General features: G+C 73.0%; 108 protein-coding genes (1 of these 108 cut by a window edge). 51 read left to right on the forward strand and 57 right to left on the reverse strand.

Features of this window, described 5'->3' with window-relative positions:
- Positions 1-99: 99 nt before the first annotated feature.
- Entirely contained in the window at positions 100-2,649 is a 2,550-nt protein-coding gene (locus tag ACLJOU_RS35200; protein ID WP_410573581.1) for a RecQ family ATP-dependent DNA helicase, read from the reverse strand.
- A 272-nt stretch (positions 2,650-2,921) separates the two neighbouring features.
- Here ACLJOU_RS35200 and ACLJOU_RS35205 point away from each other — a divergent pair, with 272 nt between their 5' ends.
- Positions 2,922-3,071 carry a hypothetical protein gene (locus ACLJOU_RS35205; RefSeq protein ID WP_410573582.1) on the forward strand — a complete coding sequence of 50 codons (150 nt, stop codon included), beginning with the start codon at positions 2,922-2,924 and terminating at the stop codon, positions 3,069-3,071.
- Between the two features lie 347 nt (positions 3,072-3,418).
- Here ACLJOU_RS35205 and ACLJOU_RS35210 read toward each other — a convergent pair whose 3' ends face one another.
- The gene (locus ACLJOU_RS35210; RefSeq protein WP_410573583.1) at positions 3,419-6,241 is read right to left on the reverse strand and encodes a ricin-type beta-trefoil lectin domain protein; all 2,823 of its coding nucleotides are present in this window, start codon (positions 6,239-6,241) and stop codon (positions 3,419-3,421) included.
- 297 nt (positions 6,242-6,538) lie between these two features.
- Between ACLJOU_RS35210 and ACLJOU_RS35215 the strand changes: the two genes are divergently transcribed.
- Positions 6,539-6,862, forward strand: coding sequence for an STAS domain-containing protein (locus ACLJOU_RS35215; RefSeq protein ID WP_410573584.1), 324 nt, complete (start codon positions 6,539-6,541; stop codon positions 6,860-6,862).
- Positions 6,863-6,945: 83 nt separating this feature from the next.
- Here ACLJOU_RS35215 and ACLJOU_RS35220 read toward each other — a convergent pair whose 3' ends face one another.
- The 8 genes from ACLJOU_RS35220 to ACLJOU_RS35255 form a co-directional block, all read right to left on the reverse strand.
- Positions 6,946-8,028 (reverse strand): S1 family peptidase, encoded by a 1,083-nt coding sequence (locus ACLJOU_RS35220; protein ID WP_410573585.1) that lies wholly within the window; start codon positions 8,026-8,028, stop codon positions 6,946-6,948.
- A gap of 326 nt (positions 8,029-8,354) precedes the next feature.
- Positions 8,355-9,443: a spore photoproduct lyase family protein gene (locus tag ACLJOU_RS35225; protein ID WP_410573586.1), complete on the reverse strand. Its 1,089-nt coding sequence runs from the start codon at positions 9,441-9,443 to the stop codon at positions 8,355-8,357.
- 82 nt (positions 9,444-9,525) lie between these two features.
- Positions 9,526-9,957: an OsmC family peroxiredoxin gene (locus ACLJOU_RS35230; protein WP_329048788.1), complete on the reverse strand. Its 432-nt coding sequence runs from the start codon at positions 9,955-9,957 to the stop codon at positions 9,526-9,528.
- Positions 9,958-10,055: 98 nt separating this feature from the next.
- Positions 10,056-10,979, reverse strand: a complete 924-nt coding sequence (locus tag ACLJOU_RS35235; RefSeq protein ID WP_410573587.1) for an NADP-dependent oxidoreductase — start codon at positions 10,977-10,979, stop codon at positions 10,056-10,058.
- Between the two features lie 105 nt (positions 10,980-11,084).
- Complete coding sequence (locus ACLJOU_RS35240; RefSeq protein WP_410573588.1) at positions 11,085-11,459, reverse strand: MerR family transcriptional regulator; 375 nt, start codon at positions 11,457-11,459, stop codon at positions 11,085-11,087.
- A gap of 112 nt (positions 11,460-11,571) precedes the next feature.
- The gene (locus ACLJOU_RS35245; RefSeq protein ID WP_410573589.1) at positions 11,572-12,741 is read right to left on the reverse strand and encodes a cysteine desulfurase family protein; all 1,170 of its coding nucleotides are present in this window, start codon (positions 12,739-12,741) and stop codon (positions 11,572-11,574) included.
- A 75-nt stretch (positions 12,742-12,816) separates the two neighbouring features.
- Positions 12,817-13,143: a hypothetical protein gene (locus ACLJOU_RS35250; protein ID WP_410573590.1), complete on the reverse strand. Its 327-nt coding sequence runs from the start codon at positions 13,141-13,143 to the stop codon at positions 12,817-12,819.
- A 46-nt stretch (positions 13,144-13,189) separates the two neighbouring features.
- Positions 13,190-14,089, reverse strand: coding sequence for a LysR family transcriptional regulator (locus ACLJOU_RS35255; RefSeq protein WP_410573591.1), 900 nt, complete (start codon positions 14,087-14,089; stop codon positions 13,190-13,192).
- Between the two features lie 94 nt (positions 14,090-14,183).
- Between ACLJOU_RS35255 and ACLJOU_RS35260 the strand changes: the two genes are divergently transcribed.
- Positions 14,184-15,032: an LLM class flavin-dependent oxidoreductase gene (locus ACLJOU_RS35260; RefSeq protein ID WP_410573592.1), complete on the forward strand. Its 849-nt coding sequence runs from the start codon at positions 14,184-14,186 to the stop codon at positions 15,030-15,032.
- An 89-nt stretch (positions 15,033-15,121) separates the two neighbouring features.
- On the opposite strand, the gene ACLJOU_RS35265 is transcribed toward ACLJOU_RS35260, so the two are convergent.
- Positions 15,122-15,880, reverse strand: a complete 759-nt coding sequence (locus ACLJOU_RS35265; protein WP_410573593.1) for a class I SAM-dependent methyltransferase — start codon at positions 15,878-15,880, stop codon at positions 15,122-15,124.
- Positions 15,881-16,120: 240 nt separating this feature from the next.
- Positions 16,121-16,852: an AraC family transcriptional regulator gene (locus ACLJOU_RS35270; RefSeq protein WP_410573594.1), complete on the reverse strand. Its 732-nt coding sequence runs from the start codon at positions 16,850-16,852 to the stop codon at positions 16,121-16,123.
- A 53-nt stretch (positions 16,853-16,905) separates the two neighbouring features.
- On the opposite strand from ACLJOU_RS35270, the gene ACLJOU_RS35275 reads away from it, so the two are divergent.
- A complete protein-coding gene (locus tag ACLJOU_RS35275) occupies positions 16,906-18,246 on the forward strand; it encodes an MFS transporter (protein ID WP_410573595.1) in 1,341 nt (446 codons plus the stop codon).
- Between the two features lie 110 nt (positions 18,247-18,356).
- Positions 18,357-20,426 carry an ATP-binding protein gene (locus ACLJOU_RS35280; RefSeq protein WP_410573596.1) on the forward strand — a complete coding sequence of 690 codons (2,070 nt, stop codon included), beginning with the start codon at positions 18,357-18,359 and terminating at the stop codon, positions 20,424-20,426.
- On the opposite strand, the gene ACLJOU_RS35285 is transcribed toward ACLJOU_RS35280, so the two are convergent.
- Genes ACLJOU_RS35285 through ACLJOU_RS35295 form a run of 3 tightly spaced genes read right to left on the reverse strand, consistent with a single transcriptional unit; the run spans position 20,372 to position 23,562 of the window.
- Positions 20,372-21,634, reverse strand: a complete 1,263-nt coding sequence (locus tag ACLJOU_RS35285; RefSeq protein ID WP_410573597.1) for an alpha/beta hydrolase family protein — start codon at positions 21,632-21,634, stop codon at positions 20,372-20,374. The two genes, ACLJOU_RS35280 and ACLJOU_RS35285, sit on opposite strands and share 55 nt — an antisense overlap.
- A gap of 28 nt (positions 21,635-21,662) precedes the next feature.
- A complete protein-coding gene (locus ACLJOU_RS35290; protein ID WP_410573598.1) occupies positions 21,663-22,601 on the reverse strand; it encodes an alpha/beta hydrolase in 939 nt (312 codons plus the stop codon).
- A 16-nt stretch (positions 22,602-22,617) separates the two neighbouring features.
- The gene (locus ACLJOU_RS35295; protein WP_410573599.1) at positions 22,618-23,562 is read right to left on the reverse strand and encodes an NADP-dependent oxidoreductase; all 945 of its coding nucleotides are present in this window, start codon (positions 23,560-23,562) and stop codon (positions 22,618-22,620) included.
- A gap of 258 nt (positions 23,563-23,820) precedes the next feature.
- Between ACLJOU_RS35295 and ACLJOU_RS35300 the strand changes: the two genes are divergently transcribed.
- Positions 23,821-24,312 carry a MarR family winged helix-turn-helix transcriptional regulator gene (locus tag ACLJOU_RS35300; protein ID WP_410573600.1) on the forward strand — a complete coding sequence of 164 codons (492 nt, stop codon included), beginning with the start codon at positions 23,821-23,823 and terminating at the stop codon, positions 24,310-24,312.
- A 144-nt stretch (positions 24,313-24,456) separates the two neighbouring features.
- Entirely contained in the window at positions 24,457-24,669 is a 213-nt protein-coding gene (locus tag ACLJOU_RS35305; protein WP_410573601.1) for a three-helix bundle dimerization domain-containing protein, read from the forward strand.
- Between the two features lie 205 nt (positions 24,670-24,874).
- Here ACLJOU_RS35305 and ACLJOU_RS35310 read toward each other — a convergent pair whose 3' ends face one another.
- The 7 genes from ACLJOU_RS35310 to ACLJOU_RS35340 form a co-directional block, all read right to left on the reverse strand.
- Positions 24,875-25,153: a DUF6881 domain-containing protein gene (locus ACLJOU_RS35310; protein WP_410573602.1), complete on the reverse strand. Its 279-nt coding sequence runs from the start codon at positions 25,151-25,153 to the stop codon at positions 24,875-24,877.
- A gap of 14 nt (positions 25,154-25,167) precedes the next feature.
- On the reverse strand, positions 25,168-30,057 hold the full coding sequence (locus tag ACLJOU_RS35315; protein ID WP_410573603.1) for an RHS repeat-associated core domain-containing protein: 4,890 nt from the start codon (positions 30,055-30,057) through the stop codon (positions 25,168-25,170).
- 283 nt (positions 30,058-30,340) lie between these two features.
- On the reverse strand, positions 30,341-30,901 hold the full coding sequence (locus ACLJOU_RS35320) for a hypothetical protein (RefSeq protein WP_410573604.1): 561 nt from the start codon (positions 30,899-30,901) through the stop codon (positions 30,341-30,343).
- A 115-nt stretch (positions 30,902-31,016) separates the two neighbouring features.
- Complete coding sequence (locus tag ACLJOU_RS35325; protein ID WP_410573605.1) at positions 31,017-31,877, reverse strand: alpha/beta fold hydrolase; 861 nt, start codon at positions 31,875-31,877, stop codon at positions 31,017-31,019.
- An 11-nt stretch (positions 31,878-31,888) separates the two neighbouring features.
- On the reverse strand, positions 31,889-33,124 hold the full coding sequence (locus ACLJOU_RS35330; RefSeq protein WP_410573606.1) for a beta-ketoacyl-[acyl-carrier-protein] synthase family protein: 1,236 nt from the start codon (positions 33,122-33,124) through the stop codon (positions 31,889-31,891).
- Positions 33,121-33,348, reverse strand: coding sequence for a phosphopantetheine-binding protein (locus ACLJOU_RS35335; RefSeq protein ID WP_410573607.1), 228 nt, complete (start codon positions 33,346-33,348; stop codon positions 33,121-33,123). Before ACLJOU_RS35335 ends, ACLJOU_RS35330 begins: the two co-directional genes overlap by 4 nt.
- 118 nt (positions 33,349-33,466) lie before the next feature.
- On the reverse strand, positions 33,467-33,823 hold the full coding sequence (locus ACLJOU_RS35340; protein ID WP_410573608.1) for a hypothetical protein: 357 nt from the start codon (positions 33,821-33,823) through the stop codon (positions 33,467-33,469).
- Between the two features lie 462 nt (positions 33,824-34,285).
- On the opposite strand from ACLJOU_RS35340, the gene ACLJOU_RS35345 reads away from it, so the two are divergent.
- The gene (locus tag ACLJOU_RS35345; protein ID WP_410573609.1) at positions 34,286-35,065 is read left to right on the forward strand and encodes a polysaccharide deacetylase family protein; all 780 of its coding nucleotides are present in this window, start codon (positions 34,286-34,288) and stop codon (positions 35,063-35,065) included.
- Positions 35,066-35,068: 3 nt separating this feature from the next.
- Complete coding sequence (locus ACLJOU_RS35350; RefSeq protein ID WP_410573610.1) at positions 35,069-36,274, forward strand: beta-propeller fold lactonase family protein; 1,206 nt, start codon at positions 35,069-35,071, stop codon at positions 36,272-36,274.
- A 9-nt stretch (positions 36,275-36,283) separates the two neighbouring features.
- Here ACLJOU_RS35350 and ACLJOU_RS35355 read toward each other — a convergent pair whose 3' ends face one another.
- Both ACLJOU_RS35355 and ACLJOU_RS35360 read right to left on the reverse strand, forming a co-directional pair.
- Entirely contained in the window at positions 36,284-36,466 is a 183-nt protein-coding gene (locus ACLJOU_RS35355; protein ID WP_410573611.1) for a hypothetical protein, read from the reverse strand.
- A 10-nt stretch (positions 36,467-36,476) separates the two neighbouring features.
- Positions 36,477-37,718, reverse strand: a complete 1,242-nt coding sequence (locus ACLJOU_RS35360; RefSeq protein ID WP_410573612.1) for a sulfite oxidase — start codon at positions 37,716-37,718, stop codon at positions 36,477-36,479.
- A 167-nt stretch (positions 37,719-37,885) separates the two neighbouring features.
- On the opposite strand from ACLJOU_RS35360, the gene ACLJOU_RS35365 reads away from it, so the two are divergent.
- Entirely contained in the window at positions 37,886-39,091 is a 1,206-nt protein-coding gene (locus tag ACLJOU_RS35365) for an LLM class flavin-dependent oxidoreductase (RefSeq protein ID WP_410573613.1), read from the forward strand.
- An 11-nt stretch (positions 39,092-39,102) separates the two neighbouring features.
- Positions 39,103-40,437 (forward strand): NtaA/DmoA family FMN-dependent monooxygenase, encoded by a 1,335-nt coding sequence (locus ACLJOU_RS35370; RefSeq protein ID WP_410573614.1) that lies wholly within the window; start codon positions 39,103-39,105, stop codon positions 40,435-40,437.
- Between the two features lie 67 nt (positions 40,438-40,504).
- Here ACLJOU_RS35370 and ACLJOU_RS35375 read toward each other — a convergent pair whose 3' ends face one another.
- Complete coding sequence (locus ACLJOU_RS35375; RefSeq protein WP_410573780.1) at positions 40,505-41,266, reverse strand: PIG-L deacetylase family protein; 762 nt, start codon at positions 41,264-41,266, stop codon at positions 40,505-40,507.
- 302 nt (positions 41,267-41,568) lie between these two features.
- Here ACLJOU_RS35375 and ACLJOU_RS35380 point away from each other — a divergent pair, with 302 nt between their 5' ends.
- The 4 genes from ACLJOU_RS35380 (at position 41,569) to ACLJOU_RS35395 (ending at position 44,375) form a co-directional block, all read left to right on the forward strand.
- Entirely contained in the window at positions 41,569-41,877 is a 309-nt protein-coding gene (locus ACLJOU_RS35380) for a hypothetical protein (protein WP_410573615.1), read from the forward strand.
- 17 nt (positions 41,878-41,894) lie between these two features.
- Positions 41,895-43,523 (forward strand): alpha/beta hydrolase, encoded by a 1,629-nt coding sequence (locus ACLJOU_RS35385; protein WP_410573616.1) that lies wholly within the window; start codon positions 41,895-41,897, stop codon positions 43,521-43,523.
- A gap of 98 nt (positions 43,524-43,621) precedes the next feature.
- Positions 43,622-44,023, forward strand: coding sequence for a hypothetical protein (locus ACLJOU_RS35390; protein ID WP_410573617.1), 402 nt, complete (start codon positions 43,622-43,624; stop codon positions 44,021-44,023).
- A 223-nt stretch (positions 44,024-44,246) separates the two neighbouring features.
- Complete coding sequence (locus tag ACLJOU_RS35395; RefSeq protein ID WP_410573618.1) at positions 44,247-44,375, forward strand: hypothetical protein; 129 nt, start codon at positions 44,247-44,249, stop codon at positions 44,373-44,375.
- On the opposite strand, the gene ACLJOU_RS35400 is transcribed toward ACLJOU_RS35395, so the two are convergent.
- Positions 44,372-44,938 (reverse strand): hypothetical protein, encoded by a 567-nt coding sequence (locus tag ACLJOU_RS35400; RefSeq protein WP_410573619.1) that lies wholly within the window; start codon positions 44,936-44,938, stop codon positions 44,372-44,374. The genes ACLJOU_RS35395 and ACLJOU_RS35400 overlap by 4 nt on opposite strands.
- A 29-nt stretch (positions 44,939-44,967) precedes the next feature.
- A complete protein-coding gene (locus tag ACLJOU_RS35405; protein ID WP_410573620.1) occupies positions 44,968-45,528 on the reverse strand; it encodes a TetR family transcriptional regulator in 561 nt (186 codons plus the stop codon).
- 37 nt (positions 45,529-45,565) lie between these two features.
- On the opposite strand from ACLJOU_RS35405, the gene ACLJOU_RS35410 reads away from it, so the two are divergent.
- Positions 45,566-46,636 (forward strand): epoxide hydrolase family protein, encoded by a 1,071-nt coding sequence (locus ACLJOU_RS35410; RefSeq protein WP_410573621.1) that lies wholly within the window; start codon positions 45,566-45,568, stop codon positions 46,634-46,636.
- Here ACLJOU_RS35410 and ACLJOU_RS35415 read toward each other — a convergent pair.
- Positions 46,608-47,516, reverse strand: coding sequence for an SDR family NAD(P)-dependent oxidoreductase (locus ACLJOU_RS35415; RefSeq protein WP_410573622.1), 909 nt, complete (start codon positions 47,514-47,516; stop codon positions 46,608-46,610). The two genes, ACLJOU_RS35410 and ACLJOU_RS35415, sit on opposite strands and share 29 nt — an antisense overlap.
- Before the next feature lie 129 nt (positions 47,517-47,645).
- On the opposite strand from ACLJOU_RS35415, the gene ACLJOU_RS35420 reads away from it, so the two are divergent.
- Complete coding sequence (locus ACLJOU_RS35420) at positions 47,646-48,314, forward strand: TetR/AcrR family transcriptional regulator (RefSeq protein ID WP_410573623.1); 669 nt, start codon at positions 47,646-47,648, stop codon at positions 48,312-48,314.
- A gap of 24 nt (positions 48,315-48,338) precedes the next feature.
- On the opposite strand, the gene ACLJOU_RS35425 is transcribed toward ACLJOU_RS35420, so the two are convergent.
- Complete coding sequence (locus tag ACLJOU_RS35425; protein WP_410573624.1) at positions 48,339-49,112, reverse strand: maleylpyruvate isomerase family mycothiol-dependent enzyme; 774 nt, start codon at positions 49,110-49,112, stop codon at positions 48,339-48,341.
- 115 nt (positions 49,113-49,227) lie between these two features.
- Between ACLJOU_RS35425 and ACLJOU_RS35430 the strand changes: the two genes are divergently transcribed.
- Positions 49,228-50,826, forward strand: coding sequence for a long-chain-fatty-acid--CoA ligase (locus ACLJOU_RS35430; RefSeq protein ID WP_410573625.1), 1,599 nt, complete (start codon positions 49,228-49,230; stop codon positions 50,824-50,826).
- Here the strand turns inward: ACLJOU_RS35430 and ACLJOU_RS35435 are convergent.
- The 3 genes from ACLJOU_RS35435 to ACLJOU_RS35445 are packed head-to-tail and all read right to left on the reverse strand — an operon-like array spanning position 50,787 to position 54,135.
- Positions 50,787-51,542, reverse strand: coding sequence for an SDR family NAD(P)-dependent oxidoreductase (locus ACLJOU_RS35435; RefSeq protein ID WP_410573626.1), 756 nt, complete (start codon positions 51,540-51,542; stop codon positions 50,787-50,789). The two genes, ACLJOU_RS35430 and ACLJOU_RS35435, sit on opposite strands and share 40 nt — an antisense overlap.
- 11 nt (positions 51,543-51,553) lie before the next feature.
- Positions 51,554-52,546, reverse strand: a complete 993-nt coding sequence (locus tag ACLJOU_RS35440; protein ID WP_410573627.1) for an LLM class flavin-dependent oxidoreductase — start codon at positions 52,544-52,546, stop codon at positions 51,554-51,556.
- An 11-nt stretch (positions 52,547-52,557) separates the two neighbouring features.
- Entirely contained in the window at positions 52,558-54,135 is a 1,578-nt protein-coding gene (locus tag ACLJOU_RS35445; protein ID WP_410573628.1) for an acyl-CoA synthetase, read from the reverse strand.
- 115 nt (positions 54,136-54,250) lie between these two features.
- Here ACLJOU_RS35445 and ACLJOU_RS35450 point away from each other — a divergent pair, with 115 nt between their 5' ends.
- Both ACLJOU_RS35450 and ACLJOU_RS35455 read left to right on the forward strand, forming a co-directional pair.
- Entirely contained in the window at positions 54,251-54,868 is a 618-nt protein-coding gene (locus tag ACLJOU_RS35450; RefSeq protein ID WP_410573629.1) for a TetR family transcriptional regulator, read from the forward strand.
- Positions 54,869-55,233: 365 nt separating this feature from the next.
- The gene (locus ACLJOU_RS35455) at positions 55,234-56,379 is read left to right on the forward strand and encodes an MFS transporter (RefSeq protein ID WP_410573630.1); all 1,146 of its coding nucleotides are present in this window, start codon (positions 55,234-55,236) and stop codon (positions 56,377-56,379) included.
- Positions 56,380-56,420: 41 nt separating this feature from the next.
- Here ACLJOU_RS35455 and ACLJOU_RS35460 read toward each other — a convergent pair whose 3' ends face one another.
- A complete protein-coding gene (locus ACLJOU_RS35460; protein WP_410573631.1) occupies positions 56,421-59,252 on the reverse strand; it encodes a helix-turn-helix transcriptional regulator in 2,832 nt (943 codons plus the stop codon).
- Between the two features lie 9 nt (positions 59,253-59,261).
- Positions 59,262-59,771 (reverse strand): hypothetical protein, encoded by a 510-nt coding sequence (locus ACLJOU_RS35465; RefSeq protein ID WP_410573632.1) that lies wholly within the window; start codon positions 59,769-59,771, stop codon positions 59,262-59,264.
- A gap of 206 nt (positions 59,772-59,977) precedes the next feature.
- On the opposite strand from ACLJOU_RS35465, the gene ACLJOU_RS35470 reads away from it, so the two are divergent.
- Positions 59,978-60,976, forward strand: coding sequence for an ABC transporter substrate-binding protein (locus ACLJOU_RS35470; protein WP_410573633.1), 999 nt, complete (start codon positions 59,978-59,980; stop codon positions 60,974-60,976).
- Positions 60,977-61,432: 456 nt separating this feature from the next.
- Complete coding sequence (locus ACLJOU_RS35475) at positions 61,433-61,924, forward strand: winged helix-turn-helix domain-containing protein (protein ID WP_410573634.1); 492 nt, start codon at positions 61,433-61,435, stop codon at positions 61,922-61,924.
- Between the two features lie 54 nt (positions 61,925-61,978).
- Here the strand turns inward: ACLJOU_RS35475 and ACLJOU_RS35480 are convergent, their stop codons facing one another.
- Together ACLJOU_RS35480 and ACLJOU_RS35485 are read right to left on the reverse strand one after the other, a co-directional pair.
- Positions 61,979-62,305 carry a DMT family transporter gene (locus ACLJOU_RS35480; RefSeq protein WP_410573635.1) on the reverse strand — a complete coding sequence of 109 codons (327 nt, stop codon included), beginning with the start codon at positions 62,303-62,305 and terminating at the stop codon, positions 61,979-61,981.
- Positions 62,302-62,634: a DMT family transporter gene (locus tag ACLJOU_RS35485; RefSeq protein ID WP_410573636.1), complete on the reverse strand. Its 333-nt coding sequence runs from the start codon at positions 62,632-62,634 to the stop codon at positions 62,302-62,304. The genes ACLJOU_RS35480 and ACLJOU_RS35485 overlap by 4 nt, the downstream gene beginning before the upstream one ends.
- A gap of 149 nt (positions 62,635-62,783) precedes the next feature.
- On the opposite strand from ACLJOU_RS35485, the gene ACLJOU_RS35490 reads away from it, so the two are divergent.
- From ACLJOU_RS35490 to ACLJOU_RS35510, 5 genes are all read left to right on the forward strand, one after another.
- Complete coding sequence (locus ACLJOU_RS35490; RefSeq protein WP_410573637.1) at positions 62,784-63,458, forward strand: class II aldolase/adducin family protein; 675 nt, start codon at positions 62,784-62,786, stop codon at positions 63,456-63,458.
- Positions 63,455-64,405 carry a carbohydrate kinase family protein gene (locus ACLJOU_RS35495; RefSeq protein ID WP_410573638.1) on the forward strand — a complete coding sequence of 317 codons (951 nt, stop codon included), beginning with the start codon at positions 63,455-63,457 and terminating at the stop codon, positions 64,403-64,405. The genes ACLJOU_RS35490 and ACLJOU_RS35495 overlap by 4 nt, the downstream gene beginning before the upstream one ends.
- A gap of 180 nt (positions 64,406-64,585) precedes the next feature.
- A complete protein-coding gene (locus tag ACLJOU_RS35500; protein WP_410573639.1) occupies positions 64,586-65,038 on the forward strand; it encodes a hypothetical protein in 453 nt (150 codons plus the stop codon).
- A gap of 198 nt (positions 65,039-65,236) precedes the next feature.
- The gene (locus ACLJOU_RS35505) at positions 65,237-66,880 is read left to right on the forward strand and encodes a beta-1,3-glucanase family protein (RefSeq protein ID WP_410573640.1); all 1,644 of its coding nucleotides are present in this window, start codon (positions 65,237-65,239) and stop codon (positions 66,878-66,880) included.
- Positions 66,881-67,034: 154 nt separating this feature from the next.
- Positions 67,035-68,354 (forward strand): M14 family zinc carboxypeptidase, encoded by a 1,320-nt coding sequence (locus tag ACLJOU_RS35510; protein ID WP_410573641.1) that lies wholly within the window; start codon positions 67,035-67,037, stop codon positions 68,352-68,354.
- Position 68,355: 1 nt separating this feature from the next.
- Here the strand turns inward: ACLJOU_RS35510 and ACLJOU_RS35515 are convergent, their stop codons facing one another.
- The 3 genes from ACLJOU_RS35515 to ACLJOU_RS35525 all read right to left on the reverse strand — a co-directional run bounded on the left by ACLJOU_RS35515 (position 68,356) and on the right by ACLJOU_RS35525 (position 71,505).
- Positions 68,356-69,387, reverse strand: coding sequence for a class I SAM-dependent methyltransferase (locus tag ACLJOU_RS35515; RefSeq protein ID WP_410573642.1), 1,032 nt, complete (start codon positions 69,385-69,387; stop codon positions 68,356-68,358).
- Between the two features lie 157 nt (positions 69,388-69,544).
- Positions 69,545-70,288 carry a PadR family transcriptional regulator gene (locus tag ACLJOU_RS35520; protein WP_410573643.1) on the reverse strand — a complete coding sequence of 248 codons (744 nt, stop codon included), beginning with the start codon at positions 70,286-70,288 and terminating at the stop codon, positions 69,545-69,547.
- Positions 70,289-70,620: 332 nt separating this feature from the next.
- Entirely contained in the window at positions 70,621-71,505 is an 885-nt protein-coding gene (locus tag ACLJOU_RS35525) for an SDR family oxidoreductase (RefSeq protein WP_410573644.1), read from the reverse strand.
- 122 nt (positions 71,506-71,627) lie between these two features.
- Here ACLJOU_RS35525 and ACLJOU_RS35530 point away from each other — a divergent pair, with 122 nt between their 5' ends.
- Positions 71,628-72,530 carry a LysR family transcriptional regulator gene (locus ACLJOU_RS35530; protein WP_410573645.1) on the forward strand — a complete coding sequence of 301 codons (903 nt, stop codon included), beginning with the start codon at positions 71,628-71,630 and terminating at the stop codon, positions 72,528-72,530.
- Here ACLJOU_RS35530 and ACLJOU_RS35535 read toward each other — a convergent pair.
- A complete protein-coding gene (locus ACLJOU_RS35535; RefSeq protein ID WP_410573646.1) occupies positions 72,527-73,426 on the reverse strand; it encodes a LysR family transcriptional regulator in 900 nt (299 codons plus the stop codon). The genes ACLJOU_RS35530 and ACLJOU_RS35535 overlap by 4 nt on opposite strands.
- A 70-nt stretch (positions 73,427-73,496) precedes the next feature.
- On the opposite strand from ACLJOU_RS35535, the gene ACLJOU_RS35540 reads away from it, so the two are divergent.
- Complete coding sequence (locus ACLJOU_RS35540) at positions 73,497-74,465, forward strand: YeiH family protein (RefSeq protein ID WP_410573647.1); 969 nt, start codon at positions 73,497-73,499, stop codon at positions 74,463-74,465.
- 114 nt (positions 74,466-74,579) lie between these two features.
- Positions 74,580-76,085, forward strand: a complete 1,506-nt coding sequence (locus tag ACLJOU_RS35545; protein ID WP_410573648.1) for a sialidase family protein — start codon at positions 74,580-74,582, stop codon at positions 76,083-76,085.
- Positions 76,086-76,182: 97 nt separating this feature from the next.
- Here the strand turns inward: ACLJOU_RS35545 and ACLJOU_RS35550 are convergent, their stop codons facing one another.
- From ACLJOU_RS35550 to ACLJOU_RS35560, 3 genes are all read right to left on the reverse strand, one after another.
- Complete coding sequence (locus tag ACLJOU_RS35550) at positions 76,183-77,454, reverse strand: MFS transporter (protein WP_410573649.1); 1,272 nt, start codon at positions 77,452-77,454, stop codon at positions 76,183-76,185.
- Positions 77,455-77,534: 80 nt separating this feature from the next.
- Positions 77,535-78,041, reverse strand: a complete 507-nt coding sequence (locus ACLJOU_RS35555) for a flavodoxin domain-containing protein (RefSeq protein WP_410573650.1) — start codon at positions 78,039-78,041, stop codon at positions 77,535-77,537.
- Between the two features lie 91 nt (positions 78,042-78,132).
- Positions 78,133-79,266, reverse strand: coding sequence for a nitric oxide synthase oxygenase (locus ACLJOU_RS35560; protein WP_410573781.1), 1,134 nt, complete (start codon positions 79,264-79,266; stop codon positions 78,133-78,135).
- Between the two features lie 453 nt (positions 79,267-79,719).
- Here ACLJOU_RS35560 and ACLJOU_RS35565 point away from each other — a divergent pair, with 453 nt between their 5' ends.
- The gene (locus tag ACLJOU_RS35565; RefSeq protein WP_410573651.1) at positions 79,720-80,745 is read left to right on the forward strand and encodes a CobW family GTP-binding protein; all 1,026 of its coding nucleotides are present in this window, start codon (positions 79,720-79,722) and stop codon (positions 80,743-80,745) included.
- A gap of 67 nt (positions 80,746-80,812) precedes the next feature.
- The gene (locus tag ACLJOU_RS35570) at positions 80,813-81,067 is read left to right on the forward strand and encodes a hypothetical protein (protein ID WP_410573652.1); all 255 of its coding nucleotides are present in this window, start codon (positions 80,813-80,815) and stop codon (positions 81,065-81,067) included.
- Here the strand turns inward: ACLJOU_RS35570 and ACLJOU_RS35575 are convergent.
- Positions 81,064-81,624, reverse strand: coding sequence for a TetR/AcrR family transcriptional regulator (locus ACLJOU_RS35575; RefSeq protein WP_410573653.1), 561 nt, complete (start codon positions 81,622-81,624; stop codon positions 81,064-81,066). The genes ACLJOU_RS35570 and ACLJOU_RS35575 overlap by 4 nt on opposite strands.
- Positions 81,625-81,723: 99 nt before the next feature.
- On the opposite strand from ACLJOU_RS35575, the gene ACLJOU_RS35580 reads away from it, so the two are divergent.
- On the forward strand, positions 81,724-82,848 hold the full coding sequence (locus ACLJOU_RS35580; protein WP_410573654.1) for an MFS transporter: 1,125 nt from the start codon (positions 81,724-81,726) through the stop codon (positions 82,846-82,848).
- Between the two features lie 32 nt (positions 82,849-82,880).
- Here the strand turns inward: ACLJOU_RS35580 and ligD are convergent, their stop codons facing one another.
- Positions 82,881-83,885 carry a non-homologous end-joining DNA ligase gene (gene ligD, locus ACLJOU_RS35585; RefSeq protein WP_410573655.1) on the reverse strand — a complete coding sequence of 335 codons (1,005 nt, stop codon included), beginning with the start codon at positions 83,883-83,885 and terminating at the stop codon, positions 82,881-82,883.
- A complete protein-coding gene (locus ACLJOU_RS35590; RefSeq protein WP_410573656.1) occupies positions 83,882-85,000 on the reverse strand; it encodes an ATP-dependent DNA ligase in 1,119 nt (372 codons plus the stop codon). The genes ligD and ACLJOU_RS35590 overlap by 4 nt, the downstream gene beginning before the upstream one ends.
- 72 nt (positions 85,001-85,072) lie before the next feature.
- Between ACLJOU_RS35590 and ACLJOU_RS35595 the strand changes: the two genes are divergently transcribed.
- A complete protein-coding gene (locus tag ACLJOU_RS35595) occupies positions 85,073-85,579 on the forward strand; it encodes a DinB family protein (protein WP_410573657.1) in 507 nt (168 codons plus the stop codon).
- Here the strand turns inward: ACLJOU_RS35595 and ACLJOU_RS35600 are convergent.
- Positions 85,566-86,756, reverse strand: a complete 1,191-nt coding sequence (locus ACLJOU_RS35600; protein WP_410573658.1) for a DUF1015 family protein — start codon at positions 86,754-86,756, stop codon at positions 85,566-85,568. The two genes, ACLJOU_RS35595 and ACLJOU_RS35600, sit on opposite strands and share 14 nt — an antisense overlap.
- Positions 86,757-86,871: 115 nt before the next feature.
- Here ACLJOU_RS35600 and ACLJOU_RS35605 point away from each other — a divergent pair, with 115 nt between their 5' ends.
- Positions 86,872-88,383: an MDR family MFS transporter gene (locus ACLJOU_RS35605; RefSeq protein WP_410573659.1), complete on the forward strand. Its 1,512-nt coding sequence runs from the start codon at positions 86,872-86,874 to the stop codon at positions 88,381-88,383.
- 10 nt (positions 88,384-88,393) lie between these two features.
- Here ACLJOU_RS35605 and ACLJOU_RS35610 read toward each other — a convergent pair whose 3' ends face one another.
- Together ACLJOU_RS35610 and ACLJOU_RS35615 are read right to left on the reverse strand one after the other, a co-directional pair.
- Positions 88,394-89,275 carry a TIGR03854 family LLM class F420-dependent oxidoreductase gene (locus ACLJOU_RS35610; protein ID WP_410573660.1) on the reverse strand — a complete coding sequence of 294 codons (882 nt, stop codon included), beginning with the start codon at positions 89,273-89,275 and terminating at the stop codon, positions 88,394-88,396.
- 53 nt (positions 89,276-89,328) lie between these two features.
- The gene (locus ACLJOU_RS35615) at positions 89,329-89,766 is read right to left on the reverse strand and encodes a MarR family winged helix-turn-helix transcriptional regulator (protein WP_410573661.1); all 438 of its coding nucleotides are present in this window, start codon (positions 89,764-89,766) and stop codon (positions 89,329-89,331) included.
- A gap of 86 nt (positions 89,767-89,852) precedes the next feature.
- Here ACLJOU_RS35615 and ACLJOU_RS35620 point away from each other — a divergent pair, with 86 nt between their 5' ends.
- The 5 genes from ACLJOU_RS35620 to ACLJOU_RS35640 all read left to right on the forward strand — a co-directional run bounded on the left by ACLJOU_RS35620 (position 89,853) and on the right by ACLJOU_RS35640 (position 93,607).
- Positions 89,853-90,230 carry a DUF5313 domain-containing protein gene (locus ACLJOU_RS35620; RefSeq protein ID WP_410573782.1) on the forward strand — a complete coding sequence of 126 codons (378 nt, stop codon included), beginning with the start codon at positions 89,853-89,855 and terminating at the stop codon, positions 90,228-90,230.
- A 31-nt stretch (positions 90,231-90,261) separates the two neighbouring features.
- Positions 90,262-91,197, forward strand: a complete 936-nt coding sequence (locus ACLJOU_RS35625) for an RluA family pseudouridine synthase (RefSeq protein WP_410573662.1) — start codon at positions 90,262-90,264, stop codon at positions 91,195-91,197.
- Between the two features lie 165 nt (positions 91,198-91,362).
- Positions 91,363-91,938: a dihydrofolate reductase family protein gene (locus tag ACLJOU_RS35630; protein WP_410573663.1), complete on the forward strand. Its 576-nt coding sequence runs from the start codon at positions 91,363-91,365 to the stop codon at positions 91,936-91,938.
- A 65-nt stretch (positions 91,939-92,003) separates the two neighbouring features.
- The gene (locus ACLJOU_RS35635) at positions 92,004-92,630 is read left to right on the forward strand and encodes an alpha-ketoglutarate-dependent dioxygenase AlkB (protein ID WP_410573664.1); all 627 of its coding nucleotides are present in this window, start codon (positions 92,004-92,006) and stop codon (positions 92,628-92,630) included.
- Positions 92,631-92,650: 20 nt separating this feature from the next.
- Positions 92,651-93,607 carry a DUF1152 domain-containing protein gene (locus ACLJOU_RS35640; RefSeq protein ID WP_410573665.1) on the forward strand — a complete coding sequence of 319 codons (957 nt, stop codon included), beginning with the start codon at positions 92,651-92,653 and terminating at the stop codon, positions 93,605-93,607.
- 4 nt (positions 93,608-93,611) lie between these two features.
- Here the strand turns inward: ACLJOU_RS35640 and ACLJOU_RS35645 are convergent, their stop codons facing one another.
- The 3 genes from ACLJOU_RS35645 to ACLJOU_RS35655 all read right to left on the reverse strand — a co-directional run bounded on the left by ACLJOU_RS35645 (position 93,612) and on the right by ACLJOU_RS35655 (position 96,834).
- The gene (locus tag ACLJOU_RS35645; RefSeq protein ID WP_410573666.1) at positions 93,612-94,889 is read right to left on the reverse strand and encodes a cytochrome P450; all 1,278 of its coding nucleotides are present in this window, start codon (positions 94,887-94,889) and stop codon (positions 93,612-93,614) included.
- A gap of 73 nt (positions 94,890-94,962) precedes the next feature.
- Positions 94,963-95,130, reverse strand: coding sequence for a hypothetical protein (locus tag ACLJOU_RS35650; RefSeq protein WP_410573667.1), 168 nt, complete (start codon positions 95,128-95,130; stop codon positions 94,963-94,965).
- A 42-nt stretch (positions 95,131-95,172) separates the two neighbouring features.
- Positions 95,173-96,834, reverse strand: coding sequence for a peptide-N4-asparagine amidase (locus tag ACLJOU_RS35655; protein ID WP_410573668.1), 1,662 nt, complete (start codon positions 96,832-96,834; stop codon positions 95,173-95,175).
- Positions 96,835-96,963: 129 nt separating this feature from the next.
- On the opposite strand from ACLJOU_RS35655, the gene ACLJOU_RS35660 reads away from it, so the two are divergent.
- Both ACLJOU_RS35660 and ACLJOU_RS35665 read left to right on the forward strand, forming a co-directional pair.
- Positions 96,964-97,959, forward strand: a complete 996-nt coding sequence (locus ACLJOU_RS35660) for a LacI family DNA-binding transcriptional regulator (protein WP_410573669.1) — start codon at positions 96,964-96,966, stop codon at positions 97,957-97,959.
- A 169-nt stretch (positions 97,960-98,128) separates the two neighbouring features.
- Positions 98,129-99,337, forward strand: a complete 1,209-nt coding sequence (locus ACLJOU_RS35665) for an MFS transporter (RefSeq protein WP_410573670.1) — start codon at positions 98,129-98,131, stop codon at positions 99,335-99,337.
- 48 nt (positions 99,338-99,385) lie between these two features.
- Here the strand turns inward: ACLJOU_RS35665 and ACLJOU_RS35670 are convergent, their stop codons facing one another.
- Genes ACLJOU_RS35670 through ACLJOU_RS35680 form a run of 3 tightly spaced genes read right to left on the reverse strand, consistent with a single transcriptional unit; the run spans position 99,386 to position 104,513 of the window.
- Positions 99,386-100,276 carry an ROK family protein gene (locus tag ACLJOU_RS35670; protein WP_410573671.1) on the reverse strand — a complete coding sequence of 297 codons (891 nt, stop codon included), beginning with the start codon at positions 100,274-100,276 and terminating at the stop codon, positions 99,386-99,388.
- Positions 100,273-103,092 carry a glycosyl hydrolase 2 galactose-binding domain-containing protein gene (locus ACLJOU_RS35675; RefSeq protein WP_410573672.1) on the reverse strand — a complete coding sequence of 940 codons (2,820 nt, stop codon included), beginning with the start codon at positions 103,090-103,092 and terminating at the stop codon, positions 100,273-100,275. The genes ACLJOU_RS35670 and ACLJOU_RS35675 overlap by 4 nt, the downstream gene beginning before the upstream one ends.
- Positions 103,089-104,513, reverse strand: coding sequence for an APC family permease (locus tag ACLJOU_RS35680; RefSeq protein WP_410573673.1), 1,425 nt, complete (start codon positions 104,511-104,513; stop codon positions 103,089-103,091). The genes ACLJOU_RS35675 and ACLJOU_RS35680 overlap by 4 nt, the downstream gene beginning before the upstream one ends.
- A 137-nt stretch (positions 104,514-104,650) precedes the next feature.
- On the opposite strand from ACLJOU_RS35680, the gene ACLJOU_RS35685 reads away from it, so the two are divergent.
- Positions 104,651-105,883 (forward strand): ROK family protein, encoded by a 1,233-nt coding sequence (locus ACLJOU_RS35685; RefSeq protein WP_410573674.1) that lies wholly within the window; start codon positions 104,651-104,653, stop codon positions 105,881-105,883.
- 27 nt (positions 105,884-105,910) lie between these two features.
- Here ACLJOU_RS35685 and ACLJOU_RS35690 read toward each other — a convergent pair whose 3' ends face one another.
- Positions 105,911-106,141, reverse strand: coding sequence for a hypothetical protein (locus ACLJOU_RS35690; RefSeq protein WP_410573675.1), 231 nt, complete (start codon positions 106,139-106,141; stop codon positions 105,911-105,913).
- Between the two features lie 83 nt (positions 106,142-106,224).
- Between ACLJOU_RS35690 and ACLJOU_RS35695 the strand changes: the two genes are divergently transcribed.
- The 3 genes from ACLJOU_RS35695 (at position 106,225) to ACLJOU_RS35705 (ending at position 108,982) form a co-directional block, all read left to right on the forward strand.
- Positions 106,225-107,715: an MFS transporter gene (locus ACLJOU_RS35695; protein ID WP_410573676.1), complete on the forward strand. Its 1,491-nt coding sequence runs from the start codon at positions 106,225-106,227 to the stop codon at positions 107,713-107,715.
- Positions 107,716-107,717: 2 nt separating this feature from the next.
- The gene (locus ACLJOU_RS35700) at positions 107,718-108,272 is read left to right on the forward strand and encodes a TetR/AcrR family transcriptional regulator (RefSeq protein WP_410573677.1); all 555 of its coding nucleotides are present in this window, start codon (positions 107,718-107,720) and stop codon (positions 108,270-108,272) included.
- A 155-nt stretch (positions 108,273-108,427) separates the two neighbouring features.
- On the forward strand, positions 108,428-108,982 hold the full coding sequence (locus ACLJOU_RS35705) for a snapalysin family zinc-dependent metalloprotease (RefSeq protein ID WP_410573678.1): 555 nt from the start codon (positions 108,428-108,430) through the stop codon (positions 108,980-108,982).
- A 27-nt stretch (positions 108,983-109,009) separates the two neighbouring features.
- Here ACLJOU_RS35705 and ACLJOU_RS35710 read toward each other — a convergent pair whose 3' ends face one another.
- Positions 109,010-109,789 (reverse strand): APC family permease, encoded by a 780-nt coding sequence (locus tag ACLJOU_RS35710; protein ID WP_410573679.1) that lies wholly within the window; start codon positions 109,787-109,789, stop codon positions 109,010-109,012.
- Positions 109,790-109,910: 121 nt separating this feature from the next.
- Here ACLJOU_RS35710 and ACLJOU_RS35715 point away from each other — a divergent pair, with 121 nt between their 5' ends.
- The 5 genes from ACLJOU_RS35715 to ACLJOU_RS35735 all read left to right on the forward strand — a co-directional run.
- On the forward strand, positions 109,911-110,513 hold the full coding sequence (locus ACLJOU_RS35715; protein ID WP_410573680.1) for a TetR/AcrR family transcriptional regulator: 603 nt from the start codon (positions 109,911-109,913) through the stop codon (positions 110,511-110,513).
- Complete coding sequence (locus tag ACLJOU_RS35720) at positions 110,510-111,574, forward strand: P1 family peptidase (protein ID WP_410573681.1); 1,065 nt, start codon at positions 110,510-110,512, stop codon at positions 111,572-111,574. Before ACLJOU_RS35715 ends, ACLJOU_RS35720 begins: the two co-directional genes overlap by 4 nt.
- Before the next feature lie 68 nt (positions 111,575-111,642).
- The gene (locus ACLJOU_RS35725) at positions 111,643-111,801 is read left to right on the forward strand and encodes a CopG family transcriptional regulator (RefSeq protein ID WP_410573682.1); all 159 of its coding nucleotides are present in this window, start codon (positions 111,643-111,645) and stop codon (positions 111,799-111,801) included.
- A 1-nt stretch (position 111,802) separates the two neighbouring features.
- Entirely contained in the window at positions 111,803-112,147 is a 345-nt protein-coding gene (locus ACLJOU_RS35730; RefSeq protein WP_410573683.1) for a VOC family protein, read from the forward strand.
- Between the two features lie 3 nt (positions 112,148-112,150).
- Positions 112,151-112,468 carry the beginning of a class I SAM-dependent methyltransferase gene (locus ACLJOU_RS35735; RefSeq protein WP_410573684.1) on the forward strand. The gene runs 570 nt beyond the window's last position, so only the first 318 of its 888 coding nucleotides appear in the window; the start codon lies at positions 112,151-112,153; its stop codon lies beyond the right edge, outside the window.

Here is a 112,468-nt window from a genome sequence, read left to right on the forward strand (position 1 = left end):
GAACATCCCAGGACCTCAACATCAAACTCGCCGAACTCGCCCGCACCCTCGCCGACCGCCACACCGAGATCGACCTCCCCACCCGCTGAACACCACCGGTCAACCCCCGTCGGCGGTGGTGAGCAGGCCGTGTTCGACGACCGCAGGCGTCGACAGCGTCTTGTAGCCGTGGTCGTCGAACACGACGGTCACGGTGTCGTCGTCGGTGGACATCACGATGCCGCGGCCCCACTCCCCGTGCTCGACCACGCTGTTGACCGCGAAGGCACCATCCCCGGCCGACAGCGCTTCGGCGGTGCCGGCGATGCAGGTGTCGCAGGTGCCACAGGGTTGCTCGAGCTGCTCGCCGAAGTAGCCCAGGAGGAACTGGCGGCGGCAGCCGGTCGTCTCGGCGTAGCCGCGCATCATCTCGATCCGGGACCGGATCAGCCGTTGGTGGGCTTCGGCGGCCGCGACACCCCGCTCCACGGCCTGTCCCGGGTCCACCTCCGGATCGCGGTATTCGAGGCGGCCGTCGGCGGTGACGCCGACCGACCCGGTCTCCTCCAGCAGGTTCACCGCCCGCGTGCGCTGGGCCGCCGAGACGTCCACCTGCTTGCCCAGCTCGGCCGGCTTCAGGGGCGTGTCCTGCGCGGCGAGCGTGGTGGCCACCTCCGCCAACGCCTGCTCCGGTGCCTTCGCCGCGGTAAGGAACTTCTGCCGGCCCAGGTCCCGCGGCCGGTGGTACAGCGTGATTTCCGCCGGTTCGCCGTCGCGGCCGGCGCGGCCGATCTGCTGGTAGTACGTGTCGAGCGACTCCGGGGCCGCCGCGTGCAGCACGAACCGCAGGTCGGCCTTGTCGATCCCCATGCCGAACGCCGAGGTCGCCACCACGACGTCGAGGTCGTCGCGCAGGAACTCCTCGTGCACCCGTTCGCGGTCGGCCGCCTTCATCCCGGCGTGGTAGGCCGCCACGCGGACGCCTTCCGCGGCGAGCTCTCCCGCGTAGGTTTCGGCGTCCTTGCGGCTGGTGACGTACACCAGGCCGGGGCGGGTCGCGGGATCCGCCGTCAGCGCCCGCGTCCGGGTGAGGACCGCCTGGTGCCGGTCGTCGTCGTCCGGCAGCGGATCGACCCCGAGGCGCAGGTTGGGCCGGTCGAAACTGGCGAGCACCTCGCGGTGGTCGCGCAGCGCCAGCCGGGCCACGATGTCGGTGCGGACCGGCAGCGCCGCGGTCGCCGTCAGGGCGATCACCCGCGGGTGCCCCAGCCGCTCGATCACCGGCGCCAGGCGCAGGTAGTCCGGCCGGAAGTCGTGGCCCCACGCCGAGACGCAGTGCGCTTCGTCCACCACGAACAGCGAGACGCCGAGTTCGGCGACCGCGTCGAGCACTTCGTCGGAGGCCAGCTGCTCCGGGGACAGGAACAGGTACTCGGCTTCGCCCGCCCGCAGCAACTCCCACGCGCGCTTGCGTTCGGCCGCGCGCTGCGTGGAGTTCAGGGCGACGGCCGCCGGGGCGCGGCTTTCCCCGATGCCTTCGATCTGGTCGTTCTGCAGGGCGATCAGGGGCGACACGATCACGGTCGGACCGTCCAGCAGCAGGGCGGGCACCTGGTAGATCGCGGATTTCCCGGCCCCGGTGGGCAGCACGGCGAGGACGTCGTGCCCGGCCATCACCTGCTCCATCGCGGCCAGCTGCTCGTCGGTCAGCTGGGCCCACCCGAACTTGTCGGCTGCGATCTGCTGGAGTTCGTCGCGTCTTCCTGCCATCCGCCGCAAGTACCCGCGCCCCGCGAGGGAAAACCCCGCGGTGCCTTCAGCCGGGCGACCGGGTGCGCGGCCACCTTGAGCCGGCCACCCCGGTAGGGCACCCCGCCGCGCAGCAGCCGGCTCGCCACGGCCAGCCAGCTGCACACACCCCCGCTCGGCGAGCCACAACGGCGTCCACAACGCACTGTCCGCGGGGAACACCGCAGCACCACCGGCTCGCCGGCGTCCCGCCTCCGCCACGAGCACCGCCGCGGCCAGGCACCGGCCGAGCGCGCCGCGCCGGAGCGCCACCACCGAAGCCGGGACGATCGCCAGCTCGGCGGCCAGCCGCCACGGCTGGGCCAGGCTGTCATAGGCCTGCCGCACCCGCTGCGACAGGAACGTCCGCGTGTCCGGAGGCAGCCGCCGCACCAGCGGCGACCGCAGGTACCGCACGGTGCCGCCGCGCGCCCGCACGGTCCGGATCAGTTCGAGGTTCTCGAACAGCACGTCGCCGTCGTAGCCGCCGAGCCGGTGGAAGGTCGCGCGGCGCACGGCCAGCGTGCCGGGGTAGTCGTGCCCGAGGGCGCGGTTCAGCAGGCTTCGCGCGGTGTCCCACCGGCAGTGCCACGGCGCCGGCCGGAAGTAGTTCTGCGGGACGACCAGGTCGGCTTCGCCGAGGGCGCCGAGGACCGCCGTGAGGGCGCGCTCGTCGTACCGGACGTCGTCGTCGGCGATGACCACCCGGCGCGCCCGGACGTGGCGCAGCCCGGTGCGCACCCCCGCCACCTTCCCGTTGGCGCACCGCAGATCCGGGTCCGGCGGAAGGTGGGTTACCAGGTGCCCCCACGCTCGCCGATGCCGGTCGAACCACGGCGGCGCCGAGCCGTCGACGACCACGACTTCCGCCCGGGCGCGCAACCACCGCAGGTAATCCGTGAATTCCGGGTCCGTGTCGCGCTCGCACCGGAGCGGAAGGACGTACCCCGGTCGCTCCCTTGTGGTCCGCTTGCTTGTGGTCCGCTTGCTTGTGGTCCGCTTGCTTGTGGTCGGCTTGCTTGTCGTCACGGTACCGGGCAGCCCGGCGAACCGGACGGTCCCCGTTCGCCGGGCCCGCGTTTCGACCGGTCGCCCGTGGCTATCCACCCGGCCCCGGCGACGGACGCACGGAAACCACGGGAAAGGCACCGGCCATGGACGGATCTCCGCACCCTCTCAGCCCCGATCAACCGGTCTCCCCCGGCACCCCGGAGGTCCCCGACCTCGACGTCGATCCCACCCAGTTCCTGGACGAAGACGCCCGGCACCCCAGCGCTTCGCCGCGTGAGGAGCCGCCGGACTGACGCGACCGGTCGATCAGGCGCTGCGCCACCCACTCGCCGACCGTCATCGCGGCGCCCCCGGCGACCAGGCCTTTCTACCGTGTCCATCACAACGGGCGGGTACCCCGCCGTTGCGCGGCTACGCCGCCCCCCGTGTACTGGACGGAGAGCCTGGGAACCCGCTCGGGCCGGCGGAGCCGCACCGCGCGGTGACGGCGGTGACCGTGGTGCCAGAGTGACGGCGGAAGGCGATCTGTACCGCGAGCCGGAGAGCGTGCACGGCGGGGGGCCGAGCTGGTGCGGTGGACCGCCGGGGCGACCGGCCGACGGCCCCGATCCGCCTGCCCGTCGAGCCGGTCACCGCACGCTCAGCTGCGGGACCACCGCTGGTTCGCCGCACCGGTGCAGGGCCAGATGACGAACGGGGTGCCGTCGGCCGTGCCGTGGCCCTGCACGTCGAGGCACTTGCCGGAGCCGACGTTGACCACCGCGCCGCCGGACTGGACCCGCCACTGCTGCGTCGCGGCACCGGTGCAGCTGTGGATCTGCACCGCGGTGCCGTCGGCCGTGGCGCCGCCGGCGGTTTCCAGGCACTTGGTGTCGAACACCTTCAGCTGGTTGCTCGTGGTCGACGTCCACGCCTGGTTGCTGCCGTTGTTGCACCCCCACAGCGCCGGCACCGTGCCGTCGGCCTGGTTCGCCGCCGGGACGTCGGCGCACTTGCCCGACTCCGCCGACTCGAGGATGCCGTCGGTGTCGCCGCGGGCCCACTTCTGGTTGGCGCCGCCGGTGCAGTCCCAGAGCAGCAGCGCGGTGCCGTCGGCCGTGCCGTGGGCGTCCGCGTCGAGGCACCGGCCGGATCCGGAGTTGACGACCGAGCCGTCGGCGCCGACGGTCCACTGCTGCGCGGCGGAGCCGTCGCAGCCGGTGATCACCACCGGCGTCCCGGCGGCCGCGCCACCGGCCAGGCACTTGCTGCCGTACACCGTCAGCTGCCCGGCCGGGGTCGCGGTCCAGCTCTGGTTCGCTCCCCCGGTGCAGTCCCACAGCGCGACGGCGGTGCCGTCGGCCTGGCTCGCCGCGGGGACGTCGGCGCAGATCCCCGATTCCCGGCCCTTGAGGATGCCGCCGAAGTCACCGCCGGCATTCGGCGTCACGGTGAAGTTGTCGAAGAGGTTCGTCTGGTAGCCGACGACACCCACGCCGACGAGCCCGGTGGTGAACGCCGTGTCGGTGACGGCGCCGAGCACGGAGCCGTCGAGGCTCGCGGTGATCCGGTTGCCGCTGAAGCCGAGCTTGACCGTGTGCCAGGCGTTCAACCCCAGCGCCGCGTGGGAGCCGGACGCGAGCGTGGTGAGCACGCCACCGCTGCTGTTCTTCGCGATCGACCACGCGCCGGTGTCGGCCACCCGCAGCTGGTAGGCGGCCTGGTGGCTCTGCGGCCGATTCTGCGTGTTCGCCCGGCCGAGCAGGGTGACGGTGCCGGTCTGCTGCAGGTCGACGTCGGTGCTGACGGTGTAGTTGCTCCAGTGCGGATCGCCGGCGAGGGTGAAGGCGTCGCTGTCGTCCTGCCACTCGATCGGCCGGACCGGGGCGACCTGCTGCAGGCACTGCCCGCCGCGGCCGGCGGCGCACGGGCGGACCTCGAACGCGCCCTGCATGTCGGAGAAGAACTTGGCGGCGCTGCGCGTGGGATAGCCCTCGAAGGTGTCGGAATAGGGCAGGCCCAGCGTCCCGGCGGCCGGGCTCGTCGCGGTGCCCTTGCCCTGGCCGGTGGTCGTGGTGACCGAGTAGATCCGGTTCGGCCGCAGGGTCAGCGAGTACTTCCCCGACGACGGAGTCACCTCGTTCTGCCGCACGAAGTAGTCGGCGGCGTCGCCGGACGCGAGGTCGGTGGACCAGACGTGCACCGTGCCGCCGTCGAGGTTCCCGGAAACGGTCACGTCGACCGTCTGGGCGGCCGTCGCGCCGGTGGTTTCGTAGATGGTCGAGTAGTCGGTGCCGTCGGTGGACTTCAGGGAGACGTAGCTGCCGTTCGCGCGGTTCCCGCCGAGGTAGCCGCTGGCCGAGCCGGTGAGGAACCGCCAGCCGGGCCGGGTGAACTGGGCGACCTGCGCGTTGGCCCACAGGTTCTGCCCGAGCTGGTAGGCACCGGACCACGGCGTGTTCGCGGTGGCGAGGCCCACCGTGCTGTAGGGCAGGTTCGCGGACAGCGCGGCGATCAGCGGCCAGTCCAGGAAGCCGGTCAGCTGCCCGTCGAGGTAACCGCGCGTGATGGTGCGGATGTAGGCGGCCGCGCCGGCGTTGAAGTCCTGGGAGCCGAATTCGCTGGCCCACAACGGTTTCCCGGTGGCGACGGCGTTCGCGGACGACGCGCAGGCGGTCGCGTCCGAGAGGTAGCCGCACGGGTAGTGGGAGCCGACGACGCCGACGGCGGCGGCGAACCGGCCGTCGGCGAGCATGTCGTCGGCGGTGCTCCAGCCGGTGTCGTCCCCGACGATCTGCACGGCACCGTAGCCGCGGGCGTCCAGCGCGGAACGCAGGTTCTCGTACCAGGTCTTGTCGTGCCCGCGTTCGTTCCAGCCGCCGAGGTAGCCGATCGTCAGTCCGTGCTGCTTGGCGCAGTCCAGCCAGGAGATGTCGTAGTCGATCATGTCCTGCGACCAGAAGTTCCCGCCCCCGACCCAGCCCGGCGCCGCCCAGGGCAGCGCCACGAGCTTGATCTCCGGATTGCGGGCGACGGCCTGCTCGCCGAGCCAGAATTCGTAGCCGGCGTGGCAATTGATTTCGCCGCGCACGTGCTGGTGACTCGGTTCCGCGCCGTCGGTGGAATTCGCGTCCCCGCCGATCTCCAGTTTCAGCAGCTGCACGGCGGCGCCGTAGCCCGGTTTGAACAGGTAGTCGAGGATCTGCGCCCGTTGCGCGGGCGGGTAGTCGATCAGCAGCCGGGAATTCCCGCCGCCGCCGCTGATCGCGCCGACGCCGTCGAAGGTGCGTCCGGTGCTGCCGCCGTCGACGGCGATCGTGGTGGTGGCCGCGGTGGTGGCCGCGGTGGCGGGCAGCGCGGTCACCACCGGTGTCGCGGCGGCGAGCAGTGCGGCCAGGACCAGGAGGAAAAGCCGGCGGTGCGTCGAGTCCCGGTGGTGCGTCGAGTCGCGGTGGTGCGTCGAGTCGCGGTGGTACGGGCGCATGGCAGGTCTCCCCGGGCGCGCGGACAGGACGGACTTCGCCAGCACAGTCCCCGGCCCGGCGGCCAGTCAAGGCACACCGGCGATCATGTCTCGTCATTGGTCTGGTCCGCCCGCCACCGGCGCCCGGAGGCTTTTCGGTTGCCGCCGAGGCGAACCCGTTTCGCGGAGCGCTCCCGGGGGTAGCCGCCCGGGGTCGTGGAGGTGGGCGGTGGGACATTCGTTCGAACCGGAGCGCCTGGGAATCGTGCGCTCGGAAACCAGCACCGGAATCGCGGCCCTGGCGTTGTGGGGGGGGAATTGGACGCCGGAACGGCACCGGGACTGTCCGGCGCCGTGCTCGAGGCGCTGGCCGAAGAGCGCGAGGTACTCATCTTGGACCTCTCCGGGCTGTCGTTCCTGTCCGCCGCCGGGGCGCGCTCGATCCGGCTCACGCACGACGCGGCCGGGGCCACCCGGCTGCGGGTCGTGACCGGTGGCGGCCGCGCGGTGGAGCACGTGCTGCGGGCGACCGGGTTCACGGCGGTGCTGGACTGCTACCCGACTCGTTCGGCGGCGCTGGGCGCGGGCAGCCGGCGGTCGTTCGTGAGCCGGGTGAACGCCAGCTGGAACGTCGACTGCTGACCCGCGGCGCCGGGCCGTCGACGGCCCGGCGCCGGTGTTCCCCGGGCTTTCCCGCCGACGGACCGGCGGGAAAGCCCGGTCGATCACGGCAGGCTGAGACCGTACGCCTGCAGCACGGCCGGCACCGGCTGGAAGAACGTCTCGCCGCCGGAGGTGCAGTCGCCGCTGCCGCCGGAGGTCAGGCCGATGGCCGTGGCGCCGTCGAACAACGCGCCGCCGCTGTCGCCCGGCTCGGCGCACACGTCGGTGTCGATCAGGCCGTACACCGAGCCTTCTTCGTAGTTGACCGTCGCGTCGAGGCCGGTGACCGTGCCGGAGTGGACGCCGCTCGTGGAACCGCTGCGCGTCACCGGTTCGCCGACCGAAGCGTCACCGGCGCCGGTGATCTCCTGGCCGGTGTTCACCGCGCTGGGCCCCTCGGCCCCCGGGTCGTAGGCCGCGTAGGAGTAATCCGTGCCCGGGAAGTCGGCCCACTGGGTGCTCGCGATGTGCTCGTAGCTCCAGGAATCGGCCCACCAGTCGTTCGTCGCGACGCCGCAGTGCCCGGCGGTGATGAAGCCGGGGTTGCCGCTCGAATCGTGCACGTTGAAGCCCAGGGAGCAGCGCAGGCCCTGCCCCCAGATCGCGTCGCCGCCGCTGAGCAGCGGACGCAACCGGGCGGTGCGCTCGAGGCGGGCCTTCGCGCCGAAGCCGCGCACCTGGGCCGTCAGCTTCGCCAGCGCGGCACCGGTGACCGTGGGGTCGGCGGTCACGCGGACCCGGCCGGTCCGGGGGTCGATCCGCCACGCGGTGCCGGGAATGCGGTCGAACCGGTTCAGCAGGCCGGTCACCGCGGCGAGCTCGGACCGGCGGAAGGGCACCAGCCGCGGTTCGGCACCGGCCGCCCGCACCTGATCCGCCGCCGCGGCATCGGTGACGGTGACGACCAAGTGCGCGTTGTCGTAGTAGGCGCCCACGGTGCGGTCACCGAGACCGCTCGTGAGCCGTTCGCCGAGCGCGGTCGCGGCCCGGGCGGTCAGGGGCTGGACGCTCAAGGGCTGGGCGGTCAGGGGCTGGGCGGCGATCGCCACGGAGGTCGGCGTGAGGGCGATCCCGGCGGCGAGCACCGCGGCGGCACAGATCGTGCCGCCGCGCCGGATCCGGGAAGCCGGATGGGCAGTGGACATGGGTCATCTCCATGCTCGTGGGATGGGACGATGACACACCGGTGCGGAGAGCGCGCGTCGTCAGACTACGACGGTGCGACATTTTCCTTCCACCCACCAAAGTCGCATTCCGCCGCCACACGATTCCGGTCGACGTCGTTTTCCGGGAAAGCAAAGAATCGCCGGTTTTCCGGCACCGCCGAATGGCCGGTTGACGGCGAACCGGCCGAACGCGGGATTATCCGCTCCCACCTCTGTGAGGACCCTGAGAGAGCCCGGAAGCGCCACCGGACCGGCTGTGTCCTCATTGGACTTCCCGGCACGGCCGGGTTTCTTCGGCGCGGCACTCAGGTCCAGTACAGCGCCCGGCCGGCGGGAAGCCGCCGTTCGAGTGCGGTGTCGAACCACGCACGCAGCTCGTGCATGTCTTCGCGGCGGTAGACGTACTTCACCGAACCGTATTTGCCGAACTTGCGGGACCGCTGCTCCGGATCCATCTCCAGCTTCGTGCGCGGGTACCAGCCGGTGAGCACTTCGCGGCTGCCCGGGGTGAACCGGTGCGTGATGCACTCGACGGTCAGATCGAGCCCCGGCACGGCGTCGAGCTCCGCGGCCGCCGCGTCCAGCAGGGCGCCGTACTCGTCCCGCCAGCCGGGCACGGGCATGATCGGGGCGATCGTCAGCCCGACCGGGTAACCCACGCGAGCCAGCCGGCCGAGCCCGGCGAGCCGGGCGGCCACGGGATCGGTACCGCCTTCGAAGCGGCCGGCGACACCGGCGGCGTTGACCGAGGCGCGGATCCGCGTCCGGCCGCCGTGCGGCAGGCCGAGCAACGGCTCGACGGCCCCGAACTTGGTGGTCGCGCGCAGCTGCACCGGCCCGTCGAAGCCGTGGGTGCCCACGTGCGCGACCGCGGCGGCGAGGCTGCCGGTGACGTGCTCGATGCCCAGCGGGTCGGTGTAACACGACGCCTCGAACGTCGTGCCCTCGTGCGCACGCGCGGCCGTGCCGGACGTGACGCCGCCACTGCCGACGTAGGCGTCCATCCCGGCGAGGATGTCGTCGAGGTCGGCGTACACACGCGTGACCGGCGGACCGGACAGGGAACCGGCCAGGTAGCAGTACTGGCAGTGCGCGGGACAGCCCTCGGCCAGGTCGAGACGCCAGTCCGCGCTGGGCGGAATGGGCTGGAGCTTCCGCTTCGACGGCGGGCTGACCACCACCGCGAGCGTCGACTTCGCCCGGACGTAGGTGGCGCGCTCGTCCTTGCCGCGCAGGCCGGTGATCCGGTCGGAGCGCAGGAACTCGATGTCACCCACCCCGGCGGCCTCGCAGCGCGCGACGATCTCGGCGGCGTGCGGGCGTTCGGCGGCCGACCGGGTGACGACGACGTGCTGGGGGGTCCACCGGCGGGAGCGGGTCTGCGATGCGGTCATCACCCCTGTGCAACGCGTCGTGGCCGGGCGGTGCATCCGGGGGCCGGCTTGACGTCGGTCACAGCCGGCCCCCGGCCGCGGCTCAGCCGGCGAGCGTCGCCTGCAGCGTGATCTCGGGCACCCCGGCCAGTGCGCGGCTGACCGGGCAGTTCGCCTTGGCCTGCTCGGCGTACTCGCGGAACTGCGCCTCGTCGACGCCGGCGACGCGGCCCTGCGTCGTCAGCTCGATCTTGAGGATCGTCGGCGCTCCGTCGACCGGCCGCAACGTCACCGCCGCGTCCGTCTCGATCGACTCGGCCGGGAAACCGGCGCCGGCCAGGGTGCTCGCGAGGGCCATCGAGAAGCAGGACGCGTGGGCCGCGGCGATGAGCTGCTCCGGGTTGGACCCGGGGCCGTCCTCGAAGCGGGACTTGTAGGTGACGCCGCCGCTGATGCTGCCCCCGCCCGCGGTGAACTGCCCGGATCCGGTGGGGATGTCGCCGTTCCAGTTCGCGTGGGCCTTCGATACGGGCATGGGTCCTCCAAAGATCGTGTCGGTGCTCGGCCCCGAGTCAATCAGGATCGGGCCCGGTCCGCCAAAGCGTCCCGGTCGAGCGCGAACCGGGCCGGCGGTCACGCCACCTTGATGACGACCTTGCCGGCCGCGTGGCCGTTCTCGACGGTGGCCAGCGCGGCCGGGGCGTCGGACAGCGGGTGGACCGCGGTGATCACCGGTGCGAGGACTCCGTCGAGGGCCAGCCGGGCCGAGCGCGCCAGGTTGTCGCGGTCGAGGCGGCGCTCGACGAACCGGCCACCCAGCTCGGGCACCGACTGGTCACCGACGGCGATGACGTTGCCGGGCTCGCGGACCAGCGGGGCGACCGTCCGCAGCGCGGTGCCGCCGACGAGGTCCACGATCCCGTCGAGGCCGCCCGGAACCAGCGCGCGGACCGCGGCGACGACGTCCTCCGCCGTGTAGTCGACGAACTGCACCCCGAGGGATTCGGCCTGCTCGCGCTTGGCGGCGCTGCCGGTGCCGAGCACGCGCAGCCCCCGCGCCGCGGCCAGCCGGGCGACCGCGAGCCCGACCCCGCCGCCCACCCCGTTGACCAGGATCGCGGCGCCGTCCGGGAGGCCGAGCTGGTCCAGCGCGTCCACCGCGGTCGTGCCCGCCACCGGCAGCGTCGCCGCCACGGTCGCGGACAGGCCCTCCGGGATGCGCGCGGTGTTCGCCGCGGACAACACCGTCGTCTCGGCGTACGTGCCGCCGCCGGTGAGCGCGAAGCCGAAGACCGCGTCCCCGACCTCGAGCCCGTCGACGTCCTCCCCGAGCGCGAGCACGGTGCCGGCCGCCTCCATGCCCAGCACGCGGGGGAACGGGCGCCCGCCGTCGAGCCCGGGCACCAGCCCGGCGCGCAGCAGGTGGTCGAGCGGGTTGACGCCGGCGACGTCGACCCGGATCAGCACCTCGTCGGGCCGGGGGGCGGGATCGGGGCGCTCGAACGACTCCTGCACCTCGGGCCCGCCGAAACTCCTGAAACCCCACGCCTGTCCCATTTTCGCTGCCTTCCGGATGACCGCCCGGTGGTTCCGGGCTCCTGCGGCCATCGTCACCGTTCACACCGGTGTCAGGGGCAACCGGCTGAGGCGCGGATCACAGCTTCAGGCCGACCGGGCCAGCGCCGACCGGTGCCGGTTGTTGGCCGCGATCACCTGGTCGAGCGCGTCCCGGGCTTCGACCAGGCGCGCGATCTCGGCGTCGATCCGGTTGCGCTCGCGCGTCATGGTGGCGAACGCCTCGTCGACGACCCCGGCGTCCCCCGGCGTTTCGACGCACGGCAGCACCGCCGCGATCACCCGGCTGGACAGGCCGGCGTCGAACAGCTGCCGGATGAGGGCCACGCGCTCGACCTCGGCGTCGGAGTAGTGCCGCTGCCCGGCCTCGGAGCGGGAACTGGTCAGCAGGCCCTGCTCTTCGTAGTACCGCAGTGAGCGGGAACTCACGCCCGTACGCCTGGACAGCTCGCCGATCCGCATAGCGGAAAGGCTACGCCGCACGATCCCCGCGCCCAACGCCGAACGTCGGCAACGCGAACCGGTCTCCGAGGAAAGGTCGGCAGCACTTCGTCCTCCGTGGCCATGCCGTCGCTCATCGGCCGCCTGACGCGGCCGAGACCAGGGCGCCGACCGCCGTGTCGATGTCGGCCTCGGTGGTCCAGCGGCCGAGGGACAGCCGCAGCGCGGCCAGGGCTCGCTCGGAGCCCAAGCCCATTGCCGCCAGTACCGGCGACCCCGTGTGCACGCCGCTGTGGCACGCCGAGCCGGTGGACGCCGCGATCGCGGGGGCGGCTTCGAGCACCTGGTGGCCGCGGGTGCCGTCGATGCTGATGTTGAGCGTGTTCGGCAGTCGCCGGCCGGGTGCCGCGGGGCCGTTGAGGCGGACACGGCCGGGCAATGCCGTGGCGAGCCGGTGGTGCAGCTCGTCGCGCAGGGCCGCCAGGCGATCCGCCGCGACGTCCTCGGCCGCGAGCCGGGCCGCCGTGCCGAACGCCACCGCCAGCGCCACGTTCTCCGTTCCCGCGCGCAGGCCGCGTTCCTGGCCGCCGCCGTAGACGACCGGCTCCAGCGTCACGCCGTCCCGCACGAACAGCGCCGCCACGCCGCGCGGGGCGTACATCTTGTGCCCCACCACCGTCAGCAGGTCCACGCCGAGGCGTCCGACGTCCACCGGGATCTTCCCGCACGCCTGCGCGGCGTCGCAGTGCACCAGCGCGCCGTACCGGTGCGCCAGCTCCGCCAGTTCGGCGACCGGCTGCAGCGCACCGGTCTCGTTGTTCGCCGCCATGATCGACACGACCGTGCGGTCCGCGTCCGTGCGCAACGCCGCCGCCAGCGCGTCCTGCGTGACCAGGCCGTGGTGGTCGACCGGCAGCACGGTGACGCGGGTGCCGTGCAGCCGCTCGAGCGCGCGGGCCGTTTCCAGCACGGACGGGTGCTCGGTCGCCTGGACGACCAGGCGCGCACCGGTGGCGAGCACCGCGCCGCGCAGCGCCAGCAGGTTCGCCTCCGACCCCGACCCGGTGAACACGATCTCCTCCGGCCGCGCACCGACCAGATCGGCGACCTGCGCCCGCGCGGTCCCGAGCGCCTTCCTCGGTTCCCACGCGTAGGGGTGAGCACTGGCCGGGTTGCCGAATTGCCCGGTCCAGAACGGCATCGCCGCTTCGCCGACGCGCGGATCGACCGGCGTCGTGGCGTTGTAGTCGAGGTAGACGGGCCCGTCGTCCAGGCCCGGCGGGCGGCGCATCGCCTGGGTCACTCGGTGTCCTCCCCCTTCGGGCTGCGCACCACCTTCACGCCGGGCCCCCGTCCCCGCAAGCGCGATCGCGGCCGGTCAGCTGACGTTGAAGTTCTGGTCCACCTCGTCGGCCAGCGCGCCCAGGGCACGATCGAGCCGCTCGCGCACCTCGTCGGTGTCGGCGTCGTCGTCGACCTTCGCCCGCAGTTCCGCTTCGCTGGCCCCGGTTCCGTCGCCGGTCACCCGCAAGTCGCCCGCCCAGCCGTCGGTGCGCCACTCCACCCGGCCTTCGTCCGCCCGCAGATCGACGTGGTAGTCGCCCGAGCCGCCCTCCGGCAGCCACGCCTTGGCGCGGGTGGCGTCGGAGGCGGTGTTGAGGACGATGTCGGCTTCCGCCGTCATCGCCCGGGTACTGGTCACCATTCCGGCACGTTCCATCATCGCGGCCGGGTACCCCGGTCTTCCGCGGCTACGCCGACGCGCTCGCGGAGCCGGCACTCGCGGTGTCCGGGCTGTCGGTGAACGCCCGGACGAACGAGGACACGCAGACCGGTGGCGTCCTCAGCGACGCGACGATGTGCCCGTCGATGCTCAGCGGCGGGTCGAGCGGCCTGGCGCGGACCCGGCGCGCGGCGAACCCGCTCAGCTGTTCCGCGGTCAGCACCGTCCAGGCGCCGTGTCCGCTGCCGACCTCGATCAGGACGGTGAGCACCGAGCCACCCGACCGGCCCCCCGGTCCGCCGCCGGCGCCGTGCCAGGCGGCGACGACCGCGTCGTGCCAGGCCGGGTCCTCCTCGCGGGCGGGCAGCCGCAGGGCCGCCGGGTCGAGATCGGCCGGCCGCACCGCCGGGGAGCCGGCCGCCGGGTGTTCCTCGGACACGACCGCCAGCAACGGCTCGGACCACGCGCGGACCACGCGGACGCCGTCCGCCTCCACCGGACCGCGGACCAGCGCCAGGTCCAGCTCACCGCTCCGGACGGCCGCGAGCCGGGCCGCGACCGGCAGGTCCACGAGCGAGGCCTGGGCGGGCCGGTCCCCGTCGAGCAGGAGCTGCGCGGCGCGTTCCAGCCGCGGGGTGAGACCCGAGGCGACGCCGATCCGCAGGTGCGCAGCGGGTTCGCCGGCGACCACGCGCACGCGTGCCGCGGCGGCGAGGGTCTCGCGGGCGGCCTCCAGCACGCGCTCCCCGGCCGGGGTGAGCCGCACGTGCCGCGGCGACCGGTCGAACAGCCGGGTGCCGAGGTCCCGTTCGAGCCGCGCGATCTGGTGGCTCACCGCGGGCTGCACGATGTCGAGCCGCTCGGCGGCCCGGCCGAAGTGCAGCTCCTCGGCGACGGTGACGAAGTACCGGAGCGCGCGCAGTTCCACGTCCCCTCCCCTCCCGGGCACGATGACAAAAAGTGATCGCTGAGCAGTCTAAGTGGGGCTGGTTCGGCCGGGCTTTCCCGGCTGGGATCGAGGCATGCACATCGGCACCGGCTTGATCAGTCCCCCGTCCCCGGCCGAGGTGGTGTCCGCCGCGGCCGACGCCGCCGACCGCGGCCTCCACAGCTTCTGGACCAACCAGAACCCCGGCGGCTGGGACCCGTTGACCCTGCTGGCGACCCTCGGCCGTCGGCCCGCCGAAACCGGCACGGCCATCGTCGCCACCTACCCCCGCCACCCCGTGACGACCGCGACCGAAGCGCTCACCCTCCAAGCGGCCTCCGGCGGTCTGACCCTGGGCATCGGCCCCAGCCACGCCTGGTACGTCCGGGACCAGCTCGGCCTCCCGTACACGTCCCCGCTACGGCACACGCGTGAGTACCTCACCGTGCTGCGTCCCCTCCTCGAAGGCCGGCCCGTCCGCTTCGACGGCGAGTTCTTCACCGTCGACACCCGCCTCGAGGTCAGCGCCCCGCCGCCCGGCCTCCTGCTGTCGGCGCTCGGCCCCCGCATGCTGGAGCTGGCCCACGACCTCGCCGACGGGGTGGCGGCCGCCTGGGTGACGCCGGACATGGTCGCCGGGCACATCGCCCCCCGCACGGCCCCCGGCGCGCGCATCGTGGCCCAAGCCGTCACGGTGCTGAGCCCGGACCCCGACCGCACCCGCGCGGGCTTCGCCGAGCAGCTCACCGCCGTCGGCCAGATGCCCGCCTACCGCGCCTCACTCGACCGCGCCGGACTCGCCACCCCGGCCGACACCCTCGTCATCGGGGACGAGACCACGGTGCTCGACGCGGTGAAGCGCTACGAAGACGCCGGCGTGACCGACCTGATCGTCGTGCCCCTCAACGAGCGGGACCGCACCTTGGACCTCTTGCCGGTCTGACCGATCCGCGGGGTGTCGCCGGCCCGCGACACCCCGCTCCTCCCGTGACGGCCGCCACCCGGCTCGTGCCCGTGGGTTCGGCTGCGGGGTCAGCGCGGTGCGGTTGCCGTGGCCAGGACACGTCGGGATCCGCCGAAGGCGGGCAGGATCCGCCGGGCCTCCTCCTGCACGGACTGCATCGCCGGATCGCCGCCGGCGTCGAGGGAAAGCGCCGCCTCCCACAGCGCTTTCTCGGCCGCTCGCCACGCCGGCTTGTCCGTCACCTCGACGTCCACGAAGCCGGCCGACGGCAGCTGCCTGGCCAGGTCCATTTCCCGCATCCGCGGTGGCAACCGCTCGTCCGCGGCGTCCAGGGCTTCCCAGCAGGTGACGACCACGCGGCCACCCGGCCGCAGAACCCGGCGGCATTCCCGCAGCGCGGCCGGTTTCGGTTCGGCGAACTGCAGGGAGTCGACGACGAGCACCGCGTCGACCGACGCCGCCCCCAGCCCGGTGCCGGTCAGCTCACCCACCCGGAAGCCGGCCCGCTCCGCCAGTCCCAGCTCCCGGGCCCGGCGGTGCGCCTGCTCGATCGCGACCGCCGAAAAGTCCACCCCGACCACCCGGGCACCGCTGCGCCGCGCGATCTCCAGTCCGTAGCCGCCGCGACCGCACGCCAGATCCAGCAGCACCTGACCCTCGCGCAGCGCGAGCTCCGCCACGACCTCGTCGAGCGCGGCCCCGCTCAGCAGGCTGGTGGACTGCAGGCCCGGCGGAAGACCCAGCACCCGCCGCACCAGCTCGTCGGCCGCCGGCGACTCCACCCGCTCCGCGTACCAGCGATCGAACTCCGCCGCACTCAGCTCCACCCCCGGACCTTCCCACACCGCGCGGTGGTCCGCCGGCACGGAAGATCAGGGCGCGGACGTGAGCCGGAGCACCGGCCAGCCGATCTCGGTTCGCCAGGTCGCCGGTCCGGGTTGTCGCGCGGGCCGATCGGATACGTCTCGTGGACGGGGACGTCAACCCTCAGGGGCCCGCGCTGGACTGCTACACCGAAGACGCCGTCGTCACCGACGAGGGCCGGGTGGTGATCGAACCGTGACGGCTCAAGAGGCGTCCGGGAGCTGCGTGGCCCGGTAGCTGCCGGGTGTCCGGCCCATGGTGCGCGTGAACGTTTCGACGAACGCGCTCGGCGTGGCCCAGCCGCAGCGGTGCGCGGTCTGCGTGACGCTGGCGCCCTCCGCCAGCAGGACCATCGCGTGGAACACGCGGGTCGTGGTGCGCCACTGCGGGTAGGTGGTCCCGAACTCGACGCGGAACAGCCGGGACAGCGTGCGTTCGCTGGTGCCGGTGCGCCGGGCCAGCCACGCCGTCGTGCGGGGCCGGCTGAGGTCGTCGGTGACGAGCCGGCACGCGTGGGCCAGCCGGGGGTCGCGGGCCACGGGCAACGTCAGCGGCCGGTCGTGGGCGCGGCGGAGGCGGTCGCGGAGCACCGCGTGGAGCCGCGCGGCTTCGGCGGCGCCGAGGCCGGGTTCGGTGGTGGCGATGAGGAGTTCGCGCAGCAGCGCGCTGACCGCGATCACCGTGGGCGCGGTGCCGTCCAGCGGCGCGTCGCGGCCCGGGAACATCAGCGTGAGGACCTCGGACGCGCCGTAGACCCGGTGCTCGTGCCAGGTGCCGGCGGGCATCCACACGGCACGGTCGGCGCAGGCCACCCACGCGCCGCGGTCGGTCTGGACCGCCAGGACGCCCCGGATGACGTACACCAGCTGGTGCTCGTCGTGCCGGTGCCGCTCGATGACGTGGCCGGCCGCGTGCTCGTGGCGGTTTTCTGACACAAGTCGACAGATTATCGGAAGTGCGAGCCCGGCGTCGCTGCCACCGTGAGCGCATGACGACCAGTTCCCGCCTCCGCCGCGTCGCCATGGACACGCGGCCGTTGCAGATCCCGGTGTTCCGCCGGACGTTCGCCGGCCAGGGCGCCGCGGTGGTCGGGACGGTGGTGACCGAGGTCGCCGTGCCGGTGCAGATCTACGACCTCTCGCACTCGTCGTTCGACGTCGGCCTCGCCGGGCTGGCCGGGCTCGTCCCGATCCTGGTGTTCGGGCTCTACGGCGGCGCGGTCGCCGACGCCGTGGACCGGCGGCGCCTGTACCTGGCCTCCGCGGCGCTCACCTGGACGGTCACCCTCGCGCTGCTCGCCCAGGCCGTCGCCGGGGCCGGGTCGGTGCCGCTGATCCTCGCGCTGGTCGCCGTGCAGTCCGGCGGCTTCGCCGTCTCGTCCGCCGTCCGCGGCGCCATCACCCCGGCCCTCGTCCCGCGCGAGCTGGTGCCCGCGGCCAACTCGCTCACCTACACCGCGTCCACGATCGGCCAGGTGCTGGGCCCGCTCGTCGCCGGTGTCCTGCTCGGCCTGCCGAACGGGTTCCGCTACGCCTACGGCGCCGACGCGATCTTGTTCACCGCCGCCCTCTACGCCACCTTCCGGCTCCCGCCGCTGCCGCCGTCGGCTCCCCTCGGCCGCCCCGGCCTGCGCTCGGTCGTCGACGGCCTGCGCTTCCTCGCCGGCCGGCAGGTCCTGCTGGTGTCCTTCCTGGTCGACATCGCCGCGATGGTGCTGGCCATGCCGACCGCCCTGTTCCCCCAGGCCGCCGAGACGCGCTGGCACGGCGGCGTCGGCCTGCTGTACGCCTCGATCGCGGCCGGCTCGGTCCTCGCCGGGCTCTCCAGCGGCTGGATCGGCCGGGTGCGGCGCCAAGGCGTCGCCCTCGCCGCCGCGGTGGCGGTCTGGGCCGCGGCCGTCGCGCTGGCCGGGCTCGCCCCGGCCCTGTGGCTCGCGGTCACGCTGCTCGTCGTCGCCGGCGCGGCCGACCTCGTCAGCGCGGTGTACCGGGCAGACGATCCTGCAGACCACCGTCCCGGACCGGCTGCGCGGCCGGCTGCAGGGCGTGTACACCGTGGTCGTCACCGGCGGTCCCCGCCTCGGCGACCTGCGCGCCGGGATCATGGCCTCGGCGCTCCCCCTCGCCGTGGCCTGGTCGGCGCCCGCACTGGCGTGCGCGGTGCTCGTGCTGGCCGGGGCCGTCCTGGCGAGGTCGTTCTGGCGCTACACGCCCGCGGACCATTGACTGTCCGGTCGGCCGCGAAGCAGTCCAACGGCGACCTGCCGCCGGACCTGGAAACCTGCGTCCGCGAGACCGTCGGCACCTTCACCCGGGCGGTCGTGGCCTGATCCACGTGTTGGCCGCCTGCGATGATCCTCGCGTCACAAGCGATTCCGGGCACTCGCGGCGAGCCGCCCGGTTCGGCCATGATCGACGTCAGCGGCGAGAGGAGCGCGGATTGAGCACGGGACTGGCGGGCCGGCTGGCCGCGGCGCGCGCCGAAGCGCTGGTCGGCCGGGGACGCGAGCGGGCCGTCCTCGACCGCATGATCTCCGGTGCGGCGGACGCTCCGCTCGTGGCCTACCTGCACGGCCCCGGCGGCATCGGCAAGTCCTCGCTCGTGCGCTACGCCGCCCGGCAGGCCGACCTCGCCGGCCGCCCGGTCGTGCGCATCGATGCCCGCTTCCTCGACGCCGACCCCCGCCGGCTCGAAGAGGCCGCCGCGCCGGCGTGCACCGTGCCCGGCACGGTCCTGCTCATCGACACCTTCGAACGGTGCCGGCCACTCGAGCCGTGGCTGCGCGAGACCTTCCTCCCGCGGCTGGCCGACGACGTGACCGTGGTGCTGGCCGGGCGCCTCGCCCCCGACGCCGAGTGGTCGCTGGACCCCGGGTGGGCGCAGTTGTTCACCGCCCTGGCGCTGAAACCCCTCGACCCGGCCGAATCCGGCGCCCTGCTCGCCGCCCGCGGTGTCCCCGCCGGGCAGCGCGGCACCTTCGTCGCCTTCGCCGGCGGCAGCCCGCTCGCCCTCTCCCTGGCCGCCTCCGCGCCCACCCCGCCGGACGCGCACTGGGAGCCGACCGGCGACGTGCTGACCACCCTGGTCGAACGGCTGGTCGGCGACGTGCCCGGCGCCGTGCACCAACGGGCCCTCGAAGTCGTCGCCCAGGCCTACGTCACCCGCGAGCCGCTGCTGCGGTCGGTCCTGGGCGACGAGGACGCCGCCGAGGTGTTCTCCTGGCTGCGTCAGCTGCCCTACATCGAGACCACGCCCGAAGGACTGCACCCGCACGACGCCGTCCGCGCGACCCTCGCGGCCGATCTGCGCTGGCGCGATCCCGAACGCCACGACGACATCCGCGCCCGCGTCTCCCTCGCCGGCCTGCAGGCCGTCCGCGCCGCCACCGAAGCCGACGCGCTCCAGCGGGTCGCGGAATGGATGTTCCTCTTCCGCGACCCGGGCGGCACGGACGACCTCTACAACTTCCGCGAGCACCCGCACGTCGAGGACGAAGCGCTGCGGCCCGAAGACGTGCCCGACGTCCTGCGCCTGGCCGAGGAAATCGAAGGGCCCGCCTCGGCGGCCGCGGCCGCGCACTGGCTGGACCGCCAGCCGGAAGCCTTCCGCGTCTACCGCTACACGGGCTCCCCCGCGCCCGCCGGGTTCATGGCCGTCCTCCGCCTGGACACGCCGCTGCCCGGCGACACCGCCGCGGACCCGGTCCTCGCCGCCGTCTGGGACCTGGTGAACACCGTCGCGCCGCTGCGGCCGGGCGAGCACCTGGGGATCCGCCGCTTCGCGGTGCAACCGGGCGGCCACCAGCGGCCGTCGCCGCTGATGGAGCTGGTCAGCCGGCGCACCATCGGCGAGGAAATGCGGGTCCACGGCCGCGCGGTGACCTTCAGCGTCTTCGAAGACGGCCGGCGGTGGGGGCGGTACCTGACCGAAGCCGGGATGCCCGAGGTCGCGACCGTGACCGTCGGCGGGCGCCGGCTGCACGTCTTCGGCCGCGACTGGCGGCGGCAGAGCGTGGCGGACTGGGCCCGCCACCGCGCCCGCACGAGCGCCGCCCCGGTGGCGACCTGGCCCGCCGGCGGCCCCGCCGCCGGACCGCCGTCCGCCGCCTTCGGGGACGCGGTGCTCGAAGCGCTGCGCACCTGGCACCGCCCGCGGGAATTCGCCACCAGTGTCCTGCTGCACTCCCACCTCGTCCGGCCGGACTCCACCGACCCGGTCGCGGATCTGCGGGCGGCCATCACGGTGGCCCTCGACGCGCTCCCGGTCGATCCCGCCGGTGTCAAAGCTCATGAAGCGCTGACCACCACGTACCTCACGGCTTCCCGCACCCACAAGGCCGCGGCCCGGCGGCTCGGTGTGCCCTACGGCACCTACCGGCGCCACCTGGCCCTGGCCAGGGCACGCCTGACCGAGCAGCTCCTGCGGCAGCCGGCCGCGCCGCGCTCCGGCACCGGTCAAGACCGCCGCGAACCGGAGCCGACGTCGCGGGCCTCGTCGAGCCACGCGTAGACGATCTCTTCGGCGCCGGGATTGCCCATGTGCCCGCGGTTCCCGCGCACGACGAGGTCCTTGTTGCCGCCCCGCGTGGCGGCGAGGATGCTGTCTTCGATCGGGAAGATCGAGTCCTCCATCCCGTTGATGACCAGCAGGCGGCAGGACGGCCGGTCCAGGACACCGGATCCGGCGAGGCTGAACTTGCCGGCTTCGGCGGCGTACCGGGCGACCGCGGCCGCCGGGTCCGGGTCGCGGTAGCCGAACTTGTGGGCCAGCGCGTCGGCCAGTGCGAACGGGTATTCCATCCGGTTCTGGGCGTGGATCCAGGCGGCGTCGAACATGTGGTGGCCACCGCCGCCCTGGGCCACCACGGCGGCCAGCCGGTCCGCGTGGGTGTGCGCGAGGCGCAGGGCGTAGTAGCCGCCGGTGCTGATGCCCCGCGCGAAGACCCGCCCCGCGTCGAGCCCGTGTCCGGCCGCGGCGGTGGCCACCCAGTCGAGGACGCTGCTCATCAGCCGGTCCGGCGACGCCGGGTCGTTCGCCGCCGCGGGGCAGTCGCCGGTGCCGGGGATTTCGAAGCTGATCGTCGCGAAGCCGCGGTCGACGTGGGCCTGCGTTCGCGGGGTGTGGTCGGTGCGGTAGGCGTCGAGCCCGCAGATGAACAGCAGAACGGGCCACCCGCCGGCCGGTGCCGGGCCCCGGGGCAGGCGGAGGTGGGCGGGGATGGCGGTGCCGTGGTCGCCGGCGGCCGGATCGGCGTGGGTGAACGGGATTTCGACCGGGTTGCTCGGCGGGTCGAGCAGCCGGCCGCCTTGTTCGTAGGCGGCTTTGCCTTTCTCCCAGGCCTCCTGGCTCAGCGGCGACCGGTTTACGGGGAACCGGGCGATCCGGTACACCGCCGCCGCGCGCAGGTACAGGTCCCTTGCCTCCAGGAGGTTTTCGCGCGAAGCCGCTTCCCGCGCGGCGGCGGTGAGCCGGTCCGCGACCGGGAAGAACGGCTTCGCGTAGTCGTCGGGCCGGTACAGGACGGCCGGGTCGTCGGCGGAGATCCGGCTCAGTTCGGCGAAGACCGGGTCGAAGTCCTCGACGCGCCCGTCGGTGAAGGGGTAGCTCCCGGCCGCGCACGGCGGACGCCACCTCTGCGACCACAGCGCGGAAACCGAGTCGTGGTGCGCGAAAGCCGGAAACCCGTCACGGGACCGGACGTGGTACGGCGTGTCCACAGTGGTCAGTGCTCCTCCGGTTCCGGGTTCAGATCGACTTGAGCACCCGGACGCGGTCGGCGATCGCGCGTCGCGAGACGTCGGCGTCGAACGCGATCGAGTCGAATTCGTGCGGGACACCGGGGTGCAGGTGGAACTCCACCGGTACCCCCGCCCGGCCGAGCTTGGTGGCGTAGGCGGTGTCCTCGTCCCGGAACAGGTCGAGCTGGCCCACCTCGATGTACGCCGGGGGCAGGCCGGCCGCGTCCTCGAGCCGGGCCGGGGCCGCCGTCGCCGGGACGTCCGGACCGCCCGCGGCGTCGCCGAGGAGGGCGGGCCACGCGGTGCGGCTGTCGTCGTAGGACCACACCAGGTACGGCGCGATGTGCTCGTCGGGGGCGGGGGTGCGGTCGTCGAGCATCGGCATGACAAGGATCTGACGGGCGATCGCCGGGCCGCCGCGCTCGCGCGCGAGCATCGAGACCGCCGCGGCCAGGCCGCCGCCCGCGCTGTCGCCCATCACGCCGATGCGGGCGGGGTCCACCCCGAGTTCCCCGGCGTGGTCGTGCAGCCAGCGCAGCGCCGTGTAGGCGTCTTCCAGCGGAGCCGGAAACGGGTGCTCGGGAGCGCGGCGGTATTCGACCGACAGCATCGGGACGCCGCTCGCCGAGACGTAGCGGGCGACCGGGCCGTCGAACAGGTCGATGTGGCCGAAGAGGTAGCCGCCGCCGTGGAAGAACACCACCGCCGGACCCGGCGTGGCGCCTTCCTTGGCGTACCAGCGCATCGCGATCCGCTCGCCGTCGACGGCGGTCGCGGCGCAGTCCGTGGTCCTGACGTCGGACGGGATCGGCTGGGCCGTTCCCGCCGCGCCGATGACCGGCTCCCAGAACGCGCGCCGCGCCGCGACGTCCCCGGCCGCCGGTCGCGGGGCGCCGGCCATCGGGGCCAGCGCCGCGGCGATTTCGGGGTCCAGGTTCAGTGTCATGGTCAGGCCGGCCGGATCAGGCGGCGGACGGGACGACGACGACCTTGCCGTGCACCGCGCCTTCGGCGGCGCGCGCGTGCAGCGCTGCGAGCTCGGCCAGCGGCACCCGCTCGGCGACGTCGACGCGCAGTTCGCCGGAGTCGACCTGCGCCACCAGCTTCGCCAGCTGGCCGGCGTCGCCGCGGACGAACAGGTCGATGCCGCGGACATCGCGTTCTTCGTCGCCGGGCGCGGGCATCCACACCGTCGTGTTCACCAGGAAGCCGCCGGGGCGGACCAGCGTGACGAGCGCGGCGAGCTGCTCGGGGGCGACCGGGGCGAGGTTCAGCACGACGTCGACCGGCTCGGTGACCGCGTCGGTGACACTGCCGGCGGTGTGGTCGACGACCTCGTCGGCGCCGGCTTCCCCGACCGCGCCGGTGCTGCGCGGGCTGGCGGTGGCGATGACGTGGGCACCGGCGTTCTTGGCCAGCTGCACCGCATAACCGCCGACCGCGCCCCCGGCCCCGTTGATCAGCACGCGCTGCCCGGCGGTCAGGTGGCCGTGGTCGAACAGGGCCTGGTACGCGGTCAGGCTCACCAGAGGCAGCGCCGCGGCGTCGGCCAGCGGGACGCTCTGCGGCGCCGCCGCGAGGACCTCGGCCGGGGCCAGCACGTACTCCGCGGCGGCACCCGGCTTGTCCATCGGCAGGAACCCGACGACCCGGTCGCCGACCGCGAAGCTCGCCACTCCTTCGCCCAGCGCGTCGACCGTGCCGGCGACGTCCAGGCCGGGAGTGTGCGGCAGCCGCACCGGGATCGGCCCCTGCATGAAGCCGCCGCGGATGTTGCCGTCGACGGAGTTGAACGACGTCCCGGCCACGCGGATCCGGACCTGCCCGGCACCCGGCGCGGGGAGCTCCACGTCTTCGTACCGCAGGACAGCGGGGTCGCCGTACTCGTGGAAACGCACTGCCTTCATCGGAATCTCTCCTTCGGACCGCTTGCTTCGAGTTCGAAGCAACTGCGGGCAACGCTACCCGTGCTTCGAATTCGAAGCAAGTGACGTGCGCCACGGCGCCGAAGCCGGCGCTGCGGCACAGGCGGGGATGCCCATGCGTCGACCCTGGGCCAGGCGGCGACCCGATCGCCACGGCCGGCGGTGCCCAACCGGGCTCACCGGTGCTCACCGGTGCTCACCGGGCGGCAACGTTCGAATTCGAAGCAGTAGACTCGAGTCATGCCGTCCCTCGACCCGGTGCAGCTCGGCGCCTACTTCGACCTGATCGAGGTGACCAGCCTGCTGCGGCACGCGGTCGAGCAGCAGCTGCGCGAAGCCGGCGACCTCAGCTACGTCCAGTTCCAGCTCCTGGCCCGCCTCGGGGACACCCCGACGGGCAGCCACCGCATGACCGACCTCGCCGACGGCGTCGTCTACAGCCGCAGCGGCCTGACCTACCAGGCGGGCTTGCTGGAGAAGGCGGGCCTGGTCGTCCGCGCCCCCTCCCCGGACGACGAGCGGAGCGTCACGGTCACCATCACCGACGCCGGCCGCGCCCTGCTGGCGAAGGTGCTCCCCGGCCACGTCGAGGTGGTCAGCGGCCTGCTGTTCGAGCCGCTCTCGCGGGCCGACGTGGAGAACCTCGCCGCCCTGCTCGCCCCGGTCCGCGACCACATGCGCGCGGCCCCGCCGCGCTCGGCCGCGCCCCGCCGCCGCAAGGGCGGCGCCTGAGGAGTTCCGTCCCGGCAACCTCCGTCGTGAGCACCACCCGGCCACCGGCTGCCGAAAGTGAATTCTTCTTGTTCACCTCGGGTTCATCTCCCGGTCGTCTCACGGGGCATGTTGTCCGTACGACCGCCGACCGGAAGGTGCGCGATGAGCACGTTGGACACGATGGCCTCCGAGCAGCTCGACACCCATCTCGCCCAGCTCGAAGACCGCCTGGGCCGGGACTACACGAACGTGGCCCGCCCGCGGCTGCACGCGATGGTGGACCGCGAACGCGCCCGGTTCGCCGGCGCCCGCATCCACGCGTTCGTGCCGATCCTGGTCGAACGGGCGGTCCGGGCCGCATTGGCCACCCGTTGAGAAAGTCCCGGAAAATCGACGTCGGCCACGTGCCGGTGCCGCGAACGCTCGACAGCAGGCCTCGGATCGTGCACGCCCGGACGGCGGGGCTCGCCGTCCGGGCGTGCACCTGTGGATGCCCGTGGCTTTCGGACACTCGCTCCGGAAAGCTGCGGACGGCGAAGACGAGGACTCCCGGCTACCGGTCCCGGGACCAGCCGGGCCGTCAGTCCTTCGTCGCGCGCTCCCACAGGCGTTCGAACTCCGCGCCGTCGATCACCGCCGGGGTCAGGGCCTGCTGGGCCGCGATCTCCTCGAACGACGGCAGCGGGACCTCGCTGAGCCCCGTGCGGCCGGTCGCGCGCCAGTCGTCGGCGTACTGCAGCCTGCCGTCGGGGAACACCTCGACCTTCCGGACCTCCCAACGGTCTTCGTCGAGCTCGCTGTAGATGTCCACCGGGGCGTCCGGGGCCTCGTGCCGCCAGTGCACGTGCAGGTAGTCCATGTCCGTTCTCCGGTTCACCGCTGCCGGGGCGGCCGCGGGCGGGCCGCGTCGCCCCAGTCTTCCGGCCCCATGCTGCTGCCCAGGTGCGGGCCCGGCGGGTTCGGGCCGTGGCCGACGTGGGCGTCGCCGATCTGGACCGGGCGGGGGTTCGGGTGGTTGGTGGGCTGGTCGTTGTGGTGCACGACGTACACGTCCGGCCGGTGGTCGGACTGCGAGATCGTGTACCCCTGGCTTTCCAGGGCCGACGGGCTGACTTCGATGTGGTGGGTGAAGCTCGCGCCGGAGCCCGGGTTGAGCACCAGGGCCTGCGACAGCGCCTCCGGCGACAGCTGTCCCGGCGCGATGTTCGTGAAGTAGCCGCCCGAGCCGTAGCGGGCGTGCGAGCCGACCAGCGGGTTGTCCGGCGTGCCGTGCGTCCAGGCCGACGGCCGGACGTGCCCGCTGTTCATGATGCCGTGCATGCCGGCTTCGTTGGTGTAGTGGTAAAGGCTCCCGTTCGGGTTGTCCGGCGTGTGCGGCACCGTCGCGTGCGGCGTCGTCGGCAGCGGGTTGTCGTAGTACGGCGGGGGCGGCCGGTTGCCGTTGCGGGGCGGCCGGCTCGGCCCGCCGTTGCCGCCGCGGCCGTTGCCGCCCGGGTTCCCCCCACCGCCGCCGCGGCCACCGCCTCCCCGGTTGCCGCCGCCACCCCGGCTGCCACCGCCGCTGCCGGACGCCGCGTCGGCGCACGGCGTCAGGCCGGACGGGTCGATCCAAGCCAGCGGGTTCGCGACGTACGCCTGCGGATTCGCCCCGCCCGCCAAGCCGAGCGGATCGGCGCTGAGGAAGCGCGCGGTGCCCGGGTCGTAGTAGCGGTGGTAGTTGTAGTGCAGCCCGGTTTCGGCGTCGAAGTACTGGCCGGGGAACCGCAGCGGCGTCACGGCGGGCGTGGTGTCCAGCGCCCGGCCCCAGATCGTCTGCGGCTGCTGGCGCGCGACCACGCCGTCGAGCCCGACCAGTTCGGTCGGGGTGCCGACGACGTCGGTCACGATCGCGTAGAACCGCTGGTCGAGGACCCGCTGGAAGCCGTCCGGCGCGAGCAGCCGCTCGCACTGCAGCAGCGGGAGCTCGCTGCCGGGTTCGACGTCCCAGCTCAGCAGGCGCCGCTGCCCGGACGCCGTCACCCGGTGTTCCTCGGCCAGCGAAGGTCCGTCCCAGGTGAAGTCGATCTGCTCGGCCACCGCGCCGTCGGCCGCGAGCCGCTGCTTCGCGACCCGCCTGCCCAGCGGGTCGTAGCGGTACCGCCACTGCTGCCCGTCGGGCGTCGTGACGCCGGTGAGCCGGTCCTCGGCGTTCCAGGTGAACCGCCAGACCTGCGGTCGCCCGTCGACCCCGGGCGCGGTGCGCTCGACGAGCCTGCCCTGCCGGTCGTGGGTGTAGCGGGCGGCGCCCGCGCCGGTGATCCGGCCGCCGGCGTACGTCCGCGGCCCGGCGAGCGCGTCGGGGACGGCGCCCGCCTGGACACCGGTGACGTTGCCGGTGCTGTCGTAGCTGTAGCGCTCGGGGTGCGCGGTCCCGGTGACCGCGCTGATCCGGCCGAGCGGATCGAGCTCGAACGACCGCGTTCCGCCGGCGGCGTCGTGCGTCGCGACGAGCAGGCCGTCTTCGCGGTAGTCATACGAGCGCCGGTGCAGCAGGGCACCCCCCGCGCCGGCCACGGTCTGCGCGGCGAGCCGGCCCGCCGCGTCCCAGTGCCGGCGCAGGTCCGCGACACCCCATTCGCGCTGGACCTCCCGGCCCGCGGGGTCGCGACGCAGGTGCATCGTGTGGCCGCCGACCCGCAGCCCGGTCGCCGCGCCGATGCCGTCGTAGGCCCATTCGGTGGTCAGCCCGGACGGCAGCGTGCGCCGGGTCCGCCGGCCGAGCACGTCGTACTCCGACCGCACGGTGCGGCCGTTGCAGGTCTCGGTCAGCACCCGGCCGAGCGCGTCGTAGGTGAAGGTGACGTCCGCGTCGGCGTTGACCGCGCGCAGGAGCCGGCCCGCGGCGTCGTAGGTCCACCGGGTCACGTCGGCGCCGGCGCGCTGCTCGAGCACGCGGCCGAGGGCGTCCCGGGTGAACTCGAGCGTCTCGCCCGCGCCGTTCGTGCGGCTGATCAGGTTGCCCGCCGCGTCGTAGCCGTAGCGGAGCACCCGTCCGTCGAAGTCCGTCTCCTCCACCAGGTTCCCCGCCGCGTCGTGGCGGTACTCCCAGCGGCGCCCCTGCTCGTTGCGGACGGCGACAAGCCGCAGCTCGGTGTCGTGCGTGAACTCCATCCGGCTGCCGTCCGGCGCGATCCGCGCGGCCGGCAGGTCGAACGCCCCGACCTCGTGCAGCGTCCGCGCGCCGGCGGCGTCGCGGTGCTCGCGGAGGTTGCCCTCGCCGTCGTAGGACCAGTGCTCGGTGCCACCGCCGGGCCGGGTCACGCGCAGCGGGAGTCCCTCGACGGTCCAGGCGTAGCGGGTCGTCTCGCCGGCCGGGCCGGTTTCGGCGACCAGGCGGCCGAACCCGTCGTACTCGAACGTGCGGACCGCGCCGGTGGGCGCGGTGATCGACGTGGTCAGGCCCCGCGCGTCGGTGACGATGGTGGTCCGCCCGCCCGCCGGGTCGACGATCGTGGCGAGGTTCCCCACGCTGTCGTAGCCGTACGTCGTGCGGGCGCCCGCCGGGTCGACCGCGGCGACCAGCTCACCGCGCTCGCCGTACTCCCGGACCGTGCTCGCCCCGTCGACGTCCACGGTGCGCACCGGCCGGTGCGCCCCGTCGTACTGCGCCGAGTCGCTCGTGCCGTCGGGGTAGCGGACGGCGACGAGGTCGCCGGCGTCGTCGTAGGTGTAGGTGGTGGTGCCGCCGAGCTCGTCGGTGCGGGCGAGCAGCCGGTGGTGGCGGTCCCATTCGCAGCGGACCTCGTGCCCGAGCGGGTCGACCTCGCGGCTGACCTGCCCCCACTCGGTGAAGTGGTAGGTGATGACCGCGCCGAGCGAGTCCGTCGCCCGGGTGATGCGGGCGGCCGTGTCGTAGTCGAAGGTGTAGTCGAGGTAGCCGCCGTCGCCTTCCGTGCCGACGCAGCGGCCGGCGGCGTCGTAGTGGTAGCGGTAGGAGACGCCGTTGCGGTCGGTCCAGCCGGTGATCCGCCCGTCGGCGTCGTAGGAGAAGCGCAGCGGGCGGCCGGAGGAGTTGACGACCTCGACCAGGCGGCGCGCGTCGTCGTAGCGGTAGCGGACGAGCGGGAGGTCCGCCGGGGTGCCGTCCGGCAACCGCGCGCCGCCGGCCAGGCCGAGGCCGGTGACCAGGCCGTCGGCGGACTCGACGGCGAGCCGGTACCCGCCGGAGTGGCTGATCGCCGTCAGGACGCCGTCGGTGCGCTCGAAGTCGATCCGGGCGCCGGACCCGCGCACCACGGCGGTCACCGGCAGTTCCGGGCCGCCGGCCGGAGCGAAGAGCAAGGTCTGCGACAGCTCGGGCATGGTGACGGTGAAGCCGCCGTCCGGGGTGCGGGCCAGGGGCCAGCGCGGCCCGAACTCGGGCAGCACCGGCTCCGCCGCCCCCGGCAGCGGGTAGGTCAGCAACGCGCCGTCCTCGGCGGCGAAGCTGACCCCGGCGTCGTCGACCTCGAGCCGCTGGTCCAAAGTGGACGCCCAGGTGGACCCGAACGACTTCCCGCAGCGGTAGTCCGACAGGTGCGTGCGCGAGACGATCAGCGGGAGCGCGGCGCGCAGCTCGACGTCGGTCTGGGGCAGGAACATCCGCCCGCTCGCCACGTCGACGGGGTCACCGCAGTCGGGCAGGTCGCGGGTCGGGGTGGCGTTGTGCGGCGGGTTGCTGTTGCCGCCGCGGATGCCACCGCCCTTCGCGCCCGACGCCGTCGTGCCACCCGACGATCCCTTGGCCGGGGGCGGCGTGCTGCCCGGGGCGTGGTCCGGGGTGCCGCCCGGGGCGTGGTCCCCGGCGGGAGTGGTCGAACCACCGCCCTTGGGCGGCGGTGAGTGGTCGCCCGACGGCGTCGTCGAATCGCCGCCCTTCGGCGGGGGCGAGTGATCACCGGACGGCGTCGTCGAGTCGCCGCCGTGCGGCTTCGGCGCCTTCGGCGTGGCGTCGATGGGGCCCACCTTGGGCGGGGCGGACACCTTGCCGCCGCCTTTGAGGCCCTTCATCGCCTTCGCCGCGTCACCGAACAGGTCCCCGGCCCGCTTCAGCAGGGGCACGAGCGCCTTGAGCGCCGTGACGAGCCGCTTGACCAGGTCGGCGATCTTCGACGCGGTCTTCGCGACCGCGCCGATCACCTGCGGCACCACCCACGTCAGCCCGATCCCGAGCGTGAAGACGACCTGCAGGGCCCAGCTGATCAGGTGGCCGATGAGTTCCGCGATGATGTCCCGCACCAGGGCACGCACGGCGGCCACGACCTCGCCGGCGGTCTTGACCCCGCTCGAAGCGCCTTCGCAGCCCTTCTGCGCGGACTCCAGCAGCGCGATCGCGTCCTGCGTCCGCTGCCGGTAGGCGTCCGCGGCGGGCCCGGTCCACGACTGGAGGTCCGTCTGCACCATGTCGCCCAGGTCGGTGCCGACGGCCTGCAGCTCCCCGGCGACGTTCTTCCAGGTCTCCGACTGGGCCGCGATCTCGTCGGCGTTGCCGGTGAGCCCGTCGAGCGCCTGCTTGAGCGGTCCGACGTGCTCCATCAGCCACGCCACGCCCGCCGCCAGGATGGCGCCGAACGGGTCCATCGCCATGGACAGCGCGTCCAGCGCGGTGCCGACCGCCCCCATGGCGACCGAGGCCCAGTCCCCGCTCTCGATGGCCGACTTCAGGTCGTTGGCGCTCTCCAGCAGGGAGATGCCGGTGTAGGGCTTGGTGGAGTCCTGAGGCTGCGCCACGAGCGGGTTGGTCACCTGATCATGCTAGCGACCCGCCGGAGTTGGTCACCGCCCGTCACCACCGGGTGCGCCAAAGACTCCGAACGGGCGTACCAACGGGCAGCCGGGGCGCCGCCGACCCGCGCCTGGACCGACGCGCACGAGTCGCCCGGGGAACCGGGTGCCGCCACCTCGGCCGGTGGTGGCTCGCCGCCGCGCGCCGGATCGCCTCCCGGTCTCCGGCGCTTCGCGGGCAGCACGGGCACTGTCGAGGTCTCGCCTCGGGCACGAGCGTGCAGCTGCCGACCTTCCCGGCGCCTCAGGCGATCGACGGCTCGGCCTCCACGACGTCCGGTTCGGCCGCGCCTTCGTCCTCGGTGCCGTACTGCACCCGCACCTCTTCGACGACGCCGGCGATCCGGCTCAGCCGGTCCAGCACGTCCTGGTGGGCCGCGCGGATGGCGGCGGCCTGCTCCTCCGCGCGGGAAACGATCAGCTGCGCCTCCCGCTGCGCGGCCCGCTCGGTTTCCGCGCGGGCGGCCTCCGCCTCGGCGACCGCCTTCTCCGCGGCCGCGCGGAGCTCGTCGCTGTCCTTGCGGGCCTGGTCCTTGATCTCCGCCGCCTCGGCCTTCGCGACCTGGAGGATCTTCTCGATCCGCCGGCCGAGTCCCGCGGCGTCGTCCGGTTCGCCGGCCCGGGGCGCGGGCACCTGGGCTTTGGCCAGCCGGCGTTCCGCGACCCGCCGCGCTTTTTCGTGCCGGTCTATGCGCTTCTCCGCGCCACGCACGTATTCGTCCACCTGACGGCGATCGTAGCCCCGCAGCACGATCGGGAACCGGACGTCGGACTCGGGCAGCGTTTCGGCAACCGTGTTCTCCATTCCTCGAGTGTCGGCAAAAACGGGACGACCGGCAATCCGAAATCGGCCGGAGAATCCACCGAAAGCGTCGTTTGACGGCCCCGCAAGCGGTATTTCACCCGGACGGCGAAGCGGTTCACGAGTGCAGCACGTAAGGAGCGGTGTCCCACGGCGAGCCGGTGAAGAACCGGAAGGTCAGATCGGCGACGTCGGCGGCGCGTTCCAGGACCACCCAGTGGTCGGAATCCTTGATGGTGGCGAACCGGCTGCCGCGGATCGTGGCCGCGAAAGCGCGCTGCCGGTCCGGGGTGGTGATCGAGTCGTGCTCGCCGGTGAACACCAGGGCCGGCACCCCGGACAGGCCGCCGCCGAAGGACGGGCTGCTGATCAGCGACCGCTGCAGGTACTCCAGCACGTCGGGCACGTCGACGGCGACGTGCAGCATCGAGCGCTTGACGTACCGGTACACCAGCGACCGCCGGGGGATGTGGCGGTCTTCGTCGAGGCACAGCTGCATCCGCGCGGCCACCGCGGCGAAGTTCTCGGTGTCGCCCCGCTCGAGGTGGCCGGCCGCCAGCCGCAACGACTCCCGCTGGGCGGCGCTCGTGTGCGAAACCACGCCGCCGAGCATCAGCCGCGCGATGCGGTGCGGATTGCGCTGGGCGCAGCCGAAAGCCAGTTCCGCACCGTAGGAATACCCGAACAGGTTGACCCGCGGGGCGGCGAGGTCGTCGAGGATCCGGTCGACCGCCGCACCGGCGAACTCCGTCCCGGCCCCGGGCGGCAGCGGATCGGACGACCCCACGCCCGGCAGGTCCGCCGTCACGAAGTCCGCCACCGGCGTGATCCGGTCCTCCATGTGCGGCCAGCCCCGGCTGCCCTGGAACCCGCCGCCGAGCACGATGACCGGTTCCGTCCGCGGATCGGGCCGGCGGAGGAGCCGGTAGCTGAACCGGGTGCCGCCGAGGGTGAGCGGACGGACCTCTTCTTCCCGCATGATCTCCTTGCTCAGCAGCTTTTCGTGAGGACGAGGGCCGCGTTGTGGCCGCCGAAGCCCATCGACGTCTTGACCGCGCACTCGACCGCGGCCGGCCGGGCTTCCTTGGCGACGACGTCGACCGGGATCCGGATGTCCCGGGTCCGGAAGTTGGCCGTGGGCGGCACCAGCTGCCGTTCGAGAGCCAGCACGGTGAGCGCGGTCTCGATGCCGCCGGCCGCGCCGAGCGCGTGCCCGGTCATCGCCTTGGTCGAGGTCACCAGGGGCCGGTCGCCGAGGACCCGGTGCAGCACGGTGGCCTCGATCAGGTCGTTCATCACGGTGGACGTGCCGTGGGCGTTGACGTGGCCGACGTCGGCGGCCGCCACCCCCGCGTCGGCCAGCGCGGTCCGCAGCGCCCGCTCGATCCCGGCGCCTCCGGGGTCCGGCGCCACGGCCGCGTAGGCGTCGCTGGAGGCGCCGTACCCCGCGAGGCCGGCCCGGATCCGCGCGCCGCGCGCCGCGGCGTGCTCGGGCCGCTCCAGGACGACGAGGCCGGCGCCCTCCCCCACCACGAAACCGTCGCGGTCGGCGTCGAACGGGCGGCACGCCGTCGCCGGGTCGTCCCGGCGGGTGGACACCGCGCGCATCTGGCAGGCGCTGGCGATCAGCAACCGGGAGCAGACGGATTCGGCACCGCCGGCGATGACGATGTCGCACGCTCCGGCGCGCAGCAGCTGCAGCGCGGTCCCGATCGCGACGGTGCCCGAAGAACACGCGGTGGAGACGCTCAGGCTCGGGCCACGGGCGCCGAGGTCCATGCACACGCTGCTGGCGGCGCTGTTGACCGTGGTCATCGGCGCGAGCTTCGGCGAAACCCGCCGGACGCCCTTTTCCGCGAGCACCGCGCTCTGCTGGTCGTAGAACGGGAGACCGCCGTGGGCGGAGCCGATGACGACCGCGACGCGGTCGGACTCCCACACCGAGGTGTCGAGACCGGCGTCGGCCACCGCTTCCCGGGCCGCGATCACGGCCAGCTGGGAGAACCGGTCCATCATCCGCACGGCCGGCACGCCCAGCACGCTCGCGGGGTCGAGATCGTCGATCGTGTACAGGAAATCGCACGACAACCCGCTCAGTTCCGCGCGGTGGCGGACGTTCGGCGCGACCCCGGACCCGGTGACGCCCCGCCACGCGGAATCGGCGCCGACACCCGCCGCGGTGACCAGGCCGAGCCCCGTCACCGCGGCGGCCGGACGCGCCGTCACCGGGCGGTCTCGACGGCGGTGGCCAGCTGACCCACGGTCTCCCGGGACGTCAGCTGGACGGCTTCGAGGTCGACGTCCAGGCGTTCCTCGAGCAGCACGCGCAGTTCTTCCAGGGCCAGGGAATCCATGCCCAGGTCGTGCAGCGAGGCGTCGGAACGCACATCCTGCGGTTCGACACCGAAGTTGCGGTGCAGGAGCGTGGTGATCTCTTCGGTGACGGTCACTCTGCTGTGGACTCCCATTCCGTTTCCGCACGGCCGCCGGTTCGCGGCCGCGCGCGACGAGGATCGGCGCACGTCGGCAAGCGGTCGTGGCCGATCCTCATCGGCGTTCCGCGGTGACTCAGTGGCCCTGGCCGGTGCCGCCGTCGGACTGGCCGGAGGCGGCGCAGTTGCGCGGGCTCTCCCCCTCGGCGGCGCTGCTGCCCGACAGGATCGGCACGTCGACGCCGTTCGCGACGTCCTCCAGCGGCACCTGGACGCCCAGGACGTTGATCTCGTTGTCGCAGACGCCGACCGTGGCCTCGACGTTGTGCAGCACGTCGGTGTTGTTCAGGTTCAGCAGGCTGAACTGGCTGAGGGAATCGGAACCGCCGTGGTGGTGCACGTACCCGTCCGGGGTGTCGGCGGAAGCGACCCCACCGGCGAGGAACGCACCGGCCCCCAGGGCGGCGGTGACGGCAAAGACCTTCTTCAACATGCGGGAGACTCCTCGGGAATCACGAAATCGGAAACGGCAGCGCTTCACGCCGCGGGCGAGCAGAAATTACTGCGGTCCCCGGGCGGCTTTCCACTTCGGAACACCATCGAGTGAGCACCGCGGACCGCTGACCGCGGGGTCATTGCCTCGTTCGTGGTAGCCGGGGAACCGAGCAGGACGACCTCGAGGTCTGCTCCCCGGACTCCCCGCTGGGCCGGGCCCTGGCCCTGGCCGGGGCCGGGGGCCGGGGTCGGGGCCGGGGCCGGGCCCTGGCCAGGGCCCGGCCGGGCGAGGAGCGGACCTACCCGGTGCCCGACGGTGTCACGGTTCGCGTCACACTCGTCGACGCACAGCCCTACGGCCGGTTCCGGCGGCCGGTCCGGTAGCCGCGGGAGGTCTCTCAGCGTCCTCACAGCACGGATGCGAAAGGGTTCGGCGCCGTCCGTACGTGTTGGAGGTTTTGTGGAGGACCCGCTCACCCGGCGCCGCCTGTTCGGGGTGGCGCTGGGCGCTGCCGCGCTCACCGCGTGCTCGGCACCCGCGCCGGCACCGGCTCCGGCCGCTCCGGTCCCCCGATCGGCGACGCCGTCTTCGAGCGCACCCCCGCCATCGCCACCGCCATCGCCGTCACCGCGGCCGCAGGGACCGGCCACCGAGTTCGCCCGCTCGTCCTCGGGACGGCCACAGGTCGCGCTGACGTTCCACGGCGCGGGTGATCTCCAGGTCACCCGCCAGGTGCTGGACGTGGTGCACCAGCACGGCGCGCGGATCACCGTGCTGGCGGTGGGCACGTGGCTCGCCGAGCACCCGGACGCCGCCCGGATGGTTCGCGACGGCGGGCACGAGCTGGGCAACCACACCTGGAGCCACCCCGCGCTCTCGGGCTACAAACCCGAGCCGATGTACGCGGAAATCCAGCGCTGCCGGGACAAACTGGCCGAACTGACCGGCTCGCCGGGTGCCTTCTTCCGGCAGTCCCAGGGCCAGCACGCCACACCGGAAGAACTCACCGAAGCAGGCAAGGCGGGGTACGCGCGGGTGCTGTCCTACGACATCGATTCGCTGGACTGGAAGGACCCCGGGCCGGCCGCCGTCCGCGCCGCGGTGGCGAAGGCGCGCGCGGGCAGCGTGGTCAGCATGCACCTCGGGCACCCGGGCACGGTGGCCGCGCTCCCCGGCATCCTGACCGCACTGGCGGACCGCGGCCTCACCCCGGTCACCGCGTCGGAACTGCTGGCGTAGCCGATGCGCGTCCGGCTGACCGCCGTGGTCTTCAGCACCGTCCTCAGTGCCCTGCTCGCCGCCGGCTGTTCCTCGGACACCGGCTCGTCCATGCCCGGCATGCCGGGCATGAGCGGCGGCCCCGGCACGTCCGTGCCCCACCTGCCCACCCCGCCGGCACCGGCGCTGAACCCGCTGCCCGGCATGCCCGCCGTCCCCGACGCGCACGACGTCGACGCCGCGGCGGGCGCCGGGATGCTCTCGCCCGCCGTCACCGGCGACAAGCCACTGGTGTACGTGCCGCACAGCGGCTCGGGCGACGTCTGGGTGATCGACCCGGCGAACTTCCACGTCGTCGGGAAGTACCCGGCGGGCAAGGAACTGCAGCACGTGGTGCCGTCGTGGGACCTGCGCACGTTGTACGCCACCGACGACCGCGGCGACCACGTGCTGCCGTTCGACCCGAAGACCGGGCTGCCGGGCAAGGCGTTCCCGGTGGTCGACCCGTACAACATGTACTTCACCCCGGACGGGCGGTACGCGATCTCGGTGGCGGAGCGGCTGCGCAAGCTGGTCTGGTACGACCCGCACACGTGGCAGGAGCACGACGAGACGCCCGTCCCGGAGTGCACGGGGGTCGACCACGCCGACTTCTCCCCCGACGGCCGCACGGCGGTCTTCACGTGCGAGTTCGCCGGCCGGGTCGCGGTGGTCGACGTGGCTTCGCACCACCTGCTGCGGATGATCGACATGCCCCACCGCAACACGCACATGGGCCCGCAGGACATCAAGCTCGCGCCCGACGGCTCGGTGTACTACATCGCGGACTCGGACGCGAACGGCCTCTGGGTCCTCGACGGCGCGGCGACGAAGGTGCTCCGCTTCATCCCGACGGGCAAGGGCGCGCACGGGCTCTACCTGTCACGGGATGCGAAGCAGCTGTACGTCACCAACCGCCACGAAGGGAGCGTCAGCGTCCTCGACGCCTACACGGGCGCACCGGTGACGGTGTGGCACATCCCGGGCGGCGGCAGCCCGGACATGGGCAACGTGACCGCCGACGGCACGCAGCTGTGGCTGTCCGGGCGGTACGACCGGGTCGTCTACGTCCTGTCCACAAAGGATGGTGCGTTGCTGGCCAAGATCCCGGTCGGGAACGAGCCGCACGGCCTGTGCGTCTGGCCGCAGCCGGGCCGGTATTCGCTGGGCCACACCGGCATCATGCGGTAGCCGGGCACGTCAGCCCGAAACGATCCGCCGGAAGGTTTCCCGCTCCCGGCGCGAAAGCGGCACCCGCAGGACGTCCGCCTCCGGCCGCGGCAGTGGCACCGCCCGTCCGGGTTCGAACGGCGGGACCGGTGGCACCAGGATCCAGCCGAAGCCCGTCAGCGCGCGGGCGAGTGCGTGGGCCATCCGCTTCATCGTGCCTCCTTCAGGCGACCGTCACCGGGTGGCGGACGACCGCGCCGAACAGGTAGCCCTGCGTGTTGTACGGGGTGACGTCCGGCTGGCGGGCGCCGGTGATGTCGGTGGCCCGGGCGCGCAGCGTGTACGGGCCGGCCGTGCGCGGCCGCCACGGGAACTCCCACCGCAGCCAGCCGCGGTCGAGCGCCGGGCCGATCGGCTTCGCCGGGTGCCACGTGACGCCGTCCGTGCTCACTTCGACCCGCCGGATCCGGCCGTGGCCCGACCAGGAACGGCCGCGCAGCACCTGCCGCTGCCCGGCCGGCAGCGTCGCGCCCCACGGGAGCTCGAACGCGCTCTTCACCACCTGTTCGGTGACGAGCGTGCCCTCGGCCGGGTAGTCCGGGCCCAGCAGGCGGTAGTACTGCGTGGTCCACGGCGACACCAGCGGCGTCGCCGACACCTCGATGCGGCCGAGCCACTTGATCGAGGAGATCCCGGCCCACGACGGCACCACCAGCCGCACCGGGAAACCGTGGTCGGGCGGCAGGGGCTCCCCGTTCATCTCGTACGCCAGCAGGACGTCTTCCAGCGCCTTGGCCACCGGCAGCGGACGGCGCACCTTGCCGAGGTTCACCCCGGCCGTGACGTAGTCCGGGTCGAGGCCCTCCGGGAGCACGTCGACGGCGTCGCGGGTCAGCCCGGCCCGGGCGAGCACCGTCGCGAGCCGGACGCCGCGCCAGCGGGCGACGCCGACCGCGCCGAGCCGCCACGCCGTGCCGCTGACGCTCTGGCCTTGCTGGCTGGTGAAGAAACTCCGCCCGTTGCCCGCGCATTCGATGAACGCCGTGATCGTCTCGGACGGCAGCGCCCGCAGCTGGCGGTAGGTGAACTCGACCGGGCCGCCGCGCAGCCCGGAGCCGAACAGCCGCAGCCGCCAGGTGGCGGCGTCCAGCACCGGCGTCGACGTGTGGTCGCGGACGAAGAACCGGTCGATCGGGGTCAGGTAACCCTGCCCGCGCATGGCTTCCCAGCGCGTCTCCGCGTTGGTGCCGTGGACGTCGAACAGCTCCGGCGGCAACGGCTTGAGGATCGGGCTCGCGGCCGACGCCGCCGGGGTCACCGCTCCGGCCGCGGCCAGCGCGAGGCCGCCGGCCGCGGTCAGCCGCAGCAGGCCGCGCCGGCTCAGCCCCGGCATGCGTGCCTGTCCCGTCCGCCACTGCGCGCCGCGCACCCGGTCGTAGGCGGTTTCTTCGGTCAACGCCGTCATGCGGGGCATTCTCGGGATCCCGTTCCCGCACGGCCAGCGCGTCCACCCTGCGGAACGGGTTTTATTCCCGTGCCCCGCGGCCGTCCCAGCAGTTGATCGCGCCCGCCCGGACCGCGGAATCCGGCGCACACTGCGGAGACGAGCCGAGGAGAAAGGGGAACGCGGGGATGGCACCAGGAACCGGACCGCGGATCGCCGTCGCGCTGGACGGAGCAGGGTGGCACCCCGCCGCCTGGCGGGAACCCGGCGCCCGGCCCCACGAGCTGCTCACCGCGGGCTACTGGGCCGATGTGGTCGGCGAAGCCGAGGCGGGCAAGCTGGACTTCGTCACCATCGAAGACTCGCTGGCCCTGCAGACGGTGAGCTACCTCGACCGGCCCGGCGAGCGCACCGACATCGTCCAGGGCCGCCTGGACGCGGTGCTCATCGCCGCCCGCGTCGCGCCGCTGACCTCGCACATCGGGCTCGTGCCGACCGCGGTGGTCACCCACACCGAGCCGTTCCACCTGTCGAAGGCCATCGCGACCCTCGACTACGTGAGCACCGGGCGCGCCGGCGTGCGCGTGCAGGTCGCCGGACGCGCCGACGACAACCGGCACTTCGGACGGCGGGAATTCGGCGAGTTCCGGCTCGAGGACTCCGCCGAGCCGGACAAGCCGAGCCCGCTGGCCGACCTCTTCGACGAAGCCGCGGACTACGTCGAGGTGCTGCGCCGGCTGTGGGACAGCTGGGAGGACGACGCCGAGATCCGCGACGTCGCCACCGGCCGGTTCGTCGACCGCGAAAAGCTGCACTACATCGACTTCAGCGGCCGCTGGTTCTCGGTCAAGGGCCCGTCGATCACCCCGCGGCCGCCGCAGGGCCAGCCGCCGGTGACCGCGCTCGCCCACGCCGCGATCCCCTACCGGCTGGCGGCCCGCTCCGCCGACGTCGTCCACGTGACGCCGTTCGACCGCGGGCAGGCCGCCGCGATCGTCGCCGAGGTCCGGGACGAGCAGGACCGCGCCGGGCGCGGCGGCGAGACGCTGCACGTCTTCGGGGACGTCGTCGTGTTCCTCGGCGAGACCGAGCAGGCGGCCGCGGACCGCAAGGCCCGGCTCGACGACCTTTTCGGCGCGCGGTACTCCTCGGACGCGTACGTCTTCACCGGCACCCCGGCCGGGCTGGCCGACCTGCTGCTCGACTGGCAGGCCGCCGGGCTCTCCGGCTTCCGGCTGCGGCCCGGCGCGGTCCCGCACGACCTGACCGCCATCACCCGGGGCCTGGTACCCGAGCTGCAGTCCCGCGGCGCTTTCCGCACCGAGTACGAAGCCGGCACCCTGCGCGGGCTGCTCGGCCTTTCCCGGCCCGCCAACCGCTACACCGCCGTCTGAGGAGGCCCGAGATGACCCGGAAGCAGATCCACCTCGCGGCGCACTTCCCCGGCGTCAACAACACGACCGTGTGGAGCGACCCCGAGGCCGGCAGCCACATCGAGTTCAGCTCCTTCGTCAAGCTCGCGCAGACCGCCGAGCGCGCGAAGTTCGACTTCTTCTTCCTGGCCGAAGGCCTGCGGCTGCGCGAGCAGAACGGGCAGATCTACGACCTCGACGTCGTCGGCCGCCCGGACACCTTCACCGTGCTGTCCGCGCTGGCCGCGGTCACCGAGCGGCTCGGGCTGGCCGGCACGATCAACTCGACGTTCAACGAGCCGTTCGAGGTGGCCCGCCAGTTCGCTTCGCTGGACCACCTTTCCGCCGGGCGCGCCGCGTGGAACGTCGTCACGTCGTGGGACGCCTTCACCGGCGAGAACTTCCGCCGCGGCGGGTTCCTGCCCCAGGACCAGCGCTACGAGCGCGCCGAGACGTTCCTGCGGACGGCTTGGGAGCTGTTCGACTCCTGGCGCGGCGACGAGATCGCCGCCGACACCGGCAGCGGCGTGTTCCTGCGCGACACCCGGGCCGGCGCGTTCGCCCACCACGACGAGCACTTCGACATCGAGGGCCGGTTCCCGGTGCCGCGCAGCCCGCAGGGGCGCCCGGTGATCATCCAGGCCGGCGACTCCGACGAGGGCCGCGAATTCGCCGCCGCCACCGCCGACGCGATCTTCAGCCGCTACGGCACCCTCGAAGCCGGGCAGGCGTTCTACGCCGACGTCAAGGGCCGCCTGGCGAAGTACGGCCGCACGCCGGAGCAGCTGGTGATCCTGCCCGCGGCGACGTTCGTGCTCGGCGACACCGACGCCGACGCCCACGAGCGCGCCCATGTCGTGCGGCGGCAGCAGGTCAGCGCGCAGACCGCGATCAAGTTCCTCGAGCAGGTGTGGAACACCGACCTGTCCGGCCACGACCCGGACGGCCCCCTGCCGTCGACCGACCCCGTGGTCGGCGACACGACGATCGCCCCCGGCCGCGCGAGCGTCCGCATGTACCGCGACCCGGTCGCCACGGCCCGCGAATGGCGGCAGCTCGCGGAGGCGAAGAACCTCTCCACCCGCGACCTGATCATCGAGGTCACCGGCCGGCAGACGTTCATCGGTTCCCCGGCGACGGTGGCGGCGTCGATCGACGACCTGGTCCAGGCCGACGCGAGCGACGGCTTCATCCTGGTCCCGCACGTCACCCCGGGCGGGCTCGACGAGTTCGCCGACAAGGTCGTCCCGCTGCTGCAGGAGCGCGGCTCGTTCCGGACCGAGTACACCGGCTCGACGCTGCGTTCCCACCTCGGGCTCGAGGGGTGACGCTCACCGCGGTGGATTCGGCCCTGCGGAACGCGGCCGCCGAAGTCTTCCGGACCTACGAAGCCCGTCACTCCTGTGCGTCGGCCGGCAGCCCCGGTGGTGCCTGCAGGTCGTGGGCGCGGAAGAGCACCGCGTGCTCGACCCCCATCACCTTGCCGCTCATCGCGGCGAACTCCGGGAGGAAATCGGCCGGCGCCGGGTGGTCCGGGAGCGCGGCCAGGTACGCCGCGTGGGCCTCGAGCGAGGCGACGCCGCGGCGCAGCGGCTCGCCGGTGACGTCGACGCCGTGCGTCGCGTCCTCGCCGCCGGGTGTCAGGTACCAGCGCACGGAATGCGGTTCGAGGCCCTCGTGCTCGACCTGCTCCGGGAAGATCCACCGGTTGCCCGCGTCCCGGATCGCGTCGAGCGTCGCCAGCCCGGCCGCCCGGTGGTCGGCCTGGTCGAAGCCGTAGGGCGTCAGGACCTCGTACCCCGCGCCGAAGACGGCGTCGGGCCGGACCCGGCGGATCTCGCGGCAGATGTCCCGACGCAGGTCGAGGCCGTAGACGAGGACGCCGTCCGGGTGCGTGAGAACGGTCAGGTGCTCGACGCCGACGGCCGCGCAAGCGGCCTCCTGCTCGGCGACGCGCAGGCGGGCCGTCTCCTCCGGCGGGTTCGGCATGCCGGCTTCACCGCGGGTGAGCAGCAGGTAGCCGACCTCGATGCCGCGTGCCGTCCAGCGGGCGACGGCCGCGGACGTGCCGTACTCCATGTCGTCCGGATGGGCGACGACGCAGAGCACGCGCCGGAAGGTTTCCTCGGGAAGGGGAGGCAATGTCATGCCGGCCATCTTGCCCCATTCGGGGCAGGCGATCATCCGTTCGCCGGTTGTTCCCGGATGGCTCATCGAGCGGAACACGGTGAAGAAATGGGCGGCTTTCGGCGCGGAAATCGTGATCGAATACCGCGCCGACGACTGTTCACCGCCGCTTCCGACCTCCGGATTCGGTGTCACAACAGGAAGACACCGCCGTGCACAACCACCCGAAAGTATTGGACAGAAGCAGGTCAACCGCGCCCTTCCGCGTGGTTCCGGTTGCCCCCCGGCATATCTGTGTCTTACCGTGACCAGGTCGCTACGGGGAGGGACAAATGGGTTTTCACACGATTCCGGAGGCACTGCGCGCCGCGCGAAGATGTGCGGCCGACGCGGTGGCCGAATTGCGGGGGGCCGACTGCGGGGAACCGGTCCGGGGGCTGGCGACGGCCATGCCGGGCGGCACCACCGCCGGGACCGCCCCGGCCGCGGGCGAGGCGTGGACGACGACGTTCCGGTCCTGGTGCGCCGACGCCGAGACCCAGGCCGAGAGCCTGGCCACGGCCGCCGACCGGTACCAGGCCGCCGACGGGACCGGCCGCGACGACCTGGCCGGCGCCGGATCCCTGCGGGGCCCGCGCTGATGGTTTCGCTGTCCGACGTGAAGCGGTGGAACACCGCCCGGCTCGACGAAATCCACGCGACCATCCGCCGCCGGCTCGACGTGCTGAGCCACTCCGGTGACGACTACGGCAAGACCGTCCCCGTGGCCGGCTGGTCGGGGCCCGCGGCCGACACGGCGGCGTCCGCGCACCGGGCGCTGATGGCCCGCATCGACAAGCTGGCCGCCGGGGCCGGCGTCGTCGGCAAGGCCATCGCCCAGGCCGCCGACGCCATCACCGGCGTGCAGCGCGCCGTGACCGACGCCGAGGAGTACGCCCGCAAGTACGGCTACCGCATCTCCGACACCGGCGCGGTCACCGACACCTTCCCCGCCGGGGAGCCGCCGCCGGAGTTCGACCCCGGCGACCGGGCCCGGGCGCACCAGCAGGTCGTCGACGACATCACCCAGGCTCTGCGCACCGCGGACGACATCGACCAGGACCTCGCCGCCGTCCTGAAGCGCGCCGAAGCCGGCGAGTTCGGCACCGGCGACGAACCCACCGTGGCCGCCGCGGCCGCGGCCGCGGCCGTCGCTCCCGGGCTCACCCCGCCCGAACCGCCGCCGAACGCGACGCCGTCCCAGACCGCGGCGTGGTGGGCCAGCCTGTCCCCCGCCGGCCGCGCGGTCCTCCTGCACGACCGGCCGGCCGCGCTCGGCGCCATGGACGGCCTTCCCGCCGAGGTCCGCGACCAGGCCAACCGCGCGGTGTTCGGCCGGCAGTACGCCGACCTCCGGCAGCGGCGCGAAGAACTGCGGAACCGCATGACCGGCCTCGACCAGGCCGACCCGGCCCAGCAGAGCGAGTACTTCGACCTCGAGCGCGAGGCCGCCGCGGTCGACAGGAAACTGCAGGGACTGGACGCGATCGACGAGCGGCTCACCCGCCCGCTGCCCGGCCAGCCACCCGCGTACCTGCTCGGCATCGACACCGCCGACGCCGGCCGCGCCATCGTCGCCGTCGGCAACCCCGACCACGCCCGCAACGTCGCCACCTACGTCCCCGGCACCTACGCCGGGCTCGACGGCTTCGCCACCGACCTCCAGCGGGCCGACATCATGAACCAGAGCGCCGGCCGGGTCAACCCGGTGCCGACCTCCGTCATCACCTGGGCCGGGTACGACGCCCCGCAGAGCATCATCCCGGACGCCGCCGACCCCGGCTTCGCCGAGCGCGCCGAGCCCGGGCTGCGCCGGTTCCAGGACGGCCTCGGCGCCAGCCACGACCCGATCCCGGTCAACTCCACGGTGATCGGCCACAGCTACGGCACGACCGTCGTCGGCCAGACCGCCCGCGACCTCGGCCTGCCCGCGGACAACCTCGTCCTGGTCGCCAGTCCCGGCGCCGGCGTGCAGCACGCCACCGACCTGCGCCTCGACGGCGTCCCGGCCGGCCAGGTGAGCCACCACGTGTACGCCACCAAGTCGGCGATGGACCCGGTGCCCGCGTTCACGAACTTCGACAACCCGGCGCTCGACCGCGTCGACCCGCTGGGCCCGGACCCGACGACCGGCTGGTTCGGCGGCCGCTCCTTCCCGTCGGACCCGGCGGCGGGCCACAGCGACTACTGGACGCCCGGTTCCCCGTCGCTGCGCGGAATGGCCACCGTCATCGCGGGCGCACCGTGACAGCTCCGATCCGAGGACGCGGAAGGGCGCCGGACATCCTCCGGTCGCTTCTGGTCCTCGCGGTACTGCTGGCCGCCACGGCCGGATGCGGAGACGACATGAAACCTGCCCTTTCCCTGGCCGACGCCCAAACCGCGGCGGCCGCCCAGATCCGCGAAGCCGCCGCGGGCACGTTCCCGCCGGGCTTCACGCTCGAAGAGCTGCCCCCGCAACCGCTCAACTGCACCGATTCCGCCGACAAGCCCACCGGGCAGGTCATGGTGGGCATCAGCTTCTGGGTGAACGGCATCGTCGCGGCCCGCAACGCCGGCTACTTCGACGCGCTCAAAGCCTGGTGGGCCGCCCACGGCTGGGCACCGGGTGCCGACAGCCGTCCCGGTGACCTGTTCGTCAACGCCACCCGCGACGGCTACCTCATGAGCCTCCAGGCCAGCATCGAAAACCGGCTCACCATCGGCAACACCACCCCGTGCGTCCGGCGCACCGGCCCGTCGTCCTGACGGCGACCGTCACCACGCGACCGGCAGCTCCCGGATGCCGCGCATCAGGCGGCCCGCCACCCACTCGGCGACCGGAGACCGATCCGGCCGTGTTCCGGCGGATCCGTGCCGAGCAGGTTGCCGCGGGGCCCGAACCCCGGCTGCACCAGCGGGGAGCCGCGCGCACTCCGGCCGTGCCGCGGGTCACTGTTCGGCGGACCGGCCTTCGGGGTAACCGAAGGACGTGAACGAGAACTCCACCGCCACCATGGTCGCCAACCCGAACCGCACCCGGATCCGGACCGAAGCGGACCTCCGCCGCAGCGCGCCGCCCGCCAGCCCGGAGCCCGAGCAGGCGACCGAAGAACACTAGGCCTCGACCACCGGTACGTCACTCAGGCGCCGGACGGCGTCCGCGATCTGCTCCGGCGTCGCGTCGACGGTCTGCGTGAGCAACAGGAACGGGCTCCCGTAGAGCTTCGCGCGCCACCGCGCCATCCGGTTCGAGGACTTCTTGCCGTTCAGGAACGGATCGAAGACGACGGTCGCGGGCACGGCGCCCGGTACGCGTGGCACGAACGCGACCACCCGGAGCCGCTGCGGCTGCAGGACGAAGAACCACCGCGGCCGCAGCCGGGAGATCCGCACCTCCGCCAGCGCGGACCACGGCACCGGCGCGAACCCGCGCGCTTCGACGCCGTCCACCCCGAGCCGCACGTGCCACGGTTCGCCGCGGGACCGCAGCACCGAGACGACGGCCATGCCCAGCGCCACGACGAACACGGCGGGGCAGGCGATCGCCAGCCAGGTCGGAAACAGCCCCCGCGCGGCGACGACCACCTCGAGCACCAGGAAACCGGTCAGCCCCAGCAGGTTCGGCATCTGCGCGCGGACCGAGGGCTTGACCAGCAAGGCTTCCGAAGACGTCATCCCCATGTCCGGAGTCTGCCACGCACAGCCGGGTCTCATCCGTCGGCCAGGCGCTGGATGGTCGCGGCCAGCCAAGCCTCCAGCTCGGCCGGGTCGCCGAGTCGGGACCGCAGGACCCGGCGGCGGGTCGAGACGCCGAGCACGAAGGCGTCGATCGCCTCGGCCCGGCGGCGGGCCTCGGCGTCGGCCAGTCCGCTGTCGCGCAAGTAGCGCTGCAGTGGCTCCAGCGAGTTCGCGTCGAGGAAGGCGGCCAGCGCTTCGGCCGCCTCCGGGCGTTCGCCGCACGCGCGCTGCAGGACGAGCAGCGGGTCCTCGCCGGCGTCGCCGGACCAGCGCCGGACGATGCCGGCCGCGAGCCGCGCACCCAGCGTCGCGCGGTCGCCGTCGAAGGAGTCCGAGACCGGGATCTCCACCTGCGTCGCCGCGAGGAACAGGCCGTCCTTGCCCCCGAAGTACCGCGTGATCAGGTTGGGCGACACGCCGGCCGCGTCGGCGACGCCCTTGACCGTGCACGCGGCGAACCCGTGCCGGGCGAACTGCCGCCGGGCCTCCGCCAGGATCCGGGACCGCGTGGCGGCCGCGTTGCGCGAAGTCATGTGTACCAGCATACACATTATGTGTACGGTGATACACATGACTGGCGACCTCAGCGAACGACTGCACCGCACCCGGCGAGTACCGCTCCCGTGGCGCGACGATCCGGCCCGCGGCATCGACGGCACCACCCTCGGCGCACTCCTCGACCACTGGGCGAACGGCTACGACTGGGCGGTGCACGAACGCCGCATCGGCGAGCTGCCCTGGGAGACGGTGCCGGCGGGCGACACCCGGCTGCGGGTGCTCCACCGCCGGGCCGCCGATCCCGGCGCCCCGGTCGTCGTGCTGCTGCACGGGTGGCCGGACTCGGTGTTGCGGTTCGAACGTGTCCTGCCCCTGCTCGACGACCTGAACGTGGTGGTGCCCGCGCTGCCGGGCTTCCCGTTCGCGCCTCCGCTGACCGACCCCGGGATGTCGGCCGAACGGATGGCGGCCCTCGTCGCGGACGCCCTCGACGCGCTCGGCCACACCCGCTACACGCTGTCCGGCGGGGACGTCGGCGGCGTCGTCGCCGAGCTCCTCGCGGCCGCACACCCGGACCGCGTGGCCGCCTTGCACCTCACGAACGTGGCCCCGCAGCACGCCTTCACCGCCGACCCGGCGAAGCTGCCGCCCGACGCGGCGGCCTACCTCACCCGGGCCGCGCAGTGGTTCCGCACCGACGGCGGGTACATCGCCGAGCAGTCGACGCGGCCGAACACGCTCGCCGTCGCCCTCGGCGACTCCCCCGCCGGGCTCGCCGCCTGGCTCACCGAGAAGCTCCTGTCCTGGTCGGACGAGGGCGCCTTCACGCCGGACGAGCTGCTCACGTGGGTGACCGCCTACTGGGTCACCGGCACGATCGGCACGTCCTTCGCCACCTACACCGAACCGGCCGCCGTGCCCTCGTGGATCGGGACGCCGACGGTGCTGTCGGTGTTCGCCCACGACACGAAACCCGAGCCCCGCAGCTACGCCGAAGCGTTCCTGAACATCGTCGGCTACGTCGAGCACCCGGCGGGCGGCCACTTCGCGGCCTGGGAACAGCCCGAGGCCTACACGCGCGACCTGCGTACGGCGATCGAGCTGGGCGGCCGGCTCAGCCGACCGGGAACTTCACCGCGGTGAGCTCCTCCGAAACCGCCCAGAGCCGCTGCTGGACCGCCACGTCGTAGGACTGGGGGCTGGAGGCCACCACCTGCGGGCGGCCGCGGTAACCGCCCGGGCCGGCGGGGCCGTAGTACTGGCCGCCGAGGGCGGCGGGATCGGTGGCCGCACGCAGGATCGGCAGCGCGCCGCGTTCCGAGCTCTGGGTGAACAGCGGGGCCACCACCGGGAAGAGCGCGCGCAGCACGGCCGGCGAGTTGCGCATCAGTTCCGTGCGGGCCACGCCGGGGTGCGCCGCGAGCGACGCCGTCGTGCCGTGCGGGGCGAGGCGGCGCTGCAGTTCGTAGGCGAACATCAGGTTGGCCAGCTTGGCCTGCCCGTAGGCGGCGACGCGGTCGTAGGAGTTCTCCCACTGCAGGTCCTCGAAGTGGATTCCCGCGCGGATGCGGTGGGCGATGCTGGCGACCGTCACCACGCGCGAGCCCGCGACCGGCAGCAGCAGGTCCAGCAGCAGCCCGGTGAGCGCGAAGTGCCCCAGGTGGTTCGTGCCGAGCTGCAGCTCGAACCCGTCCCGGGTGGTCCGCCGCGGCGGGTACATGACGCCGGCGTTGTTGATCAGCAGGTCGATCTTCGGCAGCGTGGCGTGCAGGCCGGCCGCGGCGGCGCGGACGGACTCCAGCGACGCCAGGTCCAGTTCCCGCACGGTGACGTCGGCCCGCGCGCCGAGCCGCGCGGCCGCCTGCTTGCCCTTCCCGACGTCGCGGACGGCCAGCACCACGGTCGCGCCACGCTCGGCGAGCACCTTCGCCGCGGCGAAACCGAGGCCGGTGTTGGCGCCGGTGATCACGGCCACCCGGCCGCGCTGGCTCGGGACGGCACGTTCGGTCCAGTGCTCGCTCATCGCTGTCCTCCTGGGTCGCGGCCCGTTCGGACCGTCGGTCTGTTATGACCCCGACGCTAAGGAACCGCCGGTCTGCTGTCAAGAGACTGCCGGTCTTCAATCGCGCGGCCCGGGCGTTACGCTGGTCTCATGACGTTCCAGCGGGCGCGCAGCGCGGAGCAGCGGCAGGAGCGGCGCCGCACGATCCTCGACACGGCGTTGAAGATGCTCGACGAGATGCCGGTGGCCGAGGTCAGCCTCAACGAACTCAGCCGCCGGGTCGGCCTGGCCAAGTCGAACGTCCTGCGCTACTTCGAATCCCGCGAAGCCGTGCTGCTCGAACTGCTCGACCGCGCGCTGCGGGACTGGCTGACCGAGGTGGCCGACGAGGTCGCGGCGGGCGTCGATCCGGACCGCCCGGCGCGGGAGCGGGCCGAGGCGTTCGCGGCGGTGGTCGCGCACTCGCTGGCCCGTCGCACGGTGCTGTGCGACCTCATCGGCGCCCAGGCGGGCGTCCTGGAGCACAACGTCTCCACCGACGTCGTGGTGCGGTTCAAGCGCTCGGCGCTCGGCGGGCTGGACACGATGGCCGCGCTGCTCCGCCGGTCCGTGCCCGAGGTCGGCGGCGAAGCGGCCTCGGTGTGCCTGCTGGCGATGATCCTGACCGGCGGGCTGTGGACCCACTGCCGCCCGTCCGCCAGCGCCCTCGCCGCGTACGAGGCGGACCCGGCGCTGGCCGCGCTCCACCTCGACCTGGCGCCGGCCCTGGAGCACGGGCTGGCCCTGCTGATCGCCGGCGCCATGGCCCGCAACGGCTGAGCCACGGCACCGGCGTCGGTTTCGTCAGAAGCCGGGGAACACCCGGCGCAGCTCGTCGAGCGTGACCTCGCCCTCGACGCGCACACCGTGGTCGTACGGCGTCTTGAGCCGGCCGCTGAGCAACCGGACGAACGCTTCCGCCGGCCCGGTGAACGTCGCCGACGGGGCCTCGAGGTCCTCGACCAGCGTGACCGCGTCGTCGATCACCAGGGCGCCGCCGGGCACCGCGACCGACACCGGCTTCGCGAGCTCGGCCGGCTTGGCCAGGAAGCTCAGCATGAACCCGACCGGCCCGGTCAGGAGGTCGACGAGCACCGCGGCCGAATCGGCGGCCACCCCGGCACCCGAGTCGAAGGCCACGCGCACGTCCCACGAGTGGTTGGCGACCTCGCTCAGCCGCATGCCCAGCGCGGTCACGAGCGGCACCGGCTCCGGCAGGAAGCCGAGGTCGACGGTCAGCGACGAGCGCTGCTCGGGGGTGAGCGCCTCGACGGTTTCGAGCCAGCGGGCGTTGTGCTCCAGGAACCCTTCGGCCTGCGCGCGCGGCGCGGACGCGTCCCAGCGAGCCCAGATCGTCTGGTTGTCTTCGGCCGCCACGGTCTCGCCGGCGGCGCGCGCGATGGGCGCGCGGCCGATCTCGGCGCCGCTGCCGAGGTGGGACAGGACCTGGGCGACGGTCCATTCCGCGGCGCCGCTGGGTGCGGCCAGCTGGTCGTCGGTGAGGGTGCGGGTGAGGCCGGCGAGCGTGTCGTGCTCGGTGCGGAGAGCGGTGAGCGTGCGGTCCACGAGTTGACTCATGCCACGCACAACTCGCGCGCGGGCGCGGGTGTTCCGGCGCGGTGGACCCCGCGGCCCGGGCCGTGGTAAAAGTAGAACACGTTTCAGTTGTCGCCGCCGGTGCCGGGAGGTGCGGATGGGCGTTCCGACGGTCACCGAGCTGCTGCTGGCCCGCGCCGGCGACGAGCGCCCGGGCCTGCGGTTCGAGGACCGGACGTGGTCGTGGGCCGAGCACGTCCGGGCCTCGGCCCGCTGCGCGGCCGGGCTGCGGGCGGCGTTGCGCCCGGGCGAACCGCCGCACGTCGGCATCCTGGCCGACAACGTCCCGGCGTTCTCGCTCCTGCTGGGCGGCTGCGCGTTCGCCGGCGCGGTGCTCGTCGGTCTCAACCCCACCCGGCGCGGTGCCGCCCTGGCGCGGGACATCCGGCTCGCCGACTGCCAGTTCGTGCTCGCCGAGCGGAAGTACCGGCCCCTGCTGGAGGGGCTCGACCTCGGCCGGATCGATGTCCGGGACCTCGAATCGTGGGCGACGGCGGCCGACCCGATCGACCCGGTGCCCGCGGCCCCGGACGACCTGCTCATGCTGATCTTCACCTCCGGCACCAGCGGCGACCCGAAGGCCGTGCGCTGCACCCACGGCAAGATCGCGTTCCCGGGCGCGATGCTCGCCGAGCGCTTCGGGCTGTCCGCGGCGGACACGGTGTACGTGACGATGCCGATGTTCCACTCCAACGCCGTGATGGCCGGCTGGGCCGTCGGGCTCGCGGCGGGCGCGGCCATCGCCCTGCGCCGCCGGTTCTCCGCGTCCGGCTTCCTGCCCGACGTCCGCAGGTTCGGCGCGACCTACGCCGGCTACGTGGGCAAGCCGCTGTCCTACGTCCTCGCCACTCCCCCGCGCCCGGACGACGCGGACAACCCGCTGCGGCTGGTCTACGGGAACGAAGGCGCGGGCGCCGACCTGGACGCGTTCGGGAAACGCTTCGGCTGCAAGGTGATCGACGCGTTCGGCTCGACCGAGGGCGGCGTGGGGTTCGCCCGCACCGACGACACACCGCCCGGCTCCCTGGGGCGGCCGACAGAGGACGTGGCCATCCTGCACCCGGACACCGGCCGTCCGTGCCCGCCGGCCGAGTTCGGTCCCGACGGCCGCCTCGCCAACGCCGCGGAGGCCGTCGGGGAACTGGTCAACACGGCCGGCGCCGGCTGGTTCGCCGGGTACTACCGCGACCCCGAAGCCGACGCGGAACGGCTGCGGGACGGCCGGTTCCACACCGGCGACCTCGCCTACGCCGACGCCGACGGGTTCTGCTACTTCGCCGGACGGCTCGGCGACTGGCTGCGCGTCGACGGCGAAAACCTCGGCACCGCACCGATCGAACGCATCCTGCTGCGGCACCCGGCGATCACCGACACCGCCGTCTACGCCGTGCCCGACCCGGTGACCGGGGACCAGGTGATGGCCGCCATCGTCACCGGCGGCACCCCCCTGGCCCCCGCCGAGTTCGGCCGCTTCCTCGCCGAGCAGCCGGACCTGGGCCCCAAACAGGTGCCCCGGTACGTGCGCACGGTCCGGGAACTGCCGCGGACCTCGACGTTCAAGGTCGTCAAACGCCGGCTGGCCGCCGAGGGCCTGGCCGGCCCGGACGTCCTCTGGGAGCGCGCCGGGCCGGACATCGCCTACACCGTGGCCGGCCGTCAGACCAGCGACGCGGTCAGCCCGCCGTCGAGGACGTAGTGGCTGCCCGTGACCCAGCTCGCCCGGTCCGAAGCCAGGAACGCCGTCACCTCCGCGATGTCCTGCGGGGTGCCGAGCCGGCCCTGCTTGGCCGCGACGAGGTCGCCGAAGGGCACCTGGGTCGCCGCTTCGAAGTCGGGAACCAGTCGCTCCACCATGGCCGTGTCGGCGAAGCCCGGGCAGACCGCGTTGACCCGCACGCCCGTCGGGCGCATTTCCACCGCCGCGACGCGGGTCAGCTGGATCACCGCCGCCTTCGTCGCGCAGTAGGAGCCGAGCAGCGGGCTGCCGCCGAGGCCCGCGATCGAGGCGATGTTGACGATGTTGCCCTTCGACTCGATCAGGTGCGGGATCGCCGCCTTCATCGTCACGAACGTGCCGCGCACGTTGACCGCGAAGATCTTGTCGAAGCTCTCCGTCGGCTGCTGCAGCAACGGCGACGACACCTCGATGCCGGCGTTGTTGACCAGGACGTCGAGGCCGCCGAGGAGCTCGACGGCCTGCTGGATCGCCGTCTGGACCTGGGTTTCGTCGGTGACGTCGCAGTTGGCGACGCCGGCCGCGCCGATCTCGTCGGCGGCCTGCTTGGCCGAAAGGGAGTCGAGGTCACTCACGACGACCCGGGCGCCGCGTTCGGTGAACAGCGCCGCGATCGCCTTGCCGATGCCGGCACCGGAGCCGGTGACGAAGACGCGCTTTCCTTCGAGTTCGGACATGCTGGTCCCTTTCACATCGCGTCGATCTTGGGCAGGATCTCTTCCTTGAGCCGCTTCATGTCGTCGAGCGTCTTCGCCACCGGGACGTCCTGGAAGGGCGGCCACAGGAACGGCATCGTCAACCCGGCTTCCCGGTAGCGCTTGAGCTGGTCGGTGATCTGCGCCTGCGAACCGACGAGCAGGTTGGTGCCCTTGCCCAGGGGGCTCTGGTCGGCGTCTTCGTCGGTGATGACGAACCAGATCATGCTGGCGATCTCGAGGTCGTCGACCGACCGCGGGGTGTCGAGCGCCTCGAGCTCGCGCTGGATCTCGGTGCGCCAGCGCCGGATGTCCTCGGGCGAGTCCTGGATGCCGATCCAGCCGGACAGTCCGTACTTCGCGATGCGGGCGGCCGAGCGCTTGGCGTCCTTGAGCCCGCTGAAGAAGATCGGCGGGTGCGGTTTCTGCACCGGCTTGGCGCCGAACCCGCTGCGCCCGAAGTCGGCGAACTCGCCGTGGTATTCGAACAGGTCGTTGGTCCAGATGCCCTGCATGATCTCCAGGGTTTCCCGGACGTGCTTGTGCCGCTTGGGGAACAGGTGCGACGCACTCGCCGCGGCGAACTCCTCGGGCATCCAGCCGGAGCCGACGGCGACGTTGAGCCGGCCGCCCGAAAGGTGGTCGATGGTCGCCAGTTCGGCGGCCAGGACGCCGGGGGCGCGGTAGGGCGTGTCGATGATGCTCATCCCGATCCGCACCTTCGACGTCTTCGCCGCCAGCCACGGGATGAGCGGCATGCCCTGCAGGAACTCGCCGCGCGAGCTGACCGGCAGGCCCTTGGGGAAGCCCTCGATCATGCCGAAGGCGTACTCCATCTCCTGGGTGTCCGACGTTTCCGGGACGATGATCCGGTCGAGCGTCCAGACGGAGTCGAAGTCGAGGTCCTCGGCCAGCGCGGTGAGGTCCCCGAGCTCGCGCACGGTCACCTTGTCGCGGAAGTTGGGCAGGTAGAGCGCGAGTTTCATGGTGGTTCCCTTCAGCGGGCGGTGAGGGTCGTGCGGATGTCGGCCTTGAGGACCTTGCCGATGGTCGAGCGGGGCAGGTCGGGCCAGACCTCGATCTGCTTGGGTGCCTTGACGCTGCCGATGCGGTCCTTGACGAACGCGATCAGCTCGCCGGTGTCGAGTTCGGCGCCGGGCCGCAGCTGCACGACGGCGGTGACGCGCTCGCCCCACTTGTCGTCGGGCAGGCCGATCACCGCGCAGTCGCGGACGGCGTCGTGGGCCAGCACCGCCTGTTCGACTTCGGCGGAGTAGACGTTGAACCCCCCGGTGATGACCATGTCCTTCGCGCGGTCGACGATGTGGAGGAAGCCTTCGCCGTCGAGGAAACCGATGTCGCCGGTGTGGTGCCAGCCGTGGGCCGACGCCTCCGCGGTGGCCTCGGGATCGCGGTAGTAGCCGGCCATCACCAGCGACCCGCGCACGCAGATCTCGCCGCGTTCCCCTTGCGGGAGGGCGTTTCCTTCGCCGTCGAGGATCGCCACCGTCACCAGCGGCGACGGGCGTCCCGCCGACGCGAGCCGTCCGGTGTGGACGGTTCCGTCGGGTCGCCGGTGGTCGGCCGGGGACATCGTCGAGATCATCATCGGGGCTTCGGACTGGCCGAACAGCTGGGCCATCGGGCCGATCCGGTCGAGGGCTTCGGCCAGCCGGGCCGTCGACATCGGGGCCGCGCCGTACCAGAAGCACTGCAGCGACGACAGGTCCGTGCCGTCCAGGGCTTCGTGGCCGAGCACCAGGTAGATGAGCGTCGGCGGCAGGAACGTGTGGGTGACGCGGTGGCGTTCGACGAGCTCCAGGAACCGGCCGACGTCGGGCTGGGGCATGATCACGACCTCACCGCCGCGGGCCAGGACGGGGAAGCAGAGGACACCGGCGGCGTGGGTCAGCGGGGCCAGGGCGAGGTACACCGGGCGTCCCTCGAAGGGGTAGCTCATCAGCGTGATCGCCGACATGACCTCGAGGTTGCGGCCGGTGAGCATGACGCCCTTGGGCCGTCCGGTGGTGCCGCCGGTGCCGACGAGGGCGACGACGTCGTCCGGCGGCGCGGCCGCCGCGGCGGGGTCTTCACGGGCGGGGTCTTCACGGGCGGCGTCGAGCCAGGTAGCGAACCCGGGCGCGAAGCCGTCGTCGTCGCTTTCGCCGTCGCTTTCGCCGTCGCTTTCGCCGAGGCGGACGAGCGTGGTCAGCTTCGGCAGGTCCGGGGCGATCTTGCGGACCAGGTCTTCGAAGGCGGGCTGGAAGAGCAGGGTGGTGCAGTCGAAGAGGTCCAGGAGCTCGGCGTTCTCGCTCGCGGCGTTGCGCGGGTTGATCGGGCACCAGACCGCGCCGGCCCGGGAGATGCCGAAGACGCAGGTGAAGGCGGTCGGGTCGTTCGCCGAAAGGATGCCGACCTTGTCCCCGGGGGCGACGCCGGAGTGCCGCAGCGCGCGGGCGACGGCCTCGGCGAGCTCGACGACCTCGCCGTAGGACCGGGAGGTCCCCTCGATGGTCAAGCAGGGCGCCCCGGGGTCCAGGGAGGCGCCTTTCTCGAGGTAGAAGAACAGAGACATCGTCGTCCCTCCCGACTTCGCCGGCGGCTGGTGAAGACCATGACCGCCGTTTGGACGGATGTCAAGATTTCCTTGGACGATTGGTCAGAAACTCCTCGGGTGGTATCTTCGGCCGGTGACCAGCGCACCCGCCGTGAGGCGCCGGACCCCGGCCGACAAGTTCGAGGACCGCCGCCGGGAGCTGGCCGACGCGGCGCTCCTGGCGCTGGCCGACCTCGGCTACGCCCGCACCAGCCTGCGCACGATCGCCGAGCACACGAAGTTCTCCCACGGCCTGCTGCACTACTACTTCGCCGACAAGGTCGAGCTGATCACCTACTGCGTCCGCCGCTACAAGGCGGCGTGCGTGCAGCGCTACGAAGGCGGCGTCGGCGAGGCGGAGACCCCGGAGCAGCTGGCGGCGGCGTGCGCGGACGGCTTGGCGGCCGCGCTCGGCGAAGCGCCCCTGATGCACCGGATGTGGTACGACCTGCGCACCCAGTCCCTGTTCGAGCCGGCGTTCCGCGACGACGTCGCCGAGATCGACGACAGCCTCCGTGACATGATCTGGCGGAACGTGAGCGCGTACGCCGCGCTCGCGAAGGCGGAGCCGACTTGCTCCCCGGCGGACGCGTACGCGCTGTTCGACGGGTTGTTCCAGCAGGCCCTGCTGCGCCACCTGGCGGGCGAGGACGCGGCTCTGGCCGAACTCCGGCGGGGTGTCCGGGAACTGTTCCCCCGCCTGGTCGCTTGACGCCGCCGGCGCCGTTCGCCGGCTTCCGCGCCTTCGACACGGACGGAATCCTCGCCCTGACGCGCTGAGGACCGCCGCTCCCCGGCAGTGACGACGCTGCCCGCTCCGCTGCGCCGCCCGAGCGGATTTCGCCCCCACCGGGCCACACCCGCCACGGACCGTCACCGAAACCGGCGGATTTCCGCGGCCGAGGCGTCCGGCCGTGCCGATGCACGCCCATCCGCAGACGCCGCCGAAACCGCCACAATCGTTGAGGCACAACGGAGTTCGTTCATCCGTCAGGTGACGGATGTCTGTGGAGGGCCCCGCCAAGAAACATTGCGCTACGGAGTTTGCCGCTCCGGCCTCGACGACGAGGAGGAGCGATGTCGCGTGCTACCACCACCGTCTCCACCCTGGTGATCTTCGTTCTCGCCCTGAACCTGCGACCGGCCGTGACCAGCCTGGGCGCGGCCCTGCCGGACATCTCCGTCGCCGGCGGTCTCGTCGCCGCGGTGCTCGTCGCCCTGCCGCTGTGGGCCATCGGCCTCGGCGGCTGGGCGACGCCGTGGCTGTGCAGCCGGGTGGGGACGCACCGGACGGTGACCGTGGCCCTCGTCGGGCTCGTGCTGTCCCTGGCCGGGCGGGTCCTCGGGGGTTCGGTGCAGCTGCTGGTCGGGACGGCGCTGGCGTGCCTGTCCATCGCCGTCCTCGGCACCATGCTGCCGCTGCTGGCCCAGGGGTCCGCCGCCTTCACCTTCGGGCTCGGGGTCGGCAGCACGGCGGGAGCGCTGGTCACGCCGACGGCGGTCATGTCGTCGTCGTGGCGGGTCGCCCTCGGCGTGTGGGCGACCACGGCGCTGGTGGCCCAGCAGGTGTGGCAGCGCACCCCCGGCGAGTTCGTGTCGCCGCGGCCCGCGCCCGGAGCCGTCCGGGCCTCCGCCCTGACCATCCACTTCGGACTGATCTCCACCGTGACGTTCCTGGTCATGGGGTGGTTGCCCGGCATCCTGCGCAGCGCCGGAGTGCCCTCGACGACGGCCGGGGCGTGCCTGGCGCTGTCGATGGCCATGGGGCTGCCCATGATGTGGCTGGTGCCGGGCTGGACCCGCCGCTGGCGCAACCAGACCCTGCTCGTCGTCCTGCTGGCCGCCCCCAACGTCGTCGGCGTCACCGGGCTGCTCTTCGCGCCCGCGGCGGCGCCCTGGCTGTGGGCGGCGGCCACCGGCATGGGCATGGGAGCGCTCGCCTTCGCCCTCACGACGATCTCGCTGCGCAGCAAGGACAGTTCGGTGTCGCTGTCGGCGGTGGTGCAGGGCGTGGGGTACGTCATCGCCGGCTTCGGCGTGCTGGTCTGCGGCTGGCTGCACACGGGCACCGGGACCTGGCGGGTCCCGCTGCTGCTCGTGCTCGTGGTGCTGCTCGGGCAGATCAGCAGCGGGCACATCGTGGTGGTGGCGCGCCCGGCCAAGGCGCTGCGCGCACCGGTGACCGTGCGCCCCCACGGCGAGGTACCGGAGCTCGGGGTCTGATCCGCGGCGTGGGCGGGGGCTTTCCCGGACGGCGTCGCGGCTCAGCCCGAAGCGGACTGGTGGCGGGCCGCCTCCCGGGCGATGTCGATGCGCGAATGCACGCCGAGCTTGGTCAGGATGTGCGAGACGTGCGTGCCGACCGTGCGGGGAGAGAGGTACAGGCGGCCCGCGATCTGCGGGTTCGACAGGCCTTCGACCACCAGCGCGGCGATCCGGCCCTCGGTCGGGGTGAGGCTTTCCCAGCCGTGTGTGGCCTGCCGGTGCTTGACCGTCGGGCCGCGCCGGATGCCGAACGCCCGGAACAGGGCGCGCAGCCGCGCCACGTCCCACTGCGCGTCCAGCTCCGCGTACAGGTCGATCGCGTGGGTGAACGCGGCCCGCGCCGATCCGCGGTCGTCGGGCCGCGCTTCGGCGAAGGCGACCGCGGCCGCTTCCAGGGCCTTGGCCCGGGAAAGCGGCCGGCCCGCGTCGCGGTAGCCGTCGGCGGCGCGCAGCAGCAGCGTCGCGTCCCGCTCGAGCAGGCCCCGGCAGTACAGGGCCAGCGCACGGCGGTGCGGCACGGCGGACTCGGCGGCGATCCCGCGCGCCCGCGCCTCGATTTCGGCCGCGGTCCGCACGTCACCGATCGCCATCGCGAGCCGGGCGGCGTCGCCCAGCAGCTCCTCCCCCGCGTCTTCGCCGGCCGGCACGGCCGTCAGCACGGCGAGCGCCCGGTCCGGTGCGCCGGCGTGTTCGAACGCGAGACTCCTCGCGCGGACCAGCGATTCCACCACTTCGTCGCCGGCGCGTCCGGAATGCCGGGCGGCGACGTCGAGGTGGCGGTGGGCGGCGGCCGCCTCGTCACGGTGGAAGTGGATGATCGCGGCGACGCCGTGGTCGCAGCACACCACACTCGGGTCCTTGCGGTCGTCCGCGACGACGTCGACTTCGGCCAGCGCGTCGTCCCACCGCCCGGCGCCCAGCATCAGCTGCCCGATCGCGCTCTGGACCTGGGTCAGCCGTGCCACGCTGCCGGTGCGTTCGGCCAGTTCGCGCGCCTGCCCGGCGGCGGTCAGCGCGTCGGCGTAGCGGTCGAGCGCGCCGTAGGTGACCGACTGGTTGATGCGCAGCAGCAGGGTGAGGTCGATCAGCGTCGGGTCGCCCCGCACGATGGCCATCGCGCGCTCGAACAGCGGCAGCGCGGCGGCCCACTCGCCGCGGGTCATCGCGCCCTGGCTCAGCACGTGCAGCGCCCAGCCGGTCGCCCAGCGGTCCTCGTCCGAGCCGAGCTCGGCCAGCGCCGCGGAAGCGGCCCGGCCGGCGGAGTCGACTTCGCCGAGGAAGCGCCGGATCCGCGCGATGAGCACCAGCAGCCTCGCCCGGTGCCGGGCGTGCAGCCCCGGCTGGTTGAGCGCCTCGTCGAGCGCCGGGAGGGACTCGGCGGCGCGGCCGGTCGCCCCGCGGCTCTGGACGATCGTCGTGTGCAGGTCCACCCGCACGTCCGGGTCGCGGACGCGGTCGAGGGCGCGGCAGGCGATCCGCTCGGCCTGGCCCACGTTGCCCACCCGGTAGTACGCGTCGGCCAGCCGGCAGGCCAGTGCCCCGGTCACCGCGTCGTCGAGCGGCGCGTCCCGCACCGCCCGCCTCAGCAGGGCGACGGCGACCACCGGCGCCTGGCCGATCAACGGCATGGCCACGTCGAGCAGCCACCGCACGGCCCACGGCGGCACCGGCACGCGACTGTCCGTTGTGGACACCATCGGCAGCAGCTGCCGCGCCACCCGCTCGACCGGGGCGTTGGCCTCGGCCAGCGCCAGCGCGGCGGACTGGTGCCAGGCGATCCGGACCGCCGTGGGCATCTCGTCGTACAACGCCGTGCGGATCAGCGGGTGCCGGAACTCCAGGTCGTCGCCCGCCGCCACCAGCACGCCGGCGGCGCGGGCCTCGTCGAGGGCGGGCAGCAGCTCGGCGAACGAGGAGTTGGTCACGGTCACCAGGTCCGCGACCGAGAAGCCGACGCCGAGCAGCGCCGCGGTGCGCAGCACCGCCCGCGCCGGCTCGGTCAGGAAACCCAGCCGGTCCGCGATCGCCTCCGGGAGGGAATCCGGCGTGGCCGCACCGGTCAGCTCCGCGATGCCCGCGGGATCGACCTGCAGGCAGGAACTGCGGGTCAGCGCGTCGACCAGCTCGGTGAGGTACAGCGGATTCCCGGCCGCGCCGGCGGCCAGCTCCTCCAGCCGCGCCCCCGGTTTGCCGCCGGCCAGTGCGGCCACCAGCTCGAGCACCGCCGGTTCGGCGAGCCGGCCCAGCCGCAGCCGCTCGGCCGGGCGGACGATCCGGAACAGCGACCGCAGGTCGTCGCGGCGCGGCACCGGCCGCAGCACGCCGATCAGCAGCAACGGCAGCTGCCGGACCGAGCGCGCGAGCCTGCTCCACACCGCCACCGTCGTGCTGTCGGCCCACTGCAGCTCGTCGACCACCAGCACGACCGGGCCGTCCTGGCAGAGCTGGTCCACCAGCGCGATCAGCTGCTCGGCGGCCGCGGCGGCGAGGTCGGCGCCCTTGCCCGCGACGGCGCCGCCGCCCAGCAGCTGGGAAACGGCGTCACGACGGGGATCCTGCGTGACCGGTGTGATCTCCAGTGCGTCCAGGAGCGGCAGCAGCGGCAGCGCCTGCCCGAGCTCGTCGCCGGCTCCCCAGAACACCTGGCAGCCCGCGTCGGTGGCGGCCGCGCAGGCCGACCGGACCAGCGCGGACTTGCCGATCCCCGGCTCGCCGTCCACCAGCACGGCGCGGCCCCGGCCCGCGGCGACGTCACGGGTCCACGCGACCAGCCGGGACAGCTCGCCGTCCCGGCCGACCAGCAGCTCAGTACCGTCCGTAAGCGGTCGCACACGCCGATTTTAGGAGTAAAACCTGTTGCCCAACAAGAGGTGCACTTCGGAAGGGTGGAACAGGCGGCGGCAGTCGGCAGTTCGCTTCGATGAAACCTCTCCTTCGGCAAATGCGCCGAATTGTGATCCGAACGTGATTCCCGGGGCCGGCGCCGGCCGATCATCGGCCACCTCCGCACCGGTCGGCACTGGTCCGGACAACATCGGGTGGGCCGCCCCCGACTCCGTCGAATGCCTTGCCGCACCGGTGATCGGCGCGGCATCCGCGGCCGGCGCGGCCTTCCGGCGATGACTACGCTGCGTGTCCACGGCGCGGGCTTCGACGATTTCGACGTGGCCGCGGACAATACCTGCCGTCGCAGACAATAGCCGCGCCACCTGCGGCGGAGGCGATTTCACGACCGCGAACCACCCGGTTAGCCGCCGTCGCATTTCCGCGCCGATCCGCGGTTTTCCGCCTCGCCGGGTGCTCGCCTGCCACGGTTTTCGCACCGCTTCCGCGCCACCGGGGAGCTTCACGCCGAGTGGCTCGGCGACCGGCCGCGGGCACGATCGTCGATCAAGTATTCGTGCGGCCATTCTGGTGAAATCCCGGATCGGGCGCCATCACGCATTGTCAATGCCCCGGCGGGGTCCCTACAGTGGCCCGCCTGACACCGGGGAGTGAATCACCCACCTTCCTTGGAGCCGGTCCATCAACTGTCATCTCCTTCGAGGAGCAGACCTTGTTCGGAATAGTCAGGAGCAGTGCCCGTGTTCGCGCCGCGCTCGCGCTCGCGGTCGTCACGGTCGTAACCGGTTGCGGCGCCCTCGGCGCCACCGGCTCCCATGCCGCGCCGGGCGGCGGACTGGAGAAGACAACGCTGAAGGTCTCGATCCTGCCCACCACGGACCTCGCACCGTTCTGGCTGGCCCAGGACGAAGGCTACTTCCAGGCCGAGGGCCTCACCGTCGAGTCCGTCATCGCCGCCAGCGGCCAGGCCTCGCTGGCGAAGTCGATCTCGGGCGACGCCGACATCGCGTTCTCGACCTATCCGCCGTTCTTCACGGCGCGAAGCACCGGCGCCGCCGATATGCAGCTGGTCGCCGACGCGACCTCGGTCAACGCGAAGTCCAATGCGATCGTCACGGTCCCGAATTCGCCGGTGAAAACAATCTACGACCTGGCCACCGCGAAGATCGCCATCACCGCCAAGAACACCGCTTCGGATCTTCTCACCCGTTCGGTCATGCAGGACCACAACGTCGATTTCGGCAAGGTGAAATGGGTGCTGATCCCGCTGCCCGACATCGCCGCGGCACTGCAGCAGGGCCAGGCCGACGCCGCGTACCTGCCGGAGCCGTACATCACGCAGGCCGCGAAGACGGCCGGCGCGATCCCGGTGATCGACATCAACACCGGCGCGACCCAGGACTTCCCGCTGACCGGCTACGGCGCGACGCGGAAGTGGGTGCAGGAGAACCCGAAGACACTGGCGGCGTTCCAGCGCGCGATGCAGAAGGCCACCCACGACGCCACGTTCGACCGCGCCAAGGTCGAGCCGCTGCTGGTCCGGTTCGCCAAGATCGACGAGGACACCGCCAAGCTGCTCACCCTGCCGGGCTACGGCTCGATCCTGGATTCCCGCCGCCTGCAACGGGTTCCGGACCTGCTGCTGCAGCTCGGCGCCATCCCGAAGCCGATCGACGTGAACTCGATGATCGGCCCGCAGGCGGGCAGATGACCGCGCGCGGCTCCTGGCCGAGGCTTTCGCAGGGGCCGGCCGGCGGCGGGACGGGCCGGGCCGGTCGACGTCGACCAGCGGGATCGTCTCGCCGTTGACCGGGTCTTTCGCCTGATCGGCGCGGTAGCCGCCGGTGACTTCGAGCCCCGAATCCGGGGGCACCACCGGCGGCACGCGGCCGGTCAAGCCGACCTCGACGGGCTGGACGTCCGCCGCGCAGCAGTCCAGGAGCCTGCGGACTGTACAAACAGGACACCCATGGGCCCCGACCGCAGTCCACCCGACCGCCCGCGTCTGCGCCGCGACCGCAAAGCCCGGAATGGCCACGTGTCCCGCCGGACGCGTCGGGCGTGGTTGGTCCGCCCGACGTGACCCACGCGAGCCGGGCGCCGTCAAGTCGTTCCGGGGGCCGGGCGCGTTTCCCCTCGCGGCCCCGGGCGGCCCAGAATCGCGGCCATGACGATCCTGCCGAACCGATATCCGACCGCGGAGGTGCACCTCCGGATCGACCTCACCGGCCGCACCGGTGACGCCGCACTCGTCGCCGCCCGGCTGACCGCCGCGCTGGACGGGCTGGCGGCGGTCGAGGTCGTGGCCCCGCCGGCGCGGCTCCCCGCTGCCGAACCGGGGTCGCACCTGAGACTGGTCTCGGCCCCGCTCGTGCGCATCGAGGCGCAGTCGCGGCGCGTGCTGCTGCTGGGCCGCCCGCTCACGCTGACCCGGCTGGAGTTCGACCTGCTGCACTTCCTCCGGCGCCACCCCGACCGGGTCTTCACCCGCGCGGCCTTGAAGAGCGCGCTCTGGCCGCGGCCGGACGGCAACGACCGCACAGTCGACGTCCACGTCCGGAAGCTGCGGGCCAAGCTCGAACCGCACCTCGACCCGATCACCACCGTCCGCGGCGTCGGGTACCGCTTCGAGAGCTCCGCACCGGTCGTCCTGGCCTGAGCCGGGTTCGTCCACATCGGACGTCGGCCGCCGCTGCCGTCGGCGGAGGCCCGGTCAGTGGGCGGCCGCGCCGAGTTCGATGATCAGGACGCCCGCGGCGATCAGGCCGACACCGGCCGCCATGCGCTTGGTCAGGGCGTCCTTGAAGAACACCCGCGCGCCGACGGCCGTCAACGCCACCCCGCACGCCGCCCAGACGCCGTACGCGATGCCGACCGGCATGCCGTGGGCGAGCGCGACCGCCAGCAGCCCGAAGGCACCGAGGTAGCCGGCCGCGACGGGCACGACCCAGCGCTTCCGCCTCAATCCCTCCGACGCGCGCAACGACAGCGTCGCCGCCACTTCCGACAGGATCGCGCCCGCCAGCAGCAGCCACGTCACGAGCGCTCCTCGCGCTCGTGGCCGGTCTCCACCAGCACCACCCCCGCGATGACCGCGGCGATCCCGATCCCGATCAGCGGCGTGAACGGCTCGGCGAACAGCACCGTGCCCAGGACGGCGGTCAGCGCGACGCCCGCGGCCGACCAGATGCCGTAGACGACCCCGATCGGGACGCCCAGCCGCAGCAGCGCGGACAGCGCCACGAAGGCACCGGCGTACCCCGCGACGGTCAGCGCCGCCCACCACGGGTGGTCGATCGACGCCCGCAGCGCCAGCGTCGCCGCCACCTCCAGCACGATCGCGGCGACCAGGACCGCCCATTTCCGCATCGTGGCTCCTCACCGCTTCCGGGGCGGCGCCGTCGGGGTCACGCCGTCGGGGCCGCATCGTTTCCTCCGCCGGCGAGCCTACGCACCGGCCGGTCGCCTCCGCCAAACCTGAAAGTGACTTTGATTCATGTTTGTCCTACGCTGAGCCGATGACCGAGGAAACCGCGCTCCTGCGGGCCGAGCGCCGGGCCGTCGTCGAGGCCTGTCACGAACTGGCCGGCGCCGGCCTGCTGATCGGCACCGCCGGCAACGTCAGCGTGCGCGCGGGCGACCTCGTCGCGGTGACGGCGACCGGCGTCGTGCTCGGACGGGCGACACCGGAGCAGGTGACGGTCGTCGACCTGGCCGGAACCGTCGTCGCCGGGGAGCTGGCGCCGACCTCGGAACTGGAGCTGCACCTCGGCGTCCACCGCCGCGGCGGTGCCGGCGCCGTCGTGCACACGCACTCGCCGCAGGCGACCGCGGTGTCGCTGGTCCTCGACGAACTCCCCTGCGTGCACTACCAGCAGCTCCTGCTCGGCGGCGCCATCCGGGTCGCCCCGTTCGCCGTCTTCGGCAGCGAGGAACTGGCCGAGCACGTGTGGACCGCCCTCGACGGCAAGTCGGCCGCGCTGCTGGCCAACCACGGCGCGGTGGTGCACGGCCCAGCGCTGCGGGCGGCGGTGGACAACGCACTGCTGCTCGAGTGGGTCTGCGAGCTCTACCGGCGGGCGGCGTCGATCGGCACGCCCCGCGTCCTGGACGGCGCCCAGCAGGCCGCGGTGGTCGAAGCCGCGCTGCGGCGCGGCTACGGCAGCACCCGGCGGATCGAGGAGGATCTGTGACGCAGACGGTGATCACGCTCGGCGCGCACGTGTTCGACGTGCAGGTCCGGCCGGTGGCGGCGATCCCGCCCGGGCAGGGCGCGGCCCTGGTGGAGCAGATCCGGTTCGGCCCGGCCGGCACCGCGGCCGGCACCGCGCTGACGCTGGCCAAGCTCGGCGCGGCGGTCCGCACCGCCGGCGCGATCGGCACCGACCCGATCGGCGACCTGCTGCTGGCCATGCTGTCCCGGTACGGCATCGACACGTCGCTGGTGGTGCGCCGCGCGGACGTGCAGACCTCGGCGTCGGTGCTCCCGATCCGCCCGGACGGCAGCCGGCCCGCCTTCCACGTCCCCGGCGCGAACCTCACCTACGGGCCGGACGACATCGCGGCCGCCGACGTCGCGCAGGCGACCCACCTGCACCTCGGCGCACCCGAGCTGATGGGCGGGGAGAACGCCGCGAAGCTCCTCGCCCCCGCCCGGGCGGCCGGGGTGGTCACCTCGGCCGACCTGCTCGCTCCGGGCGATCCCGGGGTGCTGGCCTGGCTCGCGCCCGCCCTGCCGCACCTCGACTACCTGCTGCCGAACGAACAGCAGGTCCTGGGCCTGACCGGCGCCGAGACGCTCGAGGACGGCGCCCGGGCGCTGGTCGAGCGCGGCGTCGGCTGTGTCGCCGTCACCCGGGACGCCCGGGGCGCGCTGGTCGTCACGGCGGCGGAGGTGCTCGCCGTCCCCGCGTTCGCCGTCGACGTCGTCGACACCACCGGCTGCGGCGACGCGTTCTCCGCCGGCTTCCTCCGCGGCGCCGGCCTCGGCCGTTCGCCGCGGGAGGCCGCCGTGCTCGGTTCGGCCGCCGCGGCCCTGGTCGCCCAGGGGCTGGGCAGCGACCACGGCGAGTTCGACCTGGCCGCCGCCGACGCCTTCGCCGCGGCCACGCCCACCCTGGGGACCGATACGCCGCACTGACCGGCGGCAACGCCTCGGGCAGGACGGCACCCGGGTCACCTACCGTCCGATGTGGACACCAGCGCCCGGCGTCCCGCCCGCGCCGGCCGTCCGGCTTTCCCGGCGAACGGTGCCGCTGGCGTGCAACCCGACGGCGGGGTCGTTCCGTCCGGGCAGTGACGCAACGAGGGAGGCACGTCCATGCGCAGGTGGTCCGCGGTCCCCGGTGTGGTGCTGGTCGTCCTGGGCGCCGTGGCGTGCGGTGGCGACGCCCGGCCCGGGTCGCCCGACGCGCTGTGCGCCGCCGCCTACGAACCGCGGGAACTCGTCGACAGCGGGCCGCTGTACCCGCCGTTGCCCGCCGCGGCGGACGGCAGGCGCGGGGAGAGCCGCAGCACCGACGCGGCCGCGATCAAGAAGGTCGCCGCCGCCGCGTGCGGCCTGCCGGAACCGCCGCCGGACCCGGTGTGCACCGCCGAACTGGGGCCGAGCTACCGGCTCCGGTTCACCGACACGGGGAACCGGACGACGACCCTCACCGCCGCCGCGTACGGCTGCCAGTTCGTCGAGGGCCTGGCCACCGAACGGGTCGACGCGCGGCCGCTCTGGGCGGCACTGGCCGACGCCGGGCTCCCCGGGCCGGGAAGGCGCTGAGTAGTCCATAGTGGACAGACACCGGACCACCGCGAGTACTGGTCCGGCTACGAAAGGGCAGCATCGGGGGCCGTCAGTACCCGACCGGGCCCGCGGGATATTGACCCCGCCGGAACGCGTACCTACCGTCCGGACACCGTTTCCGGTGGACGCGGGGCCGTCCGGCCGCGCGGAAGCCGCCCTTCCCGAGGAGGTGCCATGCTGTCGAGGCGTACCTTCGTCACCGCCGGCCTGGTCGCCGCCGCGGCGAGCACGCCGCTGTGGTCCGCCGTCACCACGCCGAAGGCCCGGGCCGCCGCGGCCCTGCCGTTGACCCTGAAGAACAATTCGGGCAGCGGCACCGTCTACGCCTACATCAGCGGTGCGGACACCGCGGGCCGCCCCGGCTTCGTCACCGCCGACGGCCGGTTCCACCCGCTGGCCAACCCCTCCTCGCCGGTGACGCCGATCCCGGACTACGCGATCGCGCTCGGCGGTTCGGGATCCCAGCTCACCGTGACGCTGACCGACTACCTCATCGGCGGCCGGGTGTGGTTCTCGGTGGACAAGAAGATCCAGTTCTTCGTCAACCCCGGGCCCGGGCTGGTGCAGCCCGGCTTCACCAGCGCGGACCCGAACTGGCAGACGAACTGGACGTTCTGCGAGTTCACCTACAACAGCGCGAACCTCTACGCGAACATCAGCTACGTCGACATGGTGGCGCTGCCGGTGTCGATGGCCACCACGGGCGCGGCGGGTGCCCAGTCGGTCAGCCCGCTCCCGAACGGCGCCCTCGGGAGCATCGCCGACGGGCTGCGCGCGCAGCACAACGCCGACGGCGCGCCGTGGGACCGGCTCGTCGTCACCGACGCGTCCGGCAAGGTGGTGCGGGTGCTCGCGCCCGGCCACTCCCCCGTCGACTTCGGCGGGTACTGGACGAACTACCTCAACGCCGTCTGGGACCACTACCGCTCGACGCCGCTGACGATCAACGGGCAGGGCGGCATCGGCTCCTACACCGGCACGGTCAGCGGGGACGCGATCGTGTTCGCCGGGCTCAACACCAACGGCGTGCCGTTCACCAAGCCGAGCGCGGCGGACATCTTCGGCTGCGCGAGCGGGCCGCTGTACAACTCCGGCAGCGACGCCCGCGGCGCGGTCGCCGCCCGGCTGGCCGCCGCGCTGAACCGCAGCAGCCTGCTGGTGGCCGGCGGCAACAACCAGCCCGACGGCGTCCCGCCGTCGCAGTACTACCGCGACGCCACCACGAACCACTACGCGCGCCTGGTGCACCAGTACGCGTCCATCGGCTACGCCTTCCCGTACGACGACGTCGGCCCGACCGGCGCCCAGCCCGTCGACGGCCACCTGCAGGACCCGGCCCCGACGTCCTGGACGGTCTCGCTGGGCCCGGGTGCGGGCGGCGGCACGACCCCGCCGGGCTCCGGTGGCACGAGCGCGTACTCGACCATCCAGGCGGAGGCGTACAACGCCCAGAGCGGCACCCAGAACGAGACGTGCACCGACACCGGCGGCGGCGTGGACGTCGGCTGGATCGCCGACGGCGACTGGCTGAAGTACGCCCGCGTCGACTTCGGCACGAGCTCGCCGAACCAGTTCGTCGCCCGCCTGGCCTCGGGCGCGGCCGCGGGGGTCAGCGGCGCCATCCGCGCGCGCCTGGACAGCGTGACGGGCCCGGTGCTCGCCGAGATCGACTTCGCGAACAACGGCGGCTGGCAGCAGTGGCAGACGGTGCCGGCCAACGTCGTCGCCTCCGCCACCGGGGTGCACGACCTGTACCTCACGTTCTCGGGGAGTGCGGCGGACTTCGTCAACATCAACTGGTTCACCTTCACCCGCTAGCGGCGCCGCACCGCGCCCGCCCCCGTGGCGGGCGCGGTTTCGCGACTTTCGGGGGTATGGCCCCTTCGCGCCGGGCCGACACACTGTGCGTGCCGGTACGGTGACCACGGGTTCCGACCGGACCTCCATCCGTGCGGCGTGAGGAGATCACCCGATGGCGTCAAGGTCCCTGTCCCGGCTCGCCCTCGCGGCGTCCGGTGTCCTGCTCACGAGCCTGCTCGGCGGCACCGCCGGCGCGCAGCCGGCGGACACGCCGGTGTTCTGGCGCGTCCCGGCCACCGCCGCCCAGGCGCACGCGCTGACCGCGGCCGGTTTCGACGTCGAAGAAGGCGACGCCGGGAGTGTGCACGTCGTCGGTGGACAGGCCGTCGCCGCGAAGCTGCGGGCGCTCGGCTACCGGCCCGCGTTCTTCGACACCGTCTACAAGGAACTGCCCGCCCGGGCCGAGAGCCTGGCGGCGGACACCTTCTACGGCGGCTACCGGACGGTCACCGCGCACGAGAACCACCTCGCGGCGGTCGCCTCGGCGCACCCCGACCTGGCCACGAAGTACACGATCGGGCAGTCCTGGAAGAAGACGAAGGGCCAGGGCGGGCACGACGTCCAGGCGATCTGCCTGACGAAGAAGCAGACCGGCGACTGCACGCTGTCGACGACGTCGAAGAAGCCGAAGTTCTTCCTGATGGCCCAGATCCACGCGCGGGAGCTGTCGACCGGCGAGCTCGCCTGGCGCTGGATCGACTACCTCGCCGACGGCTACGCCACCGACGCGACCGCGAAGTCCATTTTGGACACCACCGAGGTGTGGGTGGTGCCGATCGCCAACCCCGACGGCGTCGACATCGTCGCCTCCGGGGGGAACTCCCCCAAGCTGCAGCGCAAGAACGCCGACAACGCCCGCGGCGGCTGCACCGGCACCAACATCGGCGTCGACCTCAACCGCAACTCGACGTTCAAGTGGGGCGGCGACTCCAATTCCGCCTGCGCCGAGACCTACCAGGGCGTGAGCGCGGGTTCGGAGCCGGAGGTGCAGGCGCTGGAGAAGCTCGCCCGCGCGATCTTCCCGGACCAGCGCGGCACGGGGAACGACGACCCGGCGCCCGCGACCGCCCAGGGCACGATGATCACGCTGCACAGCTACGGCAACGACATCATCATCCCGTGGGGCTTCACCCAGGCCACCGCGCCGAACGACGCCCAGTACCGCAGGCTCGGCGCGAAGTACGCGGCGTCCAACGGCTACCTCGTCGGCACCAACGAGGAGACGGTCGGCTACGACACGACCGGCACCACCGACGACTTCACCTACGGCGAACTCGGCGTCGCCAGCGTGACGTTCGAGGTCGGCGGCTCGAGCGGCACGTGCGGCGGCTTCCTGCCGCGCTACACCTGCGTCGACAGCACGTTCTGGCCGAAGAACAAGGGCGCGCTGATCACCGCGGCGAAGGCCGCCGCGGCCCCGTACCAGCAGTGATTCACGGGCGGCACACGTAGATGCAGTTCTGCGGGCGCGGGGATTCGAGCACTTCGACGTGCCGGAACCCCGCGTCCGCCAGCATTTCCGACGCCTTTTCGGTCCCCCACACGGCCCCCAGCGCGGCGCCGCCCTCCGCCAGCGACGTCGTGGTGCAGTACATCAGGCTGATCGAGTAGGTGAGGGCGGCCAGCGGGTTGCCGACGTTCCGTTCGAGGTGGCTGGAGAAGTTGGTGTCGACCATGAGGAAGAGGCCATCGGGCGCGAGCGCGCGGTGCACCCGCCGCAGCACGACGTCCGGCCGGTCCTGGTCGTGCACGGCGTCGAACGCGGTGATCAGGTCGTAGGGCGGATCGGCGCTGAGCTCGGCGGCGTCCCCGACGACGAAGCCGGTGTTGGGGAGGCGCTGTTCGTTCGCCTGCTCGACGACGCCGGGGTTGATGTCGAGGCCGGTGAAGTGCGAGGCGGGAAAGGCCCGCGCGGCGACGGCGATGGCGTTCCCGGTACCGCAGCCGAGATCGAGCACGCGCGCGCCGGCCGTGAGCCGCTCGGTGAGGCCGGGCACCGCGCCGAAGAAGCCGTCGACCAGGTGCTCGCGGTAGATGTGCTTCCAGCTGTCGCCGGTTTTCGCGCCGAGGGTTTCGAGGTAGGGCCCGTAGGCCGACCTCGGCACGCCACCGCCTTCGGCGAAGGCGCGTTCCAGCTCGGGGAGGATGCCGGTGAACGCGGAGAGGGTCAGCAGTGAGGGCATGAGGTTCGCCGCGGTTTCGCCGAGCAGGAACTTCGCGTGTTCGGGCGGGAAGGTGTACTCGCGGCCGTCGTAGGTGAAGATGCCGCCGGTGACCATGGCGCCGAGCCACTCGCGGACGTAGCGTTCCTGGAGCCCGGCACGCTCGGCGAGCCCGGCACTCGTGGCGGGCCCCCGCGCGGCGGCGGCGAGGAGACCGGTGCGGTGCCCGAGCCCGAGCAGCATGGTGAGGGCACTGCCGGTCATGGTGGCGGTGAGGTGCGCGGCGAAGTCCTTGTCCTGCATGGGGTGCAGCTTACCCGCCGTCGGCTGGGTCCGATGTGGACGATCGGTGGATTGATATGGGGCTGCGCCCGACCGGGACGTCGGCGGCGCGGGGCCGGTTATGCGGTGGTGGCGATGGCTGCGGCGGCGAACCGTGCCGCCGCAGCCACCGGGGCCGTCAGGTGTTCTCGTCCTCCAGGTCCGCGTCGGCCAGGACCGCGTACACCCGGCGGCGGGCGTCCGCGAGGATCTTCTTGACCTCCGCCACCTGGGCCTCCGTGCCGCTGTAGCCCACCTGTGCCGCCGCTCCGGAGAGCTCGCCCAGTGCGTGCCACAGGGCCGCGAACCGGTCGGCGCCCGGTTCCTCCTCCGGTTCCTCCCACAGCGCCGCGAACTCCGCCTCGCGGCCCGCCACGTGCTCGCGGCCCGCATCGGTCAGCTCGGCCACCCGGCGGCCGGCCGTCTCGACCGTGTGGACCAGGCCTTCGTCCTCCAGCTGCTGCAGGATCGGGTACACCGATCCCGGGCTGGGCCGCCACCGGTCGTGCGTGCGGCGGCGGATCTCCTGCATCAGCTGGTACCCGTGCATCGGCTCCTCGGCCAGCAGCGCCAGCACCGCCGGCCGCACCGGACGGGCCGGCGGGCGGCCGCCGCCACGGAATTCGCGGACCCGCTGGAACGGGCCCGCCCCGCCGAACCAGCCGCCCGGCCCCCCGAACGAGCCAGGACCGCCCGGGAACCCCGGGAAACCCGGCCCGCCCGGCGGCTGCGGTGGGTGCGGCGGACGAGGTGGCGGCGGCGGGAACCCCCGCGCGAGCTCCGGGCCACCTTCCCAGTCCTCCTGCCCCGGCACGCCATGCTCGGACCCGAAGTGCTGCCCCGGCACCCCGTGTTCCAGCCCGAAGTGTTCGCCCCCCGGCACGCCACGCTCGGATCCGAAGTCCTCATGCCCCGGCACCCCATGCTCCGACCTGAAGTGCTCACGCCCCGGCACCTCGTGTTCCGGCCCGAAGTGTTCGTGCCCTGGCACGCCGTGCCCGAAGTGTCCGTGCATCCCGTGCTCCACCCCCGCGTGGCCTGGGTGCCCGGGGCGTCCCGGCATCCCGTGCTCCGGTCCACCGTGCCGGTGGCCGAAGTGCCCCCCGAACCCCGCGAAGATCCGTCCCGCACCCATCTCCATGCTGCCCTCCAGTCGTATCGGCGACATTTAGACGATATATCGCCGTTCGATCGGATCGCAAGGCAGCCGCAGAATCACCCGAAGTAGTGCCCGGCCTCCAGGTCGGCGACCAGCCCCGGCCCCTCGGGCACCCACCCGAACCGCTTCTGCGTCAGGACGCTCGACGCCGGCGCGTCCGGCCCGGCGAAGTGCGCGAGCCAGCCGAAGTGGCCCGGTACGTCGGACACCGGCCGCACCGGCAGGCCGAGGCGCTGCCCGATCACTTCGGCGAGCACCTTCAGCGGCACGCCTTCCTCGCCGACCGCGTGCAGCCGCACCCCCGCGGGCGCCGCCTCGACGGCCAGCCGGTACAGCCGCGCCGCGTCGGGCCGGTGGACCGCGGCCCACCGGCCCGTGCCGTCGCCCGGGTAGGCCGACACCCCCGTTTCGCGCGCCAGCCGGATCAACGCCGGGACGAACCCGTGGCCGTCGCCCTCGCCGTGCACCGAGTGGGGCAGCCGCAGCACCGACGCGCGCACGCCCCGCTCGGCCAGCGCGAGCGCCGCCGTCTCCGATGCCGTGCGCGGGAACGCCGGGTCGGCCGCGTCCTCTTCGGTCGCCAGCCGGCCCGGGGCCACCGGGCCCGTCGCCGCCGTGATGATCAGGGGCTTCCCCGTTCCTCCGAGCGCCTCGCCGAACGCGCCGATCGCCGCGCGGTCGGTCGCCGCGGCGGCTGTGAGGTCGGCGAAGTCGTCGTGGACGTAGGCGGTGTGGACCACCGCGTCCGCTTCGGCGGCGGCCGCCCGGAGGCCGTCGAGGTCGGTCAGGGTCCCGTGCCGGACCTCGGCGCCGGTGGCCGCGAGCGCCGCGGCCTTGTCTTCCGAGCGGGCGAGGCCGAGGACGTCGTGCCCCGCTTCCCGCAGTTCGCGGACGACGGCGCTGCCGACGAACCCCGTCGCGCCGGTGACGAACACCCGCATTTGCGTACTCCTCGTAGGTAGGTGACAGTGCTTCCATCGTCGGGCCGTGGCGGCGCGGCCGTCCAAAGCCTGGTTCGCACCGGCCGATACGCTTCCGGCATCACCGCAGGTAGACTGCGGCGGTGGCGGACTTGGACCTGCGGCTCGTGCGGTACTTCACGGCGGTGGCCGAACACCGGCACTTCGGCCGCGCGGCCGCCGCGCTCCACACGACGCAGCCGTCGCTGAGCCGGCAGATCCGCCGGCTCGAAAGCCAGCTCGGAGCCCGCCTGCTGGACCGGACGCCGCAGGGCACGCGGCTGACCGAGGCGGGCGAAGTGTTCCTGCCCCGCGCCAGAGCGCTGCTGCAGTCGGCCGAGCAGGCGGCCGCGAGCACCCGCGCGGCGGCGGCGCCGAGCCGCGTCACGATCGGCTACCGCACGAACCTGTTCGTCACGCCGGCGGTGCGCGAACTGCGCCGCCGTCACCCGGAAGCCGAGGTGCTGACCCGGCACCTGGGCTGGACCGAAACCCGCGCCGCGCTGCTGGAGCACCGGGTGGACATCGCCGTCACGCGGTTGCCGCTGCAGGCCGACGGGTTGCGCGTCACCGTGCTCTACGACGAAGAGCGGGTGCTGCTGGTGTCCGCCGACCACCGGCTGGCCGGCCGGGCGTCGGTCACGCTGGCCGACATCGCGGACGAGCCGCTCCCCCGCGTCGACGACCCGGCGTGGAACGCGTTCTGGCGCATCGACCCGCGCCCCGACGGCCGCCGCGCCCCGGACGGCCCGCTGGTCCAGGAGTTCGAGGAGAAGTTCGAGCTGATCGCCGCGGGCCAGCTGGTGGCGATCGTCCCGGACGGGGTCCGGTTCAGCCGCCTCCGGCGCGACGTGACGATCGTTCCCCTTGACGGCATCGAGCCGTGCCAGGTGGCCCTGGCCACCCGCGCGGCCGACCGCAGCGATCTGCTCGAGTCGGCGTGCCGGACCCTGCAGGCCCACCTGACCAGCCCGGAAGCGGCCGGCCTCACGGTCCCGGCGCCCTAGGAACCGGACTGCACCGCCAGCGTCAGCAGGTCCGCCGCCGGGCCGGTCAGGCGCCGCCCCGCCGGCCAGACCGCCCGCAGCACCCGGCTCAGCTCCACACCCTCCACCGGCACCGGCACCAACCGGCGGCCCGCGACCTCGCGCACCACGTCCAGATCGCTGATCACGGCCGGCCCGGCGCCCGCGATCACCGCGTTGCGCACGGCCGAAGCCGATCCCAGCTCCAGCAACGGCGTCACCGGGCCCGCTCCCGCCCGCCGCAACGCCGCCTCGACCGTCTCGCGCGTCCCCGAGCCCGGTTCCCGCACCACCAGCGGCGTGCCGGCGAGTTCCCCGGCCGTCAGCGGGCGGCGGCGCCGGGCCCAGGCGTGCCCGGCCGGGACCACCACCACGAGCCGGTCCGCCGCCACCCGGCGCGTCGCCAGGCCCGGCCACGGCCCCGGCGACTCGACGAACCCCAGGTCCACCTCCCCGCGCGTGACGAGGTCGGCGACGTGCTCGGAGTTCACCACCTCGAGCCCGACGTAGGTCTCCGGCCCGGTCCGCTTGACCTCGCCGATCCAGGCGGGGACGAAGTGCTCGGCGAGCGTCATGCTCGCCGCGACCCGCAGCCGCGCGCCGCGCTGGGTGCGCAGGGCCTCGGCGCCGGTGCGCAGTCCGTCCACTTCGGCCAGCACGCGGTGCGCCCAGCCCGCGATCACCCGGCCGTCCGGGGTCAGCGCCGAGCCGCGCCGGGTCCGGTCCACCAGGGACAGTCCCACTTGACGCTCCAATGTGGACAGGCGTTTGCTCGCCGAGGGCTGGGCGATGCCGAGCGCCCCGGCCGCCTGGCCGATGCTGCCGAGGTCGTCGACGAGCACCAGCAGGCGCAGTGAGTCCAGATCCGGTCCGGTCATAGCTTCAGTCTATGACCTCAGGCCCGACCGCCGGCTACCGCGCCCGCCCGGCACGGGCGACGCTGGAGGCATGGCACTGACGACGGCGAAAACCTCCGGCCTGGCGATCACCGGGCTCGGTGTCGCCGCGGCGTACGCGTTCAGCTCGGTGTGGCCGGTGGCCGGCGCGCTCACCGTGGCCGTCGTCCTGGGCGTGGCCGTCGGGAGCACGCCCCTCCTCACCGGCGAACTCCGCGAGGCCGTCGCCGGGCTCACGAAACGCCTGCTGCGCGCCGGTGTCGTCCTGCTCGGCCTCCAGCTCGCGGTCCCCACCGTGCTCGCGCTCGGTCCCGGCACGCTCGCCGCGGTCGTGCTCACGGTCGCGGTCACCTTCCTCGGCACGCTCGGCCTCGCCCGGCTCGTCCGGGTGCCGCGCGGGCTCGCCCTCCTGGTCGCCACCGGCTTCTCCATCTGCGGCGCCTCGGCGATCGCCGCGGTGGAAGGCGTGATCGAGCGCGACGACGAAGACGTGGCCACCGCCGTCGCCCTCGTCACCTGCTACGGCAGCTTCGCGTTGGCCGCGCTGCCCCTCCTCGCCCACGCGCTCGGCCTCGACGCCACCAGGACGGGCAGCTGGGCCGGGATCTCGGTGCACGAGGTCGCCCAGGTGGTCGCGGCGGCCGGCCCCGCGGGCGCGGCCGCCGTCGGGATCGCCGTCGTGGTGAAACTCAGCCGGGTCGTCCTGCTCGCGCCGGTGGTCGCGCTCGTCGGCGCCGCCGAACGCGGCCGCCGCGACTCGCACGCCCCCCTCGTTCCCCTCTTCGTCCTCGGCTTCCTCGCGCTGGTCGCCGTCCGCAGCACCGGCCTGGTCCCGGCGGTCGCGCTCGACGTCGCCAAGACGGCGTCGACGCTCCTGCTCGCGGGCGCGCTGTTCGGTCTCGGCTGCGCCGTCCGGCTCGGCTCGCTGCTGCGCGGCGGCGGACGGGCCCTGCTGCTGGGCCTGCTGTCCACGCTCCTCGTTCTGGCGACCGGGTTCGGCACCCTGGCCGCGTTCACCTGAAGTTTCCCCGCCGGCCAGGTATAGTTCGTTATACGCGCGGTTGTACGGGTCTTGTACGGATCGTGTCGACGCTGCTGGCGAGCCGTCGAACCGAATCCGTAGGGAGCTCGAACCGTGAAGATCACCCGCCTCGCCCAGGGGCTGCTGGCCGGGCTGCTGGGGTGCGCCGCCCTCGCCGTGCCCGCGGCCGTCGGCGCCGCCACCGCCCAGGCCGACGTGGCCAGCACGCTGGTGTTCAGCAAGAACACCGAAGGACACGACTGTTACCGCATTCCCACTGTCGTCAAGGCGAACAACGGCGACCTGCTCGTCTTCGCCGAGGGCCGCAACGGCGGCGCGAGTTTCTGCAACGACCTCGGCAAGATCGACCTCGTCCTGAAGCGCTCGACCGACGGCGGGAAGACGTGGGGCGCGTTGACCACGGTCATCGAAGCCTTCGGTGACGTGAAGGGCAATCCGGCGCCGATCGTGATCCCGGGCAGCAACCGGATCGTGCTGCTGTCGACCATGCAGTGCTTCACCAACCCGTCGTGCGGCCGGATCCCGCGCGTGTCCATCAGTGAAGACAACGGGAAGACGTGGGGCGCGCCGCGGGTGCTGACCACCGAGCTCGGGTTCGCGAGCGCGCCGGGCTGGCTGGCGACCGGGCCGTCGCACGGCATCGCGCTGACCCGCGGCGCGCACGCCGGGCGGCTGGTCGCCGGCATGAGCTACACGGTCGGCGGCAAGAACACCGGTTCGCTGGTCTACAGCGACGACAAGGGCGCGACCTGGCACCACGGGGCGACCGACACGTCCGGTTCGGACCTGATGAACCCGCAGGAGATCAGCGTCACCGAGCTGCGCGACGGCCGGGTCTACGCCGCCGCGCGCAACGCCGCCAACAACGACGACAAATGCCTGTCGGACGGCACGCACAACCGCGCCTTCGCGATCAGTTCCGACGGCGGCGCGACGTTCAGCTCGAAGTTCGCGTTCGCCACCGACCTCGTCGCGCCGACCGTCGAGGGCTCGACGGCGCGGATGAGCGCGACCGACGCCGGCGGCAAGTACAACCGCGTCGTCTTCGCGGCCCCGTCGGTCTGCGACCGCCGCAAGGAGCTGCGGATCCACTCGTCGTTCGACGAGGGCGCCAACTGGACCGGCACCGCGGGCAGCCTGCTCGTGTGGGGCCAGGACGCGGCGTACTCCGACATGGTCCAGCTGTCGCAGTCCGCGGTCGGCGTGCTGTTCGAGGCGGGCCCGGACCTCCACGCGAACGACACGATCCGCTTCGCCTCGGTGAGTGAAGCCGCGCTCGGCGCGCCGGCCTGCGGTGGCGGCTACAGCGTCATCGACTCGGCCCCGCTCGGCACCGGCGGCGCGGCCGGCACGGTGTACCTGTCGTACAACGCGGCCAACGGCCAGAACTGCGTCAGCACCATGAAGAACGCCTCCGCCGGGACGGCCACCGCGACCTCGGCCTACCTGGAGGTCAAGGGCTCGGCGCGGCAGACCGACTCGGGGTCGTTCTCCTGGTTCGCCGGTCCGGTCAAGGCCGCGGCGGCGGACCAGTGCGTCAAGTGGGGCGGCGCGGCCGGCGGCCAGGCCTACGACAGCGCGTTCGAACACTGCGGTTGAGGCGAACCCGGGTGGGACCCGCCCCCGGGCCGGGTCCCACCCGCCACCGTGCCACCCGGCCCGCGCCTGCGAAGCGGCGCTCGTGACGCCGTGGTCCCTACTTCGCACCCGCCGGCGCCGTCGCCACCGCCGACTCGCCGAACCGGATGCCCTTCGCTTCCTTCCCGATCGCCGTCAGCACCGCCACCGCGACCAGCCCCGGCACCACTGTCCACACCAAAGCCGACGTGTACCCGTGGGATTCCGCGATCGCCTGCTGGATCGGCAGGTTCAACGCCGCCAGCAGGTTCCCCAGCTGGTAGGTCACCCCCGGGTAGAAGCCGCGGATCGCGTCCGGGGACATCTCCGTCAGGTGCGCCGGGATCACGCCCCACGCCCCCTGCACCATGATCTGCATCAGGAACGACCCGAGCGCCAGCACGCCCGCGCCGTGGTCGAACGCGAAGATCGGGATCACCGGCAAGCCCAGGACGGCCGCCGTCACGATCGTCCGGCGGCGGCCCAGTTTCTCCGACAGCGTCCCGAACGTGAGACCGCCGATGATGGCGCCGACGTTGTAGAGCACCGCTATCCACGTGCTCGTCGCCGCGCTCAGGTCCGCGCCGCCGTTGTCGTGGGCCTTCAGGAAGCTCGGGTAGACGTCCTGGGTTCCGTGGCTCATCCAGTTGAACGCCGTCATCAGAAGGATCAGGTAACCGAAGCGGCGGATCACCTTCGCGTCGAGCAGGATGTCCTTCACCGACGTGCGCGTCACCTTCAGCTTCTCGCGGGCCGTCTCCCACACCTCCGACTCGCGGACGCGCGCGCGGATCAGCAGGCTGATCAGCGCCGGGAAGATGCTCAGCACGAAGATCCAGCGCCACGGCAGGCCCAGTGCCGAATGGAACAGCAGGTACGCCAGCGCCGCCAGCAGGTAGCCGATCGAATAACCGACCTGAAGCAGGCCCGAGAAGAACCCGCGGCGCGCCGGCGGGATCTTCTCCATCGCCAGCGCCGCGCCCAGCCCCCACTCGCCGCCCATGCCGATGCCGTAGACGAACCTCAGCACGAGCAGCACCGTGAAGTTCGGGGCGAACGCGCACAGCAGGCCGGCCACCGAGTACAGCACGACGTCGGCCATCAGCGGGATCCGGCGGCCGACCCGGTCGGCCCACAGGCCGAACAGCAGCGCGCCGACCGGGCGCATCACCAGCGTCGCCGTCGTGATGAACGCCAGCTGCGTCGCGGTGGCCCCGAAAGACTTGTCCTTCGCGATGTCCGCCAGGACGAAGACGACGAGGAAGTAGTCGAACGCGTCCATGCTCCAGCCGAGCAGCGCGGCGAGGAACGCGTTGCGCTGGTCCGAGGTAAGCGCTTTCCGATCCGTCACGTTCGCCCCGTTCCGCCGGTTCCCCACGCCGAAGACGCCAGGCCCGGTTTAGCACCCACCACCCCGGGCGGGCAAGGGGATCAGTGCGCGACGCGGATGCGGACCCGGCGGCCGACGTCCCGGGCCCACGCCTTGATCCGGTCCCAGTCGCGGAAATCGCCCGCGCGCCGTCCCGAGGCCACCAGCTTCGGGATCAGGCCGCGCACGGTCGCCGGGTCCAGCCGGCCGCCGAAGGTGGCCGTGCGCTCGGCGTCGATGCGCGCGGCCAGCAGCGCCACGTTCGCCGGCAGGCTCACCTGGTGCGTCGCCGCGCCGGGGCCGCACGGCCCGCTGTGGAACAACCACACCGGACGCTCGGCGAGCGCCCGGGCGTTGCGTTCCAGCAGCCGCACGGCTTCCGGCCGCCACCGGTGGTAGTACAGGGCACTGCCGACGACGACCGCGCCGTAGTGTTCGACGCCGGCGACGTCGGCGGCGTCGCGCACGTCGACGGTCAGGCCCGCTGCACCGAGCTCGGCGGCGATGACCTCGGCGATCTGCCGGGTTCCGCCGTGACGCCCGGCGTAGGCGACGAGGACTGCGGTCATGGGCTCCATTGTCGGCCTTCGCGAAGCGCGCTGCCCCGCGGATGGCACACGATCCGCCGAACGGGCGCTCGCACGCTACTCTCCGCGTTCCTCACGGCGGCGGCAGGAAAGCGGGTCGTGCCGACGGGTCCGGTTCGTCGTAGTAGCGGTGGAAGACCGCGGTCTGCCCGCCGGACAACGGCGGCACGATCCAGCTCCAGTCCGCGGGGCAGCGGCGCCCGGCCTGCTCCTCGCGCTCCAGGTGGGCGAGGAACCGGCGGGATTCGGTGTGGTGGTCGGCCATCGTGACCCCGGCGGCGTCGAAGGAGTGCTGCACCGCCAGCGTCAGCTCGACCAGCGCCCGGTCCCGCCACAGCGTGCGCTCCGACGCGGTGTCCAGGCCCATCAGCTCGGCGACGACCGGCAGCAGGTCGTAGCGCTGCTCGTCGGCCAGGTTCCGGGCGCCGACCTCCGTGCCCAGGTACCAGCCGTTGAAGGGCGCGGCCGGGTAGGTGACGCCGCCAATCTCCAGCGGCATGGCGCTGATCGCCGGCACGGCGTGCCAGCGCAGCCCCAGCCCGGCGAACCAGCGGTGGTCGGGGTGGGTCAGCGGGACCTCCAGGACGGCGTCCGGCGGCAGCGTGAACAGCCCCGGCTCGCCGGGCACGGCCTCGATCACCAGCGGCAGGACGTCGAAGGAGCCTCTTCGTTCCGGCGGCCGCCAGCCGAGTTTTCGCACCTGCTCGGTGAATCCGGCGTACCGCGGGTCGCCGAGGACCGACCCGTCCTCGAGGCGGTACCCGGCGTAGCGGATGAGCTGCTCGTTGTGGATGCGCGGGCCCGGCGCGGCCGGGGTGTCCGGCGCGAACACGGTGATCGTCGGCCGGATCCGGCCGCCCCGGGTGGCCTGACGCAGGTGGGCGACGCACTCGCCGGCGATCGCGGCGGGGTCGGTGACCCCGCGGCGGTCCCGGATCCGCAGGCTGCGCCAGTACAGCCGGCCGATGCAGCGCGCCGAGTTGCGCCACGCGACGCGCGCGCCGTAGGCCAGCTCGGCCGCGGTGTGCCGGTAGGTGCCGGTTTCCCGGATTTCCGCGCGCACCGCCGCCACCCGGGTCTCGAACCGCTCGCCCCCGTCGGCGGCGCCTTCGGCGAACATCCGGTCCAGGAATTCTTCGGCTTCCGCGAAATCGACGCTCGGCTCCGCCGAGGCGCGCTGCGGGTAAACCGGCAGCGCGGGCGTCACCCGCTCGGGTGTAACGGTCACCGCACTTCCCCACTCTTCGGAATCGCGATCTGCAGCCCGACGAAAAGGTCCACCGTTCCTCCGAAAGTCGCCGACGACACGCGAGCCGGATGTCCCACCGCCCCTGGGAAGTCCGGCCAGGCGGGGGAGGATACCCCACGTTCCGCGAGGCCGGTTCCGCCACTCGGGAACGGCGTCCCGCCGATCCCGGAATTCCGGCACGCGCAGGGCGGACGCGGAAAAAATAACTTGTACCATGTGTTATCCGGACATGGCACAGCGCGTTTTCCGTCAATCGATCATCGGGGCGGCAAAACCCGCGTGATCCTTTCCCGCCTCCGCGCCTGCGTCTTTTCGTGGGTATTCGCCGAACGGCCTTCACCGGGGGCCGGCCGCCCGGGTACGCGCGCCCGCGTTAGAGTCGCGACGATCGGCGGAGGAGGGACGGTTTTCGTGACGGACAGGCGCATCCCCGTGGTCCTCGTCGCCGGGTTCCTCGGCGCGGGCAAGACGACGCTGCTCAACCACCTGCTCGCCAACCGCGAGGGCGCCCGGGTCGGCGTGGTGGTCAACGACTTCGGCCAGGTGAACGTCGACGCGCTCGCCGTCGCCGGCCAGGTCGACACGATGGTCTCGCTCGGCAACGGCTGCCTCTGCTGCGCCGTCGACGCGAGCGGGCTGGACGCGATGCTCGCGAAGCTGTCGAGCGCCGAGACGGGCATCGACGTCATCGTCGTCGAGGCCAGCGGCATCGCCGAACCCCGTGACCTCATCCGGCTGATGATCGCCAGCGAGCACCCCGGCATCCGCTACGGCGGCCTGGCCGAGGTCGTCGACGCCGCGGAGTTCGAAGGCGCCCGCGAACGCCACCCCGAACTCGCCGACCACCTGCGGCTGGCCGACCTCGTGGTGCTGAACAAGGCCGACCGGGTCCCCGCCGAGGCGCTCGCGAAGCTCACCGCGACCGTCGAGGAACTGGCCCCGGGCCGCCCGCTGCTGGTCACCACGCACGGCCGGGTGGACCCGCGCCTGTTCTTCGACCCGGAACCGCGCGGCGAGCGCGTCGGGCAGCTGTCGTTCGACGACCTGCGCGAGGACGACCACGACCACGCGCAGCACCTGCACGCCGAGTACCAGACGGTCACGTTCTCCGCCGAGACGCCGCTGGCGCCGCGCGCCTTCGTCGAGTTCCTCGAGCGGCGGCCGGCGGGGCTCTACCGGATGAAGGGCCAGGCCGACTTCGGCCCCACCGGCCCCCGGGCCCGCTTCCACCTGCACACCGTCGGCGGTTTCGTGCAGCTCGAGCGGTCGGCCTGGCCGCCGGGCGAGCCGCGGCGCACCGAGCTGGTGCTGATCGGCGCCGGCATCGACACCGACGCCGTACTGGCCGATCTGGGCCGCTGCCTGGCCGAGGACCCGGAGACCGTGGACGAGCGCGGCCTGCTGCACATCCTGCGCTACCTGCCCGACCAGGCCTGACCGCCCGCCACGCCGAAGATCGGCAAATGCCCCGGCGGTCGGGCCACCGCGACGGAGACTGTCGGCCATGACGACCACCGCGGTGAGCGCACCACGCTGGTACCTGGTCGGCGTGCTGCCCGAAGACGTCCCCCTGGCCCACCTGATGACCCGCTCCGGCGACCTGCGGTACCGGCGCTCGGCCTGCGGGGCGCGGGAGTCCCGCAGCTGGAAGCCCGTGGACCTGACCACGTCCGAGCTCACGCCGTGCCCGGCGTGCGTCGCGACGCTGTCCGGCGTCGGCGAAGACCGCGGCCAGCTCGCCCTCGACCTCGGGGTCTAGGCGGTCAACGTCCGCGCGAGCCGCTTCGCCGTCTCGAACGGCTGCGGGCTCTGCGCGACCACCGACGTGACCGCGGCTCCCTCCAGCAGGAGCATCAGCTCGTCGGCGAGGACGCCGGCGCGCCCGGGGTCGGCCCGCCGCAGCTGCGCCCGCAGGTAACCGTGCAGCGCGGTCTTGTGGTGGCGGACCACCTCGCGGACCGGGTCGGCGGGGTCGGGGAACTCCGAGGTCGCGTTCAGGAACGCGCAGCCGCGGTAGCCGTCGCGCGACAGCCACGCCTCGTAGGCGTCGAAGACCGCCAGCACCCGCTCCCGCGGATCGGGGTGCGCGGCGGTGATCCGGTCGATCTCCTCCTGCCACCGCCGGTCGCGGTCCCGCAGGTACGCGACGACGAGCCGGCTCTTCGACCCGAAGTTGCCGTAGAGGGCCGCCTTGGTCACCCCGGCCTCGGCCGCCACCGTGTCGACGCCCACGGCGTGGATGCCGTCGCGGTAGAACAGCGTCGACGCGGCCTTGAGCACTTTCGCGCCGGCATCGCCGGGACGAGTCCGGGCCACAGCGTCTCCTCCGAACAGCTCGGTATGGCGTTCCACCTGGGGCAATCTTAGCATCACTTGACACCAGACAGACCTGTCTGTTGGGTGGATGAAGTGGAGGTGCAGACGAAGACGGACCGCTGGTGGTCCACGGCCGCGGTCGGCGCGGTCGTCATCGCGCTCTGCTACGGGTTCGCGCGCTACGCGTACGGCCCGTTCGTCCCGCGGTTCCGCGAGACGTTCGGGCTCACGACGGTCGGCGTCGGTGTGCTCGGCGGCCTCTCCACCGCCGGCTACGGCCTCGGCCTGCTGCTCGCCCCGAAGACCTCCGCGCGGTCGGCGCGCGGCACCGTGCGGCTCGCGGCGGCGGCGGCGACGCTCGGCCTGGCGTTGATGGCCCTCGCACCGCACGTCACGGTGTTCGGCGCGGGGATCGTGGTCGCCGGGGCCGGCGCCGGGCTCGTCTCGCCCGGAGTCGCCCAGCTGATCGGCGAGACGGTCGGGGCGCGGACCCGGGACCGCGCGCAGACCTGGGCCAACACCGGAACCGGACTGGGGCTGGCCGCTTCGGCGTTCACTCCCCTGCTCGCGTTCGGCTGGCCGGTGGTCTGGGCGGCGTTCGCCGCCCTCGGCGTGGTGGTGACGCTGCTGGCGTGGCGGACGCTGCCGTCGGGCGGCGCCGACGTCCCGGCGGATCCCGGCCGGGTCCGCGGCACGGTTCCGCTCGTGCTCGACTCGGTGCTGATCGGGGTGACGAGCGCGCCGTACTGGACGTTCTCCAGCTCCCGGCTCGCCGAAGCCGGCTTGAGCCCGGTCGCCGCGACCTGGTGCTGGGCGACGATCGGCGTGGCCGGGCTGCTCGGCGGCCTGGCGGGACCGGCGGCCGGGCGGCTGGGCCTGCGGACGGTCAACCTCGCGACGTGGACACTCGCCGCGGCGGGCATCGGCCTCCTCGCGCTGCCGGACCCGGGTGTGCCGCTGGCCGTGCTCTCCAGCGCGCTCTTCGGCATCACCTACATGGCGCTGACCGGGCTCTGCATCCTGTGGGCCGCGCGCCTCTCCCCCACGCGGCCCGCGCGAGGCATCACGTGGTCGTTCGCCGGGCTCGGTGCCGGCCAGACCGTCGCGTCACCCCTGGCGGGCGCGCTGGCGGCGGGCCTGGGGTCCGCGGCGGTGTTCGGCCTGACCGCGCTCGTGGCGCTCACGGCGTGGAGCCAGCTGCACCGGCGCCTCGGCCCGCCGTGACCCGCACGCCACCGGGCAGTCTCCGGACCGCGTCAAGCCTTCTTGGCGCGGCTCGGTGCCACCCGCGGCGGCTCGTTGGGCATCTTCGGGTAGACCGGGGGCCACGGCGCGTCCATCAGCCCGGCCGCCATGTCCTGTTCGGACATCGCCAGCAGCGGCTCGATCGACTGCGGCCGCTCGCCCGCGCCGGCCCACGGGTCGCCGCGCTCGGCCACCCGCGCGGGCACCGTGCTCAGCGTGAGCGTGTCGGGCTCGACGGCGTCCAGCTCGTCCCAGCCGATCGGCGTGGACACCTGGCCGCCCGCCCGCGGCCGCACGCACCACGTGCCGAACACCGTCTTGTGCGGAGCGTTCTGGTTGAAGTCGACGAACACGCGCGAGCCGCGTTCCTCCTTCCACCACTGCGCGGTGATCTTCTCCGGGTGCCGGCGTTCGAGGGCCCGCGCCAGCGCGACCGCGGCGGCCCGGACCTGGAAGCTGTCCCAGCGCGGCTCGAGCATCACGTACAGGTGCAGCCCGCGCGACCCCGACGTCTTCAGGTGCGCCTCGATGCCGTGCTCGGCCAGGAACTCCCGGGTGAGCACCGCGGCTTCGCGCAGCTCGTCGAAGCCGATGCCGGGCGACGGGTCGAGGTCGACGCGCAGCTCGTCGGTGACCTCTGGACTGTCGGCGAGGTACGGCCAGACGTGGAAGCCGAGGCAGCCCAGGTTCACCGCCCAGAGGATGTGGGCCAGGTCCTTCGCCACCAGCGCGTCGCTCGTCGTGCCGTTGGGCGTCGAGACGACGGTGGTGGTCAGCCACGGCGGCGCGCCCTTCGGGACGCGTTTCTGGTACCAGTTCTTGCCGCCGGCGCCGTCCGGGTAGCGCTCCAGCAGCAGCGGGCGCCCGCCGAGCCGGGCCAGCAGCGGACCGGAGATCGCCCGGTAGTACTCGACGAGGTCCAGCTTCGTCTCACCGCGTTCCGGGAAGTAGACCTTGTCCGGGCTGCTGATCTTGACCTCGACGCCGTCGATGTCGAGCAGGACGGCCCCGCTCATCTCGCCTCCCCGAACAGCTTCGCGAGCTCGGCGGGCGGCGCCTCGTCGAGCTGGGCGTACGTGCACGACTCCGGCGTGCGGTCGGGCCGGAACCGGACCAGCCGCCCGCCGTGCCGGAACCGGCCGCCCTGCAGGTGCTCGTAGCGGACCTCCGCCACCCACTCCGGGCGCAGCGGCTCCCACGACAGGTCCTTCTGCGGCGCCCACCGGCTGTTCGCGCCCGGTTGCCGCCCCGGCTCGGGTTCGTGCTCCGCCGACGTGCCCTTCTCCGCGGAGGCGGCATGAGACTCCGCCCAGGACCGCCACGGGTGGTTCTCGAGCGCGTTCTCGCGCAGCGGCGCCAGCTCTTCGACCAGCTCGGCGCGCCGGGCCTTGGTGAAACTGCTGGCCACGCCGACGTGGTGCAGGACGCCCTCGTCGTCGAACAGCCCGAGCAGCAGCGAGCCGACGCCGGCGCCGTCCTTGTGCCAGCGGAACCCGGTGACGACGCAGTCGGCGGTGCGCTCGTGCTTGATCTTCAGCATCACCCGCTTGTCCTGCTCGTACGGCAGGTCCGCCGGCTTGGCCATGACGCCGTCGAAGCCCGCGCCCTCGAAGCGGGTGAACCAGTCTTCGGCCTGCGCCGGATCCTCGCTCAGCGGGGTCAGGTGGACCCGCTGCAGCCCTGCGGCGCCGGTGCCGAGGACGCCTTCGAGCTGCTTGCGGCGCTCGCGGAAGGGCTGCCCGGTGAGGTCGGTGTCGCCCAGGGCGAGCAGGTCGAAGGCGATGAAGCTGGCCGGCGTCTCCTCGGCGAGCTTGCGCACGCGCGAGGCCGCCGGGTGCAGCCGCAGCTGCAGCACCTCGAAGTCGAGCCCCTGGGGCGTGACCAGCACGATCTCGCCGTCCACGACGCAGCGCGGCGGCAGCGCGGCGGCCAGCAGTTCCACCAGCTCCGGGAAGTACCGGGTCAGCGGGCGGTCGTTGCGGGAGCCGAGCTCGATCTCGTCGCCGTCGCGGAACACGATGCAGCGGAAACCGTCCCACTTGGGCTCGTACAGCAGCCCCGGGTCACGAGGCAGCTCGTGCACGGCTTTCGCGAGCATCGGCCGCACCGGCGGCATCACGGGCAAGTCCACCGCGCGAGCTTAAAACACGGGTACGACACTTCCTCGGCGAAAGACACCGCCGGGCGTGATACACACTCCCTCGTGACCACTGAACGCCCCGCACCGCCCCTGACCGGGGGCGAGCGGGAGATGCTGCGCACCTTCCTCGACTTCCACCGCGCCACCCTCGCGATGAAGTGCGAAGGACTGTCCGACGAGGACCTCCGCCGGGCCTCGAGCCCGCCGTCGACGCTGACCCTGCTCGGCCTCGTCCGGCACATGGCCGAGGTCGAGCGCACGTGGTTCCGGCGGGTGATCGACGCCGAAGACGTCCCGCTCGTGTGGTCGGCCGAGGGCGACTACCAGGCCGCCTACGACGCGAGCTCGTCGACGCGCGCGGAGGCCTTCGCGGTGTGGGAGGCCGAAGTGGCGCGATCCCGCAAGATCGAAGAAGCGGCCGAATCCCTGGACGTCACGGGCCACCAGCCGCGCTGGGGCGAGGACGTCTCGCTGCGGCTGGTGATGCTGCACATGATCCACGAGTACGCCCGGCACAACGGCCACGCCGACTTCCTGCGGGAAGCGATCGACGGCGTCACGGGCGCCTGATCGACGCGGCCGCCCGCTCGAGCTGCGCCAGCACCAGGCCGCTGCGCGGCTTCGGCGTGAAGTAAGTCGCCTTCCGCGGCATCCGGCGGCCGGCCGCGTGCACCGCCAGGACGTCGGCGTAGCTCACCGGGGCCAGCAGCACCACCGCGTCCGCGTCCGGGGGCAGCGGCCGGCCGGCCGGGAGCGGGCGGACGCACGGGCCGTCGGGGTCGATGCCGAGCGCGCCGTCGAACAGGACCCGCTCGACGACCTCGTGGTCGATCACCGGGCGCGGACCGGCCGGGGCCGGGAGCGGGACCCGCAGCACCGCCGGGCCGGCGCGCACCACGGCCTCGCCGGGGACCGGCACGGCGTGCTCGTCGTACCGCACGTCCAGGCCGGCCGCGCGCCAGCGGGACACCAGGTCCTCCGGGCCGAGCCCGGTGCCGGTCAGGACGCGGTGGATCGCGCCGATCCGCAGGGCCGGGCCCGCGGTGACCAGGGCGAGCAGCGCGCCGTGGCCGGCCGCCGCCGCGGCGGCCACCCGGTGGTTGCCGTCGGCGACCAGCAGGTCCGCGTCCGCGACCGCGGCCAGCAGGCGGCGCTGCAGCGGCCCGGCGGGCACCAACCACAGGTCGTGCCGCCGCCCGCCCGCGTCCGAAGTGGACAGATCGGGCAGGCCCAGGCTCGCGCAGGCCTGTTCGACCTGCTCGGTCAGCTCCGGGCCACCGGTCGCCGGGACGAGCAGTGCCGCGCTGGTCGCGCACCCCAGCCCGGCCAGCACCGCCGCCCGCTCGGCCACGACGTCGGGGTAGACGTCCTCGGTGTGGTGGACGCGCGCGGCGCCGTCGTCGGTCACCGCCGCCGGGTCCACCAGGCAGAGCAGGCCGAGCGCCACCCCGTCCGGCCCCTCGATCCGGTAGGGCGCGACGACGTTCCGCACCGGCCGGTAGAACCGCTTGCGGAGGCGTTCCAGCACCGCCCGGGCGACCGGCACGGCGGCCGCCAGGTCGAGCCCGCGCGCCAGTGCCGCGGGCGTGCGGGCCGGGTGCTGCACGGCCAGCAGGCTGTCGGCGGCACCGGGCGCGGCCAGTGCGGCGATCACGCGCTCGGGCTCGGCGAACTCGTCGACGTCGGGGCCGGGGACCGCGTCGCGCACCACCCACCCCGACCCGATCGGCCGGATCCAGTCGCTCATCCCGTCCATCTTGCCCAACAGCGAAATTCGCTGGGGCCGGTGCGTCCGGGATGGAATGCTTAGGTCTGCAAAGCAGTTGACTCCGGTCATGACGGTCCCGAGGAGCACCCCGCCGATGACGACACCCGCCGCCACGACGAGGGGGGTCGGTTTCCGGTCCGAACGCGGCCCGGTCCTGATCGCGGTCATGCTGAGCACGGCGCTGGTGGCGCTGGACAGCACGATCATCGCCACCGCCGTGCCGTCGGTGGTGCGTGACCTCGGCGGGTTCGCGCAGTTCCCGTGGCTGTTTTCGATCTACCTGCTCACCCAGGCCGTCACCGTGCCGCTGTACGGCAAGTTCGCCGACGTGCTCGGCCGCCGTCCGGTGATGTTCTTCGGGATCGCGGCGTTCCTGGTCGGCTCGGTGCTCTGCGGTGCGGCGTGGAGCATGCCGGTGCTGATCGCCGCCCGCGCGGTGCAGGGCATCGGGGCCGGGGCGATCCAGCCGATGTCGATGACGGTGATCGGCGACCTCTACACGGTGGAGGAACGCGCGCGGGTGCAGGGCTACGTGGCCAGCGTCTGGGGGGTGGCGTCGGTGGTCGGGCCCACGCTCGGCGGCGTGTTCGCCGAGTACCTGGACTGGCGCTGGATCTTCTTCATCAACCTGCCGCTGGGCGCGATCGCGGCACTGATGCTGCACCGCAACTTCGCCGAGCGGGTGGAGCGCAAGCCGCACAAGGTCGACTACCCGGGCGCGGCCCTGCTCACCGTCGGCTGCTCGCTGGTCATCCTCGGCCTGCTCGAGGGCGGGGTGGCGTGGGCGTGGGGTTCGCTGCCGAGCGTGGCGATCTTCGTCGCGGGCGCGGCGATGCTGGTGGCGTTCGTGCTGGTGGAGAAGCACGCGGCCGAGCCGGTGCTGCCGCTGTGGGTGTTCACCCGCCGGGTGCTGGTGGGCGGCAACCTCGTGGCGGTCGTGGTCGGCGCGGTCCTGATGGGACTGACGTCGTACCTGCCGACGTACGCGCAGGGGGTGCTCGGCGCGGGCGCGCTGGTGGCCGGGTTCGCGGTGGCGGCGCTGACGGTCGGCTGGCCGATCTCGGCGTCCCTGGCGGGCAAGATCTACCTGCGCATCGGCTTCCGCGACACGGCGCTGATCGGCAGCGTGTTCATCATCGCCGGCGGCGTCCTGGTGGCCCTGCTGGGCGCGGGCTCGTCGCTCTGGTCGGCGGCGTTCGCGGCGTTCGTGCTGGGGGTGGGCCTGGGTTTGGCGGCGAGCCCGACGCTGGTGGCGATCCAGTCGGTGGTCGGCTGGGACCGCCGCGGCGTGGTGACGGCGACGAACCTGTTCAGCCGGTCACTGGGCAGCGCGGTCGGCGCGGCGGTGTTCGGCGCGATCGCGAACGCGACGCTGGCGTCGAGGTTCGCCCACCCGCCGGCCGGCGTGGGGCCGCTCCCGCCATCAGTGGACGCGACGAGCCTGGTACTGGGCGGCGGCAACGCCGACTCGGCGGCGGCGGTGTTCGTGCGCGGGGCACTGGCGGACGCGACGCACTACGTGTTCGTGGGCTTGCTGGCCGTGGCCGTCCTGTCCGTGGGGGCGCTGTTGCTCATGCCGCGCAAGACCGAGCAGCTGGAGTTCTGACCGGCCACGGCTAGTTCTGCAACGGCACCAGTTCCGCCTGGAACTTCTCCAGGAAGCCGTCGAAATCACCGTGGGCCGGGCGGATCACGAACTTCGACAACCCCGCTTCGATGTGCTGCTCCAGCAACCGCCGGGCCTCCGGCCAGCTCGTCGCCACCAGGTCCGCCACCGGCACTCCCGGCCGGCGGCGGGCCGCGGCCGCCGCGAGTTCTTCCGGCAGGCCCCGGTCCGCCACCGCCAGGCTGAGGCCGAAGTGGTCCTCCTCGATCTCGCGGCCCGCCTCCGCCGCGGCCTGCTGGATCGCGATGCGGGCGTCGCGGGCCTGCGACGGCGTCTGGAAACTGCCCAGCCAGCCGTCCGCGAGGCGGCCCGTGCGGTGCAGGGCCGCCGGGGCCGCGCCGCCCAGCCAGACGTCCAGGCGCTTCTGCGGCCGCGCGCCCAGGCGGACGCCCTCGACGGTGAAGAACTCGCCGTGGAAGGACACTTCGTCCTCCTCCAGCAGGCGGCGCAGCAGCGCGAGCGACTCGTCGAACACCGCCGCGCGGCGGCCGGGCGGCACCGGGAACAGGTCCGCTTCGGCCGGGCGGGCCGGGCGGAGGCCGAACACCGGCAGCACGCGCTTGGGCGCGAGCCCGGCCAGGGTGAGCAGCTGCTTGGCCACCAGGACCGGGTGCCGGCCGGGCAGGATCGCCACGCCGGTACCGACCTTGAGCCGGGACGTCGTCGCCAGCGCGTGCGCCATGCCGATCATCGGGTCGACTTCGGGCGAGTAGACCAGTTCGGACAGCCACAGCGAGTCGACGCCGGCTTCCTCCAGCCGGGCCGCCAGCCCGGCGAACTCCGCCGGCCCGGTGCCGGCCGGCGGCGCCACCCCGATCCTGATCTTCAGCACGGTTCCTCCCGGAAGTCTTTCCGGGAGCAACGCGCCGGACGGCCGGGAATTCCTCAGGCGGTCGCGTCGATCACCCGCGTGAGCACGCCGTGCAGGGCTTCCAGCTCGGACACGTCCATGCCGAGCGTCTCGACCACCTTGTACGGGATCTTTTCCGCCTCCGCCCGCAGCGCCCGGCCGGTTTCGGTCAGCTCCACCGTCAGCCGGCGTTCGTCCGTGCGGCTGCGGCTGCGGGTCACGTACCCGAGCGCCTCCAGCCGCTTGAGCAGCGGCGAGAGCGTCGCGGGTTCGTGACGCAGGGCCGCGCCGAGGTCCTTCACCGAACGCGGCGAGCGCTCCCACAGCGCGAGCATCACCAGGTACTGCGGATGGGTCAGGCCGTACGGCTCGAGCAGCGGCCGGTAGATCGCGATCACGCTGCGGGAAGCCACCGACAGCGCGAAGCACACCTGCCGGTCCAGCTTCAGGGGATCCTCGCCCAGGTCGATCATGTCGCGATCCTACTTGTGTCGTCGGTCGCGCTAATGATTAGGGCACTAAGTGTTAGTGTACTATCAAAGCCATGGAACGACCGAATGTGCTTCGCCGGTTCGGCTACGCCGTCGGCGTGCGGCTGCCCGAGCGCTACAACGACTGGGCGTTGCACGACGCGACGTCGAAGCACTGGCGGGCCCGGTTCGTGCTGCAGCGCTCGATCGGCATCGTGCCGCTGTGCGCCGTCTGGCTGCTGCTGCCCGGCTCGATCTGGCTGCGGCTCTCGCTGGTCCTGATGGCCGCCCTCGTCGCGTACTTCTATTCGTGCGCGTACATGGAGGAGAGCGTCGAACACCGGCTCGGCCGGCAGGGGTTCCCGCACCACACCGGACGCCGCATCCGCGCCGAGGCCGCCGCAGCGAAGAACGCCGAGGCGACCGCCCGCTACCTCGCGCGCTACCGGACGCCGTCGGAGGGTTAGCTGTCGGAGGGTTAGCTACAGTCGGGGCACGATGAGACGCAAGCTCCGCCCGCCGATCCCGCCCCGCCACGGGCTGGACCCCGCCCGGCTCAAACTGCCCGACGGCGACTGGCCCACGCTGCTGGCGCACCTCGTCGACCGGCTGCCGCGCGTCACCCCGGGCCGCATCGAGGAAATGCTGCGCGAAGAGCGCATCCACGGCGTCGACGGCCCGCTCGGCGTCGACGCACCGTATGCGCCCGGCTCGTTCATCTGGTTCCACCGCGACCTGCCGGACGAAGTGCCGGTGCCCTTCGCCATCGACGTCGTGCACCGCGACGAGCACCTGCTCGTCGTCGACAAACCGCACTTCCTCGCGACCATCCCGCGCGGGCAGCACGTCCTGGAGACGGCGCTCGTGCGGCTGCGCCGCGAGCTGGACCTGCCGCACCTGGCCCCCGCGCACCGGCTGGACCGCGTCACGGCGGGGCTGGTGATGTTCGTGATCACGCCCGAGCTGCGCGGGAAGTACCAGACGCTGTTCCGCGACCGGCGGGTCCACAAGGAGTACGAAGCGATCGCGCCCCACGACCCGGCGCTGCCGCTCCCCCGGACCGTCCGGAGCCGGATCGTCAAGGACCGCGGCGTGCTGGCCGCCCGCGAGGTCCCGGGCGAACCGAACGCCGAGACCCACGTCGAACTGCTCGACCACCGCGACGGCCGGGCCCGGTACCGGCTGGTCCCCTCGACCGGCCGGACCCACCAGCTGCGGGTGCACCTGAGCGGCCTCGGCGTCCCGATCCTCGGCGACGACTTCTACCCGGTGCTGCGCGAGAAACCCCTGGGGGACTTCACGAAACCCCTGCAGCTGCTGGCCAAGGTCCTCGCCTTCGACGACCCGCTGACCGGCGCGCACCGCCGCTTCACGAGCGGGCGACGGCTCTCGGCCTGGGACGACCTCGACGCTTGGGCGGCGCCCCCGGCGTGACCGGGAACGTCCGCCCGGAGATCCGCCCGCACCCGCGCGGTCACGGACAAGACCCGCCCACCGCCCGCGCGGTGAGGCCGGAAGTTTTCCGCGGGACCGTGTCGAACCCGGCGCGGCCCGTTCGACGAACTCGCAGAAGCAGGATCGACCACCGAGGAGCACCGCATGCGCACCCTGATCTCCACCTCGTTCGTCTCGCTCGACGGCGTCGTCGAAGCACCCGGCGGCGAGCCGGGCTACCGCAACGCGGGCTGGACGTTCAAGGACATCGGGTTCGACCCGGCCGCCTACGCGATCAAGGGCAGTGAGCAGGAAGAAGCCACCGCGCTGCTGCTGGGCCGGATCAGCTACCAGGCGTTCGCGCCGGTCTGGCCGGGCATGACGGCCGAGTTCGCGGGGTACAACGCGATGCCGAAGTACGTCGTGTCGACCACCCTCACCGAGGCCGACCTGGTGGACAACTGGGGTGAAACGACGATCCTGCGCTCGCTGGCCGAGGTCTCGGCGCTGAAGGAGACCGAGGGCGGCCCGATCATCGTCAACGGCAGCGCCACCCTGAACCGCGCCCTGGCCGACGCGGGCCTGATCGACCGCTACCACCTGCTGGTCTTCCCGGTCCTGCTCGGTGCGGGCAAGCGGCTGTTCAGCGAGACCGACAAGGACAAGCAGAGCCTGGAACTGCTCGAGAGCGAGGCCTACCGCAACGGCATCCAGAAGCTGGTCTACGCCGTCACGCACTGACGTCACCGGGTCCGGCCGATGTTTCACGTAGAACATCTGTTCGAACATCGTGTACGGTCGGACCCATGACGACCCCGGCTCTGCAGGCATCGCTCTTCGGCGAGTCCGGCCCCGTCACGCTGCACGCGCTGGCACCCCGCCGGACCGAACTCGGCTCCGGCGCGTGGGTCGACGTGCAGCCGGGCTGGCTCGCCGGTGCCGACGAGGTGTTCGCCGACCTCGTCACCGGCGTCCCGTGGCAGGCGGAGCGGCGGAAGATGTACGACCGCGTGGTCGACGTCCCGCGGCTGCTCTGCTTCTACCGCGAACCGGAGACGCTCCCCCACCCCGTGCTGGCGGAGGCCCGCGCGGCGCTGACCGAGTTCTACGCGGGCGAACTCGGCGAGCCGTTCCGCACGGCGGGCCTGTGCTACTACCGCGACGGCCGGGACAGCGTCGCCTGGCACGGCGACACGATCGGCCGCGGCAGCACCCACGACACGATGGTCGCGATCCTCTCGGTGGGCACGGCACGCCACCTGGCCCTGCGTCCCCGCGGCGGCGGCGAGACGCACCGCTACGCCCTCGGCCACGGTGACCTGATCGTCATGGGCGGCTCGTGCCAGCGCACCTGGGAGCACGCGGTGCCGAAGACGAACCGGGCGGCCGGGCCGCGGATCAGCATCCAGTTCCGGCCGCGCGGCGTCCGCTGAGACCTCCGTACGATAGCGGCGTGTTTTCGCTCGCGGAGCCCCCGCTGTTCACCCGCCTTCGACCGGCCCGGCGGGTCCTGATCGCCGGCGCGGGCGGCGGGTTCGACGTCTACGCCGGCCTCCCGCTCGCCTTCGCCCTGCGCGCCCAGGGCAAGGAGGTCCACTTCGCGAACCTGGCGTTCAGCGACCTGAACCGGCTCGAACTCGACGACTGGATCGCGCCCGACGTCGCGCGGGTGCGGCCCGGCAGCGCGGGCGACGACGGCTACTTCCCCGAACGGACCCTCGCCCGCTGGCTCGGCACGCAGGGGTGGCCGCCGGTCGTCCACGCCTTCCCCCGCGTCGGGGCGTGGCCGCTGCGGGAAGCCTACGAAGCCCTCGTCGCGCAGCTCGCCGTCGACGCGGTGGTGCTCGTCGACGGCGGCACGGACATCCTGCTGCGCGGGGACGAGTCCGGGCTCGGCACGCCGGAAGAGGACATGGCCAGCCTCGCCGCGGTGGCCGCGCTGGAAGGTGTCGACCGCATCGTCGTCAGCCTCGGCTTCGGCATCGACGCCTTCCACGGCGTCTGCCACGCGCACGTGCTGGAGAACCTCGCCGCCCTCGACCGGGCCGGCGGGTACCTGGGCGCGCTGTCGATCCCGTCGGCGTCCCCGGAGGCGGCGGCCTACCTCGACGCCGTCGCGGACGCGAACCGCGCGACCCCGAGCCGGCCGAGCATCGTCCAGGGGCAGATCGCCGCGGCGCTGCGGGGTGAGTTCGGAGACGTGCACGGCAGCACCCGCACCGCCGGCAGCGAGCTGTTCGTGAACCCGCTGATGGGGGTCTACTTCGCCGCGGACCTGGTGGCGTTGGCCGCCGGCGTCGGCTACCTGGCGGAGCTCGCGACGACGAACACCGCGACCGAGGTCGCGCTGGTCATCGAGGCGCACCGGGACCGCGTCAAGCGCCGGCCGCGGCGGGCCATCCCGCACTGACCCCTCAGTCCACCAGCACCGGCAGCTCGTCCAGACCGTACACAATGGACACCTTGCGGAAGGAAAGCCCGTCCTCGGGCACGGCGAGCCGCAGGTTCGGGAAGCGGCGGATCAGGGCGGGGTAGGCCGTGCGCAGCTCCATCCGGGCCAGTTCCGCGCCGATGCAGCGGTGGATGCCGTAGCTGAACGCCAGGTGCGACGTCGGCTCGCGGGTCGCGTCGAAGGTCTCCATGTCCGGGCCGAGCTTCGGGTCGCGGTCCGCCGCCGACAGCGACACCAGGACGATGTCGCCCTCGGCGATGCGCACGCCGCCGATTTCCATGTCCTCCTTGGCGAAGCGCGGGAACGCCATCTGGACCACGGTCAGGTAACGCAGCAGCTCCTCGACGAAGCGGTGCACGGACTCGGCGTCGCCGCGGACGGCGTCCATCGCCTTTTCGTCGCGCAGCAGCACCAGCGCCCCGAGCGCCAGCATGCTCGCCGTGGTCTCCAGGCCGCCGGTGAGCACGCCGTCGGCCAGGCCGGCCAGCTCGCGGTCGTCGATCTCGTCGCCGTGTTCCTTGATCAGCATGCCGAGCAGGCCGTCGCCGGGCTGTTCGCGCTGCTTCTTCACGATGTCCAGCAGGTAGGTCAGCGACTCCGACATCGCACCGAGCGAGGCGCCGGCGCCGCCGAAGAGGTCGAACCGCGCGGTGCTCAGCCGCTGGAAGTCCTCGCGGTCCTCATAGGACACGCCGAGCAGCTCGCAGATGGTCAGCGACGGGATCGGCAGCGCGAACGCCTGCCACAGGTCGACCGGCCCGTCGGTGGCGGCCATCGCGTCGAGCTGCGCGGCGACGATCTCCTCGATGCGCGGGGCGAGCCGGTTCAGCCGGCGCATGGTGAACTCCGGCGTCAGCAGCTTCCGCAGCCGCGTGTGCACCGGCGGGTCCGCGAAGCCGAGCCCACCCGGGTTCTGGTCGGCGGTGACACCGGCGTTGCCGACGAGGTTGCCGAAGTCGCTGGAGAACCCGGTGGCCTTCCCGAGGACGGCCTTCGCCTCGTCGTAACCGGTGACGAGCCAGGCGTTCATCCCGAAGGGCAGGTCGAGCTTCCCGATCGGCGCTTGCTCCCGCTTCGCGGCCATCGCGGGGACGGGGTCGAGGCCGTCCCGCTTCAGCGGCAGCAGCGCCGAATCGGGCAGGATGGCCGACATCTTCTCGAGGTCGAAGCCCTTTTTCGACTGCCGGGCGAGGTAGCGCCGGCCGACCCAGCCCAGAACCCGTGAGCGGAGACTCCCCATGGGACCGACAGTACCGCACTAGCCCGATCGGGTGACGAAGACCGAGACGCGGTTCACGCGGACTCGCCGGCGGTCAGTGGATCCGGCCCGTGGTCCTGTGCGCCCGCTGGGCGTCGGCCTCGCGGGACTCCTCCGACCACCTCGACAGCGCGAGTCCGACCCCGCGCTGCACTCGGTCGGCGCCGCCCGCCACGTTCGCCGGGACCGGGATGTCGAGCGGCCGGTTCCCGTCGCTGATCACCCTGGCCGCCCCGGACGGCGGGTTCGGTCACGAGCCGGCACCCTATCGGTGCCGCGGCAGCTCCCGGTTCTCCGTGATCAGCCCGTGCTCGCTCGCCACGTAGTGGAAGTACGGCCGTCCGAGGTCGTCCGTGCCCGTGAACAGCGTCTTCGAGCGGCCGTCCGCCTCCGTGTTCACGCCGTTCGTGCGGGCCAGCACACCCGATGACGCCAGCCACTCCCGTGACCCGCGCACCGGCCGCCAGCCGGGGCCGTCGGCGGTCAGGTCGGCGAGGGTCTTCGTCATGTCCACCGCACCCGAGATCCGGAGGTTCTGGTCGTCGGTGATGTTCGCCGTCGCGTCGGTCGTCAGGGGGTAGGACCAGGTGTGGCGGGCCGCCGAGCGGACTCGGCCGTCCAGTGTGGACACCGATGTCTGCTGGCCCGAATCCGCCTGGACGACGTGCTGGGTGAAGCCGCCGCCGGTGACGTCGTCGGTGTTGCGGTAGTCGCGGGTGCGCTCGACCCGCGTGTGCACCCGGCCCGCGGACGTGTCGACGTAGCCCGCCGTGACGTCGTCGCGCTTCGCCGTCACCGTGACCCGCACGCCGCCGGGAATGTCCCCGACCGTCGTCTGCCGGGCGGGTGCCGCCGCGACGCCGGCCTGGGTCAGCGCGCCGGACGTGCGGGCCGCGTGGTGGTCGGTGTAGAGCAGCAGCGTCGGGACGACGGTGAACTCGCCGCCGATGTCCGGGAACGAGAAGGACAGGTCGTGGCGGCCGCCGTCGACGAGCCGGCCGGCGAACGGCGTGACGTCGTAGCTTTCCGAGTGCAGGCTGAACGTGTCGATCGCGACGACCGGCCGCCACAGCTGGGGCACGATCCCGCCGGAGTAGATGTGCGGGAAGGTGAACGCGCTCCCGGCGGCCGTCCCGTCGATCGCGAAGTTCGCCTCGCGGTAGGGACCCTTGCCGCAGAGGCCGGCCGCGGGGTACTTCGCGGCGACGGCGTCGGGGACGTCGTCGAACCACTGCTCGTCGCAGGCGTGCCCTTCGAGGGTGACCTCCAGGACGGCGCGGGTGATGTTGCGCGGCAGGTCCTGCGCGGTGAAGTGCACGGTCGGCGCGGCGGGGGTCGCGTCGGCGTGCCCCAACCCGGCGACGTGGTCGGGCGTCTCGGGCGCGGGGTGCCGGTGATCCGCCTGGTAGTAGGTGAGCGTCACGGTCTGGGCGTAGACGCCGGTGTAGACCGCCGAGGTGTAGTTCTCGACACCGCCGTGGAAGGGCTGCGGGGTCCGCAGCAGCGCGGCATACGGCGTCAGGTCCTTGTCGAAGTGGTAGGTGATCGCGCGGCGGCCCTCGCCGCTGGGCTCCTCGGTCGTGCCCCACCACACCTCGGTGCCGCCGATCCGCAGGTCGCCGATCCGGTCGTATTGCCGCCCGCTCACGGTCACGGTCTGGTCCATGACGACCTTCGCCCACGGACCGGGACAGGCCTTCGGCGGGGTGAGAGTGCCTTCGTAGTACTGCGGGCTGCCGTCGGCGGCATTGGAGCGGAAACCGTCGGCGAGGGTGACGCTGCAGTGCGGCGTGTCGGGCCTGCCGACGCCGGGCGCCGCGGTCACCGGGTTGTCGGTGTCGCCTTCCAGGACCGGGGCGGCCGAGGCGACCGCCCCGGAGAGCACCCAGGCCAGCACCAGTGACAGCACGATCGTGAAGATCCGCACCCGGACTCCTCCCAGCGGCAGGCCCACCCGGCTGGAGCCTAGCGGCGCGCGCATCCGACCAACGTCGGTAATCGTCGTCTGAAACGTTTCATACCGTGCTAGGCTCGGCCGTCTCAGCGAGGGGGTCCGGTGGTCGGCATCAAGGACGTCGCCAAGCGGGCGGGCGTTTCCATCGGCACGGTGTCCAATGTGGTCAACCGGCCGCACGTCGTCGCGGCCGCGACGCGCAGCCGCGTCCTTTCGGTGATCGAGGAGCTCGGGTACGTCCGCGACGAGTCCGCCCGGCAGCTGCGGGCCGGGCGCAGCCGCGTGCTGGGGCTGCTCGTGCTCGACCTCGGGAACCCGTTCTTCGTCGACGTCGCCCGCGGGGCCGAGGAGGCCGCGCACGCCGAAGGCCTCAACATCATCACCTGCAACAGCGGGCAGCGCTCCGAACTCGAGGCGTCCTACCTGGCGATGTTCGCCGAGCAGCGGGTCCGCGGGGTGCTGCTGAGCCCGGTCGCGACCTCCGGCGAGGCCCTGCGGACGTTCCGGCGCACCGGCACGCCGTACGTCTTCGTCGACCGCAAGGTCCCGGCGTCGGAGGCCAGTTCGGTGTCGGTCGACGACGTCGCCGGCGGTGCGCTCGGCGGACGGCACCTGCTGGAGACCGGGCACCGGCGGATCGCGTTCGTCAACGGTCCCCCCATCCTCACCCAGTGCCGCGACCGCGAGCGGGGGCTGCGCAACGCGCTGGCCGGCTCGGGCGCGGAACTCACCGTGCTGGAAGCGATCGGGCTCGACGTCTCCTCCGGCCGCGACGCCGGCGCGCGCCTGCTCGGCACGAGCCCGCGGCCGACGGCGGTGTTCTGCGCGAACGACCTCCTCGCCCTGGGTGTGCTGCAGGCGATGGTCGGCGCGGGCGTCCGCGTCCCGGACGAGATGGCGATCGTCGGCTACGACGACATCGAGTTCGCGGGCGCCGCGGCCGTCCCGCTGACGTCGGTCCGCCAGCCGGCCCGCCGCCTCGGCCGCACGGCCGCGGAACTGCTGCTGGCCGAGACGTCGGACGCGAAACCGGAACGGCAGGCCGTGGTGTTCACCCCGGAGCTGGTCGTGCGCGAGTCGACCCGGGTGCGCCGCTGATCCAGGTCGTGGCGGACAGCCGGTGGTCCAGCACGACGTACCCGGTGTGCTCGCCGGAGGGACGCAGGTCGTTGCCGCCGCGCGCGGCTCGGCCGCGTCGAGGTCGGCGCCGGCCGCCGCCCGGCAATTCGGTTGGCATTCACCGGCCCGTTCGGCAAGGTGGGGGATCATGGCGTCCAGGTGGGTGCGGCTGCAGGCCGTCGCGGTGTCCGGTTCCTCCGCCGAAGGCCTGGTACTGGCCGCGCTCCCCCTGCTCGCGGTGTCCGTCACCACCGATCCGCGCGAAGTGTCGCTGATCAACGTCGTCGGGGAAGCGCCGTGGCTGCTGCTGTCCCTGTTCGCCGGGGTGCTGATCGACCGGGTGCGCCGGACCACCGTGCTGGCCTGGTCCTACGCCGTGCTGGCCGCGGCCGCCGTCGTGCTCGCCACCGTGGCCTCCGCCGGACTGCTCAGCCTGCCCGTGCTGCTGGTCGTCGCCTTCGTGGTCACCTCGGCGCGGGTGCTCGGGGACGGCGCCAGCGGCGCGCTCGTCCCGGAGGTCGTCGGCCCCGGCCGGCTCGCCCACGCCAACGCGCGGCTCACCGTGATCGACCAGGGTGTCGTGCGGTTCGTCGTACCGCCGCTGACCGGGTTCCTGATCGCGGTGAGCGGCGGGGCGCCCGCCTGGCTGGCCGTGGTGTGCGCGCTCGGCGCCCTGGCGCTGGCCCACCGGATCCCCTCGCAGTCGGTCGTGGCGGCGTCGACGCACCCGCTGCGGGACCTCTCCGGCGGGCTGCGGCACCTGGTGCGGACGCCGCTGCTGCGCTCGATCACGATCAACGTCGCCCTCGGCTCGTTCGCCGCCAGCGCCGGCAACTCGATGTTCGTGCTCTACGCGACACAGGTGCTGCACGTCGGCCCGGTCGGCTACGGGCTGCTGCTCGCCTGCTTCGCCGTCGGCTGGGTCGCGTCGTCGTTCGTGGTGCAGCAGGTGGTGGACCGGCTCGGCTACTCGTGGTCGATGCGGTTCTCGCAGGGTTTCGGGGCCGTGGTGACGCTCATGATCGCCGTCGTCCCGCCGTGGCCGCCGCTGGTCGGCCTCGTGCTGGTGTCCCTGACGGCGACCGTGCTGATCTGGAACGTCTGCTCGCAGTCGAGCCGGCAGCGCTTCACGCCGGCGCCGCTGCTGGGCCGGGTGCTCACCAGCCACCGGGCGCTGGCCTGGGGCCTGACGCCGCTGGGTGCGCTGACCGGCGGCCTGGTCGCGGCGCACTGGAGCATCCGCGGGGTGTGGGTGGTGGCCGCGGGCATCCAGGCCGCCAGCGCGGTGCTCGTGTGGTTCCAGCTGTCACCCGCCGCCTTCCGGCAGGCCGAAGAGGTCGCCGCGGCCCGGGCGTGAAACCCGGGTGGTGCACCGGGTCGGGGCACCGGCACACCACCCGGAAGGCTAACCGCCCAGCGCCAGCGCCACCGCGCCCAGCAGGGCCGCGTCCTGGTCGAACCGGGCGGGAACGAGCTGGGGCGGGAACGGCACCGCGTGCGCGAGCCGGTCGGCCAGCGCCGGCAGCAGCACGTCCGCCGAGCGCACGAGCCCGCCGCCGACCGCGATGCGCTCCGGGTCGAGGGCGATCGCCAGGTTGGCCACGTGCATCGACAGCTCGTCGAGCGCGGCCGTCACCAGTTCCTTGGCCTCGACGTTCTCCTTGGCCAGCGCGAACAGTTCCCCGGCGGTGACCGGGCGGCCGAGCAGTTCGCTCGCCCGGCCGCCCAGCCCACGCCCACCGACGGCTTCCTCGAGCGGCGCCGCTCCGCTCGCGAAGCCCTCGGTGTCCTGCGGCGAGAGCAGGTTGTACCCGATCTCGCCGGCAGCTCCGTTGGCGCCGGTCAGCAACCGGCCACCGACCAGCACCGCGGCCGCGATGCCGGTGCCCAATGAGAGGAACACCGCCGGGTCGGCCCCGGCGAGCGCGCCCCAGCGCCACTCCGCCAGCGCCGCCGCCTTCGCGTCCGTGCCCACCGAGATGGCCACGCCCGGGAACTCCGCGGCCACCAGCTCCGCCAGGTGCAGTTCCTCCCACCCGGGCACGTTCGGCGCGAGCAGGATGCGGTCCGGCAGCACGATCCCCGGGCTGACGACGCCGATGCAGGCGGCCACCGCGCCCTCGTCGGCCAGGAGGGCCCTGGCCGCGGCGAGCGCGCGCACCACCACCTGCTCGGCCCCCGCGTGCGCGTCGGTGTCCAGCCGGCGGGTCGCCAGCAGTGTCCCGTCGCGGTCGGCGAGCCCCAGCGCCACTTTCGTGCCGCCGAAGTCGATCCCGAGAATCCGTTCCCCGCTCACGCGTGCGCCCCTCCTGTCCCCCGGACCACGATCCGGCCCGTGTTGAGCCCGTCGACGCTGATCACCGGTGCCGCGCCGCACAGGTCGGCCGCCGGGTAGCGGACCGTCAGCGTCTGCGACTGGCCCGGCCACAGCGTGATGTCGTTGTCGTCCCAGGTCGCGTTCGCGAGCTGGTTGTCCCCCGGCGCTTCACGCCCGTCCGGCGTTCCCCGGCGGACGTCGGCCCGCAGGAAGAACGCCGCGCCCGGCGTCTTCGCCGTGTTCGTGACCGTCACCGTGGTGACCAGGGCCGTCCCGTCCCGGCGGGTCGAGGCGACCGCGCCGACCTGGGACTTCGGCAGGTTCTGCAGCGCCTGCAGGTTGCTGTACTGCGACAGCGTCGCCTGCGGGTTGCCCAGGGTCTTGGCCCAGTCGACGACGTCCTTCTGCGTCGAGAGCCAGTAGACGTTCCGGTCGACGACCTTCCCGCCCCGGGTGACCTGCAGCTCGACGAAGTAGACCTGCGCGGGCGCCGGAGCCTTCGTCTCCGCGGGCACCTTCGGCTTCAGGACCCCGGTGCGCACACCCTGACTGCCGAGGCTGATGCCGGACGCGGTCTGGTCGTCGAGCACCTTGCCCGCGGTGTCGATGACGCGGGCCCGCACCGAAAGCCCGGACTGGGTGGCCGCGCCGAGGTTGTCCAGGGTGACCGACCCGTTGTCGTAGCCGTAGAGCGCGTGCAGCGGTTTGTTGGCCTTCTGCGCGCCGAAGTACGCGCCCGGCTGGTCGCCGTCGTCGTTGTAGAGCGACCACAGCAGCGTCGGCCAGCCCTTGTTCAGCTGCCAGTAGACGACGCCGGTCGCCGGGTTGGCCTTGTCCGTCGAGTGGTGCAGGAACGCCTCGAACTGCGAGCGGGTGTTCTCGTAGTTCGCGATGTTGGCCAGGTCCACATAGGACTTCAGCGAGTTCCACTTCCCGTACCGCTGCAGGATGGACTGGTCCAGCGTGTACAGCGTGCCGAACGCGTAACCGCCGTGGCCGGGCTCGAAGTTCGCGTGGTACTGGTTGTACGCCGGGTCCTGCCACAGCTTCGCCTGCTCGGCGGGCGAGAGGAACCGCTTGATCGAGTCCAGCGTCGGCACGGTGTGCCCGGCGCTCTGCTCGCTCGCGAAGCCCCACGCGCCACCGGCGTTCGTGCGGCTGTCGTCGGAAGCGTCGAAGTGCGAGCTGTCGTACCAGTACGACGGCGGGACCCAGTCGTACGGGCCCTCCTTCTCCCCCGAGTTGCCCAGCGTCGGCGTGCTCTTGTACTCCGCCGAAGCGATCACCGGAACCTGGAAGTCCTCCTGCCGGAACGCGGTCAGGACGGCCTGCTCCTGGTTCGGGAACGGCTCGTTGTCGCTCCAGCCGTAGTTGAACACGCTGGGGTGGTTGCGTTCGCGCTGCGCGATGCTCACCGAGGAGTCGTGGATGATCCGCAGGTCGCGCCGGCCGAGCTGCTCGGCGGTGTCGGGCTGCCAGGCGTCACAGCAGAGGAACCCGCCGATGACCAGCAGGCCGGCGCGGTCGGCCTGGTCGTAGAAATCCGGCGGCATGTCGTGGCCCTCGAGCCGGACGCCGGACAGGCCCAGGTTCTTGATCAGCGCGATCTGGTGCGCGGTGTCGGCCTGGTCGTAGCGCAGGAACAGGTCCGGCGCGAAGCCGCCGCCGCGGAAGACGAAGTCCTTGCCGTTGATGGTGAACTGCCGCGCGCCGTCCGGCAGCGGCGCCGACTTCCCGACCAGCCGCGAGGTCACCGTGCGGATGCCGAAGGTGCTCTTCGACGACGTCGAGAGCACGCCGTCCTGCGAGACGGCGGTGGTCAGCGTGTACAGCGGCTGGCCGCCCATCGAGTACGGCCACCAGACCTGCGGGTGGGCGATCTTCACCGGCGCGAAGACGACCGTCTGCTTGGTGCCGGCCGGGATCGTGACGCGCTGCTGGACGACGATCGGCGCGCCCGAGGGCGGGGTGATCGTCGCGGCGACGTCGCCGGTCTGCGGCGTGGCCGCGTTGTTGGTGACGTCCAGCTTCACGGTCAGCTTCGAGCTGGACAGGTCGGGCGCGTTGTCCTGCACGACGTGGGCGTTGTCCCCGGTCAGCGCGTCGGACACCTGCAGGGTCGGCGGGAACTGGATGCCCGTGTCGTTGTCCGGCGGGATCTGGCTCCAGTCGACCTGGTCGAGGGTGTACATCTTGAGCGGGTTGTTCGGGTACACCTTGATCGCCAGGGTGTTGCGGCCCGACTTCACCAGCTTGGTGACGTCGAAGGTGTGGCCGGCGAACGCGCCGCTCACGATGTCCTTCGTGGCGACGAGCGAGCCGTTCACCCACACGTCGCCCTCGCCGACGATGCCCGGGATGGTCAGCTTCGCGTGCTGGCCGGGGCGGAAGTCCGGGGTGAAGTCGGTGCGGTACCACCACGGGTCGGAGAACGGCTTCGTCACGACCGGGCCGAGCTTGTCGACGTACCCGAAGCACTTGCGCATGTTGTCCGAATAGAAGACGTCCGGGCACTTGCCGTTCTGCACCAGGGCGTTGATCTCGGTGCCGGGCGCGCCGGCGTCGTCCGGTTTCACCAGCAGCCAGCCTCGGGTGGCGTATCCCGGCGTGGAGACTCTCTCGCCGCCGTCCTTGACGCTCGCCGTGGTCAGGACCTGCCAGCCCTGCAGGCCGATGGTGCTGAACCCGTGCGGCTTCGCGACGGCCTGGGTGTCCTGCGCGGCGGCCGGCCCGGCCGCGCCGAGCACCCCGGGGACGAGGAGCAGCGCGGCGAAGACCGCGAGCTTCCGGCTCATGCCTGAGCCCCTTCCGGTTCGGTGGCGAAGGCTTCCTTGATCTCCTTGGGACCGAACGGCCAGGTGCGTTCGGCCTTGGCGTAGGCGAGGTAGGCGAGCGCGCCGACGGCGATCCAGCCGAGCGACAGCCAGATGGAAAGCCAGTCGGCCGAAACGTAGATGTAGACCCAGCCGACGAGCGCGACGATCGTCGGCACCGGGTAGAGCCACTGCCGGTACGGCCGCCTCAGCTCCGGCTGGCGGCGGCGCAGCACGATGATCGCGGCCACCTGGGCCAGCGACTGGATGATGACCAGGGTCGCGACCGCCGCGTTGATCACCGTGGTCAGGGTGAACAGCGAACCGAGGATCGTGATCGCGCCCATGGTGAGCACGCCGGCGGTGGGCAGGTGCAGCTTCGGGTGCAGCTTGCCGAACACGGGCAGGAACACCTTGTCGCGCGCGGCTTCGAACGGCACGCGCGAGCCGCCGAGCAGGCCGGCGAAGACGGACCCGATCGCGGCGATCACGATCAGCACGGTGATGGCCTTCGCCGTGCCGGTGCCCCAGACCTGTTCCAGCACCGACGAAGCGACCGACTTCGCCTCCTTCAGCTGCTCCAGCGGGATCGAGCCGAGCACGCCGACCTGCAGCAGGAAGTACAGGCCCATGATGCCGAGGATCGAGAAGATGATCGAGCGGGGCAGGGTGCGGCCCGGGGTGCGCACTTCGCCGCCGAGGTAGGCGGAGGTGTTGTAGCCGAGGTAGTCGTAGATGGCGATGATCAAACCGGCGCCGAGGCCGCCCCAGAAGGTGCCCGCACCGGCGGAGCCGAACGCGCCCGGGGTGAAGGCGAACGCCTGCGCCGCGCTGAAGTGGGAGAACGCGGCGACGATCGTCGTCAGGACCGCGGCGAGCATGACCACGAACAGGACCGTGGTGAGCTTGGAGATCTGCCCGATCTTCCGGAACAGTGCCAGGATGATCACCAGCGTGATGCCGACGCCGATGATCTTGCCCAGCGGCGTCGTGCCGGCGTCGTCGGTGACGCCGGGGATCAGGTAGCCGAGGTACTGGACGAGCCCGATGATGCCGGTCGACATGATGAGTGGGATGAACAGCACCGCGCTCCAGACGAAGAGGAACGGCATCAGCCGCCCGGTCCGGTACTGGAACGCTTCGCGCAGGTAGAGGTAGGTGCCACCGGCCCCCGGCATCGCGGCGCCCAGCTCGGCCCAGATGAGCCCGTCGGCCAGCGCGACGATCGCCCCGATGATCCAGCCGAACATCGCCTGCGGGCCGCCCATGGTGGCGACCATGGCGGGGATCGTGACGAACGGGCCGATACCGCACATCTGGGTCATGTTGATCGCGGTGGCCTGCAGCGGGCCGATCCTGCGCTCCAGGGCGGGCGGTTCCCCGGACCGGGTGGGTGAACTCACGACGTGCCTCCGACTAGTAGTTAGTAAAGTTTCTTAACATAGAACGCGCGGGGTCGAAAGGGTTCCGCCGGTAAAGTTGCGGCAACTCAGGAGGACGTGTGGGGCAAAACGGGCCACCGGCCGGAACCCCGGCACACATGCGGGCACTGAACCAGCGGCTTGTCCTGGAGCGGCTGCGCGGGCGGGGCGAAGCGACCCGGCCCCGGATCGCCGCCGACACCGGCTTGTCCAAACCCACGGTCGGCCAGGCGCTGCTCGACCTGGAACAGCACGGACTGGTCCGCGCCACCGGGCGGAGCCTGGCGGGCCCGGGCCGCGCGGCCGTGGTCTACCGGGCCGCGCCGGACGCCGGGCACGTCGTCGGCGTCGACATCGGGCGGCGCGTGCTCCGGGTGGCCGTCGCGGACCTCGACGGCAGCATCGTCGCCCGGCTCGACGAACCCAACCGGTGCCGCTCGGCCAGTGCGCTGGTCCGCACGGTGCGCGAATCCGTCGCCCGCGCGGTGGATTCGGCCGGGCTGCGGCCGCACGACGTCGTGTCGACGGTGGTCGGCACGCCGGGTGTCCCCGACCCGGCGTCCGGCACGGTGCACCGCGCGCCCAACCTGCCGGGCTGGGAGCGGCGCGGGGTGCTGCACGAGCTGGTCTCGGCGCTGGCCGCCGCGGGGTCGGACGTGGTGGTGGAGAACGACGCGAACCTGTGCGCGGTCGGCGAGCACGCCCTCGGCGCGGCGCTCGGGGTCGACGTGCTGGTGTGCCTGACCGTCGGCACCGGCATCGGGATGGGCCTGCTGGTGGACGGCAAGCTGTTCCGGGGCGCGCACGGCGCGGCGGGTGAGATCGCGGACCTGCCGTTCGGGCCGCTGTCGTCGGGTCCGCTGCCGTCGGGCTCGCCGTCGTCCGGCTCGGCGTCGTCCGGCTCGGCGCCGTCCGGTGCTGCCGTCCGGCGGCCCGGCCCGGTGGAGACGGCGGCGGCGGGCCACGCGGTGCTGGCCGCGGCCCGCTCGCTCGGGCTGGCGAAGGCGAAGTCGGCGAAGGACGTGTTCCGGCTGGCGCGCGCGGGCGACGAACGCGCGGTGCGGGTCGTCGAGGAGGAAGCCGAGAAGCTGGCGTACGTGGTGTCGGCGGTGACGGCGGTCCTCGACCCGCGCCTGATCGTGCTGGGCGGTGGCATCGGCGGCAACGCGGACCTGCTGGCCGGACCGATGCGCCGGGCCCTGGCGGCGACGATCCCGGCGGTGCCGGACATCGTGGCCGGCCAGCTGGGCGAGGACGCGGTGCTGGCCGGAGCGATCGCCACCGCCCTGGAGACGGCCCGCGAGCTGGTGTTCGACCGCCGCGGCCTGCGCCCGGCCGCGGGCGGCGACTGAGGGGGCCGCTCCTCGCCGGCGGTGGACCTAGTCCGACGGTCCCCGCAGGGTGAGCACCACCCGCAGCACGTACTCGACCGCCGTGCGGAACGCCGGGCCGCGCAGCTCGCCGCGGTCGGCCAGGTTCCGGGACGCGAACTCCAGCTCCCGCTCCGGGCCGCCGCGGCAGACCACCAGCGCCGCGATCTCCTCGAAGTCGAGGTCCGGGTGGTCCAGGCGCGTCAAGGCGAATTCGATGATCAGTTCCTCCGCCGTCACACGCACCCCTTCCGGTCTCTCCAGCTTACCCGTGACCGGTCTCACCAGAGTTACTATACCGTCCAGACGGTATAGTAAGTGCCATGACCGCCACCCTGCCGACTTCCGCCTCGCTGTTGAGCCCCCGGCGCCGCTGGGCGGCGCTGGGCGTCCTCGTCGGCGCCGTGCTGCTGCTCGCGGTCGACGGCACCGTGCTGTACCTGGCGGTGCCGTCGCTGACCCGCGAACTCGCGCCGACCGCCACCGAGATCCTCTGGATCGGCGACGTCTACTCCCTGGCCCTGGCCGGGCTGCTCGTCACGGCCGGAAACCTCGCCGACCGCTTCGGCCGCAAGAAGGTGCTGCTCATCGGCACCGCGGCGTTCGGGCTCGCCTCCGCGCTGGCCGCCTTCTCCCCCACCGCCGGGGTGCTCGTCGTCGCGCGGCTGCTGCTCGGGGTCGCCGGCGCGACGATCATGCCGTCCACGCTGTCGCTCATCCGGACGCTGTTCCCCGACCCGCGCGAGCGCACCCGCGCCATCGCGATCTGGTCGGCCGGCTCGGGCGGCGGCATCGCGCTGGGCCCGCTGGTCGGCGGCACGCTGCTGGAGCACTACTGGTGGGGTTCGGTGTTCCTGATCAACGTGCCGATCGTCGTCGTCTTCCTCGTCGCGGGCGCGTGGCTGCTGCCGGAATCGCGTGACCCGAACCCCGGGCGGTTCGACCTGCTGTCGGCCGCGCTGTCGCTCGCGGCGATCGTCCCGCTGGTCTACGCGGTCAAGCACGCCGTCAGCGCGGGCTTCGACCTGCGGGTGGGCGTCGCTGCCCTGATCGGGCTGCTCGCGGGCGTCCTGTTCGTCCGCCGCCAGCGCCGGGCGGCCGACCCGCTGATCGACGTCACGCTCTTCCGCAACGGCGCCTTCAGCGGGGCGGTGCTGGCGAACTTCATCGCGGTCTTCGCGCTGATGGGCCTGCTGTTCTTCTTCTCGCAGTACCTGCAGCTCGTCCGCGGGTTCTCGCCGCTGCAGGCCGGCTTCGCGGAGATGCCGGCGACACTGGCCTCGATCGTCGTCGTGGCCGCGGTCGGCGTGGTCGCCGGACGGCTGGGCCGCGGCCGGGCGGTGGCGGCGGGCCTCGCCGTCGCCGCGCTGGGCCTCGCGCTGGTTTCGCTCGCCGAACGGGCGCCGCAGTACTGGTGGCTGGGCCTGACGCTGGTGCCGGTCGGGCTCGGCGTCGGGCTGGCGCTGACGCTGACCGTCGATTCGGTGCTGTCCGCCGTCCCGAAGGACAAGGCGGGCTCGGCGTCGGCGATCTCCGAAACGGCGTACGAACTCGGTGCGGCGCTGGGCATCGCGATCCTCGGCTCGCTGGTGAACGTGGTCTACCGCGCGTTCCTGCCGCCCGGCCCGGTGCCGAGCGAGGTCCGCGACTCCCTCGCCGGCGCCGCGAGCGTGCTGGACCCGGCCGCGGAACTCGCCCACGCGGCCCGGGAAGCGTTCACCGGCGCCATGCAGGTGACATCGCTGGCGGCGGCCGCCGTCACCGCCGTCGCCGCGGTGATCGCCTGGCGTACGATTCCGTCCGGAAAGGACTGAGCATGCCTCGCAAGGCCGGGCGCAGCCCGGAGGAGACGCGCCGCACCCTGCTCGACGCCGCCGCGGCGGTCATCCGCAGCCGCGGCGTGTCGGCCTCGCTCGACGACATCGCCCGCGCGGCCGGCGTGTCCAAAGGCGGGCTGCTGTACCACTTCCCGGCCAAGGACGCGCTGGTGCGCACGCTGGCCCAGGACCTGCTGGACGCGTTCCGCACCGAGGTCGAAGCCGCGCACGATCCGGCCGACACCGCCCCCGGCCGGCTCACGCGCGCGTACGTCCGGGCGTCGCTGGACACCTCCCACGACGAGGTCGCGGTCCGCGAGAACATCGCCCTGATCGCCCTGCTGATCTCCATCCCGGAGGTCGCGGAGCTCGCCCGCGCGGACGCCCGCAGGTGGGAGCGCGAACTCCACGACGACGGCCTCCCGCCCGACGTGGTGACCCTGGTGGTGGCCGCGGCCGACGGCGCGAGCACGGCACCGCTGTGGGGCGTGGGCCTCGACGTCGCCGCCGCGCGGAAGCTGGAGCGGCAACTGCTCGCCCTGACCCTCGGGTGATCGTCCGGCCCCGGTGTCAACCCGACTTTGGTGTTGGGAAATCACCACTTCCCGCGCCCTACGTTAGTCGGCTCCGGCGAAGGTGTCTTACGGGTAAATTCTCGACAGCGCGCGCAATTCCGGCAAATCCCCGTCCCCCACGAGGAGTCTTTGCGATGTCGAGGAAGTTCGCCCTGGCCGGCGCCGTTGCGCTTGCCCTGACCGTCACCCCGCTCGCCGCGGGGACCGCGTCGGCCGCCACCGAGCAGCAGGCCGCCGTCACCACGGTCTACTACAGCACCTCCAGCGCACCGTCGTTCCGCTCGGTGATCAACGCCGGGGCCGCCAACTGGAACAACAGCGTCACCAACGTCCGGCTGGTCGAGCGCAACTCCGGTGGCGCGAGCCTGCGCTACACCGAGGGCAACGACCCCCGCGGCTCCTACGCCTCCACCAACGGGCACGGCAGCGGCACCATCTTCATCGACTACACCCAGGCCCGCCAGTACAACCCGACCCGCATCGCGGCGCACGAGACCGGGCACGCCCTCGGGCTGCCCGACCACTACTCGGGCCCGTGCTCGGAACTGATGTCGGGTGGCGGCCCCGGCCCGTCGTGCACCAACGCCTACCCGAACGCGACCGAGCGTTCCCGGGTGAACTCGCTGTGGGCCAACGGCCTCGTGGCGACGAACCAGCAGCGCGCCGTCGAAACGATCTACGGCTTCTGATCGGTCGGCGTGCCGGTGGCCTCCGGGTCACCGGCACGCTCCGGCGGCTCTTCGGCAACCTCGGCGAGCCGCCAGCCGCCGCGCCGGCGCAGCACGACGCCGTAGTACGCCGCCGCCAGCACCACGATGCCGGCCGTCACGAGCAGGCTCGGCCGGCCCACCGCCGGGTCCAGCCGAGCCGTAGCCGTTGTAGGCGAACATCGCCACGGCCATCGCGATCGCGATGGCGCCGACGGTGGCCGGGCCGCCGTCCGCGGCGACCGGGTGGACGACCAAGTCGGTGAACGGCCGTGCCGGGTGCAGCAGGCCGAGCGCGCTCACGACCACCAGCGCCAGCAGTTCGATGGCCAGGAAGATGCCGGTGACCCAGGCGTTCACCTTGATGTCGAACACGCCGACCACGGCGGCCAGCACGCACGTCACCGCGGCCACCGTCGGCCCGGGCAGGCCCGGCCACAGCACGCCCAGGTAGGTACCGACGCCCAGGGCGATCACCGCGACGATCAGCACCTGCGTGATGAGCATCAGGCCCAGCACGGCGAACCCGGGCAGCCGGCCCAGCGTGCGCGCGACGATCGCGTACTCGCCGCCGGCCACGGGGAACGCCGACGCCAGTTCGGCGTAGACGAACGCCATGAAGACGCCGACGACGGCGGCGGCCGCGAAGCTCAGGAACGCTCCGGTGCCGGCGCCGGTGAGCACCCCCGGCGCGATGATGAACACCGACGACGCGGGGCTGATCGCCGACAGCGTGATGAGCAGGGTGCCGAGGGTCCGCAGTCCGCGGCGCAGCGCCGGTGTGGGCACGATCGGGCCTCCAGTTCTTCGAAGCTCCTTCGACAAACCCGGGTGACCACGGATCAAAGGCTTATGCAACGCCCAAGTCAAGTACTTGCTTTTCTCGAAGATCCTTCGAACAATGACCGGCATGGCACGACCGAGCAGGGCCGGAGAACGGCGGGCCGAGCTGATCGCCGTGGCGCGGCGCGCCGTCGTCGAGCGCGGAGTCCTCGACCTGAAACTGCGGGACATCGCCGACGGCGCCGGGCTGTCGTCGGGCACGGTGCTCTACTACTTCCCCACCCTGGCCGGCCTGCTGCAGGAGGTGCAGCGCGAGGCCGTCGAACGCTTCTGCACGCAGCGGGAAGCAGCCGCCCGGAGCGGCACGCCGGCCGAACGGCTCGTCGCCACGATCCGCAGCGGCCTGCCGGCCGGCCCGGACGACGAACTGTGCGTGCTGCTCTACGAACTCGGCACGATCGCCCGCCGCGACCCCGCCTACGCCGCCCGGCACATCGCGCTCTACGAACGCCAGGTCCGGATCTACACCGGGATCCTCGAGGCCGGCGCGGCGACCGGCGAGTTCACCCTGACCACCGACGCGGTCTCGATCGCCCGGAACCTCGTCGCCCTCGAAGACGGCTACGGCCTGCACCTCACCCAGGCCGTGCCGACGCTGGAGCGGGCCACCGCGGAAGCGATGCTGCTGTCCTACGCCCGGACCGCCTGCGCACTGGAGGACCCGTCGTGACCCGTGCCCGCGACCTGGGCCTCGCGCTGCCCGGCCGGCCCGGCACGCACAACGCGCTCACCGACGTCCCCGGTGTCGAAGTCGGCTACACGACGCTGGTCGAGGGCGAGTCGGTGCGCACCGGCGTCACCGCGGTCCTCCCCCGCGGCCGGGCGGGCTTCGCGGTGCCGTGCGCGGCCGGGACGTCCGCCCTCAACGGCAACGGCGAGATGACCGGCACCGCGTGGCTCGCCGAGACCGGATCGCTGACCCTGCCGGTGCTGATCACCAACACCCACGCCGTCGGGCCGGCCCACCGCGGCGTGATCGACTGGGTGGTCCGCGAGCGCCCCGACGTCGCGGCCGAGTGGCTGCTGCCGGTGGTCGCCGAGACGTGGGACGGCTACCTCAACGACATCAACGCCCCGACGCTCCACAGTGGACACGCGGTGGCGGCGATCGACGCGGCCCGTCCGGGCCCGGTCGCCGAAGGCTCGGTCGGCGGCGGCACCGGGATGACGTGCTACGGCTTCAAGGGCGGCACCGGCACCGCGTCCCGGGTCGTCGCCCACGGCGCGGACGAGTACACCGTCGGCGTGCTGGTGCAGGCCAACTTCGGCAGCCGGCGCGAGCTCACCGTCGCGGGTTCGCCGGTGGGGCGGTCCCTCACCGCGGACGACCCGATGGCGGACTGGGCGGCCGCCCCCGCCGGCGCGGGTTCGGTGATCGTCGTCGTGGGGACGGACGCACCCCTGCTGCCGGGCCAGTGCACGGCGCTCGCCCGCCGGGTCCCGCTCGGCCTCGCCCGCACGGGCACCACGGGCTCGCACTTCTCCGGCGACCTCTTCCTCGCCTTCAGCACGGCCAACCCCGGCGCGCTGACCAGCACGTTCCCCCGCACGGCCGCGGCCGGATACGAGAGCCTGCGGTTCGTGCCGTGGGGCCGGATCGACCCGTTCTTCGAGGCGGTCGTGCAGGCGGTGGAAGAGGCGGTGCTCAACGCCCTGGTGGCCGGCCGGGAGACGACCGGCCACCGGGGCCGGCGGGTCCCCGCGCTGCCGCTGTCGCACTGGCTCGGCTGAGGCGGCCGTCGCGGCCGGCAGTGTTGCGCACCTAGCATGCTAGCATGCTAGCATGCTAGCCTCGGGATGTGGGCGATGACGACGTCAAGCAGTTCAACGTGTACCTGCCGATCGGCTTGATCCGGCAGGTGAAGCACCGGGCCATCGAGACCGAGCGGTCGCTCTCGGCGCTCGTCGCCGACGCGCTGCGCGCCTACCTCGCAACCGAACCCGAGAAGGAGCACTGACATGACGACCGAGGGCGTCGAGGCGATGTACCTGGAGACGCACAACTGGGGCAAGGCGGCCAAGTTCTTCCAGGCACTGGGGTACCAGCTCGAGTTCGCGACCGACCACAACTCCGGGCAGCTGCGCAACGGCGACGGCCCCTGGCTGTTCATCGCCGAGGTGCCCGAAAGCCGGGAGCCGCTCACGCAGATCGTGTTCAAGGTCCCGGACGCGGACGCGTTCGAGGCCGGCGACATCGTCGAAGTGGTCACGCCGTTCGAGGAAACTCACTACGGGACCCGGGAAATGACCGTCCGCGACCCGGACGGGCGGACGTGGACGCTGTCGGCGCCCGGAAAGGCCTGAGGAGTGGCCACGCCGGACAGCACGGCGGTGCGGACCGCGCTGTGGCGGGCGCTGCACGTCGAAGTCGATCCGCCGCCGCACGTGTTCGCCGACGACCTCGGCCTCCGCCTGGCGGACCCGGGCGACGGCTGGCGGGACCGCGAAGACATGGACCCGGCCACCGCCGGCCGCTACCGGGCCGGCATGGTGGCCCGCGCGCGGTTCGTCGAGGACCTGGTCACCGCCGAAGCCGCGCGGGGCGTCGGCCAGTACGTGATCCTCGGGGCCGGGCTCGACACCTTCGCCCAGCGCCGCCCGGACATCGCGGCCCGCCTGCGAGTG

It is taken from the genome of Amycolatopsis sp. cmx-4-61 (genome assembly GCF_046548775.1).
In the GTDB taxonomy this organism is placed as follows: domain Bacteria; phylum Actinomycetota; class Actinomycetes; order Mycobacteriales; family Pseudonocardiaceae; genus Amycolatopsis.

Coding starts and splice junctions, on each gene's coding strand:
- ACLJOU_RS35205 (WP_410573582.1), top strand. CDS start 2,922: ATGGACGGATCTCCGCACCCTCTCAGCCCCGATCAACCGGTCTCCCCC.
- ACLJOU_RS35210 (WP_410573583.1), bottom strand. CDS start 6,241: ATGCGCCCGTACCACCGCGACTCGACGCACCACCGCGACTCGACGCAC.
- ACLJOU_RS35220 (WP_410573585.1), bottom strand. CDS start 8,028: ATGTCCACTGCCCATCCGGCTTCCCGGATCCGGCGCGGCGGCACGATC.
- ACLJOU_RS35225 (WP_410573586.1), bottom strand. CDS start 9,443: ATGACCGCATCGCAGACCCGCTCCCGCCGGTGGACCCCCCAGCACGTC.
- ACLJOU_RS35230 (WP_329048788.1), bottom strand. CDS start 9,957: ATGCCCGTATCGAAGGCCCACGCGAACTGGAACGGCGACATCCCCACC.
- ACLJOU_RS35235 (WP_410573587.1), bottom strand. CDS start 10,979: ATGGGACAGGCGTGGGGTTTCAGGAGTTTCGGCGGGCCCGAGGTGCAG.
- ACLJOU_RS35240 (WP_410573588.1), bottom strand. CDS start 11,459: ATGCGGATCGGCGAGCTGTCCAGGCGTACGGGCGTGAGTTCCCGCTCA.
- ACLJOU_RS35250 (WP_410573590.1), bottom strand. CDS start 13,143: ATGGTGACCAGTACCCGGGCGATGACGGCGGAAGCCGACATCGTCCTC.
- ACLJOU_RS35260 (WP_410573592.1), top strand. CDS start 14,184: ATGCACATCGGCACCGGCTTGATCAGTCCCCCGTCCCCGGCCGAGGTG.
- ACLJOU_RS35275 (WP_410573595.1), top strand. CDS start 16,906: ATGACGACCAGTTCCCGCCTCCGCCGCGTCGCCATGGACACGCGGCCG.
- ACLJOU_RS35290 (WP_410573598.1), bottom strand. CDS start 22,601: ATGACACTGAACCTGGACCCCGAAATCGCCGCGGCGCTGGCCCCGATG.
- ACLJOU_RS35295 (WP_410573599.1), bottom strand. CDS start 23,562: ATGAAGGCAGTGCGTTTCCACGAGTACGGCGACCCCGCTGTCCTGCGG.
- ACLJOU_RS35300 (WP_410573600.1), top strand. CDS start 23,821: ATGCCGTCCCTCGACCCGGTGCAGCTCGGCGCCTACTTCGACCTGATC.
- ACLJOU_RS35305 (WP_410573601.1), top strand. CDS start 24,457: ATGAGCACGTTGGACACGATGGCCTCCGAGCAGCTCGACACCCATCTC.
- ACLJOU_RS35310 (WP_410573602.1), bottom strand. CDS start 25,153: ATGGACTACCTGCACGTGCACTGGCGGCACGAGGCCCCGGACGCCCCG.
- ACLJOU_RS35320 (WP_410573604.1), bottom strand. CDS start 30,901: ATGGAGAACACGGTTGCCGAAACGCTGCCCGAGTCCGACGTCCGGTTC.
- ACLJOU_RS35325 (WP_410573605.1), bottom strand. CDS start 31,877: ATGCGGGAAGAAGAGGTCCGTCCGCTCACCCTCGGCGGCACCCGGTTC.
- ACLJOU_RS35340 (WP_410573608.1), bottom strand. CDS start 33,823: ATGTTGAAGAAGGTCTTTGCCGTCACCGCCGCCCTGGGGGCCGGTGCG.
- ACLJOU_RS35350 (WP_410573610.1), top strand. CDS start 35,069: ATGCGCGTCCGGCTGACCGCCGTGGTCTTCAGCACCGTCCTCAGTGCC.
- ACLJOU_RS35355 (WP_410573611.1), bottom strand. CDS start 36,466: ATGAAGCGGATGGCCCACGCACTCGCCCGCGCGCTGACGGGCTTCGGC.
- ACLJOU_RS35360 (WP_410573612.1), bottom strand. CDS start 37,718: ATGACGGCGTTGACCGAAGAAACCGCCTACGACCGGGTGCGCGGCGCG.
- ACLJOU_RS35365 (WP_410573613.1), top strand. CDS start 37,886: ATGGCACCAGGAACCGGACCGCGGATCGCCGTCGCGCTGGACGGAGCA.
- ACLJOU_RS35370 (WP_410573614.1), top strand. CDS start 39,103: ATGACCCGGAAGCAGATCCACCTCGCGGCGCACTTCCCCGGCGTCAAC.
- ACLJOU_RS35375 (WP_410573780.1), bottom strand. CDS start 41,266: ATGGCCGGCATGACATTGCCTCCCCTTCCCGAGGAAACCTTCCGGCGC.
- ACLJOU_RS35380 (WP_410573615.1), top strand. CDS start 41,569: ATGGGTTTTCACACGATTCCGGAGGCACTGCGCGCCGCGCGAAGATGT.
- ACLJOU_RS35390 (WP_410573617.1), top strand. CDS start 43,622: ATGAAACCTGCCCTTTCCCTGGCCGACGCCCAAACCGCGGCGGCCGCC.
- ACLJOU_RS35400 (WP_410573619.1), bottom strand. CDS start 44,938: ATGGGGATGACGTCTTCGGAAGCCTTGCTGGTCAAGCCCTCGGTCCGC.
- ACLJOU_RS35405 (WP_410573620.1), bottom strand. CDS start 45,528: ATGACTTCGCGCAACGCGGCCGCCACGCGGTCCCGGATCCTGGCGGAG.
- ACLJOU_RS35410 (WP_410573621.1), top strand. CDS start 45,566: ATGACTGGCGACCTCAGCGAACGACTGCACCGCACCCGGCGAGTACCG.
- ACLJOU_RS35415 (WP_410573622.1), bottom strand. CDS start 47,516: ATGAGCGAGCACTGGACCGAACGTGCCGTCCCGAGCCAGCGCGGCCGG.
- ACLJOU_RS35420 (WP_410573623.1), top strand. CDS start 47,646: ATGACGTTCCAGCGGGCGCGCAGCGCGGAGCAGCGGCAGGAGCGGCGC.
- ACLJOU_RS35425 (WP_410573624.1), bottom strand. CDS start 49,112: ATGAGTCAACTCGTGGACCGCACGCTCACCGCTCTCCGCACCGAGCAC.
- ACLJOU_RS35430 (WP_410573625.1), top strand. CDS start 49,228: ATGGGCGTTCCGACGGTCACCGAGCTGCTGCTGGCCCGCGCCGGCGAC.
- ACLJOU_RS35435 (WP_410573626.1), bottom strand. CDS start 51,542: ATGTCCGAACTCGAAGGAAAGCGCGTCTTCGTCACCGGCTCCGGTGCC.
- ACLJOU_RS35440 (WP_410573627.1), bottom strand. CDS start 52,546: ATGAAACTCGCGCTCTACCTGCCCAACTTCCGCGACAAGGTGACCGTG.
- ACLJOU_RS35445 (WP_410573628.1), bottom strand. CDS start 54,135: ATGTCTCTGTTCTTCTACCTCGAGAAAGGCGCCTCCCTGGACCCCGGG.
- ACLJOU_RS35455 (WP_410573630.1), top strand. CDS start 55,234: ATGTCGCGTGCTACCACCACCGTCTCCACCCTGGTGATCTTCGTTCTC.
- ACLJOU_RS35475 (WP_410573634.1), top strand. CDS start 61,433: ATGACGATCCTGCCGAACCGATATCCGACCGCGGAGGTGCACCTCCGG.
- ACLJOU_RS35485 (WP_410573636.1), bottom strand. CDS start 62,634: ATGCGGAAATGGGCGGTCCTGGTCGCCGCGATCGTGCTGGAGGTGGCG.
- ACLJOU_RS35490 (WP_410573637.1), top strand. CDS start 62,784: ATGACCGAGGAAACCGCGCTCCTGCGGGCCGAGCGCCGGGCCGTCGTC.
- ACLJOU_RS35500 (WP_410573639.1), top strand. CDS start 64,586: ATGCGCAGGTGGTCCGCGGTCCCCGGTGTGGTGCTGGTCGTCCTGGGC.
- ACLJOU_RS35505 (WP_410573640.1), top strand. CDS start 65,237: ATGCTGTCGAGGCGTACCTTCGTCACCGCCGGCCTGGTCGCCGCCGCG.
- ACLJOU_RS35510 (WP_410573641.1), top strand. CDS start 67,035: ATGGCGTCAAGGTCCCTGTCCCGGCTCGCCCTCGCGGCGTCCGGTGTC.
- ACLJOU_RS35515 (WP_410573642.1), bottom strand. CDS start 69,387: ATGCAGGACAAGGACTTCGCCGCGCACCTCACCGCCACCATGACCGGC.
- ACLJOU_RS35525 (WP_410573644.1), bottom strand. CDS start 71,505: ATGCGGGTGTTCGTCACCGGCGCGACGGGGTTCGTCGGCAGCGCCGTC.
- ACLJOU_RS35535 (WP_410573646.1), bottom strand. CDS start 73,426: ATGACCGGACCGGATCTGGACTCACTGCGCCTGCTGGTGCTCGTCGAC.
- ACLJOU_RS35540 (WP_410573647.1), top strand. CDS start 73,497: ATGGCACTGACGACGGCGAAAACCTCCGGCCTGGCGATCACCGGGCTC.
- ACLJOU_RS35555 (WP_410573650.1), bottom strand. CDS start 78,041: ATGACCGCAGTCCTCGTCGCCTACGCCGGGCGTCACGGCGGAACCCGG.
- ACLJOU_RS35570 (WP_410573652.1), top strand. CDS start 80,813: ATGACGACCACCGCGGTGAGCGCACCACGCTGGTACCTGGTCGGCGTG.
- ligD (WP_410573655.1), bottom strand. CDS start 83,885: ATGAGCGGGGCCGTCCTGCTCGACATCGACGGCGTCGAGGTCAAGATC.
- ACLJOU_RS35600 (WP_410573658.1), bottom strand. CDS start 86,756: ATGAGCGACTGGATCCGGCCGATCGGGTCGGGGTGGGTGGTGCGCGAC.
- ACLJOU_RS35605 (WP_410573659.1), top strand. CDS start 86,872: ATGACGACACCCGCCGCCACGACGAGGGGGGTCGGTTTCCGGTCCGAA.
- ACLJOU_RS35615 (WP_410573661.1), bottom strand. CDS start 89,766: ATGATCGACCTGGGCGAGGATCCCCTGAAGCTGGACCGGCAGGTGTGC.
- ACLJOU_RS35625 (WP_410573662.1), top strand. CDS start 90,262: ATGAGACGCAAGCTCCGCCCGCCGATCCCGCCCCGCCACGGGCTGGAC.
- ACLJOU_RS35630 (WP_410573663.1), top strand. CDS start 91,363: ATGCGCACCCTGATCTCCACCTCGTTCGTCTCGCTCGACGGCGTCGTC.
- ACLJOU_RS35635 (WP_410573664.1), top strand. CDS start 92,004: ATGACGACCCCGGCTCTGCAGGCATCGCTCTTCGGCGAGTCCGGCCCC.
- ACLJOU_RS35645 (WP_410573666.1), bottom strand. CDS start 94,889: ATGGGGAGTCTCCGCTCACGGGTTCTGGGCTGGGTCGGCCGGCGCTAC.
- ACLJOU_RS35665 (WP_410573670.1), top strand. CDS start 98,129: ATGGCGTCCAGGTGGGTGCGGCTGCAGGCCGTCGCGGTGTCCGGTTCC.
- ACLJOU_RS35675 (WP_410573672.1), bottom strand. CDS start 103,092: ATGAGCCGGAAGCTCGCGGTCTTCGCCGCGCTGCTCCTCGTCCCCGGG.
- ACLJOU_RS35685 (WP_410573674.1), top strand. CDS start 104,651: ATGCGGGCACTGAACCAGCGGCTTGTCCTGGAGCGGCTGCGCGGGCGG.
- ACLJOU_RS35695 (WP_410573676.1), top strand. CDS start 106,225: ATGACCGCCACCCTGCCGACTTCCGCCTCGCTGTTGAGCCCCCGGCGC.
- ACLJOU_RS35700 (WP_410573677.1), top strand. CDS start 107,718: ATGCCTCGCAAGGCCGGGCGCAGCCCGGAGGAGACGCGCCGCACCCTG.
- ACLJOU_RS35705 (WP_410573678.1), top strand. CDS start 108,428: ATGTCGAGGAAGTTCGCCCTGGCCGGCGCCGTTGCGCTTGCCCTGACC.
- ACLJOU_RS35715 (WP_410573680.1), top strand. CDS start 109,911: ATGGCACGACCGAGCAGGGCCGGAGAACGGCGGGCCGAGCTGATCGCC.
- ACLJOU_RS35730 (WP_410573683.1), top strand. CDS start 111,803: ATGACGACCGAGGGCGTCGAGGCGATGTACCTGGAGACGCACAACTGG.